Annotated in this window: 88 protein-coding genes, 7 tRNA genes, 6 rRNA genes and 1 pseudogene (2 of these 102 cut by a window edge); 81 read left to right on the top strand and 21 right to left on the bottom strand. The window is 33.2% G+C overall.

Annotation, left to right across the window (positions count from 1 at the left end; genetic code table 4):
- On the bottom strand, positions 1-836 hold the beginning of the coding sequence (locus K4L35_RS01930) for a cysteine peptidase family C39 domain-containing protein (protein WP_221617268.1). The gene continues 1,141 nt to the left of window position 1, outside the view; only the first 836 of its 1,977 coding nucleotides appear in the window; it begins with the start codon at positions 834-836; the stop codon falls past the left edge of the window.
- A gap of 56 nt (positions 837-892) precedes the next feature.
- On the opposite strand from K4L35_RS01930, the gene K4L35_RS01935 reads away from it, so the two are divergent.
- Positions 893-1,339, top strand: a complete 447-nt coding sequence (locus K4L35_RS01935; RefSeq protein ID WP_221617269.1) for an RpiB/LacA/LacB family sugar-phosphate isomerase — start codon at positions 893-895, stop codon at positions 1,337-1,339.
- A gap of 17 nt (positions 1,340-1,356) precedes the next feature.
- Here K4L35_RS01935 and K4L35_RS01940 read toward each other — a convergent pair whose 3' ends face one another.
- Complete coding sequence (locus K4L35_RS01940; protein ID WP_221617270.1) at positions 1,357-1,989, bottom strand: DUF402 domain-containing protein; 633 nt, start codon at positions 1,987-1,989, stop codon at positions 1,357-1,359.
- Between the two features lie 67 nt (positions 1,990-2,056).
- The gene (locus K4L35_RS01945) at positions 2,057-3,934 is read right to left on the bottom strand and encodes an MYPU_1760 family metalloprotease (protein WP_221617271.1); all 1,878 of its coding nucleotides are present in this window, start codon (positions 3,932-3,934) and stop codon (positions 2,057-2,059) included.
- 117 nt (positions 3,935-4,051) lie between these two features.
- Between K4L35_RS01945 and K4L35_RS01950 the strand changes: the two genes are divergently transcribed.
- The 4 genes from K4L35_RS01950 to K4L35_RS01965 all read left to right on the top strand — a co-directional run bounded on the left by K4L35_RS01950 (position 4,052) and on the right by K4L35_RS01965 (position 8,849).
- A complete protein-coding gene (locus K4L35_RS01950) occupies positions 4,052-4,267 on the top strand; it encodes an MAG6790 family protein (RefSeq protein WP_221617272.1) in 216 nt (71 codons plus the stop codon).
- Positions 4,268-4,395: 128 nt separating this feature from the next.
- Positions 4,396-4,501, top strand: a 5S ribosomal RNA gene (rrf, locus tag K4L35_RS01955).
- A gap of 113 nt (positions 4,502-4,614) precedes the next feature.
- A complete protein-coding gene (gene gyrA / locus K4L35_RS01960) occupies positions 4,615-7,245 on the top strand; it encodes a DNA gyrase subunit A (protein WP_221617274.1) in 2,631 nt (876 codons plus the stop codon).
- Positions 7,246-7,316: 71 nt separating this feature from the next.
- Complete coding sequence (locus K4L35_RS01965; protein WP_221617275.1) at positions 7,317-8,849, top strand: MAG5620 family putative phospho-sugar mutase; 1,533 nt, start codon at positions 7,317-7,319, stop codon at positions 8,847-8,849.
- Between the two features lie 20 nt (positions 8,850-8,869).
- Here the strand turns inward: K4L35_RS01965 and metK are convergent, their stop codons facing one another.
- The 4 genes from metK to K4L35_RS01985 all read right to left on the bottom strand — a co-directional run bounded on the left by metK (position 8,870) and on the right by K4L35_RS01985 (position 13,101).
- Positions 8,870-10,000, bottom strand: a complete 1,131-nt coding sequence (gene metK, locus K4L35_RS01970) for a methionine adenosyltransferase (RefSeq protein WP_221617276.1) — start codon at positions 9,998-10,000, stop codon at positions 8,870-8,872.
- Between the two features lie 228 nt (positions 10,001-10,228).
- The gene (locus K4L35_RS01975) at positions 10,229-10,447 is read right to left on the bottom strand and encodes an RNA-binding S4 domain-containing protein (protein ID WP_221617278.1); all 219 of its coding nucleotides are present in this window, start codon (positions 10,445-10,447) and stop codon (positions 10,229-10,231) included.
- A 7-nt stretch (positions 10,448-10,454) separates the two neighbouring features.
- On the bottom strand, positions 10,455-11,555 hold the full coding sequence (dnaN, locus tag K4L35_RS01980) for a DNA polymerase III subunit beta (RefSeq protein ID WP_221617279.1): 1,101 nt from the start codon (positions 11,553-11,555) through the stop codon (positions 10,455-10,457).
- Positions 11,556-11,685: 130 nt separating this feature from the next.
- On the bottom strand, positions 11,686-13,101 hold the full coding sequence (locus K4L35_RS01985) for a DnaA ATPase domain-containing protein (protein WP_221617281.1): 1,416 nt from the start codon (positions 13,099-13,101) through the stop codon (positions 11,686-11,688).
- A gap of 241 nt (positions 13,102-13,342) precedes the next feature.
- On the opposite strand from K4L35_RS01985, the gene K4L35_RS01990 reads away from it, so the two are divergent.
- The 6 genes from K4L35_RS01990 (at position 13,343) to rrf (K4L35_RS02015) (ending at position 19,584) form a co-directional block, all read left to right on the top strand.
- Positions 13,343-15,511, top strand: coding sequence for an ATP-dependent RecD-like DNA helicase (locus K4L35_RS01990; RefSeq protein WP_221617282.1), 2,169 nt, complete (start codon positions 13,343-13,345; stop codon positions 15,509-15,511).
- A gap of 33 nt (positions 15,512-15,544) precedes the next feature.
- Entirely contained in the window at positions 15,545-16,819 is a 1,275-nt protein-coding gene (serS, locus tag K4L35_RS01995; RefSeq protein WP_221617283.1) for a serine--tRNA ligase, read from the top strand.
- Positions 16,820-16,962: 143 nt separating this feature from the next.
- A complete protein-coding gene (gene rpmH, locus K4L35_RS02000) occupies positions 16,963-17,109 on the top strand; it encodes a 50S ribosomal protein L34 (RefSeq protein WP_146309064.1) in 147 nt (48 codons plus the stop codon).
- Positions 17,109-17,453, top strand: coding sequence for a ribonuclease P protein component (gene rnpA / locus K4L35_RS02005; protein ID WP_221617284.1), 345 nt, complete (start codon positions 17,109-17,111; stop codon positions 17,451-17,453). Before rpmH ends, rnpA begins: the two co-directional genes overlap by 1 nt.
- Positions 17,428-19,395: a membrane protein insertase YidC gene (gene yidC, locus K4L35_RS02010; RefSeq protein ID WP_221617285.1), complete on the top strand. Its 1,968-nt coding sequence runs from the start codon at positions 17,428-17,430 to the stop codon at positions 19,393-19,395. Before rnpA ends, yidC begins: the two co-directional genes overlap by 26 nt.
- Before the next feature lie 83 nt (positions 19,396-19,478).
- Positions 19,479-19,584 (top strand): 5S ribosomal RNA (gene rrf / locus K4L35_RS02015).
- A gap of 37 nt (positions 19,585-19,621) precedes the next feature.
- Here rrf (K4L35_RS02015) and K4L35_RS02020 read toward each other — a convergent pair.
- Entirely contained in the window at positions 19,622-20,182 is a 561-nt protein-coding gene (locus K4L35_RS02020) for a hypothetical protein (protein ID WP_221617286.1), read from the bottom strand.
- A gap of 78 nt (positions 20,183-20,260) precedes the next feature.
- Between K4L35_RS02020 and K4L35_RS02025 the strand changes: the two genes are divergently transcribed.
- From K4L35_RS02025 to K4L35_RS02145, 25 genes are all read left to right on the top strand, one after another.
- Positions 20,261-22,381 (top strand): HinT-interacting membrane complex protein P80, encoded by a 2,121-nt coding sequence (locus K4L35_RS02025; protein WP_221617287.1) that lies wholly within the window; start codon positions 20,261-20,263, stop codon positions 22,379-22,381.
- Position 22,382: 1 nt separating this feature from the next.
- Positions 22,383-23,633 (top strand): HinT-interacting membrane complex lipoprotein P60, encoded by a 1,251-nt coding sequence (locus K4L35_RS02030; RefSeq protein WP_221617288.1) that lies wholly within the window; start codon positions 22,383-22,385, stop codon positions 23,631-23,633.
- The gene (gene hinT / locus K4L35_RS02035) at positions 23,633-23,950 is read left to right on the top strand and encodes a histidine triad protein HinT (RefSeq protein ID WP_221617289.1); all 318 of its coding nucleotides are present in this window, start codon (positions 23,633-23,635) and stop codon (positions 23,948-23,950) included. The genes K4L35_RS02030 and hinT overlap by 1 nt, the downstream gene beginning before the upstream one ends.
- Before the next feature lie 9 nt (positions 23,951-23,959).
- A complete protein-coding gene (gene lysS, locus K4L35_RS02040; protein ID WP_221617290.1) occupies positions 23,960-25,429 on the top strand; it encodes a lysine--tRNA ligase in 1,470 nt (489 codons plus the stop codon).
- 120 nt (positions 25,430-25,549) lie between these two features.
- A complete protein-coding gene (locus tag K4L35_RS02045) occupies positions 25,550-26,290 on the top strand; it encodes a DeoR/GlpR family DNA-binding transcription regulator (protein WP_221617292.1) in 741 nt (246 codons plus the stop codon).
- 10 nt (positions 26,291-26,300) lie between these two features.
- Entirely contained in the window at positions 26,301-28,355 is a 2,055-nt protein-coding gene (locus tag K4L35_RS02050; RefSeq protein ID WP_221617293.1) for a fructose-specific PTS transporter subunit EIIC, read from the top strand.
- Positions 28,355-29,269, top strand: a complete 915-nt coding sequence (locus K4L35_RS02055) for a 1-phosphofructokinase family hexose kinase (RefSeq protein ID WP_221617294.1) — start codon at positions 28,355-28,357, stop codon at positions 29,267-29,269. Before K4L35_RS02050 ends, K4L35_RS02055 begins: the two co-directional genes overlap by 1 nt.
- Before the next feature lie 152 nt (positions 29,270-29,421).
- Positions 29,422-30,928: ribosomal RNA gene (locus K4L35_RS02060) — 16S ribosomal RNA — on the top strand.
- 312 nt (positions 30,929-31,240) lie between these two features.
- Positions 31,241-34,136, top strand: a 23S ribosomal RNA gene (locus tag K4L35_RS02065).
- Together the 16S and 23S rRNA genes with 5 tRNA genes alongside form the textbook arrangement of a ribosomal RNA operon.
- Before the next feature lie 257 nt (positions 34,137-34,393).
- Positions 34,394-34,468 (top strand) — tRNA-Asn (locus K4L35_RS02070).
- Positions 34,469-34,474: 6 nt separating this feature from the next.
- Positions 34,475-34,550: transfer RNA gene (locus K4L35_RS02075), tRNA-Glu, on the top strand.
- A gap of 5 nt (positions 34,551-34,555) precedes the next feature.
- Positions 34,556-34,631: transfer RNA gene (locus tag K4L35_RS02080), tRNA-Val, on the top strand.
- 1 nt (position 34,632) lies between these two features.
- Positions 34,633-34,708 (top strand) — tRNA-Thr (locus K4L35_RS02085).
- A 39-nt stretch (positions 34,709-34,747) separates the two neighbouring features.
- A tRNA-Leu gene (locus tag K4L35_RS02090) sits at positions 34,748-34,832 on the top strand.
- 206 nt (positions 34,833-35,038) lie between these two features.
- On the top strand, positions 35,039-36,613 hold the full coding sequence (locus K4L35_RS02095) for an extracellular solute-binding protein (RefSeq protein ID WP_221617296.1): 1,575 nt from the start codon (positions 35,039-35,041) through the stop codon (positions 36,611-36,613).
- A gap of 25 nt (positions 36,614-36,638) precedes the next feature.
- Positions 36,639-37,511 carry a carbohydrate ABC transporter permease gene (locus tag K4L35_RS02100; RefSeq protein ID WP_221617297.1) on the top strand — a complete coding sequence of 291 codons (873 nt, stop codon included), beginning with the start codon at positions 36,639-36,641 and terminating at the stop codon, positions 37,509-37,511.
- Entirely contained in the window at positions 37,511-38,359 is an 849-nt protein-coding gene (locus K4L35_RS02105) for a carbohydrate ABC transporter permease (protein ID WP_221617298.1), read from the top strand. Before K4L35_RS02100 ends, K4L35_RS02105 begins: the two co-directional genes overlap by 1 nt.
- A 9-nt stretch (positions 38,360-38,368) precedes the next feature.
- Positions 38,369-40,138, top strand: a complete 1,770-nt coding sequence (locus K4L35_RS03515) for an ATP-binding cassette domain-containing protein (RefSeq protein ID WP_221617299.1) — start codon at positions 38,369-38,371, stop codon at positions 40,136-40,138.
- A 433-nt stretch (positions 40,139-40,571) separates the two neighbouring features.
- Positions 40,572-40,874, top strand: a complete 303-nt coding sequence (locus K4L35_RS02115; RefSeq protein WP_221617300.1) for a hypothetical protein — start codon at positions 40,572-40,574, stop codon at positions 40,872-40,874.
- 10 nt (positions 40,875-40,884) lie between these two features.
- Positions 40,885-43,281 carry a hypothetical protein gene (locus K4L35_RS02120; protein ID WP_221617301.1) on the top strand — a complete coding sequence of 799 codons (2,397 nt, stop codon included), beginning with the start codon at positions 40,885-40,887 and terminating at the stop codon, positions 43,279-43,281.
- A gap of 517 nt (positions 43,282-43,798) precedes the next feature.
- Positions 43,799-46,735 carry a carbohydrate ABC transporter permease gene (locus K4L35_RS02125; protein WP_221617302.1) on the top strand — a complete coding sequence of 979 codons (2,937 nt, stop codon included), beginning with the start codon at positions 43,799-43,801 and terminating at the stop codon, positions 46,733-46,735.
- Between the two features lies 1 nt (position 46,736).
- Positions 46,737-47,678 carry a sugar ABC transporter permease gene (locus K4L35_RS02130; RefSeq protein ID WP_221617303.1) on the top strand — a complete coding sequence of 314 codons (942 nt, stop codon included), beginning with the start codon at positions 46,737-46,739 and terminating at the stop codon, positions 47,676-47,678.
- A 2-nt stretch (positions 47,679-47,680) separates the two neighbouring features.
- Positions 47,681-48,868, top strand: a complete 1,188-nt coding sequence (locus K4L35_RS02135) for an ABC transporter ATP-binding protein (protein ID WP_221617304.1) — start codon at positions 47,681-47,683, stop codon at positions 48,866-48,868.
- Positions 48,868-49,527, top strand: a complete 660-nt coding sequence (locus K4L35_RS02140) for a hypothetical protein (protein WP_221617305.1) — start codon at positions 48,868-48,870, stop codon at positions 49,525-49,527. The genes K4L35_RS02135 and K4L35_RS02140 overlap by 1 nt, the downstream gene beginning before the upstream one ends.
- 35 nt (positions 49,528-49,562) lie before the next feature.
- Entirely contained in the window at positions 49,563-51,332 is a 1,770-nt protein-coding gene (locus K4L35_RS02145; RefSeq protein WP_255558956.1) for an alpha-amylase family glycosyl hydrolase, read from the top strand.
- A 28-nt stretch (positions 51,333-51,360) separates the two neighbouring features.
- On the opposite strand, the gene K4L35_RS02150 is transcribed toward K4L35_RS02145, so the two are convergent.
- The 4 genes from K4L35_RS02150 to K4L35_RS02165 form a co-directional block, all read right to left on the bottom strand.
- Positions 51,361-52,545, bottom strand: a complete 1,185-nt coding sequence (locus K4L35_RS02150) for a trigger factor-related chaperone (protein ID WP_221617306.1) — start codon at positions 52,543-52,545, stop codon at positions 51,361-51,363.
- A gap of 2 nt (positions 52,546-52,547) precedes the next feature.
- Positions 52,548-53,255, bottom strand: a complete 708-nt coding sequence (locus K4L35_RS02155) for a hypothetical protein (protein WP_221617307.1) — start codon at positions 53,253-53,255, stop codon at positions 52,548-52,550.
- Positions 53,255-54,097 (bottom strand): HAD family hydrolase, encoded by an 843-nt coding sequence (locus K4L35_RS02160; protein WP_221617308.1) that lies wholly within the window; start codon positions 54,095-54,097, stop codon positions 53,255-53,257. The genes K4L35_RS02155 and K4L35_RS02160 overlap by 1 nt, the downstream gene beginning before the upstream one ends.
- Positions 54,098-54,169: 72 nt before the next feature.
- Positions 54,170-55,033: an MAGa3780 family membrane protein gene (locus K4L35_RS02165; protein ID WP_221617309.1), complete on the bottom strand. Its 864-nt coding sequence runs from the start codon at positions 55,031-55,033 to the stop codon at positions 54,170-54,172.
- Between the two features lie 256 nt (positions 55,034-55,289).
- Between K4L35_RS02165 and rpsJ the strand changes: the two genes are divergently transcribed.
- From rpsJ to K4L35_RS02270, 21 genes and pseudogenes are all read left to right on the top strand, one after another.
- Positions 55,290-55,595: a 30S ribosomal protein S10 gene (gene rpsJ / locus K4L35_RS02170; protein WP_221617310.1), complete on the top strand. Its 306-nt coding sequence runs from the start codon at positions 55,290-55,292 to the stop codon at positions 55,593-55,595.
- A gap of 21 nt (positions 55,596-55,616) precedes the next feature.
- A pseudogene (rplC, locus tag K4L35_RS02175) lies at positions 55,617-56,252 on the top strand (50S ribosomal protein L3); the annotation flags it as partial.
- A gap of 173 nt (positions 56,253-56,425) precedes the next feature.
- A complete protein-coding gene (gene rplD / locus K4L35_RS02180) occupies positions 56,426-57,040 on the top strand; it encodes a 50S ribosomal protein L4 (protein ID WP_221617312.1) in 615 nt (204 codons plus the stop codon).
- The gene (rplW, locus tag K4L35_RS02185; protein ID WP_221617313.1) at positions 57,040-57,501 is read left to right on the top strand and encodes a 50S ribosomal protein L23; all 462 of its coding nucleotides are present in this window, start codon (positions 57,040-57,042) and stop codon (positions 57,499-57,501) included. Before rplD ends, rplW begins: the two co-directional genes overlap by 1 nt.
- Before the next feature lie 101 nt (positions 57,502-57,602).
- Positions 57,603-58,448, top strand: coding sequence for a 50S ribosomal protein L2 (gene rplB, locus K4L35_RS02190; RefSeq protein WP_221617314.1), 846 nt, complete (start codon positions 57,603-57,605; stop codon positions 58,446-58,448).
- Positions 58,448-58,726, top strand: coding sequence for a 30S ribosomal protein S19 (gene rpsS, locus K4L35_RS02195; protein WP_221617315.1), 279 nt, complete (start codon positions 58,448-58,450; stop codon positions 58,724-58,726). Before rplB ends, rpsS begins: the two co-directional genes overlap by 1 nt.
- Entirely contained in the window at positions 58,726-59,067 is a 342-nt protein-coding gene (gene rplV / locus K4L35_RS02200; RefSeq protein WP_221617316.1) for a 50S ribosomal protein L22, read from the top strand. Before rpsS ends, rplV begins: the two co-directional genes overlap by 1 nt.
- On the top strand, positions 59,067-59,717 hold the full coding sequence (rpsC, locus tag K4L35_RS02205; protein ID WP_221617317.1) for a 30S ribosomal protein S3: 651 nt from the start codon (positions 59,067-59,069) through the stop codon (positions 59,715-59,717). The genes rplV and rpsC overlap by 1 nt, the downstream gene beginning before the upstream one ends.
- 2 nt (positions 59,718-59,719) lie before the next feature.
- On the top strand, positions 59,720-60,148 hold the full coding sequence (rplP, locus tag K4L35_RS02210) for a 50S ribosomal protein L16 (protein ID WP_221617318.1): 429 nt from the start codon (positions 59,720-59,722) through the stop codon (positions 60,146-60,148).
- Positions 60,148-60,339, top strand: coding sequence for a 50S ribosomal protein L29 (rpmC, locus tag K4L35_RS02215; RefSeq protein ID WP_221617319.1), 192 nt, complete (start codon positions 60,148-60,150; stop codon positions 60,337-60,339). Before rplP ends, rpmC begins: the two co-directional genes overlap by 1 nt.
- Entirely contained in the window at positions 60,339-60,608 is a 270-nt protein-coding gene (gene rpsQ / locus K4L35_RS02220) for a 30S ribosomal protein S17 (protein ID WP_304618604.1), read from the top strand. The genes rpmC and rpsQ overlap by 1 nt, the downstream gene beginning before the upstream one ends.
- 1 nt (position 60,609) lies before the next feature.
- A complete protein-coding gene (gene rplN / locus K4L35_RS02225; protein WP_221617320.1) occupies positions 60,610-60,975 on the top strand; it encodes a 50S ribosomal protein L14 in 366 nt (121 codons plus the stop codon).
- A gap of 28 nt (positions 60,976-61,003) precedes the next feature.
- Positions 61,004-61,324 carry a 50S ribosomal protein L24 gene (gene rplX / locus K4L35_RS02230; RefSeq protein WP_370629454.1) on the top strand — a complete coding sequence of 107 codons (321 nt, stop codon included), beginning with the start codon at positions 61,004-61,006 and terminating at the stop codon, positions 61,322-61,324.
- The gene (gene rplE / locus K4L35_RS02235; RefSeq protein ID WP_370629455.1) at positions 61,321-61,875 is read left to right on the top strand and encodes a 50S ribosomal protein L5; all 555 of its coding nucleotides are present in this window, start codon (positions 61,321-61,323) and stop codon (positions 61,873-61,875) included. Before rplX ends, rplE begins: the two co-directional genes overlap by 4 nt.
- On the top strand, positions 61,875-62,060 hold the full coding sequence (locus K4L35_RS02240) for a type Z 30S ribosomal protein S14 (RefSeq protein ID WP_036463585.1): 186 nt from the start codon (positions 61,875-61,877) through the stop codon (positions 62,058-62,060). Before rplE ends, K4L35_RS02240 begins: the two co-directional genes overlap by 1 nt.
- Positions 62,060-62,455, top strand: coding sequence for a 30S ribosomal protein S8 (rpsH, locus tag K4L35_RS02245; protein ID WP_221617323.1), 396 nt, complete (start codon positions 62,060-62,062; stop codon positions 62,453-62,455). The genes K4L35_RS02240 and rpsH overlap by 1 nt, the downstream gene beginning before the upstream one ends.
- 8 nt (positions 62,456-62,463) lie before the next feature.
- Positions 62,464-63,003 carry a 50S ribosomal protein L6 gene (rplF, locus tag K4L35_RS02250; RefSeq protein ID WP_221617324.1) on the top strand — a complete coding sequence of 180 codons (540 nt, stop codon included), beginning with the start codon at positions 62,464-62,466 and terminating at the stop codon, positions 63,001-63,003.
- Between the two features lie 18 nt (positions 63,004-63,021).
- The gene (gene rplR / locus K4L35_RS02255) at positions 63,022-63,372 is read left to right on the top strand and encodes a 50S ribosomal protein L18 (RefSeq protein WP_221617325.1); all 351 of its coding nucleotides are present in this window, start codon (positions 63,022-63,024) and stop codon (positions 63,370-63,372) included.
- A 197-nt stretch (positions 63,373-63,569) separates the two neighbouring features.
- Entirely contained in the window at positions 63,570-64,022 is a 453-nt protein-coding gene (rpsE, locus tag K4L35_RS02260) for a 30S ribosomal protein S5 (protein ID WP_370629456.1), read from the top strand.
- A 10-nt stretch (positions 64,023-64,032) separates the two neighbouring features.
- On the top strand, positions 64,033-64,467 hold the full coding sequence (gene rplO, locus K4L35_RS02265) for a 50S ribosomal protein L15 (protein ID WP_370629457.1): 435 nt from the start codon (positions 64,033-64,035) through the stop codon (positions 64,465-64,467).
- A gap of 140 nt (positions 64,468-64,607) precedes the next feature.
- A complete protein-coding gene (locus K4L35_RS02270; protein ID WP_221617328.1) occupies positions 64,608-70,424 on the top strand; it encodes a hypothetical protein in 5,817 nt (1,938 codons plus the stop codon).
- A gap of 64 nt (positions 70,425-70,488) precedes the next feature.
- Here K4L35_RS02270 and K4L35_RS02275 read toward each other — a convergent pair whose 3' ends face one another.
- Complete coding sequence (locus K4L35_RS02275) at positions 70,489-71,724, bottom strand: IS3 family transposase (protein WP_221617329.1); 1,236 nt, start codon at positions 71,722-71,724, stop codon at positions 70,489-70,491.
- A gap of 248 nt (positions 71,725-71,972) precedes the next feature.
- On the opposite strand from K4L35_RS02275, the gene K4L35_RS02280 reads away from it, so the two are divergent.
- Positions 71,973-73,479, top strand: a 16S ribosomal RNA gene (locus K4L35_RS02280).
- Between the two features lie 312 nt (positions 73,480-73,791).
- Positions 73,792-76,688, top strand: a 23S ribosomal RNA gene (locus K4L35_RS02285).
- A 238-nt stretch (positions 76,689-76,926) separates the two neighbouring features.
- On the opposite strand, the gene rpmF is transcribed toward K4L35_RS02285, so the two are convergent.
- A complete protein-coding gene (rpmF, locus tag K4L35_RS02290; RefSeq protein ID WP_221617330.1) occupies positions 76,927-77,124 on the bottom strand; it encodes a 50S ribosomal protein L32 in 198 nt (65 codons plus the stop codon).
- Between the two features lie 210 nt (positions 77,125-77,334).
- Between rpmF and tsaE the strand changes: the two genes are divergently transcribed.
- The 15 genes from tsaE (at position 77,335) to K4L35_RS02365 (ending at position 92,123) form a co-directional block, all read left to right on the top strand.
- Positions 77,335-77,841, top strand: coding sequence for a tRNA (adenosine(37)-N6)-threonylcarbamoyltransferase complex ATPase subunit type 1 TsaE (gene tsaE, locus K4L35_RS02295; protein WP_255558963.1), 507 nt, complete (start codon positions 77,335-77,337; stop codon positions 77,839-77,841).
- Positions 77,727-78,293, top strand: a complete 567-nt coding sequence (locus K4L35_RS02300; protein ID WP_221617331.1) for a tRNA (adenosine(37)-N6)-threonylcarbamoyltransferase complex dimerization subunit type 1 TsaB — start codon at positions 77,727-77,729, stop codon at positions 78,291-78,293. Before tsaE ends, K4L35_RS02300 begins: the two co-directional genes overlap by 115 nt.
- Positions 78,293-80,032 carry a tRNA (adenosine(37)-N6)-threonylcarbamoyltransferase complex transferase subunit TsaD gene (tsaD, locus tag K4L35_RS03535; RefSeq protein WP_221617332.1) on the top strand — a complete coding sequence of 580 codons (1,740 nt, stop codon included), beginning with the start codon at positions 78,293-78,295 and terminating at the stop codon, positions 80,030-80,032. Before K4L35_RS02300 ends, tsaD begins: the two co-directional genes overlap by 1 nt.
- Before the next feature lie 230 nt (positions 80,033-80,262).
- Positions 80,263-81,450 (top strand): elongation factor Tu, encoded by a 1,188-nt coding sequence (gene tuf, locus K4L35_RS02310; protein ID WP_221617333.1) that lies wholly within the window; start codon positions 80,263-80,265, stop codon positions 81,448-81,450.
- Positions 81,451-81,639: 189 nt separating this feature from the next.
- Complete coding sequence (locus K4L35_RS02315; RefSeq protein ID WP_221617334.1) at positions 81,640-83,418, top strand: ABC transporter ATP-binding protein; 1,779 nt, start codon at positions 81,640-81,642, stop codon at positions 83,416-83,418.
- Positions 83,418-85,211: an ABC transporter ATP-binding protein gene (locus tag K4L35_RS02320; RefSeq protein WP_221617335.1), complete on the top strand. Its 1,794-nt coding sequence runs from the start codon at positions 83,418-83,420 to the stop codon at positions 85,209-85,211. Before K4L35_RS02315 ends, K4L35_RS02320 begins: the two co-directional genes overlap by 1 nt.
- Before the next feature lie 61 nt (positions 85,212-85,272).
- Positions 85,273-85,767: a hypothetical protein gene (locus K4L35_RS02325; RefSeq protein WP_221617336.1), complete on the top strand. Its 495-nt coding sequence runs from the start codon at positions 85,273-85,275 to the stop codon at positions 85,765-85,767.
- A gap of 7 nt (positions 85,768-85,774) precedes the next feature.
- Complete coding sequence (locus tag K4L35_RS02330) at positions 85,775-87,430, top strand: NusA N-terminal domain-containing protein (protein WP_221617337.1); 1,656 nt, start codon at positions 85,775-85,777, stop codon at positions 87,428-87,430.
- Entirely contained in the window at positions 87,411-87,707 is a 297-nt protein-coding gene (locus K4L35_RS02335) for a YlxR family protein (protein ID WP_255558965.1), read from the top strand. Before K4L35_RS02330 ends, K4L35_RS02335 begins: the two co-directional genes overlap by 20 nt.
- Entirely contained in the window at positions 87,683-89,488 is a 1,806-nt protein-coding gene (infB, locus tag K4L35_RS02340; RefSeq protein ID WP_221617338.1) for a translation initiation factor IF-2, read from the top strand. Before K4L35_RS02335 ends, infB begins: the two co-directional genes overlap by 25 nt.
- Positions 89,488-90,006 (top strand): adenine phosphoribosyltransferase, encoded by a 519-nt coding sequence (locus tag K4L35_RS02345; RefSeq protein WP_370629442.1) that lies wholly within the window; start codon positions 89,488-89,490, stop codon positions 90,004-90,006. Before infB ends, K4L35_RS02345 begins: the two co-directional genes overlap by 1 nt.
- Positions 90,007-90,301: 295 nt before the next feature.
- Positions 90,302-90,667, top strand: a complete 366-nt coding sequence (locus K4L35_RS02350) for a hypothetical protein (RefSeq protein ID WP_221617339.1) — start codon at positions 90,302-90,304, stop codon at positions 90,665-90,667.
- A gap of 2 nt (positions 90,668-90,669) precedes the next feature.
- Positions 90,670-90,978: a hypothetical protein gene (locus K4L35_RS02355; protein WP_221617340.1), complete on the top strand. Its 309-nt coding sequence runs from the start codon at positions 90,670-90,672 to the stop codon at positions 90,976-90,978.
- Positions 90,979-91,058: 80 nt separating this feature from the next.
- Positions 91,059-91,394: a hypothetical protein gene (locus K4L35_RS02360; protein WP_221617341.1), complete on the top strand. Its 336-nt coding sequence runs from the start codon at positions 91,059-91,061 to the stop codon at positions 91,392-91,394.
- 501 nt (positions 91,395-91,895) lie between these two features.
- Positions 91,896-92,123 (top strand): hypothetical protein, encoded by a 228-nt coding sequence (locus K4L35_RS02365; protein ID WP_221617342.1) that lies wholly within the window; start codon positions 91,896-91,898, stop codon positions 92,121-92,123.
- 54 nt (positions 92,124-92,177) lie between these two features.
- Here the strand turns inward: K4L35_RS02365 and K4L35_RS02370 are convergent, their stop codons facing one another.
- The gene (locus tag K4L35_RS02370; RefSeq protein WP_221617343.1) at positions 92,178-98,672 is read right to left on the bottom strand and encodes a GA module-containing protein; all 6,495 of its coding nucleotides are present in this window, start codon (positions 98,670-98,672) and stop codon (positions 92,178-92,180) included.
- Positions 98,673-99,078: 406 nt separating this feature from the next.
- Between K4L35_RS02370 and eno the strand changes: the two genes are divergently transcribed.
- The 3 genes from eno (at position 99,079) to pip (ending at position 102,673) form a co-directional block, all read left to right on the top strand.
- A complete protein-coding gene (gene eno, locus K4L35_RS02375) occupies positions 99,079-100,440 on the top strand; it encodes a phosphopyruvate hydratase (protein WP_221617344.1) in 1,362 nt (453 codons plus the stop codon).
- A 540-nt stretch (positions 100,441-100,980) separates the two neighbouring features.
- Positions 100,981-101,643: a deoxynucleoside kinase gene (locus tag K4L35_RS02380; protein WP_221617345.1), complete on the top strand. Its 663-nt coding sequence runs from the start codon at positions 100,981-100,983 to the stop codon at positions 101,641-101,643.
- Between the two features lie 46 nt (positions 101,644-101,689).
- Complete coding sequence (pip, locus tag K4L35_RS02385) at positions 101,690-102,673, top strand: prolyl aminopeptidase (protein WP_221617346.1); 984 nt, start codon at positions 101,690-101,692, stop codon at positions 102,671-102,673.
- A 17-nt stretch (positions 102,674-102,690) separates the two neighbouring features.
- Here the strand turns inward: pip and rsmG are convergent, their stop codons facing one another.
- Complete coding sequence (rsmG, locus tag K4L35_RS02390) at positions 102,691-103,371, bottom strand: 16S rRNA (guanine(527)-N(7))-methyltransferase RsmG (RefSeq protein ID WP_221617347.1); 681 nt, start codon at positions 103,369-103,371, stop codon at positions 102,691-102,693.
- The gene (locus tag K4L35_RS02395) at positions 103,361-104,341 is read right to left on the bottom strand and encodes a ribose-phosphate pyrophosphokinase (RefSeq protein WP_370629443.1); all 981 of its coding nucleotides are present in this window, start codon (positions 104,339-104,341) and stop codon (positions 103,361-103,363) included. The genes rsmG and K4L35_RS02395 overlap by 11 nt, the downstream gene beginning before the upstream one ends.
- A gap of 210 nt (positions 104,342-104,551) precedes the next feature.
- Here K4L35_RS02395 and K4L35_RS02400 point away from each other — a divergent pair.
- Positions 104,552-104,626: transfer RNA gene (locus K4L35_RS02400), tRNA-Cys, on the top strand.
- Positions 104,627-104,632: 6 nt separating this feature from the next.
- Positions 104,633-104,709 (top strand) — tRNA-Arg (locus K4L35_RS02405).
- A 63-nt stretch (positions 104,710-104,772) separates the two neighbouring features.
- On the opposite strand, the gene thiI is transcribed toward K4L35_RS02405, so the two are convergent.
- Positions 104,773-105,915, bottom strand: a complete 1,143-nt coding sequence (gene thiI, locus K4L35_RS02410; protein ID WP_221617348.1) for a tRNA uracil 4-sulfurtransferase ThiI — start codon at positions 105,913-105,915, stop codon at positions 104,773-104,775.
- A gap of 7 nt (positions 105,916-105,922) precedes the next feature.
- Positions 105,923-107,371: a hypothetical protein gene (locus K4L35_RS02415; RefSeq protein ID WP_221617349.1), complete on the bottom strand. Its 1,449-nt coding sequence runs from the start codon at positions 107,369-107,371 to the stop codon at positions 105,923-105,925.
- Between the two features lie 34 nt (positions 107,372-107,405).
- Between K4L35_RS02415 and K4L35_RS02420 the strand changes: the two genes are divergently transcribed.
- Together K4L35_RS02420 and K4L35_RS02425 are read left to right on the top strand one after the other, a co-directional pair.
- Positions 107,406-108,374 (top strand): phosphatidate cytidylyltransferase, encoded by a 969-nt coding sequence (locus K4L35_RS02420; protein ID WP_221617350.1) that lies wholly within the window; start codon positions 107,406-107,408, stop codon positions 108,372-108,374.
- A gap of 16 nt (positions 108,375-108,390) precedes the next feature.
- Entirely contained in the window at positions 108,391-112,782 is a 4,392-nt protein-coding gene (locus K4L35_RS02425) for a PolC-type DNA polymerase III (protein WP_221617351.1), read from the top strand.
- Between the two features lie 55 nt (positions 112,783-112,837).
- Here the strand turns inward: K4L35_RS02425 and K4L35_RS02430 are convergent, their stop codons facing one another.
- Both K4L35_RS02430 and K4L35_RS02435 read right to left on the bottom strand, forming a co-directional pair.
- Positions 112,838-114,442 (bottom strand): type I restriction-modification system subunit M, encoded by a 1,605-nt coding sequence (locus tag K4L35_RS02430; protein ID WP_221617352.1) that lies wholly within the window; start codon positions 114,440-114,442, stop codon positions 112,838-112,840.
- Positions 114,443-114,454: 12 nt separating this feature from the next.
- On the bottom strand, positions 114,455-115,343 hold the 3' portion of the coding sequence (locus tag K4L35_RS02435; protein ID WP_221617353.1) for a restriction endonuclease subunit S. The gene runs 329 nt beyond the window's last position; only the last 889 of its 1,218 coding nucleotides appear in the window; its start codon lies beyond the right edge, outside the window — the gene reads right to left on this strand; the stop codon is at positions 114,455-114,457.

Consider the following 115,343-nt stretch of genomic DNA (forward strand, 5'->3'; position numbering starts at 1 on the left):
ACTAATCCGAAGAAAAACGTCAAAACGTTCGGAAGATGCTTAGCAATTATTCTGCCTTGGATTTCAAAAAATTTGCAAGTTTCTTCTAAGTTTTTCTTTATATCAAATATTGACTTACCATTGACAAAACCATTGTTTGTTTCAAGGTGGCTTTTTAGATAGCTATTTACAAACGCTTCGTATCTTTTTGTAGAAATGTGTTTTGATAACGTTTCTTTTACCGTTTCTAATACCAATGTTATTAACAATATGGCTAAAACTATCGAGCAACTTTTAAATAAAGTTTCAAATGAAAACGTGTTAAAAGTAAATTTAATTGTGTATCTCAAAAAAATAGGTATCAAGAAAGTAGGTAACGAGCATAATAATCCTATAAATAACTCAAATAAGTTTATTGTAGGTATCCCGTTCCTTTTGATATTCTTTTCAGTCAAATTTTGGTTCTCAAAACATATGACGATGTTTTGATAAGTTTTTTTAAACTCGTCATTAGATATCGTCAAATAACCTAGTGCAGGATCAAATATTTTCGTATTGTATTTATGTACTTTTAACAAAATAATCATGTGCATTAGTTTATCTTTTTTTACCAAAACTGCTATAGGAAGCAATTTTTTGTTGATTTTTAAGAGATTATCAAAATCAGCGTCAAAAAATGACGCTTTTAATCCATTTTTCTTAGCAACTTTCGAAAACTCTTTTAAATTTATGCCTTCATCTTTATATTCAACACCTTCCTTTAAACACGAAATCGGAACGTTTTCGTCTTTAATTAGATTTATAAAATAACTAAGAACGCTCAACGAACAATCAAGCGAGTTGTATTGTTTCATCATTTCTTATTTGTTATAATTTTTAAAATACATATTAAATTGGATAAAAAAAGGAAAAAATGGACAAAAAAAATAATGTAGTTGCTTTTTCAAGTGATCATGCAGGTTTTGAACTAAAAGAAAATTTAAAACAGTTTTTTATCGAAAAAGGCTATGAAATAGTGGATTTAGGACCTTCAAACGGTGTTGACTCTGTCTCATACGCTGAGCAAGGTAAAAAATTATCTGATTACATGACAGAAAATGGTGTTGAAAAAGGAATAGCTGTTTGTGGCACTGGTTTAGGTATTTCTTACGCACTAAACAGACATAAAGGAATAAGAGCAGCAAGAGTAACATCGGTTGAAGATGCACACCTAGCAAAGCAACATAATAACGCAAACGTACTTGTTTTTGGTGGAAGGCAAGTTTCTGGTGATTTTGCACGAGAAATGACACAAGAATGATTAAACACTGAATTTGAAGGTGGCAGACACTTATCAAGAATTGAAGAATTAGATAAATAAAAACTAAGCATTATAGCTTAGTTTTTTTTCATATTGGTCTTTTTTACAGGCTTTTTTGTTTTTTTCTTTTGCTGTTTTTTATTATTGTTTACTGAAACTGTTTCAAGCAACTTATCTGTTTCTGCAAGTTTTTTATAGTAAGTTATATTTTTATCATCAAAAATATATTTATAACCATCGTACATAGTAATAATGTCTGAAAGTTGCTTGTAAATTAACTCTTTTAGTTTTTGTGGGTAATTAAATTTCTTGCTGTTTGCAAAAAATTCTTCCCTGTCTACGATTTTTAAATCTTTGAAAGGATAAACTTTAACGTCTAAATCATAGTCAATGAATTTTATTGTTTCATCCTCAAATATAGGTGTTGAAGCTAAATTTATATAATAATGATTTCCATCTTTTTTAATTGTTATGATGGCATTGAACAGATGCTTTTTAGAAAATACTCAAATAACTGGTTCTCTATAAACTCAACCTTTATTTTCTAGTTCTGTTACTTTTGTTTTATGCATAAAGCAAACAAGGTTTTTGTCATCAGCAAAAATTACTTTAGCCTTGTTTCATTGTCGATATAGTTTTCCGTCGTATTTATATGCTTGAATTTCGACAATTTGACCAATTCTGATTTTCTTCAACGAGTCAAATCTCATATGTATCCAATCTCTTACAGAATCCTTTCAATTATAAAACAAATTAAATGCAAAGGACTAAAAAAGCTTATTTATCGAATAAATAAACTTTATTATCGATTTTTTTGAGATAAACGATACTTGATTTTTCAGATGTTAATCTTGAAAAACCTTCTTCGTAATTGTTAGGCAAATTACCTTCAGGTAATGATATATTGTCGATTAATTCACCATCTTCAATAACATTATTATTGTTTATATCATCCCAAAACTGGATATTTTTACTTTTGTCAATCAAGGTATGGTCTATATACTCTTTAGTGATATAAGAAGCATATTCTGGCTTAGGTGCTAAAGCGTTTCCGTATTCTGAAAATTTTGAGAAAAAGTAATCAGTATTTCCTGCAAAGAAATTGACATAATTCTTTTTAATATCTGCTTTTAATTTTGATCCATCTTTACCTGTAAATAAGATAGATTTGATATTTTGATCTCATTTAACATAACCTAAAAACTTGATATTCTTCGAATCCGAAGAATATGATCTTTGTATTCTTAATTCATCATTACCTGTAACGATAGCCGTGCTTTGGCTAAAAATTTGTGATATTCCAGAGCCATAACCCATCGCTGAAAGGAAGTTAGAATAAAATAAATACTGTCTTTCAGGTCTTGAAAAAACATTATTTGCATAAATTTGATTGTTTTTTTCTGAGACTTCTATTTGTGTAGAACCTTCTTTTAATTTGTAAATGTTATAAAGTGTTCTTAATCAATCAGATCCATATGTTGAAGGCAAAAAAGTGTAGTTATCACTTAAAAAGGGTGTGTCATTTAGCATTTCAATGCCATATCAACCTTCTTTAATTCTGAGATTATCAACTGTTTCTGAGGTATACTCAATTTTCTTTTCTTTCTGTAAATCAGGATTGTAAGCAAATTTTTGTCATTCCCTTACAATTAACTCATCAAACCCATAAAGATACTTTAGTCTTTTTTTATCATAAGAACTTGCTGCTCTATTTTCTCCAGAAAAGAAATACAGACCATTTTCAATATCTGTTTTATCATCACCATAATTAAAAAGATCTTTTAGACCATATTTTAAAAAAATTAATTTGTTATCTTCGTTTTTTTGGTCAAGCTTTACAGGCTGCTCTGTGTTGTATCCTAAAATTTCCTTAAAGTTGTCCTGAAATATTTTTAAGTTTGCTTTTAAATCCGAATCATTAGAGTTTACGACATAATAGTCTTTTAAACCTTCTATTTCAGAAATCAAATTTGATCTAGTTATATAAACATAAGCTCAATGGTGCATATATTCGTGAAAAATCGTATTTGTTAAAAATCTTACTTTTGTATCTAGTTTTAGACCTTTTTCAGCTAAAGATAAACCATTTATATTAATTTCTCTTAGCGAAGGAGCATAGGATCCTCTTTCCGTTGATTTTGTTAATCCAGGTTTATTAACATTAATCGATTTGAGTAAATTAACCTCAGACCCAAACGTACTTTTTCTCTTGAAATTGTGAGCTAATAATAACAAACCATTTTCTTTTAACAAGTATCTCGGAAATCCCTCTTCATCTTTTCCGTAACTATAATCATTAAATCGAACACCTGTGTAGGGGTCGTTGTATGAAATATAATTGATACCCTTATCGGTTTTTTTGTATTCAAAATTCGCCTCACTGAATTCGGGAATTTTTCTTGCTATCTCAATCTCATCACCAAACAACTTTTGTCATTTTTCATCTTCTAAAAAAACAAAACTTCTGTTTAGCAAATTTGAAAATTCATGATCGTAATTATCGGCTAATTTATTAATTTTCAATGTATTTTCAGGTTCTTTTTCCTTTTTTGCAAAGTGGAAATAGCTAAAAATACCTGTAGATACACCTGCTATCACTGGTAATGTAAAAAATAGTAAAACTTTATGTCATGTTTTAAATCTGATTTTTTGCATTTTTTAATTATAAACTTCAGGATCTTTTAAAAAGGAAAATATGGAAAAAACTGGAACTTTTCCAAAATCATATTTAGCAGAACTATAATTTAATTGACAAGTTAATCGGAGGTGTCTATGTATAAATATAAAGCAAAATTATTGTCGAATGGAGAAATAATTGCTGAAGCAAATACATTACCAGACTTAGAAGGTTTAGTTAAAAAATTCAGAAGAGGTCAAAAGTATGGTGAACACACCAGATTAAATGAAAAGATTGAAATTATTCACATCGAAAGAGATAATTTAAAAGGAAGAAGATTCTCAAAACAAGACGTTATAAAAGTAGTTTAATTTAAAAAATATTTATGTAATTAATTTATAAAGCGACGCGTGTCGCTTTTTTCTTTGATTTAAAAAAATAATTTTCAAAAAATTTTTATTTTTTTCTTGGTTATTTGTTTTTTTCGTGCTAAAATAATCTCGGTAGCAATAGCGAGAGGGTGCACCTGATACCATTCCGAACTCAGTAGTTAAGCCTCTTAGTGCCGACGATAGCAGAGATGTGAAAATAGGGAGCTGCTCTTTTTTTATTTTTTTTGCAGGCTTTTGAGCCTGCTTTTTCTATTCCTTTTTGCCAAATTTGGTAAAATTTTAATATATTTATATATTAAAATAATTTTCAAAGCGTGGAGGGTTTTATGTCGCAGGAAAAAGATAAAAAATTAAGCGAAGAATCTTTAGTATCAAGCATAAATGAAGATTTTGAATACGAAGAAGAAAGTAGATTAGTTTTTAAGAAAAAAGAAAAAAAAATAATCGAAGAGCCTGAAGAAGTTGCTCCACAAAATGATGAAAACTACAAAGTTTATTCACAAATAATCACATCAGAAACAGATGGCCTTAAGCCTGTCTTGGTTGATAATGAGGTTAGATCTTCATTCTTAGAGTATGCTATGAGTGTTATCGTTTCGCGTGCATTGCCTGACGCAAGAGATGGTTTAAAACCTGTACATAGAAGAATTCTTTTCGATATGTTGGAATTAGGTATCACACATTCTAGTCAACATCGTAAAAGTGCCCGTATTGTTGGGGATGTTTTAGGGAAATACCACCCACACGGTGACTCATCAGTTTATGGTGCAATGGTACGTCTTGCTCAAGATTTCTCAATGAGATATCCATTAGTTGATGGACACGGTAACTTTGGATCAATTGACGGTGACGAAGCAGCTGCTATGCGTTATACAGAAGCAAGAATGAGTAAACTTGCTGGCGAATTATTAAACGGAATAAAGAAAAATACAGTCGATTTTGTTGATAACTACGACGCTTCAGAAATTGAACCAAGCGTTTTACCATCAAGATTCCCTAACTTGCTAGTTTCTGGATCTTCAGGTATCGCTGTTGGTCTCGCAACTGAAATACCACCTCACAACCTTGCAGAAACAATCGATGCAACAATTGCATACGCAAAAAACAAAGATATTACAGTTTCAGAATTAATGGAACACATTAAAGGACCTGATTTTCCTACTTCTGCAATTATTCTTGGCAAAAAAGGAATTATTGACGCATATGAAACAGGGAAGGGTAAGGTTGTAGTTAGATCAAAAACAAAGATCGAAGAATTTGCAAACGGTAAATCTAGAATTATTGTTACAGAAATACCATACGCAATTAAAAAGACAACTATTATCGAAAAAATTGTAGATCTTCACAAATCTAAAGTGGTTGAGGGAATTTCTGAGTTAAGAGATGAATCTAACCGTGACGGAATCAGAATTGTTATCGATATTAAAAGAAACCACAACCCACACATCGTTTTAAATAAATTGTTACAAAAATCACCTTTACAATCAAACTTTAACGTTAACATGGTTGCTTTAGTTAATGGTGAACCTAAAATTTTAAACCTAAAAATGGTTTTAGATATTTATTTAGAACACCAAAAAGAAGTTGTTACAAGAAGATTACGTTTTGATTTAGAAAAAGCAGAAGAAAAACACCACATTCTTTTAGGTTTAAGAATTGCAACATCAAATATTGATCGTGTAATTAAAATAATCAGAGGATCAAAAACAGATGCTGAAGCTCAAGAAAAACTAGGAATAGAATTTAGTTTAACCGAAAAACAAACAAAAGCTATTCTGGACATGAACTTGAGAAGATTAACTGGTTTATCAATTGAAAAAACCAACGAAGAAATTTCTGAACTAGAAAAAGAAATTGCTTACTACAAAGGTATTTTGGAATCATCACAAAAATTAATAGATTTAATCATTGAAGAAATGACAGAAATTAAAGAAAAGTTTAGCGATAAAAGAAGAACCTTCATTGATGAAAATGGAATTGGTTCAATTTCAGAGGAAGATTTAATACCAAGAAAAGATATTATCATCACAACAAGTACAAAAGGTTATGTAAAAAGAACGCCTTTAGATGAGTATCAAACACAAAGAAGGGGTGGAATTGGTTCAAATTCAATGAAAACGTATGATGACGATGATGTTGCGAATATTCTGCAAACAACAACTCATACAGATCTTTTAGTTTTCACTAATTTAGCACGTGTTTACAAATTAAAAGCATATTCAATTCCTGAAGGATCGAAACAAAGCAAAGGAACTCCTTTTGTTAACTTGATCCCTAACCTAAACGAAGATGAAAAAGTTATTTCAATGATCACGGTTGATAACTACACAGAAGATTCTTACTTAACAACAGTTTCTCAAAAAGGTATTATTAAAAAAACAAAATTGTCAGAATACGAAAACATCAACAGAAATGGTAAATTTGCTTTCGGACTTAAAGATGGAGATAAATTATCTCAAGTCTTTATCTCAGGAGATAATAGTGTTATTATCGTTGCAAATAACGAGAAAAACCTTGTTATGTTCAAAGCTGACACAATTAGAGCAATGAGTAGAACAAGTGCTGGTGTAACAGCGATCAAACTAGGTGAACACCAATACGTTTCGACAGCATCTGTCGATTCAGAAGGTGAATATATCTTAACAATCGGAAAAGAAGGATACGGAAAAATAACACACAAAGACGACTTTAGACTAACTAGGCGTGGAGCTAAGGGTGTTACTGCTATCAATTCCGAAAAAGCCGGAGCTCTTGTTTTTGCTAAATTTGTTAACCCTTCAGACGAAGCGATGATCATCACGGAGTCTGGTTTAACAATCAGAACTTCAATTTCTAACATTAACGAAGTATCAAGAAATTCTAAGGGAGTTAAAATTATTAACCTTAGAAAGGGTGATCAAATTTCAAGCGTCGAAATCATAAAAGACGCAACTCAACAAGAAGAAGTTCAAGAATAACCTGCATTGCAGGTTTTTTTCACACTTTAGGGTTAATACAATATAAATCAGATTAAAGTAAAATTTATATTATGAGCGAAAAATACAGAAGTTACTGAGTTAAATACTACAACAACGATTCAAAACACAACAAAAATGTCGAAGCTATCTTTTCAAACTGAGAAAATAATAAAGACGACTTTTTGAAATCACCCAAAATCACAAACGAAGGTATTGAGTTTAGTCTTGATTTTGGATACTCAAACTTAAATCCCTTGACAATTGATTTAATAATCACTAAAATTATGAAATTGCAAAACAAACACGGTAAGATCTTTCTTGCTGTAGAACAGGGAGTTTCATCAAAAATTAAAGATAATATTGTAAGAATATTGAAGCAATATGGTAACGCAGTTTATGCTTATAGCGAAAGTGATAAATACTCTGAAATCAGCGTAAGACAAGCGTTCCTTGCGACAGAATTTGTGGGTGGTTTTTATATCCATAAAAACATAACCACAAACAAATGAAATTTAAAGGTTTTTAACTCAACGGGTAACTTAGTTTCAATCGATTCTTTAAAAAAACTAGTTTCAAATTTAAACGAATTTTTCCCAGTGATTTCGTACCATTCAGAGTATAAAATCAACGAACTAAGTTTAAACAAAATAACTTCACACTCTTATCAAAAATTAGATCCTTTTAACTATTTTTCGAATTTTAATCCAATTAAACCACTTTCTGTTTATATAAACTCAAAAGATAATCATTTAAATTTTGTTTTAGATTTAGCTTTTAAAAATTCTAAAATTTCAATCGATACACCTTTAACCAAGAAAAGTTTTTTTACTAAATATGACTATAATATAGACATAAACAAAGATCAGTCAATATCAATCACTTATAAAAAAGGTCTTTCAAAAATTGAAGTTAAGCAGGATTATCAAGTTTTTTTCTTTCTCGAAACCATGTTTTCGATATGAAAGGATAGACTTGATTCAATAAATAAAGTTGCAATAACTCCTGAAGTTTCTGAATTTATAAAACAACACATAGAAAACTTAGACTTAACTCTTGTTTCTGAATTTAATCTTCATAACGAAAATGAAGTGGTTTGGTCTTTTGGACAAAACACATTCAGCTCAGGTTTAGCATTTAATTTTTGCCGTGATAACATTACATTCTTGATGTTTTTAATAACAATATTAGCTCAATTTAAAGATAACGACCTACTTGAATATAAAATTAACTACGTTGAGTCTAATTTTGACAAATATGACTATATAACAGATGATTTTAGATTTGATATCAGTTTGATAGAGGAGTTTAAAAACGTTTTTATAGTCGGCCAAAACTTCACAAAGCAAACTGAAATTTCGAACGTTGAAAACATCTATACAGACCACAAAAAGATTTATTACTTACAAAAAATAACACTATCAGATGGTTCATATGTAAAAATATGATTTGACAAAAAAACTAACAAATTAACTCTTAAGATCGAAAGCAAAAAAGTTCATTTATCTAAAATTAAAAATGCAGCAAAATTACACCAAGTTTACAACAGAGCTGAAGAAGCTATAGCAACAATAATGAAACGGTTAAAGGTTGTTGAACAAAACTAAAAAAACGCCAAGGGGCGTTTTTAATTTGCTAGCGATTTTTTGATTGCGTCCACTTTGTCTAGTTGCTCTCAAGTAAAGTTTTTTTCACTTCTTCCAAAATGTCCAAAATAAGCTGTTTTTGCATAGATTGGTTTTCTTAAATCTAATGATTTAATAATTCCTTTAGGTGTTAAGTCGAAGTTTTCATTTATTGCCTTTAAAATTTGTTCATCGCTATATTTAGATTTACCAAACGAATTTATAGAAATCGAAACAGGTTCTGCCTTACCGATAGCATAAGCTAGTTGAATTTCTATTTGATCAGAAACACCAGCTGCAACAAGGTTTTTAGCAATTCATCTAGCTGCATAAGCTGCTGAACGATCAACTTTAGTTGCATCTTTTCCAGAAAAAGCACCACCACCATGGTGAGCATATCCACCATAAGTGTCAACTATTATTTTTCTTCCTGTTAATCCTGTATCACCAACAGGTCCACCGATAACAAAATTTCCTGTCGGATTGATTAAGATTTTTTCAACTGTTTCAAAGCCATATTCATTTAAAACACTCATGATGATTTGTTCTTTAACAAAACTCTCAAATTCTTCTCTGATGTATTTTTCTTTGTGTTGTATCGACATTAACACTGTATCAATTTTTGTATTTTTTTCATCAGTGTAGTCGACCGTAACCTGTGATTTCATATCAGCTCCTGCTCACTTAAAATCACCAGAAACACGTAGTTTTTCAGCTCTTTCAACTAGTTTGTGAGCTAAAGTAATAGCTAAAGGCATGTAATCTTTAGTTTCATTTGTTGCGTATCCGAACATAATCCCTTGATCACCAGCTCCGATTTCTTCGTTTTCTTTAACAACACCCATCGCGATGTCAGGACTTTGTTTTTTAATATCTGTGATGAAGTTTAAATCATAAGAAAAATAACCCAAAACTCTCAATACATTCTGTGCAATATCTATAACATTTACTTTTGCAGAAGATGAAACTTCACCTGCAATAACGATGTTGTTGCCTGAAGCTAAAGTTTCGATAGCAACATGAGCATGTGGATCCAACTTTAAGTATTCATCTAAAATTGCGTCAGATATTTGATCACAAACTTTATCTGGGTGACCTCTACCTACCGATTCACTTGTGAATAATTTTTTCATATTTTGAACTCCTTTACTTAACAGCAAGGATCAAGAGTTTGCATGTTGGTTTTACCCTGACTGTCCACCTTGCTTTTGCAGGTTGGCTATGGTCTTCGCTGTCAAGCTACCATACTCTTAATGCTGTGTAATATTATTTTACTAAATTTTATTTTTTATCATAGGAAAAGAACATTCCAAAAATCACCGAACTTGTGCAAAAAAGCAAAAAAAATGAACGTAAGTTCATTAATTTTCATCTTTTGATACAACTTTGTAAAGTTGATCGTTGATTCAAATAACATCTCCAGGTCTGATTTTTGAAGATCTCCCTTCAGCTACCTTACCATTTATTGTTACTTTATTAACTTTTAGAAAACTTTTTGATTGCCCACCAGTTGATGTCTCAGAAATTTTTTTCAAAAATTGACTTAATTTAATGTATTCGCCTGTAATTTCCACTCTCATAAAACTCCTAATATCTTCTTAATGGTGAAACAATTTGTCTATTGGTTTCGTTTGTCTTCGAAACTATTAACATTATATTCTTTTTATCGTTGATCGACATGGTAATAATGTCATTTTCAAATACATTTATCGCATCTTTAATGTAATTATAATTGAAATCAATCTCAATTTCATCACCAACAAACTCAATATTTGAAGTTGAAGCTTCCGAGTTACCAATTTCACTAACTTTTGTAGAAAGAGTTAAAAGATTATCTTTAATTTTAAATTCAATTCTGCTCCCTTTCTCTTGGTTAACGAAAACTACTTTATTAATTAAGTTATTAAGTTCATTTTTATTGATTCTTAAAATGTATTTATAACTTGAAGGGATAATGTTCGTAAAATCCCTGTGCGTTGTTTCTGTAATTGGAGCTTGAATGATTGTGTTTTCATATTGGATACCAAAACGCGTTTTTGAGTAAAAAATTTCGATTTCTTTTTCTTCGATATTGTTTAATAGTTTCTTTAGGAATTTATTATCAACAGCTAATTTCAAATTAACATTTTTTGAGATTTGTACTGTTTGAGTTGCTAATCTAAAGCTATCTGTAGCTAAGAATCTTAAAATATTAGTTCCATCTGTTGACATTTGGATTGCTCTAAAATCAGCTCCCTTATCTTCTGTGGAAGCGAATTGAACACAACTAAACGCTTTTTGAAACTCTTTAGTATTAACAGTAAATTTTTCTTCATTATTAGAAAAGATTGGGACAGAATAGTCTGCATCGACTAAGTTTAACTCATAATTAACAACCTTATCTTGTAATTTGATTGTTGTTTTTTCTTTTGAAATTTCAACCATTCCATCCATTTTTTTAATTATGTTTTTTAATGTTTGAGCATTTACTAATAATGTACCTTCTTGATCAACAGTTACTTCTTGGTCATCTGTTTTAATTACATGTTTTGCTGACATCAAACCATCTGTTCCGTATATAGTAATACTCTCAAATCTAACATCAAAAAATAAACTTTTGAAAATTGATGCTGAGTTTATTGGATCTGTAAATTTTGAGACAAATTCAACTGCCGAATCTATAATTTGTTTTTTAATTGAAATCCTCACGATTAACCTCGCTTTAAATATATTATATTTATATATTGTTTAAATGTTAATAACTAATAAAAACTTAAAATATTGGTAAAAATTCAATACTTTTTTTATTTTTTATAGTTTTTTCGTTGTTGATAAAATGTTATTTGTAACTGAATATCTTACTATCTAAATTTTCAATATCCGACATTAAGAATTTATGCTCTTTTTCTAATTTCTTAAGAGCCACCACAACCGTTGAGTGATCTCTCCCGAATATTTTTCCAGTTTCCTCGAATGATAAATTTAAATGCTTACGAACTAAATACATTGCAACCGTTCTTGCTTGAACAAACTCTTTTTTACGAGAAGTGCCAAGCATATCTTTTTTGTTGATTTTGTAATAATTCTTGACATCATCAATAATTAAATCAGGTGTTAAATTTGTTTTATCTTTTGTAATGTTTTTGAAAATGCTTTCAACCATTGTGATTTGACTTTTAGCCTGTGTTATGGACTTTCAGAAAATTGTCAAATTGTTTACAGCTCCAGTTAGAGATGTAATTGAATTTATGTTGTTTTTTACAATAAATTGCTTACTCTGATTATCTAACATCAATGGATCCAACCCTCTTTTTTGAAGCATAAAATCCAGAATTGATAATTGTTGCTCAAAATCAGGTCTTTCCATTGTTAACTGCACACCCGAAACTAGACGGTTGATGATTTTTTGATCGAATAGTGATTTTAGTTTCTCAAGTGAAAAGTGAGATATTGTAATTGTTCATTTTTTGGCGTTTTGTCTTTCATCTAAGATTTGGTAAATAAACTCATTTGTTTTTATTTTTTTACCTTTTGCATAAAATTCAAAATCATCAAAAATTAAAAAATCGGCGGTTTTATAATAGTCTTTTATTTCTTTTAGTTTTTTTTGATTATTTTCAAGATAAAGTGCAGGAATTTTTTCTGATAACTCATCTCCATTTATATAAACAGTAGATAAATTGTGTTTTAATGATTCCTGACCAAAAGCATGAACTAAATGTGTTTTACCAAAACCAGTAGGTATATTTAAAAACAAGTTATAAAAATTGAAATTATCACCTTTTGCAATTTTCTTTAAAAAATCAACAATTATGAAATTGTACTCACCAACATGAAGATTTTCAAAGGTGAAGTCGTTGTTGAAAAGTGACCTTTTTGTTGTTTTTGTAACTTTAATAACTTTTTCATCTTCGTGCTCTTTTTTAGACTTAATTTTTATCGTTTGTTCTTTTGCGTAAGCCACTTCATAAACGTTAAAGTTGACCAACTTGTATTCCATTGATTTGTCGTAAAAAATAGCAATTGCTTTTTTTATTTTATCTGATGCTAGTTTTTTTGCCTTTTTAAGTTTTGTGTCGTCAATTGGTAATTGGATATAAACCACACCCTCAACCACACCCTCCAAAACCAAATTTTTAAAAAAGGTATTAAAGATCATTGAGTCATCAATTTGATTTTTTAAAACCTCTTTAAATTGGTTTGAATCTTTAGTTAATTTATCGTTTTTTTTATTTTCTGAACCGTATTCAATCATATATATAATTTTAGCAAAATAAAGATCTTTCTTTATTGTTGTTATTTTTGTTTATAAATTTATTTTTAACAATCTTAAAATAACAATTTTATTTAATTTATTAAATAATAATAATTTAACAATTTATTTATTAACCATAAAAAACGATATTTTTTCAATTGTTAATAATGTTATTTATTAACTTTAAAATATTTTTAATTTATCTAAAGAAATTATCATAGTTTAATAAAATTTAATAATAATGAGACAAGAAAGAGGAAGATTCGTAAATTACATAAAAGGTGGACCTGAGCAAAACTGATGTCTTGCTTATTTTCGTGCTGATAAACCAGCAAATTCCAAATTGATCACCGTGTATGCGAGCAAAAACGTTCCAGAGTTAAATGTTTTTTACGAGGTAGATTTAGACCAACAGAATACAGGAACTTATAAACTTGTCAATCTAAAACAGGTTCAACCTGAGAACCAAAAAGATATAAAAAAAATTCTGACTAAACTGGGTGTAAATAAAATTTCAGTTAAAGTAATTTGTGAAAAATATGACGACGATTTTGATACCTTTGAAAGAAAAGTTTTCGAAGGAGATTCAGAATTAATCACTATTTTGAGTGAAGCAAAATTTTCTGAACTTAGAATTTCGCTTCAATGTCTCAAAGAAGATGATTTGTTTGAAAAAACAGGACTACTTGCTTTAGCTACAAAAATAAGAAAGAAAGTTTTGAATAACGAAAATAGTCTTTTGTCAATTGAGTTGCAAAAAATCAACATTTATATGTTATTTATAAAATATAAGATTCAGTTTGATGAAATAGAATCTCTGATCACTGTCTTGCAACTACCTTTTAAACTTGTTCAAAGAAATTGTGCACTCATTTTTAAGGTTATTGATGAAAGGTTAAAAAGGGATAATAGCACTTTATTTTTCATGAATGAAATAATCAGAGATTGTAATATGTCTGAAAATGATTTTGCAGAAGCTTTGAATTTGGGTATTAAAGAAGAAGTTTTTGCTCTTGTAGAAAAAGAGTTTGCTAGAGATAACAATCAAAAAGTTAACTTAACAATGATCACTACTAAAGAAATTTTGGAAATGGAAGAGTATGTTGCGTACAGAATTAATAAATTAAATCTAAACAAAATTTCGAACTTAAGCTATCAAGAATCCGAAATATTAGATTTGGATGAAGATCAAAAAAAAGCGTTTGTGTCTAGTGTACAAGAATCTATGGCAATTATTTCAGGATCACCTGGATCAGGTAAAACGCACGTGATCGGAAAGATTTTTAGCAACCTTACAAAACAAGGGTTTAAAGATAATCAAGACTTAATGATTCTAGCACCAACAGGAAGAGCTGCTTCAAATATAAGTATGAAAATTGGTGCTGTTGCAAAAACGATTCATTCGTTTTTAAAAATCGATACTGATGATGCAGCAATTGATTTTGATAACCCAGTTTTCAAAGATTTAAAAGTCTTAATAATTGATGAATTTTCAATGGTGAACTTAAGAATTTTTTACTTACTTTTAAGTGCTTGTCAGAACTTAGAAAAAGTTATTTTAGTTGGTGATGCAAATCAACTTCAAGCGATTGGAAATGGTAATTTGTTACAAGACATTTTAACTTCTGAAACTATAAAACAGATATTTTTAAAAACTAACCACCGTTCTGAATATGAAGAAATACCAGAATTTTTTAAAACAATCATTGATCAAAAAGACACGTATGATTTTACTAAAAGTGACAATGTTGTTTTTAAAGACGTACCTTTAGAAGATTTTGTGACAGAGGTTGCTGCTGAATATATCGAAAAAATAAAAGAGTATGGTTCAGATAATGTTATGGCTCTTGTTCCAATGTACAAAAACGCCTATGGTATAGACGAAATAAACAAAATAATTCAAAATAAAATAAATCCTAAAGGTAAAGTAGTTTTAGAAAAGAAGGTTTTTGACACCACGATTGATTTCAGGGTCAGAGATCGTGTTATTCAAACAGAAAATGACTACGAAAAAAACGTATTTAACGGTGATATAGGTGTAATTCAAGATTTTTATAAAGATTCAAGTGATAAAAAAATAAAAATAATAGTTAGATTCGAACCGAACCATTTAAGTTCTGGAGAACCTAGGGTTCTGTCTTATACAGAGGCTGCTTTCAAAAAACAAATTAATCTTGCTTATGCAATTTCTGTTCATAAATTCCAAGGTTCAGAAGCAGATTGTATAATTTTTGGAATGATAAAACCACATGATTTTATGTTAACTAAAAGATTGGTGTATACAGCTACATCAAGGGCTAAAAAGAAATTAATCATAATTGGTGATTATCAGTATTTCAAGGACAAAACTTATAGAAATATAAACCAAGAAAACCCTATTTTTACAAGGTTAGAAGATTTAATTGAATAAGTTATAAAATATAAATAACGAAATGAGGAAAAGATGCTCAATTTAAAATATGTTTTAGAAAAAGAAGAACTTGTGCGTGAAAAACTAAAAAACAGAAATTTTGATATTTCTGTTTACGAAAAAATGTTGGAACTAGCCAAAAAACGTGGTTCTTTAATGTTTGATGCTCAAAACAAGAAAGCCGAATTGTCTAAATTGTCAAAATTGTTTGGTGAATTTAAAAATGACGCTCAAAAAATTAAAGAAATCAAGGATCAAATCACTTCTATAAAAACAGAACAAGAAACTTTAGAAACACAGGCTAACAACCTAAATGAAGAGCTTGAAAAACTTCTACACACAATTCCGAACATTGCTTTAGATGAAGTGCCTGTAGGTAAAGATGAAGAAGAAAATGTTGTTTTATCTACAAGAGATCAAATTGGTAGAGGCTTAGTTAAAAATGTAAAACCTCACTATGAATTAGCAAAAGATCTAAAATTGTTTGATCTTGAAAGAGGAGCTAAATTAAGTGGAAGTCGTTTTATTTTATTCACACAAATGGGAGCTAAATTAGTTAGAGCTTTAATGAATTTCATGTTAGATTTACACGAATCAAAAGGTTATACAGAAATTCTTCCACCTGTTCTTGTAAAATCTGAAATGCTTTTTGGTACAGGTCAATTACCAAAATTTGAAGAAGACTTATTCAAAGTTAAAGACTGAAATTTATACTTAATTCCAACTGCTGAAGTACCTTTAACAAACATTTATAACAATGAAATTCTAGATCTCGAAAACCCAATTCGTTTAACAGCGTTCACAGAATGTTTTAGATCAGAAGCAGGTAGTTCAGGTAAAGACACAAAAGGAATTATTAGACAACATCAATTTAAAAAAGTTGAATTAGTTAAAATAACATCAGAAAAAGATGCCATGACTGAATTCAACTCAATGTTAGATGATGCAAAAGATGTTTTAGAAAAATTAGAAATTCCTTACAGACAGTTACTTTTATGTACAGGAGACACAGGTTTCTCATCACGTAAAACCGTAGATTTAGAGTTGTGATTACCTAGTGAAGAAAGATTTCGTGAAGTTTCTTCTGTAAGTTATATGGGTGATTTTCAAGCCAGAAGAGCAATGATTAGATACCGTAACGAAGATAAAAAAACTGAATACGCACACACAATGAATGGTTCAGGAATTGCAATCGATCGTGTTTTAGCAGCAGTTTTAGAAAATTACCAAAACGAAGATGGTAGTTTAACTATTCCTACTGTTTTACAGCCCTATATGAATAATTTACAAAAAATTGAAGCGAAATAAAAGACGCTTCTTTTTTTGTCAAAAATCAACACTAAAAGCCCTGGTTTTTAGTAAAATAAAAAAATTAAAATTTGTTTTATAATTTATAAGCATATTTTTATTAAAATTATGTTTATTTTTCAATTTAAAAAAAGGAGACAATAATGAGCAAAAGAACATACCAACCAAACAAACGTAAACACGCTAAGGTTCACGGTTTCAGAGCAAGAATGAAAACTGCTAACGGTAGAAAAGTTTTAGCTGCTAGAAGAGCTAAAGGTAGAAAATACTTAACTGTTTCTGATAAATAATGAAAAAACAATACCGACTTAAAAAAAATTGAGAGTTCGACAGGGTTTTAAAATCAAAAAATCAGTTGATAAACAAATACTTAATTGTTTATTATGTTGATTCTAAAAGTTTTAAATGTGGTCTAACATGCCCTAAAAAATTCATAAATTCTGTGGGTCGTAATTTTCATAAGAGACAACTTAGAGCAATTCTAAACGATTTAAACTTAACAGATTTAAATCACGAATTTGTTTTCATCATCAGAAAAGCTTTCATTGATGAAAATGATTTTTGAAAAAAACACAAAGCAATAGCTCAAATGTTGGAGAAATTAAAAGATGCTAAACAACAACAAAAAAAATAGATCAGAAAAGTTTAATTACTTTACGAACGGACAAGACCCTAAAGAGAAAAGAAAAGAAACCTTCAAGAAAATTTTTAAAGTATTCAAGGTTGTTTTTTTTGTTTTATTAGGTGCTTTAGCATTAACAGGGTGTATTCAGTCGTTCGCCATTAAATCATCTTCAAATGTTGGAAATGGTTTAGAGCTTTACTTAGATAAAGAGTCTATAGCTCCAAGCAACACAACATTTGTTAAAACCAAAAATGAAGTTCCTCTATCAGACGAATCAAAAATTGATCTTCCTGTATTCGTGGAAAACAGTGATGTTAACATTTATGTTAACGATAAAGAAGTGCTTGACAAATTACGTGAACAAGCACAAAGTACAGGTGGAGAATACGGTAAATACAACGATTTTTCATCTTCAATCAGATTAAAACTTACAACAGAAACTGACTACGTAAATAACTACAATGAAGCAGATCACATCAACGGTAGATTTGTTTATACAGAAAATGGAAAGTATGCATACAAAGCTAACTCTTCAACATCTTACCAACAAGTTTCAGAATTGAGTGATATTTACGTTCTTTACCCAGCTGCTTACAAAAAGCTTGATGAAAAACAAAACGTAGTTTTAGATACATCAAAAGGCGAAAAAGGAAGCAAAAAAGAAGTACTTCTTCTTAGTGGGGATGAAAATAACAGAAAAATTACAGGTTTAAGCTCAATTGCTAAAATTTCAAGTGAAGGGTTTGGAAATAATTTAAGTTTTGAAACCAACCAAGAAGAACAAAAAGCTCAAGCTAGTGCAAACGCACTTTATGCAAGAGATGTGGTTCAAATTTTATATGACAATTCAGTCGCAAAATGAGATGTGGCAAAATACTTTAATGGAATGTCTGTAAGTCAGTATATTTACAGCTTATACCAAAAATTCCTTCAAAATCCAGATAGCGAAATATCAATTACTAAAGATCAATTAGCTATTATTAATGCATACAGCGAAGTCATGTCTTCATACTTAAAATTAGCAAATGTAACAGTTGATGTTACAAGAGCTGCAGACGCTGACAATGAAAAAGATTACGCTAATAAACTTGTAAACTTTGAAATTTCATCCTCTTCACTTATTTTAAGAGGTGATTCTGCTCAAAAAGCTATTACTTCTTGATCAGAATCTTGAGGTCTAGGACCTTTCTATGCACTGCTTGTTTATCCAATTAACATGTTGACACAATCAATGCGTCAATTAATGACTACTGACTTTAGTGCCTTTGCTCCTTGAGCATCAATCTTATCGATTGTTATTGCAGTTATTGTCACAAGGTTAATTGTTTTATTAGTTACATTTAACAGTATTATTTCTCAATCAGTTCAGGAAGATTTAAGGTCTAAAAAAGCTCAAATTGAAGCTAAATACAAAAATGCTGACGAAAACAAACAATTAAAAATGCGTAAACAACAGGAAATTTCTGCTCTTTACAAAAAACACAATATTAGTCCAATGGATGCGTTGCTTACAATGATTATTTCGTTACCGATCTTTATTTCGATGTGACGTGTTCTACAGTCGATGCCAGAAATTAAATCTACTCTTTGATTAACATTAAACTTCGGTTCGACTTCATATCAAAAACTGTTGGCAGGTCAATGACAATACTTAGCGATTATTTTAATCGCCGTGATTGTTCAAGCCATTTCACAGTTCCTTCCAAAATGACTAAACAAAAGAAGAATGAAAACTCGTGTAACCATTTCTGAAATGGAAGCGCTGAAAAAATCAGAAAAAACACAAAACTACATGATGATATTCTTCTTGATTATTACAGTTATTTTAACGGCAGGGGTTCAAGTTTATTGAATTTTTGCTGGTCTATGACAAATCGGGCAAGCAATTGCAATTCATCAGTTGAAAAAAACGAAATGATGAAGATTAAAACTTGCAAAAAGATATGCCTAAAAAATAAGATAGGGAGACCTATCTTTTTTTATAAAAAAATTAAAAAAAGTCTTTGCGTTTTCTTTTTTTCGTGCTAAAATAATACAGGTAGCAATAGCGAGAGGGTGCACCTGATACCATTCCGAACTCAGTAGTTAAGCCTCTTAGTGCCGACGATAGCAGAGATGTGAAAATAGGGAGCTGCTCTTTTTTTTATTCTTTTTTTCATAAGCATAACAAAAAAGAGCTAATCTAATAGCTCTTCAAAATAAGGAAACTTATTTTCATCCAAAGAGAAAACCTTATACATTCTAAGGTTGATGTTTGGAATTTTTTTTGTCAATTTCTCAGGATTATCGTCGATTAAAACTCAGTAATCTGGGTTGGGGTCATACAAACTTTCCACTGCTTCAGAAAGTGTATAAAAATCACTTTCTTTTTGCTTAACTTCGGGATTAAACACCATCGTTAAACCATCTACTTTTTTCAAGGTTTTTTTGTTAAATTTTTTATCCGTAGTTGGCACCAGAATTTGCAAAATAATTTCGCCATTTTCACTCTTAAATTTAGGTAAGAAAGATTTATGATCATCAAAAAAAGGTACTTCAAAACGATCTGGATAATTACTAATTAAATTTAATAAATTATGAAATCTTAAGGCAACTTTTAAAGGTAAAACATCGCTAGATTTGAGTTCTTTATTTTTCACATTTTCAAGCATTTTTCCACTCAAAGAATAGATAATTTTGTGCTCTCTAGCAAGTTTGTCAAAATCATTTAAAACTGGTGCAAATTGACTATTTTTCATATCACAATTATAATGCCTTATATAGCATAATTTAATATATAATTAAAATAAAATATTTTAATTTATGCAAGGAGTTTTATGGCAAAGCAAAAACAATCTTTCTTTGAGAAATTAGCAGAAAAAAATAACAAACATGATGAAGCTCAAAAAACAACACCTAAACAAGCAAAAAGAAACAAAAAAGCATACATTCTTTTAGCTGCTCTAGGTCTTGTTGTAGCAGGAGCGATTACAATTCCGTTAGTCGTTACAAGTTTAAATGTTAAAGTTAACGAAAAAATGAATGACAGCGATGTTGTTGCTAAAATCAAAAATGCCGATGGATCAACAACAGAATTAAAAGTTTCAGAATTACTTGAAAACGTTGCAAATGCAAATTCAACAACACAAGAAAAAATTGATCAATTCTACAAACAAGTTATTTTCTATCTTTACTATTTAGAAGCTAATTCATCAAGAGAATTTCAAAGACTTTGAAACGCATCACGTTATCAAGGTGAAAGTGAAAAAACTGATATTGCACTTAAAACTCTTTCTGATGTTAAAGAATTGCAAAAATCAAAAGTCAACGACTTGAAAAGAAATATCCAGAAAAACTATGGTCTGGATAACTGACAAAAACAATTCACACAAACACTTCTTACAGACGCTTATGGTAAATCTTCAACCGAACAAGAAGCAATCGACTATTTAACATACAAAGCAGTTGAAAGAGATGCTTTAAGAAGATTTTCTGTTGATAATTTAAATCAAACATTGTTTAAAGAACTAAAGGATATAAACAGAGTTGCAAACAACGATATTTATGAGTTAGACGCTAATGGCAATACTGTGATTGATTCAGGAACAAACAAACCAAAAATTCTTGTTTCAAAAGGTTCAAAAGTGTTTCCTACATTTGAATTAAATAAAAATTATTTCGTAAACGAAGACACAAACCAAGTTATTGTTTTAAAAACAGCTTCTTACGATCAAAAAACTTGAAACGATGTCGAAAAATACGTTGAAGATTATCTAAACTCAAACAACACTTATGTTTTAAGTATGTTTTCTTTAACAGGGACAAAACCGTCAAACATCACAGGTGATTGAAAAGTAGACAAAGAAAAATTAGCAAACACATTATTCTACAGCAATATAAATAACAATGCTAAATCAAACATCGAACTAGTACAAAACTTTAAATCTCTTGAAGAATATGTTTTAAATAACGACCAAAAACAAGCTCTTACAGAGTACGAAAACTACTTAAATTTAATTTCAGTTGATGAAGAATCGGTCAAATCTAATTTAGGATCACTTGGTCTTCAAACTGCTAACTCTTTAATTCAAAATAAAAACACAGCAATCTCATTGTCAACATTAACTTCTGTTTTTGAAAGTGAAACAGAAAAACTACCAACAATTTCATTAAAAGAACTTTTCAAATTCAACTACAATGAAGCAACACAAGCAAAAATTGACCAAATTCTAGGTCAATTATCTTCAGCTTCAGAAACTGAATCTCCAGACTTAGTTCTTGAACTAAACAAGCTAATTTCAAACTACTTAGTTAATTTAAGTGATAACCAAATAAACAAGCAAGTAACAGAGATGTTTAATAAGCAATTAGTTAAAGAAGTAAACGGAGAAAAATATTGATCAGTTGCTTACAATATTGCTGAAATCGAAGGTGCTAAACTAATACCTTCAAGCAGTGGTTTATCAATTGTTAAGTATTCAAAAATCGATTCGCTAGATAAATTTAAGGAACTAATGTATAACGACCTTGCAAACCTATCACAAGGTAAAACACAATACTTCAAAACTCTAAACTATTTAGGTGAAACAGCGACTCACGCTAGAGTCGTTCAAAGTGCTTTAAACTCGGAAAGTTTCTTAAACTACATTAAGGAGCAAACAAACTCATCAACAAACGAAAAATACACAGATGAGAATTTAACAGATTTTAACAACCTAGCATCTTCTTTAATAAATGGCGAAAAGTTGTCTAAAGTTTCGGCAACATTTAAAGTTGTTGCAGATTGATTAAAAACTCAAATCAATTCAAACACTTCATACAACGTGCGGTTAAAAGATTCGCAATATCATATTGCTTATAACAAAGAAACTGGCGTATTATCAGAAGATACAGCAAAAAATGCAATTTACAACACTCTTGCAAAAGAACTAAATGCAGCAGTAAAAGGAGGAAAATAATATGAAATTCAAAAAGTCATTAACTTTACTTTCAGTACTTTCACTTTCAGCCCTACCTTTAGCTTCTGTTGCTTGTTCAAGAACAATCGATTCATCAGAAAAAATCAAACAAGATCAAGATTTGAAAAACACAGCAGTTAAAAACAATGCGAAAAACTTATTCATTGAATCAATTCTTCTTAAAGAATACAATTCAGCAAATGCTACTGAAGCAAAAAGTCTGAACGAATTGTTTGAAAAAGAAGGCTCAAAACTTTATGAAGATGCTTATTTATACTTTAAAACAGAATCTGCATATCGTTTAAGTGCTGATTCACTACACTTTTTAAACTTATTCTCGAAGTGAACACAAGCAGGAGCGTTTAGTGCTTCTGAACTTGAAGTATTACAACCATTCTTTGTTGTAGATTCTCAACCAAACGAAGAAGCTTTCAAAGTCTTATACAAAAATACAAAAATCGATTTTAGATCTTCAATTAATCAAGCTCTACTTGTCAAAAAGTACTTTGAATTAACAAAGGTTGATGATCTTAAAAAACTGGATTCTTCATACGATCAAAACAAAGACAACTATGATGCTGATCAATATAACTTAATCAAATATGTTTTAGATAAAAAACCTATTCAAAAATGAGAATATTCTTCAAATGATTTAGCCGAATTATTTTCATGAACTAACAAACAAATAAGAACTGTAGAAGATTATCAAAAATTAGTTGAAAACACTTATGAGGCTAATGAATTAGCAAACGAAGATTTACTATTTTCAAACAACACAAAATTTGAGAAAAAGTTAGGTGGATATAAAGGTATCGTTTTAAATCAAGCTTCAACATACAATCTTGATTTCTCACTTAATGCTTTAAAGGCAACAGTTCAAGACAATAACAGTGGTTTTTATTCTCAAACTGATAAAAAGCTAGTGAAAATCAACGAAGACGGAAACTTAGAATCACCAATTTCACTATACAACAGTGCTACAAAGAAACTTTCAGCAACATATGTGAATAAAATTGCTCCGATTTCAAAAGAAGAAACAATCGAAGGTGCTTCTGACAATGCTAAAAAAGTTTATTTATCATTCGATAATACAGCATACGCACAAAACATTAATAAATTATATTTTGCTTTAATACAGGCAGATTCATCACTTGCTAACACAGCATTGAAAGCGTTCGTAAAATTAGGATACAAACTTGAAACGGATAATGAAATAATCAAAGAAACACTTAAAGGATCAGACTTTATTTAATGAAAACGATTTTTGAAAAAATAATTTCAAGAGAAATACCTGCGAACATTATTTACGAGGATGACCGTGTTATAGCGTTTTTAGATGTTAAACCCGTCCAAGAAGGACATTTTCTAGTTGTTCCTAAAAACAAAGCAAATGATTTAGTAGAACAAAATGAAGATGATTACTTATACTTAATGAAAAAAGCACGTGAACTGGCAAAAGAATTTGTTTTAGACAAAGGGATTACTGGATTTAAAATGCAATCAAACATCGGTTCAAGTGCTGGTCAAGAAGTTTTTCACACACATATTCACATCATTCCATACAAATAAAGAGGTAACATGTCAACAAAATATACAGAACAAGAACAAATTAGAAGAAATAAACTAGATTTTTATAAAGAAAATAATATTGAAGCTTTTAGTTTAGCTTACGACATTGACGGAATCGAGTATAGTGATGTGCTAAAAACAAGAGCTGAAGAGTTTTCAAAAGAAGAACTTGAAGAAAGACAAATTCCTGGTGTAGTTGCAGGAAGAATTATGACAATTAGAGGTCCTTTCGTTTTAATTCAAGACTATCACGGAAAAATTCAAATGTACTTCAACAAAAAAGCTCACTCTGACCAAGCTGCTTTATTTGAAAGTTTAGATTTAGGTGATATTGTCTATGGTGCAGGTGTTTTAATGAAAACAAACACAGGTGAAATATCGGTAAAAGTTTCAAAAATTAAGCTTTTAACAAAAGCTTTAAAACCATTACCCGACAAATTTCACGGGCTTGTGGATGTTGAAGAAAGATATAGACATAGATATGTTGATTTAATTATGAATGAGGAAAGTAAAAAAACTTTCTGAACAAGAACTAAAATTATCAGCAAAATTCGTGCTTACTTTGATGAACTTGAATATCTTGAAGCTGAAACACCGTTTTTACATGATTATTTATCAGGTGCTAGTGCTAGACCGTTTACAACTCACCACAACGCTTTAGACCAAGAGTTTGTACTACGTATAGCAACAGAAATTCCTCTTAAAAAACTTTTAGTAGGTGGTTTTGACAGAGTTTATGAAATTGGTCGTATCTTTAGAAATGAAGGTATTGATACAACTCACAACCCTGAATTTACATCAATCGAGTTCTATGAGGCTTACTCAAACCTTGAAGGAATGATGAATAGAACAGAAGAGTTGTTTAAAAAACTTGCAAAAGAATTAAATAGAGAAAAAGTGATGAACAAAGGTGTCGAAATTGACTTAATGAAACCGTTTAATCGTATTGATATGGTTGATGCCGTTTCGAATGCAGTTGGAGTTAACATGCGTGAAGTGTCGATGGAACAAGCAGTTGAAATTGCCAATAAACACGGTGTTAAAGTTCAAAAGTTTCACAAATTAGGACATATTATTAATGAACTATTTGAGGAACTGATTGAAAAAACATTAATTCAGCCTACATTTGTTTACGGACACCCAATCGAAATCTCACCTCTTACAGCTAAAGGACAAGATCCCCGTTTCACAGAACGTGCAGAACTTTTCATTAATACAAAAGAATATGCAAACATGTATACAGAGCTTTCAGATCCTATTGATCAACTTCAAAGATTTGAAGATCAGTTAGAAGAAAAAAATAATGGAAATGATGAAGCAAGTGATATTGACTGAGATTTCGTTGAATCTCTTGAATATGGTATGCCACCAACAGGTGGTTGTGGAATTGGAATCGACCGTCTAACAATGCTTTTAACAGAAAAAGAGTCAATTAGAGACGTTCTTTTATTCCCAACAATGAAAAGAAAAAACAGATAAGGCGCAAAACGCCTTTTTCTATTTTTTTAGATAAATGCACAAATTTGAATAATTAAATACATATTTATTCAAATTTATTCACAATATTGCAAAAATGTTTTATAATTTAAAAGGAGTTATATGTCAGTACTTATTGAAAACCAAATTAAGGACTTGATAAAAGATAAAAAAGTTCTTAAACCAAGGGAGATTCAAGAGGCGTTTAATTTGACCTTAGCTACCACAAGAAGATACTTGTTGAAACTAGAACAGCAAAACATAATAAAAAGAAATTTTGGCGAAATAATCTATATAGAAGAAGAAAACAGCTACATTGATAGTGATGCAGTTGTCAAAATCAATACTGATGCTGAAACTAAAAAGCAAATCGCTCAAAAAGCAGCACAGTTAGTTGGTGATCATAAAACTGTTTATCTTGATGCTGGATCTTCATGTTATTACTTATTAGATTATTTACCGAAAGATTTAATTATTTATACAAATTCAATAATAAATGCACAGAGAGCAATTATTTTAGGGTTTGAAAGTGTAAATATAATCGGTGGAATGATTAAACCTACAACATATGGGATTGTAGATTTAGATTTAGAGTTCCTGAGCAAAATAACCTTTCCTATCTCTTTTATGGGTGTAAATGCAATTTCGAAAGATGGTTGCTTAATGACGCCTGAAAAAAGAGAATGTTTATCCAAAGCTCAGATTGCAGAAAAAAGCGATTTAGTGATCGCTCTTGCAGAAACTAAAAAATTTGACCGTTTATCTGTTTTTGATTTTACACCTAAAAACAAAACAGTTATAGTTGTGACCGAAGACAAAAAATTAGTTGAGACAAGTAAGTACAAAAAACTAACTATTGTATAGAAAGGTAATTATGGATTTTAAAAAGTTTTTTAAAAAAGATTTGTTTTTAAATAACTTAGAATTCCAATCAAAACAAGAAGCACTTTCACATTTTGCACAAGTTTTAGTCGAAAAAGGCTATGCTAAAGATGCAAAAACTGTTTTAGATAAAGCTCTAGAACGTGAAGGTCAATTCTCAACAGGAATTGGAAACAAAATTGCGATTCCTCACATTAGACATGATGTGATGAACCAAGGGGTTATTTTATTTGCAAATGTAAAACCAATGAACTGAGAATCACTAGATGGTCAACCAGTTGAACAAGTGTTTTTCATTGCACTAAATCAATCAGAAGGTGAAAATTCTCACCTAGAAATTATTGCTGCACTTTCTCGTAACTTCATGTCAGAGGAATTTTGTGCAAAACTAGCTAATGTCAAAACACATGACGAACTACTTGCTATTTTAGAAGCTGATTCAGAAGAAGAAAAAGCTGTTTCTTCAAACTCAGAGTACTACGATGTTGTTGCTGTTACAGCTTGTCCTACAGGAATAGCACACACATTTATGGCACAACAAAGATTAATTGATGCTGCTAAAAAAATGGGTGTAAGAATAAAAGTTGAAACACAAGGAACAGAAGGACCTAAAAACGTTTTAACAAAAGAAGATCTTGATAACGCAAAAGGAATTATTCTTGCTGTTGATAAGGCGATTGATCTTTCAAGATTTGCTGGAAGAGAAAATGTTATCGACACAGGGACAAAAGCTGTTATTAAAGATGCCCAAAAAGAAATTCAAAATGTTTTAGACAACAAAGGTAAAAAAATGGCTGGAACAAAATCAACAAGTTCTAGTGCTGCCGAATCTGAAGGATCAATTGGATTTGATGGATTTGGAAGAAGAATTTACAAAGGGGTAATGAATGGTGTTTCATATATGTTACCATTCGTTGTTTTTGGTGGAATTCTTATCGCTTTAGCGTTCTTGCTAGATATAGGAAATGTTAACTTTATTAGAAACAGCTCAGAAGCAGAAATAATTGAACGTTTTGGTGAGCTTAAAAAATTAGGGGATTTTGGATCAATTGGAAATATTTCAAAATGATTAAAAACATTAGGTGGAATTTCATTTGGACTAATGGTTCCTCTTCTAGCTGCATATCTTGCTTATGGTCTTGTAGGTAAAATGGGACTTCTACCAGGATTTATAGTTGGATTCATGGCAAAAGGTGATTTTTTACTCAAAATTAACAAAGAAGGTGTGTTTGAGTGATTTGAGGCAGCTGATGTTGCTTCAGGTTTCTTTGGAGCAATTGCTGGTGGTATCTTAGCTGCTGCTGTTGTGATTGTTTTCTCAAAATACATTTTTGGTAAATTACCACAATCATTAATGGGTATTAAAAACATTTTATTCATACCTTTATTAGCAACATTTACTACAGCATTCATTTTCTACTTCTTAAACATTCCTTTAATTTACGTAAATAAAGGATTTACCTGAGGTTTATCATACCTAGAAGGAAATGATTATTTACTACCTATTTTAGGACTAGTTCTTGGGCTAATGATGGCTGCTGATTTAGGTGGACCTATTAATAAAGCTGCTTACGTTTTCGGTACAGCTACATTAGCGGCTCAAACAGAGGGTTCTGTTGCTATGGCTGCAGTTATGGCTGCTGGTATGGTACCTCCTCTTGCTATCGCTCTTGGAGCATCAATTTTCAAAAACCTATATTCAAAAGAGCAAAGAAATGCTGCTCTTACAAACTGAATCATGGGATTCTCATTTATTTCTGAAGGAGCAATTCCATTTACTGCTGAAAAACCAAAATCACAAGTTCCTGCTAACTTAGTTGGTGGAGCAATTGCTGGTCTATTAGTTGGTCTTTTAAAATTCCAATTAGGAGCACCACATGGTGGTATCTTCGTTCTTCCATTATTAAAATCAACAATAATTACAGCAGCTTGACTAGCACCTATTTTATACTTAGCTGTAATCGTAGCTGCATCAGCTGTTGCAATGTTGGTTTACGTAGTTCTTGAAAAAGTTTACGCTAAAAAAGAACAAAAAGTTAAAGCTTAATGATATACACAATTACTTTCTCGCCATCAATTGATTACGTCATAAACTCAGAAAAGAGTTTTGATCAAAATGGTTTAAATAGAGTGGAAGAATACGAGTTTGTTCCAGGTGGTAAAGGAATTAATGCTTCAGTAGTATTAAAAAGAATAGGTTTTGAAAATCAAGCAATCACCTTTTTGGGTGGTTCTACTAAATTAATGTTCGAAAACCTTTTAAGTCAAGAAAATGTCAATCTATACACAATTGAAAACCAAGCAGACACGAGAATTAATATTAAAATGTTTGCACCAAATGGACATTTTGAAATAAACGGTAAAAGAACTGAAATTTCAGAAAATGAAAAAACAGAATTATTCAAGCTAGTTAATCAATTTCAAAAAGATGACCTTGTAATGATCATGGGTGTTGTTCAAGAATCAATACTTTTTGAGCTAATGCAATTACTAAACGAAAAAGAAATTCCTTTTTTACTAGATGTAGATTCAAACAAATTCAAAGAAATTCTTAAGTATAAACCACTACTTATCAAACCGAATCTTGATGAGCTTGAAAGGATTTTGAACAAAAAACTTAATAACGAAACAGACATTGTTGCAGGATTGAAAGAGCTCATTAGCTTAGGAGCAAAAAATGCAATGATGTCCAACGGAAAAAAAGGTAGCTATTTTATAAGCCAAGAAGGTGAAGTTTATAAATCGGAACTTCAACCTATCGATAATATTGTCAGCACCGTTGGAGCTGGTGATACATTGATATCAAGTTTTGCGGCATTTTACTTCTCAAACCACAATGCTCAAGAGGCTCTGATAAAAGCTACTCAACTTTCAATAGGTACTGTACAAAATGTATGGCTATCTAGTGCTGATTATTTAAACAAAAATCAAGAAAAAATTAAAGTAACAAAAATTCATTAACAATCAGGCGTTTGCCTGATTTTTTAATCTCAAAAAAATATAAAAAAATATTTGGATACTTTTCTTTTTCGTGCTAAAATTAGTTTACGACTTGCGACGCAAATCGTGAAAATGTTCTTTGAAAACTAGATATATAAAACATGACAGTCAATTTTTTCGAGAGTTTGATCCTGGCTCAGGATGAACGCTGGCTGTGTGCCTAATACATGCATGTCGAGCGGAGTTCTTCGGAACTTAGCGGCGAATGGGTGAGTAACACGTACTTAACGTGCCCTCTAGATGGGAATAACGATTAGAAATGATCGCTAATGCCGAATACTTATTAGCTTCGCATGAAGTTAATATAAAAGGAGCGTTTGCTTCGCTAGAGGATCGGGGTGCGTAACATTAGTTAGTTGGTGAGGTAATGGCTCACCAAGACGATGATGTTTAGCGGGGTTGAGAGACTGATCCGCCACACTGGGACTGAGATACGGCCCAGACTCCTACGGGAGGCAGCAGTAGGGAATTTTCCACAATGGGCGAAAGCCTGATGGAGCGACACAGCGTGCGCGATGAAGGCCTTCGGGTTGTAAAGCGCTGTTATAAGGGAAGAAAAAGCAGTAGAGGAAATGCTATTGCCTTGACGGTACCTTGTCAGAAAGCAACGGCTAACTATGTGCCAGCAGCCGCGGTAATACATAGGTTGCAAGCGTTATCCGGAATTATTGGGCGTAAAGCGTCTGTAGGTTGTTTGTTAAGTCTGGTGTGAAAACTTGGAGCTCAACTCCAAATTGCATTGGATACTGGCAAACTAGAGTTATGTAGAGGTAAGCGGAATTCCTTGTGAAGCGGTGGAATGCGTAGATATAAGGAAGAACACCAACCTGGCGAAGGCAGCTTACTGGACATATACTGACACTGAGAGACGAAAGCGTGGGGAGCAAACAGGATTAGATACCCTGGTAGTCCACGCCGTAAACGATGATGATTAGCTGATGGGGAGCTCATCGGCGCAGCTAACGCATTAAATCATCCGCCTGAGTAGTATGCTCGCAAGAGTGAAACTTAAAGGAATTGACGGGGATCCGCACAAGCGGTGGAGCATGTGGTTTAATTTGAAGATACGCGTAGAACCTTACCCACTCTTGACATCTTCCGCAAAGCTATAGAGATATAGTGGAGGCTAACGGAATGACAGATGGTGCATGGTTGTCGTCAGCTCGTGTCGTGAGATGTTCGGTTAAGTCCTGCAACGAGCGCAACCCTTGTCCTTATTTAGATGATATAAGGAGACTGCCCGGGTAACTGGGAGGAAGGTGGGGACGACGTCAAATCATCATGCCTCTTACGAGTGGGGCAACACACGTGCTACAATGGACGGTACAAAGAGAAGCAATACGGCGACGTTGAGCAAATCTCAAAAAACCGTTCTCAGTTCGGATTGTAGTCTGCAACTCGACTACATGAAGTCGGAATCGCTAGTAATCGTAGATCAGCTACGCTACGGTGAATACGTTCTCGGGTCTTGTACACACCGCCCGTCACACCATGGGAGCTGGTAATGCCCGAAGTCGGTTTTGTTAACTACGGAGACAACTGCCTAAGGCAGGACCGGTGACTGGGGTGAAGTCGTAACAAGGTATCCCTACGAGAACGTGGGGATGGATTACCTCCTTTCTACGGAGTACACGACTTCTCAAAATGAGAAGTCAACGACACACTTAACAGAATGGCTATTTTATTTAAATGCGTCATGTGCTATTGTTAATAGCCCAATAGTAATATATCTAGTTTTGAGAGAACATTCTCTCTTGTTCTTTGAAAACTGAATAGTTAATTAAAATATTTTAATATAACAACGACATCAAAAAATAAATAAAGATAAAGTAAAAGTCTTATTTGTTTTGATACCGAGTTAATTATTAAATTTAACATTTAATAATTCATTAAAATGTCTTAAAATACATCAACAATAGGTAAATATTGTACTTTTAAATAAGTAAGAGTATATGGTGGATGCCTTGGGTCTGGAAGTCGATGAAGGACGTGATTACCTGCGATAAGCCTCGTGGAGCTGGATATGCGCTATGAAACGGGGATTTCCGAATGGGGGAACCTAGCTAAGGGAAAGCTTAGCTGCCATCTAATGAATAAAATAGTTAGTTGAGCGAGACACGTTGTGAACTGAAACATCTTAGTAGCAACAGGAAGAGAAAATAAATAATGATTCTATCAGTAGCGGCGAGCGAACGTAGAAGAGCCCAAACCAACATATGTTGGGGTTGTAGGACAGTCTACATGAAGTTACAAAATTGTGTTATAGCAGAATGTGTTGGGAAACACAAGCATAGAGGGTGAAACTCCCGTATGCGAAATGGCACAATCTTCTGACTGTATCCTGAGTAGGGCGGGGCACGTGAAACCCTGTCTGAATCTGCCGGGACCATCCGGTAAGGCTAAATACTAACCAGACACCGATAGTGAACTAGTACCGTGAGGGAAAGGTGAAAAGAACCCCGGGAGGGGAGTGAAATAGATTCTGAAACCGTATACTTACAATTAGTCAGAGCGCGTTAAAGCGTGATGGCGTACATCTTGCAGTATGGACCGGCGAGTTATGTTAACATGCGAGGTTAAGTGGAAAAAAGCGGAGCCGTAGAGAAATCGAGTCTTAATAGGGCGCTTTAGTATGTTGACATATACCCGAAACCAGGTGATCTATTCATGAGCAGACTGAAGCTTGGCTAATCCCAAGTGGAGGGTCGAACCGTAGTACGCTGAAAAGTGCCCGGATGACTTGTGAATAGCGGAGAAATTCCAATCGAACTTGGAGATAGCTGGTTCTCCTCGAAATAGCTTTAGGGCTAGCGTGTGATGTTAAACTTTGGTGGTAGAGCACTGAATATGGAATGGCCGCGCCTAGCGGTACTGACTATAATCAAACTCCGAATACCATTGTGAATTGTCATGCAGTCGGAACCGGGGTGCTAACGTCCCGGCTCGCGAGGGCAACAACCCAGATCGTCGGCTAAGGTCCCAAAATCGTGTTAAGTGAGAAAGGTTGTGAGTTTTCATAAACAACTAGGAGGTTGGCTTAGAAGCAGCCATCCTTTAAAGAGTGCGTAATAGCTCACTAGTCAAGAGAACTTGCGCCAATAATGTAACGGGACTAAAACACGATACCGAAGCCACGGGTACATTTTGTACGTTAGAGGAGCGTTCTTAGGGCAATGAAGTATGACCGTGAGGACATATGGAGCGCTAAGAAGTGAGAATGCCGGTATGAGTAACGATTCGCGGTGAGAATCCGCGACGCCTATTGGGAAAGGTTTCCTGGGGAAGGTTCGTCCACCCAGGGTTAGTCAGGACCTAAGGGGAGGCTGATAAGCGTACCCGATGGACAACAGGTTAATATTCCTGTACTGTCAATAACTAGTGATGGAATGACGGAGAAGGATAGCAATACCCATTATTGGATTTGGGGGTAAGCATCAACTGGTCAATGTAGTAAAATGCGCATTGTATAACCGGGAGATGTGATGCATAGTGAAAGGCGACGAGTAACGAATTTTGTGATTTCACACTTCCAAGAAAAGTTTCTAAACGTTTAAAGTTATTGATACCTGTACCGAGAACGGACACACGTTCCCAAGATGAGTATTCTAAGGCGAGCGAGAAAACCAATGTTAAGGAACTCTGCAAATTGACCCCGTAAGTTCGCGAGAAGGGGAGCCCATCTTGAATGGGCCACAGTAAATTGTGAGGGGCAACTGTTTATCAAAAACACAGCTCTCTGCTAAACCGCAAGGTGATGTATAGGGGGTGAAGCCTGCCCAGTGCCCGAAGGTTAAGTGGATGCGTTAGCTTTAAGCGAAGCGTTGAAATGAAGCCCGGGTGAACGGCGGCCGTAACTATAACGGTCCTAAGGTAGCGAAATTCCTTGTCGGCTAAATACTGACCTGCACGAAAGGCGCAATGATCTCTCAACTGTCTCAACATTGGACTCGGTGAAATTATGGTCCCAGTGAAAACGCTGGGTACCCGCATCAAGACGAAAAGACCCCATGGAGCTTTACTACAACTTCGTATTGAAATTTGGCCTAACATGTGTAGGATAGGTGGGAGACTTTGAAGTTAAGACGCCAGTCTTAATGGAGTCATCCTTGAAATACCACCCTTGGTATGTTGAATTTCTAACCTGCCGCCGTAATCCGGTGGGGGGACAGTGCGTGGTGGGTAGTTTGACTGGGGCGGTCGCCTCCTAAAAGGTAACGGAGGCGTTCAAAGGTACACTCAATACGGTCAGAAACCGTATGCAGAGCGCAAAGGTAGAAGTGTGCTTGACTGCGAGACCTACAAGTCGAGCAGGTGCGAAAGCAGGACTTAGTGATCCGGCTGTACGTCATGGAACGGCAGTCGCTCAACGGATAAAAGTTACCCTGGGGATAACAGGCTTATCTTGCCCAAGAGATCACATCGACGGCAAGGTTTGGCACCTCGATGTCGGCTCATCGCATCCTGGAGCTGGAGTCGGTTCCAAGGGTTTGGCTGTTCGCCAATTAAAGCGGTACGCGAGCTGGGTTCAGAACGTCGTGAGACAGTTCGGTCCCTATCTGATGTGGGCGTTGGAATATTGATGAGAGCTGCTCTTAGTACGAGAGGACCGGAGTGGACACACCGCTGGTGTTCCTGTTGTTTCGCCAGAAGCATAGCAGGGTAGCCAAGTGTGGAAAGGATAACCGCTGAAAGCATCTAAGTGGGAAGCCTCCTCAAAGATGAGTATTCCCTTGAAATTCCTTGTAGACTACGAGGTTGATAGGATGGAAGTGTACGTGTAGCAATACATTCAGCTGACCATTACTAATAAATTGATAGGTTTAAAAGTGTGATGAATTTTAACACATTTTAATGAATTAAAATCCTAACTATTCAGTTTTCAAAGATCAAAACCCACGGAGGGTTATTTTTTTTATTTTTTCAACGTTAAAATACTCAAAAAAGTTAACTTTTTTATTAATTTTTCTTATTTTCATGTTATAATAAATTCGCTCTTAAAAAGAGCAGAAAAATATTGGGATTTTATTAAAAAAATACTTGGAATAATTTCTATTTAGTATATAATAATAAAGCAAACAAGCAAATGCCGATTTAGCTCAGCGGTAGAGCAGCTGGCTGTTAACCAGTTGGTCGTTGGTTCAATCCCAATAATCGGCGCCATTATTTGGTCTGTTGGTGAAGCGGTTAACACACATGGTTTTCATCCATGCATGCACGGGTTCGATCCCCGTACAGACTGCCATTTATGGAGAATTAGCTCAGCTGGGAGAGCGTCGCCCTTACAAGGCGAATGTCATGGGTTCGAGTCCCTTATTCTCCACCACGCCGCCTTAGCTCAGTTGGTAGAGCAACTGACTTGTAATCAGTAGGTCGTAGGTTCGAGTCCTATAGGCGGCACCAAGCAGTTCGCTTATTTTTTTTACAAAACAAACAAAGTATGCGCGAGTGGTGAAATTGGCATACACGCTAGATTTAGGCTCTAGTGCTTTGCGGCGTGAGGGTTCGAGTCCCTCCTCGCGCACCATTGATATCCGTAAGGGTATTTTTTTTATGCTTTTTTTGTAAAAAGTATAAAAAAGATATTTATTACGCTTGTATTTGAATTTATTACGATCTTGACTTCAAAACATAACTGTTATTCTTTTTTTCAAGTTTATGCTGCTTTTCGAAATGTTTCCACTTATTTACAGTAATATTAAAATATAAGTATTTTAATAAGTGAGGAAAAATATGAATAAAAAAGTTAAAAACAATTTATTAGCAGGAGCTGCATTATTAGCAGGTGTTACTTCTGGATTAAGTTTAGTTTCTTGTTTTGGATCAAGCAATCAAAAATCAACAGAATCTAACACTTCTAAAGCTACGGGATCAAAAAGTGAATTCAGTCAATACATTAACACTCTTGCTGACAAGCACTCTGACGAATTAAATGCTTTAAAAGCACGTCATGAAGGTTACTCAAAAGATAAAATGGTTATTATCAGCAATAAAGCTGAAATTGCTCAAAAGTCAAAAGAACTTATTGACTTATTTAACAGATTATATGGGACCAATCTATCTTGAGAGCAATATGGTCAAGCTGTTAACTATGATGAAACCTTAAGTAGTAAATTTTCAAATGGTGTTAACAATGTTCTTCTAGTTGGTGGAGAATCAAAATCAGTTTTTGAAAGACTAGGTGATAAAGTAGTCGATACATCAGCTGCAAAAATGTTAGATAACTATTCAGGACCATCAGATTCAATTATTTTAGGTGACAAACAATTCATGCCTCAAGTGGTTGAAACTTATGGTGTTATTTATAACAAAAATGTTTTTGAATCAAAAGGTATGTATGTGCTAGAAGGTAAAAACTTCTCAGCTGATGCTGTTGAAGGTGTTACTCTTGAAAAACCAGCTGATTACAACGGGGTTGTTCAAGCAGGCGACAAATACTACATTTTCTCAGGTGATTTATCAATCGCAGGATACAAAAAAATTGTTGAATTACTTAAAGAAAAAGGATTGAAAAAACCATTCTTCTCAACATCTAAAACACCTACTGGACACGTTTGACCAATTACAAACCATGCAGTTAACTCAGCGATTGTTGCAAGAACAATTGGTAGTTTAAAACCTGGAACAGCAGAACACGCAAAACTTCTTAACGATATTCAATCAAATCCAGAAGAAGTGTTAAAAACAGACGTTATTTCATCACTACGTGAACTATCAGACATCTATGGAATTGATTATGCTGTAAGTACTGCTCAAGTAGACGCAGGTATGACTCAATTAGCTAGAGGGACATTCGCCTTAGCTCAAAATGGAACATGAGCAATGGAACAAATCCAAAAAACTGACCCTAACGTAAAAGTTGGATTCTTACCTCTTCCTATCGAAAACGTTGATAACCACAAATTATCAATTTACCAAGGAGCAACACAAAGATGAGGTGCAACAACATTAGCAAATGATGCTGCCAAACTAAAAACAGCTAAATTGTTCCTTCAATTCCTATACCAAACAAAATTAGGTGTGGACGTACTTACAAACGAATTAGGTTCACCAAACCCATTTGAATTTGAATACAAAAACAAAGAATCAAAAAACCAATTAATCACTTCAATTCAAAACTACTCAAACGAAAACAAAAACGTGTGAGCTATGTCAACATTCCCTACAAACTTCAACAACAACTCACAAATTCTAGTTACATCTGCAAACCAAGGATTTGGATTAAAATCAGGGGAAACAGTAGAACAAACAAGAGAAAAATTACTAAACAACTGAAAAGAACTTAGAAAACAAGAAACAGCAAAATAATTTTTCAAACGTATAAAGGACTAAAATGTACAAAAAAAGATACTTTTTTAGCCTTGTACTTCCAGCTTTAATAATATTTGCATTCGTAGTTGCAATACCAACAATTCTTGGATTTTCATACGCCTTCACAGATTGAGATGGAGGAGTAGGAAAAGCTCTTAATTTTGTTGGATTTAAAAACTTTGGAAAAATATTTGAGCAATCAGCTACAGGTAGACAACCACTTACATCAACAATTGTTTATACACTTGTTTTCTCGATGGCGTCACTTGTAACAATAAACTTATTCGGTTTTGGATTAGCTTATATTTTGAACCAAAAATTTATTAAAGGAAGAAACATCCTCCGTGGTGCTTTTTTCTTACCGAACTTATTAAGTGGATTAGTACTAGGTTATTTATGACAAAAAATATTTGATTATGGTATTACATCATTATTCCCAGACTTTCTAAACGGGGAAAGTATTAGAACGGCAGGTCGATGATGAGGACTTTTTGCAATGGTTATCGTGTACACCTGACAAATGGCAGGATATGTAATGGTTATTTACATTGCAGCTTTACAAAACGTTAATAAAACGCTTGTTGAAGCAGCCAAAATTGAAGGTGCTTCAAGATTCAAAATCTTTCGTAGCGTTATCCTTCCATCAATCGTTCCTGCAATCACGATTTCATTCTTTTTAGTTATTAGTGGATCATTCAAAATGTTCGACCTTAACTTTGCCATCGCCGAAGATAGAGCAGGATTCTCATTCTTAGCAGTAGATATCTATAAAACAGCCTCAGTCGATAGAGCATACGGATTAGCCCAAGCCAAAAGTGTTATTTTCGTAATCCTCGTTTCGCTGATTTCTGTCACACAAGTTTACATAACCAAGAAATACGAGGTTAAAGCATAATGAATAAAAATATAATGTGACAAAAAGCACTGGGTAAAAGTATTGTTTACATCGGCATCCTTCTATTCGCTCTGCTTTGAATTATGCCCTTCATTTTACTTGGCAATACTTCTGCAAAAGATTTTGGTGAAGCCAATGATCCAACAGAATTTCTTAAAATCGCCAAAAGCTTCCATGTTTCAAACTATACAGAAGCTTATGAAACAATGGACACCTCAACTGCTTTCTTTGTAACGCTTGCGATCACAATAGTAAGCAACATATCAATCATCTTTGTTTCAAGCTTAGCAGCTTGACAATTAGCTAGATCTAAAAAACTATATGCCAAAATTATTTTTTATGGCTTTATTATTGCCTTAATCATTCCTTTCCAATCAATCATGTTTACGTTGTTTAAACTTGTCGAAAATCTACATCTATTAAACTTCTTAGGGATGGTTATTCTTTACACAGGGTTTGGTTTAGCTCTAAGTACATTCATGATGCACGGATTTATCTCTTCAATACCTACTTCTCTAGAGGAAGTGGCAAAGGTTGAAGGATACGGACCATTAAGAACGTACTTTAAAATCGTATTACCATTATTAAAACCAATCATTACAACAATCGTAATTTTAAACACAATGTGAATATGAAACGATTTCTTACTACCATATTTATTTACAATCAAAAATCCCGAAGCACCATCTACACTAATTGTTAACTTATATAGCAAAGTGTCGCAATTCGTTTCAAACCCTGCTGTTCAAACAGCAGCTCTGGTTATTGTTGTCTTGCCAGTTCTAGTATTCTTTGTAATTGCACAAAAGAATATTATTTCAGGTATTACTTCAGGATCAGTCAAATAAAGGAGAGCTATGAAAATTCAATCAAATAACCAAGTAGTCCAATCAAATGGATTACCAAAATACATCCTTGAATTACATGAAGAATTAAAAAAAGCTTATCACGAAGAATTAGCTAAAGTAGACATGTCAGAAATAGTTCTTCAAATTGAAGACATGGATAAAGTTTACGAAAACGGATTCCAAGCTGTTTTTGGAACTAGTTTATACCTTAAAAAAGGTGAGTTCTTGTCATTACTGGGACCTTCAGGTTGTGGTAAAACAACAACTCTAAGAGCAATCGCAGGACTTGATTTACCTACATCAGGTAATGTTAGAATTAACGGAACAGATGTTACATATGCAGAACCAAGTGATCGCGATATCACAATGGTTTTCCAAAACTATGCACTATTTCCTCATTTATCTGTTAGAGACAATATTGCTTTCGGTTTAAGATCAAATAAATCTAAAATTGGAGAAGAAGGTCATTTCTACAAAATAGAAAAACTACTAAAAAACAAGGTAAGATATCTTTCTTCAACAATTAAAGATATTGAAAATGTGTCTAAGATCCAAAAATCAATTGAAAAGCTTGAACTAAAAGTTCAAAAAATGGATCAAAAGTATAAACAAAAAAATGAACATGAAAGTTCACTAAGTGTACAAGCTAAAAACAAACTTCGTTTAATGTTTTTCAAATTGAATGGACTAAAAGTACTACTTGAAGCTCAAAAAAGTAAATTAGTTGAAATTAAGGATTTAACCCCTGCTTACAAGAAATTAGTTAGTGAGCGTCAAAAACTATTAGATGAATTAAAACAAAATGTTTTAAACAAAAAAGCTGCTAGAACTAAAGACGACAAAAAAGCAATTATTAATAACAAAATCAAAGAAGCAAGTTCAATTCTTGGACTAGATTACTACTTAGACCGTAAACCAAGTGCATTAAGTGGTGGTCAACGTCAAAGAGTTGCTCTTGGTAGAAGTATTGTAGGTAATCCATCATTATTCTTAATGGATGAACCTCTTTCAAACCTTGATGCTAAACTTAGAGCTTCGATGCGTAGCGAAATTAGAAGAATTCACGAAAAAGTCGGAGCAGGAACAGTTTATGTTACTCACGATCAAATTGAAGCGATGACGATGTCAGACAAAATTGCAATCATGAGTGATGGATTTGTGCAACAAATCGGAACACCGTCAGACGTTTACAAAAATCCAGCAAACCTTTTCGTTGCCCAATTCATTGGTACACCAACAATGAATTTATACGAAGGAACCTATAAACAAGGTAAATTCGTTTCTGAATCATTTACATTAGACTTATTACCTCACCACACAAAGAACATTGAAGAAAATCAAAAAGTTGTTCTAGGAATCAGACCTCAAGATATTTCTGTCGATGAAATGATTAAAAATACTTATTCAAACTCAATTAATGTTAAAATTACAGCCAAAGAACTTTTAGGTAACGAAATTCAATACACAGGATTAATTGAAAACAGCAATAAAGAACTTATTTTCATTACAAACTCATATGAAAATTACTCAATCGGTGATTCTAAACAAGTGCACTTAATTTCATCAAGATTCCATATCTTTGATCAAAAAACAACAATTTCCCTAACTTCAGAATTTAACTACGAAACATTAAACTCACTAGTTAACTGATCTAACTCAAATGAAAAAATTAAAATCAGAAGAGAATTATTAGACTTTACAAAAAACAAAAATACTGATATGACAATCACAAAATATACAGTCCAAAAAGTCAAGTCTTTATTTGCAAAAAAGAAATAAAATAAACTGAAAAATCTAGGCAAGAAGCTTAGGTTTTTTCATTTGTGGAAACGTGTTCCACAAAATTATTATTTTAATAAATATGAGTGGTAACAAATTTATTTTTTCATAGTAATTAAAAACATTTAAATTCTTTGTTTTTTTCAACAATAAACGCTACTTTTATTTTGTTAATGCATCAAAAATAACTAATATTAATTTCACAAGATTTTCTTGTTTTCAAGATTTTGCGATTTTTTATTAAATATCATTAAATTAGGTGTATAAGCACCCAACTTAATGAAAGTAGGTCAATATCAAAAGGATTAAAACAAGAAATGTTAGTTTAAAAACAAGAGTAAGATGATTCTTTTTAGGTAAAAGACCTCTTGAGAGAAAGTTTCTTCCCAAGATAACTGAGTACATAGTTTTGGTTATCTCTAACTTGGTTATTATGGGATCCACGTTTGCTCTTGCTTTTGAACTTTTTGCATCTAAAAATAACGGAAATATAGACTTTAACTTATTCTTAGAAACCATTAATGGATACGCTTGAAGATTGGTTATCTCTTTTGCCTTAATTAATCAATTAGTTTCTATCATTTGCGTAATTCATTTACTTTATATAAGATCAAAAACAGAGTTTGCAAAATGAATACCTTTTGCGATTATCGGATCTACGTTGTTGCTTATATCACCCCTAACTATACTTTTTTCACTGGTTGGTTATGAAAAAAACAAAATTGCCTTTGAGTAATAGGAGAAAAATGAAAAAGAATTTTAAAACATTATTAACAGGAACTGGAGCTCTTGCTGTTCTTTCAGCTTCATTCCTTTCTGCATCTTGTGGAGCTGGAAACTCAGGTTCGTCAAGAAATGAATTCGCTGCAGAAAAACAAATTATCGTTGCTGTTGACGGACAACAAAAAAACTTTTACGCCAAAGTAGAAGAATTATTTAAACAAACGCCTTCATACAAAAAAGGTTATAGATTATCAAAAATCGAAAAAGGTGTGTTTGATGCTGTAGACTTTCAAACAATTGGTATTGCTGACAAACAAGTGCCTGATGTATTCTATGCGCCTAACGACAGAGTTACAACACTTGTACAAGCTAACGGTGTATCTGATTTAGACGTTTTACTACCTAACGTACTTCCAAAACTTAAAGAACAAGGAAACTTATCAGACCAAGATGTTGAAAACTTAAGAAACTTTGGAAATGTTGAAATTGTTATTCAGAAAAAAGATGGAAGTATTGAACCTACAAGACGTTTCCATGCTATTAGACACAACAATGAAGGTATTGTTTTATCTTCAACAAAATCACTTGAAGAAACAAAAGCACAATTACAAAATCCTGACACCGACACACTTGCCGAACTAGTAGCAAAAGGTGAAGCGTTAATTCGTCTTCAAGACTTCTGATATGGAAATGGTATTCTAGCAGGTGCGTTCAAAGCTCAAGATGACGCTCAAGGCGAATTGATTAAGAAAATCCTTTACAGTGAAGGAGCTAAAATTTCATCAGGATTCCTTCAAGGAGATAAATACCACGAGAAATACAAAGAAGCTCTTAAAATTGTTTCAAAACTTGTTTACCCTATTGTTGAAGCAGCTTATGCTAAAAACGAAGAAGAATATAAAGAAACTGTTTGAGCTAAAAAAGGTATTTCACAATCAGATCTTATTGCAGTACTAGATAAAGATATGGGAGCTGTAAACAACAAAATTTGACAACTTCAAAAAGAAGGAAAAATTACATACGCAATTATCGGTACTTGAGATGTTCAAGCATCACAAAAAACAGCTGGAACTGAAACATTTATAAATGTAATACCTGTAGCTGATTACAATGGAAAAAAAGTTGAATACATTCAAGCTCCAGGTTCATGATCATGATTAGTTAACTCAAGAAACAACGGATCTTCTCAAGAAAGAAAAGATGCAATTCAAGATTTATTATTAACAATCAACAATGTTCAGTCATGAAAAGCATACTTTGACCAAGATTCAAAAATTCCTTACTTAAACAAAGTACAAGAGTCGCTTAGAACAGAAGTTTTAGCCTCAAATGCAGAACTAAGTGTGGAATTAAATAAATTTGCTGAAAGTATTGGTTACTCAAACTTCACGGAACTTTATACTTCAGAACAATACGCAAGTCTAAAAAGAGACATTGCACAAGTAGCCTCAACTGATTTTGGATCATGATCGACAAATGAAGCTCAAGACCCATTAGCTGAAGCTTCTCGTTCAGTATTACCAGCTGTTAGCCCTGAAATTCAAACAGCAACAGAATTGCAAAAAACAGTTCCTCTAAGAAATGCTTTAGCAGCTATTGCAGGCAAAACAAATGTTGATGATTTAACACATATTAATGGTGCAGGTGAACCATGAAAAATCCCTGTTTCTAAATTTAATGAAAAATTGTATGAGTCAGAAGAACACGCAGACTTTAAAAAGAATACTTCAGAAGACCCAACAAATGCTCACGTAAGAAAAGTGGAAAAATTCATTTTTGGTGCCAACGGTGACAATGGTGATGAAAGAAGCAGTTTGATCAATTCGATCGTTACAGCACTAAAAAACAACAAATTAAACGATATGTACGAAGCAGTTTATGCAAAAGCTAAAACATTTGCTCAATTAATGGGATCCCAAGCAACTGAAGCAAGAATTAAAGAGGCTGCAAAGCTATACTTTGACGGGTATGTAAACGCTGCTAAAGTTAGAAAGCACACAATTGAAGTTTACTTAGAAAAACCAGCTCTAGCGAAAGAAGGAAGCAATGTTAATGTAGGTGATTTAACAGTTGGAAAAGTGCTTGACAAATTTAGTAAATATGAAACTTCATTCGCTGTTAATAAAGTATTGAATGTTATTTCATCAACAAAACCTCTTTCAACAAATGATGGTTTAGGTGTATTCCAAACACAACCTTCACGTCTTGACCAAGGTAACCCACAATTCGGAAAAATTTGAGGAATTTGAAACGATAACGTCTTCGGGAACAAACAATTGTATGAAAAAAACAGAGGTAAATTAACAACTGAAGAAAACTTTGTTGGATTAATCGAATCTCAATTAAATCACCAACTAGGAGAAACAGTAAAAGCCCTTAAACAAGCTAAATCTTCTCTATACATTGAAGTTTCTAAATAGTGACTCACTTTATAGAACACAAATATAAGTTTAATATTACAAAAAAACAGTTTTACAGCTTTTTAATAATATGCGTACTAATAGCATTCTCACTTTTTGTTTGAGTTTTAAGCTCTTTTGTTTTTGGTCTAAAAAGTGACTTTTTAGGCTCAGATGCAACAGAAGATGAGAAATCACAATTTGCCAGCCAAGTAGCTTTCATTAAACTTTTTACGTATATTATAAATTCTGTATTAATTGTTTTTTTTATTATCTACTTATTATTACTGCGTTCCAAACTCAAGGGCGGCTATTTCTTCTTACTTGCTTGAATGATTTTATTCGGTGGACTTTGCGTTTCACCCTATATTCAAGGCTTAAACCATGTTAATTCAGTTGAAAAAACGATCGCAATAGCAACATCATGCTTTTCAGGTTTGATGGTAGTATATTTAATTTACTTTACTTTTATCTACTTTCAAAAACGGAGAGCTTGGCATTATGAAAAATACAGAATACACAAAGGAAGGGGATCTTAATGGAAAAAATAAAACTCTATAACTGATATGGCGAATCTTTTGATCCTGTTGTTCCAGAGGTACATCAAACTTTAAAAGCGTATAAGCATCAAGTTAAAAATGTTTACACGAGACTTGTTGATAATACAAAATCAAGAGAACAAATTGAAAAAGACCTATATTTAAGAGCAAAAACCAAAATTGAAGACAACCTAAAACGAGAACTAAGCAGTTTAAGAGTTGCTTATAAAAACAAACTAAGAGTTTTCGAAGATTCAATAAAAGCACTTAAATACGCTGAAAGTATGAATACTTTTATTAAGTTTGAATTATCGAAGTTAAAAAAAGAAAAAAAAGCTTTAAAAGCATATGTTAAGGATTACATCAAATCTTTATACTCAACTTCTGATGAAGAAGAAAGAAAAAAAGAGTTGATCGAAAACTTATTTATAAAAACTAAAGAAAATGAGAAAGAATTACTTTCTAAGTATGCATGCTTAAACATCCTGCTTAAAAAGCTAAACGGTAGAGAGTACAGTTTCAATGATTTCGAACTTAGTTACTATAACGCTCACAAAGAAAGTGGCTATTTTGACGAAATGCACTTTAAATTAGAGGAAAAAAGAAAAGAGTTCTTAAGAAAAAAAGATAACTTGCAATCTAAACTAAATAAAACTAGAGAATTGCAAAAAAACCTATATTTAAACGAAAAACACAATTTAAAACTTGAAACTAAGAAAAAAATCAAAGAAATTGAATACGAATATAACCAAAAAATTCTTGAGGCAAGAGATAAAGCTAAAGCATATAAAAAAGCAGCTTACCTAAAAATCAAAGAACACAAAAGTCAAATCTTAGAATCAAGCCATAAAAATGAACAAAGACTTAACAAACTTAAACAAAATGCAAAAAGTTTTAAAAAGTTAGCTAAAACACAGTACAAAAAAGACTTAAAACATCTTTATTCCAATCTAGATAAAAGTATTCAAAAAGATACTGAAACATTGAGCTCGCTTTTTAAAAGCTCTGACGAATCACAGGTAAAAATTTACAATCAAATTCTTACAAAAGAAGCGAATTCGCCTTTGAATAAGAGCTTAATTAAAAAAGAACTAAAAGCTGCTGCATTATCAAAATACAAAAAAGCACTTTCTAATGAGTACAAAAAGTTTTCATACGAAGGTCTATACAACGAAAGTGTTTCAAAAGCACAATCTGAATACTTTTCTGACACACACAAAACAAGAACTAAATTCTTAAAAGAAAAAGTTGATTCAAAATTTAATCTTGAAGTTTTAAAAATAAACAATTCTATTGAAACTGAAAAAGAAACATACAAAGCTAAAAAAGCTGAAGTGCTTCAGAAATACAATGATCTTATGCAAAGTGCAAAAGACAAGTATAAAGCAAATGATATTAGCAAGGAAGCTCTTAAAAATCTAAGAATTGAAGCAAAAATATTTAAAAAAGAGTCTCTTTATACACTTAAGTTAGAAAATTCAATTTCAAAAAACAAAGAATCACTCAAAACTCTATTTTGAAGACGTAGAGAAGAACTTAATGTTAATAAAAAGATCCTAGAATCAAAAATTAATGAGGCACAAAAGTCCATTCCGACAGAGTGTATTAAAAACTTAAGGTGATGATCATTGCTTTTAGGTGTATTACTTCCTGGATTGCCTGAATTAATTTGATTTAAGCAATACACAAAATCTGCGCTCATGCTGATTGCCACGACATTTATTTATGCAATTATTCTACCATTCTCGTTTGGTGCTTACTGATCAAAAATGGGAGGGATACCTGGATTCTATGACCTTGGTTCTAGCTTGCATGATATTTCTCAAGGTATACTAACTGATGCTAGATACTACTTGTTTGGTGGTGTTGTTTCGGTCATTCTAGTTGTTTTTGCAGTAATTTATTTTACAGTTTCAGGACTAGGAGCTTATCGTGTGGCTAAACACCTTGAAGGTGGAAGTAGACCAAGTATGTGATCACATACAAAAAGATGATTAAAAACAGCAGGATTCCCGTGATCAATCTCACTTATGGGTTGATCGTTAATGATCTTCGTTGTTATAACACCAATCATTACCTCAGTTCTTATTTCATTTACAAACTATGGATACAAACATATTGCCCCATCGCAAACTGTAGATTGAATAGGTCTTAAATCGTGAGGTTATTGATGAACGTTTAGAGAAAACAACTTACTGCTTTCTCTAAGTAGAGTTATCACATGAACACTAATTTGAACAGTATTATCAACTATTATTCCAATTTCGGTTGGATTCTTAATGGCGATTCTAGCAAACAACAACAGATTAAAAGGTAGAGGGATTTTTAGAATCATATTCATTCTTCCTTGAGCTATTCCTGCCTTTGTTACAATCATGTTCATCAAAAGTACTCTTGTCGGTGGAGATCAAGGATACTTAAACTTAATACTAATTAAGTTAGGAATTTTAGAACATGGAATAGACTGATTAAACTCGATTACAAAAGCAAGAGTTATCTTGGTAATCGTTCAAACTTGAATTGGTTACGCTTGAATATTCATGCTTGTTACAGGTAATTTACAATCAATTCCAAAAGATATTTATGAAGCAGGATCTGTTGATGGAGCTAAAAGATTCCAACTTTTCAGATACTTAACACTTCCTGCTCTTGTACTTGCGATTGCTCCGATGTTAATTGGACAATTTGTAGGTGCGTTTAATAACTTCACAATCATTTCGCTACTAACGGGTGGTGGACCAAACTATCCAACACCTACAGTGTTTGGTGAAGCGTCAACAGACATCATAATTTCTTGAGTGTTTAAAATCGCTCAAGGAGCTATTCAAATCGAAGGAAACCAATCATTTGGTGCAGCACTAGCAACTTTTGCAGCATTGATCAGTATCAGCTTTGCAGCAAGAGGATTCATCAAATCGATGTCAAGAAGGGGGTAAAATGGCAAACATTTACAAATCAGTTTTATCTGACGTAAGGGTCAACTATAACAAGTTATCCCCTAAAAGAATAAAACTAAATTATTCAGATCAAAAAGCAATGACAAAATCAGAATTAGTCGCTTTAGTTTTTAACTACTTAATTTTAATCTGCTGATCAATGATTATTTTGTTTCCAATCATTTCACTTGTTATTGCTTCGTTCAACATTTTTAACCCACGTATTGTGGCGATAACACCATTTAAATTCGGAATTGACAACTTTGTTTATTTATTTACTAACGAAAGAAGTCATTTCTTAAGATGATACGGAAACACCTTGTTTATAGCACTTTTAACAGCTTTAATTGCAACAACAGGAGTTGCACTTAACGCTTATGCTTATTCAAGATTTAGGTTTGCTGGATCTAAACACTCATTAACCATTGTTATGATGATTCAGATGGTACCTGCAACATCAAGCTTAATCACTCTTTATATGCTAGTACAAATGGGTGGAAGTATAGGTATAAGCCCTATTGTTATGTTAGTGATAATTTACTCAGGTGGAGCAGTATCATCTAACACCTTTATGCTGAAGTCATATTTAGATTCTATTTCTCCAGAACTTGACGACTCAGGTAAAGTAGATGGGTGCTCAAACTGAGGGCTATTCTTTAAAATACTTATTCCTGTTATTAGACCAGCATTAATAATGGTTGCACTTTGATCTTTCTTGACACCATTTACTGATGTTATTCTTCCTAAGTTTGTGCTATTTAAAGTTGAAGATAAAACTTTAGCTACTGGTCTTGAGTTGTTTATTAACACAGAACCAAAACACGTTAATGCAGGTGCATATGCAGCAGGATCGCTGCTAGCATCACTACCAGCTTTCGTTCTTTTCATGTACTTACAAAGATTCATTGTAGGTGGATTAAGTGAAGGAGCAGTTAAAGGATAATTATGAATAAAAAACACTATGAAACAGATGAATTTGATACATTTGAAACAATCGATTTAGATAAATTAGTTTCAGAAATCGGTGAAACCTTTAACGAAAACAAAGGTGCTCACATCCAACTACAAAACATTTCAAAAAAATATGAAGGAAATGAAAAATATACTTTAAAAGATATTAATCTTGAAATTAAGCCAGGATCATTCTGCATCTTTTTAGGACCTTCAGGTTGTGGTAAAACAACTTTATTAAGAATGATTGCAGGTCTAAACTCAATTACAAAAGGTGATTTACTTTTTAACGGAAAAAGATACAATAACTTATTACCAAATGAACGTAATATCGCTATGGTTTTCCAATCTTATGCTTTATATCCACACATGAATGTTTATAACAATATTTCGTTTGGTTTAAAAATAGCTAAAGAACGTAAGGACATTATTGATAGACGTGTAAAAGACGTTTCTAAAATTCTTAAGATTGAAGATTACCTTTACCGTAAACCACGTGATTTATCAGGTGGGCAACGTCAAAGGGTAGCTATTGGTCGTGCTATTGCTCGTAAACCACTTGTTTTCTTAATGGACGAACCTCTTTCAAACCTTGATGCTAAACTACGTGAAAGTATGAGACGTGAAATTGTTAACATTCACAGAATGTTAAACACAACAAGTATTTATGTAACACACGATCAACTCGAAGCTATGACAATGGGTGACCAAATCGTTGTTTTCAATGATGGAAGTATTCAACAAAGTGGTACAGGTAGAGAGTTATATTTTAAACCTGCTAATATATTTGTTGCAAAATTCATCGGTTCTCCAACAATGAATACATTTGAGGCAGTTTACGAAAACGGTTACATTATAAGTTCAGATAAAAATGTAAAAATAAAATTAAGTCAAGAAAACTCGAAAAATTTACATGAAGGTCAAAAACTAGTTGTTGGATTTAGAAGCGAAGATATTTCCATTTCAGATACAGCGAAAGAAAACAGTACCTACGGAAAAATCGAAAACATTGAGCTAATCGGAAAAGACCAACTTGTAGCTTTAAAAGTAAGTTCTGAAGTTGAATTCATCGTTAATGCATCAAACAGCGCAGAGTACACACTTTATGACAACAAATATGTAGTATTTGAAGAAAAAAGAATTCATATTTTTGATGCAAAAACTGAAGAAAGAGTTAATTAATGAAGTTTTTCAAAAGACACTTTCAAAACTATAAAGCAAGAAAAATAGCGTACATTGTAGTTGTTTTAGCTCTGCTTACTTCGATAATTTGCACAATCTCTTTACTAGCTAATTTTGATCCCCTAATGAAAGCAGAATTAGAATGACTTCAAAAAGGTCATTTTGAAGAAACTATTACTCAAAAAGAAATTCTAGAAACTTCAAAAACAAAATCAGAGCTTTACCAACTTAGACACGTTTTTAAGTCGTTTAACTTTATTCTTTTAGCCTTATTCACAAGTGGTTTTGCAATTTCTATTGCAATCGTTGTGAACTTATTTACAAACAAGTACAATGGGCAAACTATTTCTAAAATACTTTTAACAATAATCACAGTTTCGCTTGTACTTACATTCTTATTACTATCTTTAAAACCTCTACCTTCTGCTAGAGATGCTCAACTTGTTATCAATGGCAATGTCAGAATAATTCAGAACTTTAGACAAGGAATGGAATACACAGCTGGATACATTTCTTTTATTTGTGCTTGAATCGTTTTAATTTTTACGATTATTGCAAGAAGAAGATTTGGTTATTTAACAAATGATCAAACGCTTGCAAAAAAATATAAAGACACAGAAACATACAAACTTCAAATTGACGAGGTTTTAAATAGCTAATGAAATTTAAATCTCTGCTTTTTTCAGGAGCACTATTGACAAGCGCTTTATCAATCACTTCTTGTGTTTCCAAAACAGAAAAAAAATTAAAAGATTGAGGTGATTCATCATTTAAAGATCAGATTAGATTAAAAGAAACTGAACATGCCAAAAGCTTAGATCAAGTCAAATTTATTGCCCCTTTTAATAAAGATGCGAATCCATCAAACGTTATGTATCAACTCGCAGTGTATGCGTTTGCTGATGGTAATAATGATGGAATTGGCGATTTTATAGGCTTAAAGAACAATCTAGATTACTTTACTGATTTAGGTATCGATACTCTATATCTTTCTCCGATACACCCTGCAAGTTCATATCATGGTTATGATGTGATTGATTACATGGATGTGGCTCCTGAATTTGGGGGTATGAAAGCTTTTGATGAATTTTTGATTGAAGCACATAAAAAAGGCATAAAAGTTATTTTAGATATGATTATGAACCACACTTCGTTTGAGCATCCATGATTCCAAGCAGCACTTAAAGGTGATTCGAAATATGAGAATTACTATACCTTTTTTGAGAACAGAACTGATGGCGATAGAAAATATGGCATCGATGATCAAGATGCAAGAAATATCTTTATAAATATCGAAGATAAAATACCAACTAATAAAAACTACGTTGCAACATTCTGAAAAGGGATGCCTGACTTAAAAATGGATAATCCAGAAGTCCAAGACGAAATGAAAAAAATTCACAAGTTTTGATCACGAAAAGGTGTTGACGGATTCAGATACGATGCCTTCTACCATATCTGAGATTCAGAAGCAACAAGAGAATCCAAAGATCCAAATAACGAGAAGATTAATCGGCTATTCTCAGATATCAGAGAAGCAGTAAATGCAGAGCTTAATGACGGAAATCTAAGATCCTCAAACGAGGCATTCATGTTCGGTGAATGATGAGGAAGTGTAAAAGATGGAGAAACCTACTTCGTAAGAAATGGTAAAAATAGTTTAAGCTCTTTAATTGACGGTCAAAACTTTAAGAACGACACAAGATTTTGATTAGATACCACAGAAGAGAAAAGTATTATAAAACAGCTAAATTCGTCAAATATATCAAGACCTTGAATGCCCTTTTTGGACAATCACGATGTCGAAAGGTGAATCAATAGATTCAGAGGTGTGCTTAGATCGGGAGAAATTTATTCTCATACTGAAGCTTTAAATGAACAAGAAAAAGCGTATTACAGAGTAGCTCTTGTATCATTACTTTCAAGAGGTGGTCTTCCAATTCTATACAACGGAAATGAATTATTGGCACACGGAGGTCCTAAAAGTTCAAATGGCGATATCTCGGTTAGAGAGGCCTTTCCTTGAAAAGATGACATCAAAAAAGTTGATTTCTATGAAAAGAAATCTGGTAAAAATGAACATGCCAAAAGTTGAGGCTATGATAACGAACAATCTGTAGAAGAAGCTATAAAAGATAACCAATCAACCTATAATTTAGTGAAAAAAGTTATTTCTGTAAGAAAACATTTTGATTCAGTTAAGAACCAAAATGAGAAATATATTGTTGATCCAGAAGATGTTTTTTCAGAACTGCCAGGATTTGCGACAGTCAGAAAAAATAGCGACAACGAACTTCTTGTATTTATTCACGATTACTCTCCAAAAGTAACAAAGTCGGATTTTATTTTCAAAACCAAACCAACCAAAATCGACCCACTTTTAGAAATAAACACAAAGATATTTGAAGGCAAAATAGAAACCAAAGGATTTGAAAGAATCGGAATATACAAGATACAAATTTAACTAAAAAAGAGGCTCGTGCCTCTTTTTTTTATTGAACGTAATCTTTGTATTTATCAAAAATTTCTTTGTGGTTGTGTTCTAAATATAGCAGAGCAACCTTTTTGTTAATAAGAACTTCAACAACTCTTGCAACAGAAATGTTAGCGCGATACCTTTCATTTACTGGTAAATGACTTAGAGCCAATTTGTACTCTTTTTTAATTTCTTCATCTGTTGGAGATATATTTAATTTTCTTGGAACAAAAGAGTTTAAAAATGTTTGTTTAAATTTTTCTTGAATTGTTTTTTTAATTACTAAATCTTGGCTTTCGAAGAATTTTTCAACATCTTCTTTTGATACTCTTGGATCGTTAGCAGCGTTTTGTGTTACTTCTTCTCTGTAAGCTTCATATTGTTTTTGATAAAGTTGCTCAGGCATTTCTTCGATAGTGATATTCTGAGATAATTTTTCGTATATAGCTTGTTTATAGTTAATAAGTAAATTTTGGAACGCAGCACCAATTACTGTTTTTTTGATAAAGTTATAAGCTGTTTCACGATTTGTTATTTCTTTTATTCCTGTAAGAACAGCGTTTTGGTCAGTAATTGGCATTCTTACAGATTCATTAACTTCAAGAATTTTAATTCTGTGTTTCTCGCCACCGAAATCTGTTTCAAACTCATCTCCTGCTTTTTTATCCACAAGTGCAAGAGTTAGTTCTGATAAATGAGCATCACCGTTCATTTCCACTTCTTGTTGTGAAGGCTTACTTGCTCTTTCGTTTTGAATTTCAAAAACAACAGAGTTACCATTTTGCTTAATTGGCTTATTTGTAGGCATTTTGAATGCATACATACTCATGAAATTATTTATAAACTGCTCAATTTGTTGATCACTTTCAATTGTGTCTTTAAATTCAACATCAGAGTCAAGGCTTAGATTAATTTTATCCACATCATCTTGATAATAGAATCTAAGCGTTAATTCACAACTGTCCAGGTCTGCTGAATAGTTCTCTAAAACAGGGTGAAATACTACTTTTGTTTTATCAGAAGCGAATCTTTCATTAAACTCTTTAGCAACTTTTGAATTTACAACTGCTTCTTTAGCAACTCTTAAGATATCTTCTTGCTTAAAGGTTTCTGTTTGAGATTTTATAAACTCAAGAGCTTGATTTTGAAAAGTGATTCATTCATTTTTCTCTAATTTATAATCGAAATCATAAAATTTCATCTTTACCTACTTTTTAAAATTTCATTTAATTTGTTGTTTGGTGTTTTTTTATTTGTTAATGTTACTAAATACCAAAAAGTCGAAAATGTGTTTAATTTCCCTTTTTCAAATGAGTGTGCTTCAATTGACGAGTAAGCCTTTAGATATCTAACAACTAGCTTTGTAACTGCTTTTTCGTTTTTAGAATTAACGCCTCTAAAAAACGAATATCACTTTAAATCAGTCATTTTAGGCATTGTATGAAAACTATAAACATATCTTTTGTGATACATTTCCTCAAAATTGATGTTTTCAAATCTTGAAGCCATTTTTTCAATTTCTGAATTATCTATTTGGCGTTTATTCATGGATTTATTAATTGATGAGTTTAATAGAAATAATGCAAAAACTCAGCACATGATGCAAATTAAGATAAACGCACCAAAGGCTAAAAAAGTATAACCTTGATTTTCAGGATCGATTTTGTAGTTTAGGAATATTGCTGGTATGGCACTAATATAAGCCACAAAAAACAACAACCAAATAGCGAAAGAATTCAGCATTCCTTTGGTTAAATATGTTTTTATTTTCTTAGGTATTTCTAGATCTGCATTTGTAAATGCTATTCTTAAACCTGCTTGTGTCTTATTAATGTTATTTAAAACTAAATAAGATCAAATTAATAAAACGACAGCAAACACTACAGATAAAGCATAAAAAGTGTTTTTCATTAATCTAAACCATCCAAAATTTCTTCTATTTTGATACCGATTGATCCTTCGTTATGATCACCCACAACTCCATACGCAGCATCTTTTGCAGGTTGTGTTGCGTTGCCCATTGCAAAACCATATTTTGCATGTTTGAGCATTTCAATGTCGTTTCCACTATCTCCAAATGCCACTAAATTATTATCGCTTAAACCTGCCATTTTAATTACTTCTTCTATTCCTTGATATTTCGAAATCCCTTTTGGATTAACATCTACGTAAACTGAGTTTGTTAAAAAGACTTCATGATCTTGATCTAGCTGTACCTTAACTTCTTGCCATATTTCTTGAGCTTTTTCGATTGGACATCTTAAAGCCATTTGAACGACTTTATTTTCGGGATCAAAAGTAACTCTTTCAAGCTCGTCTAAATCAGCAAATTTTGCTAAGTTCAAATCCATAACTGCACTTTGTAAAATTCACTCTGGTAATTCATTTGTTTTTGAGCCTTGAACATAAGTTCCTGTGTAACTTTCAGTGTCAAGATTAAAAATCAAATTGTGCTTCTGCGCAGCAGTTTTCATCACATCAAATGCTCTAGTATCAACATTTCCTAGAACTTTTGTTACTTTATTTTTAACATCATAAATAACTGCGCCATTTGAACACACTAAGTAGTCAAAATGATTCAGAATATCTTCTTCTAATAAAGGAAGAACTTTTGGTAAACACCTTCCTGTTGCAACTGTGTTATAAAAACCTTTTTGTGCAACTTTTTCCAATTGTTCCATTGTTTTAGGGTGAACGTTACCTTGTTTTGTTAGTAGTGTTCCATCTAAGTCATAAGCAAAAATATATTTCATTTATATCTCCTTTTAATTTAAATTATATTTAACTACTTTAAAAAGTTTAAAAAATCGTGCTTAAAAGCCCGATTATTTTATTTTTTCTAATTTGATTTTATATACTTTAACTCAAAATTCACCAAGTCCGTAAATTGCACTTGCTCCAACTACAAATAGAACTAAATTAAGAACAACTTTCATTACTATTGAACTACCTTTATAAAATAATGGCTGATCAAAGTTTAAGAAAGAGTAAAATACTGTGTTTACCTTAGAATATAAAGCAATACTTTGTGATCCTGCAGTTTTTGGGTCCATGTTGTTTAATCCTTGTTTAAAGTAGTTATAGTAATCTTTTCCTAAGTAAAACAGGATTAAAGACATTGTAAATCAAGCTAAAACAGGAAGGATCATGATTACAAAGTGTTTTCGATTCATTGTAATTGTTTTTCTGTTTAAAAATAAAGCAAAAAATGCAAAAGCAGGTGTAACAAAGTGAACAATAGTAGTGTTTAGCAATCTTGGTCCTGTATATCTATTTTCTTTGAAAAGACCTGGGAAAATTAAACCTCAAAAAACTAAGAATGTTACTGTAATATAGCATACTGATGCAAAAAATACTTTTTTAACTGGATTACTTTTTGAGTAAAAAGCAACTAAAAAAGTACATGCAATAACGAGTGTATTACTTAAGTAAGTAAAAGTTGCTGTCCTTCCTCACATGAAATCGATAAAACGAGGAGCTAATTGGTTAACCTTGCTATCAAGGACATAGTTTTTAATTTCATTCCCTAGAGAATCTGAGTTTTTAAATGCCTTAGTTAAATCAATTGAATCAAGAGCTCAATTTGAAATTACAGCAAATAAAAAGAAAAGAAGCATAATAATTGCAACCGATAAAGTTCTTGCACTATTTGGCGAAAGTCTGTTAATTTTATTTTTTATAAATTCCATTTTCATTCCTTAAATTATTATTAACAATTATAAACTTTTTTAAATTATTGACGACACTTTAGAAAGCCGATACGCCAAAAAGCGTTCTTATTTTAAAATCTTTTACTTTTTGTTTCATTTTTTCAAATTTATATATATAATAAATAAGCAACTATGGCATAGATACATGAGGTTGCCAATTCACCATTAAAGTTGTTGAGGGTGGTTTGGGTTTTCATGTGGAGCCGAGTTCACAAAATGAACAAAGGAGACAACAATGAGCAAACTTAACATCAAAGTTAAAGGGTTTGATCACGCTCTAGTAGACGAAGCTGCGAAAAAACTATACAACGTAGCTAAAGCTGCAGGAGCTAAAGTTAGTGGACCTATTCCTCTTCCAACAAAGAGAGAAGAAATCACTATCCTTAGATCAGTTCACGTTAACAAAACATCACGTGAGCAATTCGAATCAAGAACTAGCCAAAGACTAGTTGTTGTGGAAAACCCAAGTGCAGAAGCACAAGACAAAATCAAAAGATTAGAATTACCAGCAGGTGTTGCAATTCAAATCAAAGTTAAATAATCAAAATCACTTAAGGAGTAAATTATGAAAGGAATCTTAGGACGTAAAATTGGGATGACTCAAATTTACACAGAATTTGGACTATCAGTTCCAGTTACTGTTGTTGAAGTTCAACCAAATGTTGTGTCAAAAGTTCTTTCTCAGGAAAAAAACGGGTACGTTGCTACTCAGTTAGCTGTTTTCGACAAAAAAGAAAAAAGATCTAACAAACCTGAAAAAGGTCACTTTGCAAAAGCTAGCACAACACCTAAGCGCTACGTAAAAGAAATTCGTGACATGGAAGGTTACGAATTAGGACAAGTTGTTTCAGCAGACTTATTCAAAGCTGGAGAACTAGTTGACGTTATCGGTACATCAAAAGGTAAAGGATTTGCCGGAACAATCAAAAGACACAACCAAGCTATTGGACCTAAATCACACGGTGGAGGGGGAGGTTCACAACCTGTTCGTCAAACTGGATCATTAGGGGACATTAGTGGTAACAAAGTTGTTAAAGGTATGACAATGCCTGGACACTTAGGAAACGTTAGAACAACAGTTCAAAATCTTGAAGTTGTTAAAGTTGACGTTGCAAACAACTTAATCCTTATTAAAGGATCAATCCCTGGTGCTAAAAAATCATTCGTTACAATTAAACAAGCTGTTAAAGGTCTAGAAAACAAAGAACCTATCGTTCTAGTTGATGTAGAAGAAGTTGTTTTAATGAACGAATTAGTTGAAAAATCAAAAAAATACGGTATCGAAGTTAAAGCTGGAATGCACTCATCAGAATTATTACCATTAATTCAAGCTGCAGAAGAAGCTGAAGCTAAAGAAGGAGATAAATAATTATGGCTAAAGAACAAGCTACAAAATTAAACTTCAAAGCTGATCTTCCTGCAAATCTTTTTGCAAGTGAAAAAATCTATGAACAAGCAATTTTCGACACAGTATTATCAGATAGAGCATCAAGAAGACAAGGTACACACCAAGTTAAAAACCGTGCTGCTGTAAGTGGTACAGGTAAAAAACCTTGAAGACAAAAAGGTACAGGTAGAGCACGTGCTGGTTCTCTAAGATCACCACAATTTGTTGGTGGGGGAAGAGCATTTGGTCCTCAATCAGAGAGAAACTACTCATTAAAAGTTAATAAAAAAGTTAGATACGCTGCTTTAGTTTCTGCTCTTACACTATTAGCAAGAGACAACGCAGTTCTTGTAGATGATTTAAAATTAGACTCAATTTCAACAAAAGCATTAGTAAACAAATTAACAGAACTTAAAGTAAACGATTTAAGACACATTCTTATCGTTACAGAAGACACAACAGTTTACAAATCAGCAGCAAACATTCCAAACGTGCACACAGTTAAACCAAACTCGTTATCAGTTGAATTACTATTATTAGCTGACGTTATGGTTCTTTCAAAATCATCATTAGAAGTATTAGAAGGAAAATTTAAATAATGCAAATCACAGACGTAATTAAAAAACCAGTTTTAACTGAAAAATCATACGCACAAATGGATAAAAACGTTTACACATTTGAAGTTGCTTACGATGCAAACAAACACCAAATTGCAAACGCTGTTGAATTAATCTTTAATGTTAAAGTTGAAAGAGTTAACACAATCAAAGTTGGTAAAAAACCAAAAAACATTGGTCGTTTCCACGGATTTACAAATCGTTACAAAAAAGCTATTGTTAAGTTAGCTGAAGGTTCAGTAATTAATTACACACCAAGCGAAAGCGTTTCTTCAGAAGAAGAAGCTGCTAAAGCTGAGAAAAAAGTTGCTAAAGCTGCAAAAGCATCATCAGTAGAAAAACGTGCTGCAGAAAAACTAGCATCTAAAAAATCAACAGCAACAAAAGCTGTTAAATCAGCCACAACTAAAAAGGCTACAACAAGAAAAGTTGGTGGTGAATAAGATATACCATCACACTTATTTATAAATAAGTTATTAAATTTTCGCGGATTAAAACTGCTTAAAAGAAAGCCGCAAATATTTTTAAGCAAAGGAGATATGACATGGCAATTAAACACTATAAGCCAACTACAAACGGTCGTCGTAACATGTCATCTCTTGACTACAAACAAACTTTATCAGGTCACGCTCCTGAAAAATCTTTAATGGTTATTTTAAAAAACCATGCAGGGCGTAACAACCAAGGTAAAATCACTGTTCGTCACCACGGGGGACGTGTTAAGAGATACTACAGAATTATCGACTTCAAACGTAACAAAGATAATATCCCTGCATTAGTAAAAACAATTGAATACGATCCAAACAGATCAGCAAACATTTGTTTATTAGCTTACGCAGATGGAGAAAAAAGATATATTTTAGCACCTAAAGGGATTAAAGTAGGTCAAACTGTTGTTTCAGGTGAAACAGCTGACATTATTGTTGGTAACTCATTACCATTAAGCCACATTCCTGAAGGTACATTCGTTCACAACATCGAAATGCAACCAGGTGGTGGAGGTATTATTGCACGTAGTGCAGGTACATCAGCACAATTACTTGGTAAAGATGACGATGGAAAATACGTTGTTTTAAGATTGAAATCAGGTGAAACAAGAAGAATTCTTGCACGTTGTCGTGCAACAATCGGTACAGTAGGAAACGAAGACCACTTACTTGTTAACCTTGGAAAAGCTGGAAAAAACAGACACATGGGTGTTAGACCAACAGTTCGTGGATCTGTAATGAACCCTGTAGACCACCCACATGGAGGGGGAGAAGGTAAACAACCTATCGGACGTAAAGCCCCTCTTACACCATGAGGTAAAAAAGCTCTTGGAGTTAAAACAAGAAAAACTAAGAAATCTTCAAACAAATTGATTTTAAGAAGAAGAAAGGATGCTAAATAATGGCTCGTAGTCTTAAAAAAGGTCCATTCGCAGATGAGCACCTACTTAAAAAAGTAGACGCAATCGTTGAAGGTAAAGCACCTAAAAAAGCAATTAAAACATGATCAAGACGTTCAACAATCTTTCCAAGTTTTGTTGGATTAACATTCTCAGTTCACAATGGTAAACAATTTATTGATGTTTATGTAACAGATGACATGGTAGGTCACAAACTAGGGGAATTCTCACCTACACGTACATACACAGGTCACGGTGCAGATAAAGGGAAGAAAAAATAATGCAAAACGTAGCAAAAGCACACGTTAAAATGCAACGTGTAAGTGCAAGAAAAGCTCGTCTAGTTGCTGATTTATTCAGAGGAAAAGACGTTCGTGTTGCACTTGGTATTCTTCACAACACAAACCGTAAATCATCAAAAATGTTTATTAAATTGATCAACTCAGCAGTAGCTAACGCTACAAACAATCATGGATTAGATGCATCTAAATTATTTGTTAAAGAAGTCTTAGTAAATGAAGGTCCTACACTTAAGAGATTCCAACCAAGATCTCAAGGTAGAGCTTACTCAATTTTCAAACGTACATCACACTTATCAGTTACATTAGAGGAGAGAAGATAATGGGACAAAAGGTTAACCCAAATGGATTCCGTTACGGAGTTTCTAAAAAACACGTTACAACATGATTCGCTGACAAGGATAACTTTGGTAGCCAATTAGTTGAAGACGCTAAAATCTACAAATTCTTTGATAAATATGTACGTCAATACCAAATCGGTCAAGTGGAAGTTAAAAGAACTCAAGATCAAAAAGTTACAGTTATCGTTCACTCAGCAAAACCAGCAGCAATCTTAGGTCAAGAAGGTAAAAACCTACAAGAACTTACAGTTGCTTTAACAAAATCAATCAAAAACAGAAAATTAAACATCCACGTTCAAGTTGTTGAACTTAAAAACCCAGACCTAAACGCTAGATTATTAGCTGAAATGGTCGCAACAAAACTAGAAAACCGTGAATCATTCCGTATCGCACAAAAAGTTGCTATCCGTAACGCTATGCGTGCAGGAGCAAAAGGTATCAAAACAGCAGTTAGTGGTCGTCTAAATGGTGTTGATATGGCTCGTACAGAGGGATATTCAGAAGGTGAAATGAAGTTACATACACTAAGACAAAATGTACAATACGCAACAGCAACAGCTCGTACAACATACGGTGCTATTGGTGTTAAAGTTTGAGTTTCACTAGGTGAAATTTTGGAAGGAGATAAATAATCATGCTTCAACCAAAAAGAACTAAATACCGTAAACCATTTTTACAAAAATACGACAAACGTAAAGCTCACAAAGGGAACAAAGTTTCATTTGGAGAATTTGGTTTACAAGCTACAACAGGTGCATGAGTAGATGCACGTCAAATTGAAAGTGCCCGTATTGCTATTACAAGACGTATGGGTCGTGAAGGGCAAGTTATTATCCGTATTTTCCCTCACTTTGCAAAAACTTCAAAACCAATCGGATTACGTATGGGATCAGGGAAAGGTTCTCCTGACAAATGATATACAGCAGTTAAGGTAAACACAATGATGTTTGAAGTAAGTGGTGTTAAAGAAGAAGTGGCACGTGACGCTTTACGTCTAGGTGGACACAAACTTCCAGTTAAGTGAAGAATCGTTCAAAAAGAATCTCAAGAGGGAGCTGAATAATGTTATACAAAGATATTAAAGACAAAAGCGTTGAAGAACTAGTTAAATTAGTATCTGACTTAAAAGCTGAATTATGAACTCTTAGATTCCAAAACTCAACAGGGTCATTAGACCAAACACACAAAATCGCTTCAATTAGAAAAGATATCGCTAAAGTACTTACAGCTTTAAACCAAAAAGGAGTTAAATAATGGAAAGAAACTTAAGAAAAACTCGTACTGGTGTAGTTGTTTCTGCTGGTAAAACAGAAAAAACTATTATTGTTGCTGTTGACACATACAAAAAACACCCTCTATACTCAAAACGTTACAAATCAACAAAACGTTTCGCAGTTCACGATGAAAACCATGAAGCTAAATTAAACGACGTTGTTGTGATTATGGAATGTCGTCCATTATCAAAAACAAAACGTTTCAGATTAGTTTCAATCAAACAAAAAGCAGTTGAAGGAGCAAACTAGTATGTTAATTGAATTATCAAGAGCAAACGTTGCTGACAACTCAGGTGCTAAAGAAATCGGTGTTATCCGTATTCTTGGTGGATCTAAAAAGAAAACTGCAAACATCGGGGACATTATTGTATGTTCAGTTAAAAAAGCCATCCCTAACGGTGGTGTAAAAGAAGGTCAAGTTGTGAAAGCTGTTGTTGTACGTAGCCGTTACGGTCTAAAACGTAACAACGGATCACACATTCGTTTCGACGATAACGCTGTTGTAATCTTAAAAGAAGATTTAACACCACGTGGAACTCGTGTTTTCGGACCAGTTGCTCGTGAAATTCGTGAAAAATTCCCAAAAATCGTTTCTCTAGCACCTGAAGTGTTATAGTCAAAGGAGTTATTTTATTATGAACAAAATTAAATTCAAAAAGAATGACGAAGTTATTGTAATCGCAGGTAAAGAAAAAGGAAAAATCGGGAAAATCGAATCAATCGATCACAAAAAACAAGCTGTTATCATCAAAGACCTAAACCTTGTAACAAAACACAACAAACCAACACAACAAAACCAAGATGGTTCAATCTCAACTAAAGAAGCACCTATTCACGTTTCAAACGTTGCTTACTTAGTTAAAAAAGCTGGTAAAAGTACACCTGCAAAAACTTCAAAAATTGGTTACTTAGTAAAAGATGGAAAAAAAGTAAGAATCGCACGTAAAACTAAGAAGGAAATTTAATTATGAACTTAAAAAACGTTTACAAAGAAAAAGCTGTTCCAGCTTTATTAGAAAAATACGGATATAAATCTGTAATGCAAGTGCCAAAAATTGAAAAAGTCGTTATTAACATGACTGCAGGTAGAGAAGTTTCTAACTCAAAAGCGATTGAAGAAGTTTTAAACGAACTTACACTTATCTCATCACAAAAACCATACCAAACTGTTGCTAAAAAATCAAACGCTTCATGAAAACTACGTGAAGGAATGCCTATGGGTGGAAAAGTTACACTTCGTAGAGACAAAATGTGAGATTTCTTAGAAAAATTAATTCACGTTGCGATGCCTCGTATTCGTGACTTCCGTGGAGCAAACCCTAAAGCTTTCGACGGTAGAGGAAACTTTGCCTTAGGAATTAAAGAAGAAATTATCTTCCCAGAAATTGAATTCGACAAAATCCGTCGTATCAAAGGACTAGACGTCCTAGTTGTAACAAGTGCACAAACAGATAAAGAAGCTAGAACACTTCTAGAATTAATTGGGCTTCCATTTGAGAAAAAAGGAGATAAATAATGGCTAGAAAAGCGTTAATTGAAAAAGCTAAGCGTCACCCTAAATTCTCAACACGTGCATATACACGTTGTGAATTATGTGGACGTCCACATGCTGTTTTAAGAAAATACAAAGTATGTCGTATCTGCTTCAGAAATCTTGCTCACGAAGGTAAGATTCCAGGTATGAAGAAAGCGAGTTGATAATGTTTATTACAGATCCTATTTCAGATATGATCGTTCGTATTAAAAATGCGAACCAAAGAAAACATAAAACTGTATCTATCCCTTACTCAAACAAAAAAGCAAGAATTCTAGATATCATTTTAGCTGAAGGTTACATCACATCTTACGTTGTTAAAGGTGAAGGTGTTGAAAAATCATTACTTGTTACATTAAAATACAAAGGAGCACAATCTGCAATCGTAGGTATCAAACGTGTTTCTAAACCAGGATTAAGAGTATATGTAAAAGCTGACGAACTACCTAAAGTTCTTTCAGGTTACGGAACAGCTATTATCTCTACATCTAAAGGAATTATGACTGAAAAAGCTGCTAGAAAGGAAAACGTAGGTGGTGAAGTTATCGCCTATGTTTGATAGGTAGAACTATGTCTCGTGTTGGAAATCGTGTTTTAACTATTCCTGCAGGAACTAGTGTTAATGTAGAGGGTACAAAAGTTACTGTTTCAGGTAAATTAGGTACTCTTGAAAGAAATTTCAGTCAAAAAATTACAGTTATCGTTGAAGGTGCGACAGTTAGAACAGAACGTGCTAACGAAGAAAAACACACTAAACAATTACATGGAACAACAAATGCTCATATTGCAAATATGATCAAAGGTGTTTCAGAAGGATTCAAAAGAGATCTTGAAATTAAAGGGGTTGGTTACAAAGCTGTAATCCAAGGTTCAACATTAGTTGTTTCTGCAGGTTACTCACACGACGTTAAAGTAGAAATTCCTGCTGACGTTAAAGTTGAAACTCCAAAACCAGTTGAAGTATTAATCAGTGGAATTGACAAACAAAGTGTTGGACACTTTGCATCTGTTGTTAGAGCAATCAGAAAACCAAACCCTTACTCAGGTAAAGGGATTGCATATAAAGGTGAAAAAATCAGACGTAAAGAAGGGAAAACAGCTTCTAAATAGGAGTTGTGGTAAGAAGTTATGGCAAAATTATCAAGAAACCAAGCTCGTAAAGTTAAGCATGTTCGTATCCGTCAATCAATTTCAGGTACAGCTGCTAAACCTCGTTTAAACGTTTTTAAATCACACACAAACTTATATGCTCAACTAATCGATGATACAAAAGGTGTTACATTAGCAAGTGTTTCTACACGTTCATTTAATGAATACGGTGGAAACGTTGAAGCTGCTAAAAAATTAGGTGCTTTAATGGGAGACAAAATTAACGCTCTTAAAGTTACTGAACTAGTATTTGACCGTGGTGGATACTTATACCACGGACGTGTTAAAGCTTTTGCCGAAGCTGTTAGAGAAAAAGGAGTTAAATTCTAATTATGGAAAACGCTAAAAAAGAAGTTGTTCGTAATGATCAATCAGCTACAAAAGTAGTTGCTCCTCGTAAAAATGTTGCAAGAAAAGCTACAGAAGGATCACAAGAGAAAAAAGAAGGACAAAGACGTCCATTTAACCGTTCAAGAGATAACAGAAAACCTAGAGAAGAAGTTCGTTCAGAATTTACAGAAAAAGTTATTGATATTGCGCGTGTAACAAAAGTTGTTAAAGGTGGAAGAAGATTCAGTTTTTCAGCCTTTGTTGTAGTTGGAAACGGAAAAGGTCGTGTTGGATATGGACACGGTAAAGCAAACGAAGTTCCAGATGCAATCAAAAAAGCAGTTAAAGATGCTCAAAATAACTTAGTTGACGTTCCTCTATACAACGGTACAGTTCCTCACGTTGCTGAATCTAAATTCTTAGCTTCTAAAGTTATGTTAAAACCTGCTCCTAAAGGAAAAGGGCTTATTGCTTCAGGTACAGTTCGTGCCGTAGTTGAGCTTGCAGGATACTCAGACATTGTTACAAAAACATATGGTTCACGTTCAAAAGCAAACATTGTTAAAGCTACAGTTAAAGCACTTCAAACTTTAAAAACACCAGAACAAATTGCTCAATTAAGAGATAAAGACGTAAAGGATTTAATCTAATATGGCAGATATCAAATTACACACATTAAAATACACAGACGGTTCAAGACCAGAAAAACACCGTAAAGGTCGTGGTCACGCTGCTGGTAAAGGAAAACAAGCTGGTAAAGGTCAATCAGGACAAAACAAACGTAAAGGGCACAGATTAGGATTCGAAGGGGGTCAAACACCATGATTCCGTCGTATTGGAAAACGTGGATTTACAAATGTAAATCACATCGAGTTCCAAGTTGTTAACCTAAAAGATCTAGAAGCTCGTTACGAAAACGGTCAAGAAGTTACAATTGAATCACTTTTTGCAAATGGTTTAGTAAAAAGAACATTACCTATCAAACTATTAGGTAATGGAGAACTTTCAAAGAAATTAACTGTTAGAGTTCACGCAGTATCAGCATCAGCAAAAGCTGCTGTTGAAGCTGCTGGTGGGTCAGTAGAAGAATTATAATTCTACCCACTTTGCAAATTCCTAAAAAATCACGTCATGCGTGATTTTTTTATTTGGCATATTCAGTATTACTCAATTTTTTCAAAATTAAAACTGTATAATTCACATACTAAAAAACAATTGTGAACAAAGGAGATTTTATGGCAAAAGCAAAAAATATTATCCTTTTTGGATTAGTGCCTGCTGCACTTTCAGCAAGTGCAATTACAGCTTTAATTTTAAATACACAAAACAAAGTTCAAGATTCAAATTCAAATGCCCACCAACCAGAAATAGTTCCAGCCGACGAGAACGAAACATCACCACAAAATGTTCATCAAATCACAACGCTTGATAATCAAATAGCCTTAATCAAGCCAGGATACGCAAACAAATCGACAAATTTCCCATGACAAGCAAGTTTATCAAACCTTGTTTTTGACAACTTAAATTCAGATAAATTTAGAGTTATCGACCAAAAAGTACTTTACGATCCTAAACACCCTAATTCGGTTGTCCTACAATACAAAATCCAATCAATCGAAAATCCAAACGAAGTTTCGGAAACCCAAGAAGTTATACTTTCAGGTTTCAAACCAATTCCTAACAAATCTTCACTTCAAAACGAAATAAACACACAGGCAGCTGCAGCTACTGTGTCTTTAAACGTTGACAAAGAAACAACACTTTTAGAAGATATTACTATTGATAACATTTCTGTTTCTGGTTATGACACAGATCTTTACGACTTAGAATCAATCTCATTCTCTGGATTAACAACAGCAAGAACACTAACCTACACTTTCCGTTTAAGACACAAAGAGTTCAAAACAATCACTTCTCAAAAGCAAAAATATGTCGAAAACGACTTGCTTACAGTGCCCGTAATCCAAAAACAACTTCAAGAAGTTGCTAACAACGTCAAAGCTTCAGCAGACTCAAAAGATAAAAATGCAAAAGAAGTTACACTTGACGAAATCACACTTTCAAACATCGATGTCGAAAAATACGAAATATCAAACAAATCACTACTTGCTGGAGATACTGTTGTTCAAGTTTCTTTCTCACTTTCTGCCAAAAACCTAAGCCGTACAATATCAATTGAAGATCAAATTGTTGCAATAAGAGGTTTCTTACCATCACAAAAACCAGCTCCAGATAAACCCGAAGAAAATAACGACAAACCTGCAAATGAAAACGCAGAAAACAAAGAACCTGACAACACAAATAACGACGCAGCTCCTGTAGTTGAGCCAGAACAACCACAAATTCCAGATACGCCTCAGCCTGAAACACCTAAAAATCCAGAAACGCCAAGTGAAACAGGTGAAAAAGAAAAAACTGCTGACGAAAACAATCCTAACGAAGATAAAAGCGCAACAGATAATAACACTGATCCTCAAAATCCTTCAAATGATTCTGATAATGATAACCCTTCAAACAACGAAGAAAACGAATCGCCTGAAAACAAAGATGATAGTTCTGAAGAAGAAAATGAAAATGACAGCAATACAGAAGTTGAGGAAGGTACTGAAAAACCTGAAGGAGAGCCCGAAATTCAATTCGAAGAAGAAGAGCAAAATACAGAACCTGATGACTTCCCAACTCAACACACAAATACTCAAGTAGAAACAAACGTTGAAAAATCAGAAACATACGCTAACGAATTAAGACCTTCAAATATTGTTATTTCAGGATTTGACGCAGCAAGATATGAAGTTACAGATTTAGAACTAAAACTTTTAGAAGACAAAGTATCTGTTGAAGTGTCTTATAAATTAAGAAGTAATGTAACACAAGCTGAATCAGAAGTTCAAAAAGCCACAATAAATGGGTTTAAGGAAGTTGACGAAACCATTCTTCCATTACTTGAAAAAATTGAAGCTGAAGCTTCAAACAAGGGTTACTTTATTTCACCTGATCATATCGTTAGATTATCGCTAAAAAATGTCGATGATACTTTAAAACAAGAGCCTTCGCTTTCATATAAATGATTTAAAGATGACCTAGAGGAGTTTGGCAAAACAAATGATTCTCTTGAAGTTAAATCAAAACAAATTGTTGCCGATGCAGTTTACAGCGTCGAAATTTCAGCAAAAGGTCAATCAAGAAAAATTAAAGGTATTAACGTTTTCAAAACAAATGTGCTCGAATCTGTTTCAATAGACGTTGCAAATAACGGTTTATTAACAGAAGGTCAAGCCAACATTACGTTACAAAACCCTCAATCATTAACTATCTCAAAAGTGGTATGACACAAAGATGGAGAACCAACAGCTGATACTTCTCAAAACTCATACTTAAGTCGCGAAGTTGGAGATTACTATGCTATAGTAACAAACGAAAACGGTGTTGAATACAAAACAAATACTGTATCAGTTTCAGATCGTGAACTTCTTAACGTTAAAGATGAATTTAAACCTAAATTAACTGACAAAGTTAGTTATTCACCTACTTTAATAGAAAAAACAGGTGTTGAAACAGCAAGAACTTCAATTAACAACAATTATTATGCTTCACAACTTGAAGACAAATATGGTCAATATGGATTTAAGTACCCATCATACGATTACAACTATGAGGGTGGAACTAAAAACTCAAACTCATTTATTAATGCAACAATCGACGGTGAAGAAAGAAGAATTAATATTTCAGAACTTGTTTTTGCCGAAAGAGTAGCCGATGCTCCAGCAGGAGTGGATTGAAAATACTCAAACGCCGATTTTATTAAAAGAGAAATTCAAAACAACACTCTTAAAAAGCACCCAGTAATGAAAAAGCTTTATAAATTGGATGTTCAAGACAATGCAAAAGCAATTCAGAAAAAAGTTACTGCCTCAACACTTGCAACTGGTGTAACAGGTCTTGGTCTTTATGCACCTGCAGGTGAAATTATCGAAATTAGAATTAACCAAGAGTATAAAAATGTCCTAAAACAATACGTTGAGAGAAACAGATCAAACTTCTTTGGTAATACAAGACACTGAATTACGTTCACAATTAACCAAAACTATTGAGATAACTTTGTTTTTGAAAACTCAGGAAGAATCAGTAACAGATATCCTTTCATGAGAACAAATTTCAACTTCACATTGCAAGAGCTACTTGACAATGAAGTTATCAAAATTGCTTCCCCATTTGGTGGAGCAGTATCATACAATATTAACTACCCAGTTTATGACATTCAAGAATCACCAATCGATATTTCGTTCACAGTTGATAACGCTGTAGAAACATTATTCTACTACCACGGTCATACATCGAAAGCAGATTGAGATGCTCAAATTCAAAAAGTTAAAAATAAAGAAATAACTGCTCCTATAGCAATAATTCAAAACGAATACTCAACAGCTTTTATACCTTTTGATCACGACAGCGAAACAAGAATGGTGGATCGCTACAGTATCGACAACTTTATCTACCCAGAAGCTGCAATGAGAAAATGAACTGATTTCTTCCGTCTTTCATTAATGTGAAATGACTATGCATCTCCTAAATTATCAATGAACTATGGTGATGATATCTGAGGTGGTGCTGGTGCTTGAGGTGGTGGAGCCAACCTTTGAGCTCCTAGAAAATCAGCAAAAGAATTCTTCCAAGGTGGTCACAACTTTGGATTCTGATCTTGATTAAATTACCACGAAATCAACCACAACTACCAATCATACGAAGATCCATTCAACGTCAGAGACCATGGATGAACAAACATTCCTTCAACAATTAACCTTTCTTTCCTAAACGACCAAACCAGATTTAGAAACTTATACGACTGAGAAGGTGAAACAACAAGAGGTTGATCACACTTAGGAACCTCATACAGTTCAGCTAAAACAGGTAAAAAAGGTTCATGATACAACATGTATGCCTCAATGCTTTATACTTTAGGACCATTGAACTTTATGGACTGAGTTAAATCATCAGGAAAACGTGGAATGCACAACAAAGGACTTGAAACGCTTAAATATATGGTGGATTACTTTGGATTAAATTTCCACTATGCAGCTCAATGATATGACAGCGTAAGAAACCCACAAGAACCAAATCAAACTTCAATTAATTACGCAAAAGCCTTCCCTCTACTGAATTCAGTTCAAGAAGGATCGGCTGAAGATTTAATCCTAAAAGAAATCTACAAAAAACCAGCTATTGATTTACTAGGAAACGTTTATGCAGTAGGAGCTTATTTATATAAGCCAGAAACAGGATCGTTTGAATATACAACTGATACAACCCCTGCTTTCGAAGTTCCTGCATTCGAAGACTACACATTTGACTTTGCAAAAGGTATTACAGCTGTTAACCCAGATTTCAACTTTGACTTAACCTTCGTACCAAGTAAAACTGCCCAAGGTGGAACGCTTGTTAAAGATGGTAAAAAAGTAACTTACAAAGCTAACTCTGAAAAATTACATGAAATTGATGAATTTGATATCGAAATCACACCTGGTAACTGAGCAGGTAAACCTTCGATTTATGTACCTAAATATAAATTCAAAATTAAAGTTCGTAATGTGGTTAACCGTCCAACATACACAGTATATGACAACTTAAACTTAACTACATCCACACTTGCAGCAGCTCAAGAAGAAGTAAAAAAACCAGAAGTAGCAGCAAAAGGAATCAGAGTTTCACAAGGATTCCAGACAAATTCAATTAACTACTTCACTAAATCACCAGGTGCAACAAGAACACCAAACACTTTAATTGTTGCTGAAATGAAATATGTAGCTCCAAAAACAGGAACATTCAAATTCCATGCTGAAGTTGATGACGAAATTCAAATTTGAGTTGATTCAACAAAAGTTGGTGAAAGTAAAAAAACAAGAAACCAAACTATGTTCGAAGTTGGTTCGCATGAATTTACACAAGGTAATATTTACACAATTAAAATTTACGGATTTAATTCAAAAGATTCTGGTAAATTTAACTATTGATTACAGGAAGAAGGATCAGATACAAAGATCTACCTTGAAGATTCAGCCCTTGCACCAAATTATGAATCAAGCAAATTAGAAGCTTCAATCTCTGTAGATACTCTTCTTAAAGATGAAAAGTATCAATACAAACGTAGATACTTAGAAGACGACAAACTTTCTGACGCCCAATTAAATAAATTGGTGCCTATTGTTCCAGTTAAGTCAAACGACTTGGGTAGAGTAAGAACAAATAATGTTGCCGGTGCTGATCCTCAGAGATTTGTTGATGGTAACTGATGAACAGAATACTACCAAGATCAACACAATGAAATCATGTTCACATACCAAACAAGAAACGCTCAAGGTCAAAACGAAGTCAGAGAAATTAACTACTTTGACTTAGTGAGAGCTCCTGAAGCCCACAAAGACTTAAGCCCTAACTACTTTGTTATTCAAGCCGATAATCCACAAGTTCCATGAGAGCCAATCGTCTTATTCGAAGGTTATGTTGACCTTATAGCAACTTCAAGATATAGAATTTGGTTAAACAGACCATTCTCTTCACGTATCTACACAGTTAGAATGTCAAGAAGGGACACACCTACTTCAAAAATCGATTCATCAATCACTGGATTAGCTTTATCTGGATTCAAAGCTGGATTTGCAGTTAGACCTTCATTACTAATTCCTTCTGATACAGATGTAATTAAATATTACGGTTCATGAAATCTTGTCAAAAATTCTGATGAAAGAGTTCATTCAATCGTTAATAACACAGCAGCAATCACAAATGTTGCAGGTGATTATTTTGAAGCAGAATTTGAAGGTAATGCAATAACAATTATGGGAGCCAAAAAAGCAAACTCTTCAACATTCAAAGTTTATATAGATGGAAAATTAATAGATGAACAAGCAAATACAGAGAAAACACCTGAATCGCTAAACGCAATCATTTATCAAAAAACATTTGACATTGACAAAAACGCAAAACATAAAATCAAAGTTGTTACAAACGAAGCAAAAGAATTAGTTATAAATTATTTAGTTGCGTCAAAACTTTAATTAAAACTCGGCAAGACCGAGTTTTTTATATCTTTAAACTAGGACAGTTATTTCGGAATTTAAATTATCTATATAAAGCACTTCAGGATTCCTGAGGTGTTTTAAAATTGAGTTTTTTCTGAAATCTTTCGGTGTTATATCATTCAATAAAATTGTTAATTTGACTTTTTAGTTCCACAAACGACATATCTTTTGTGGAAATGTTGTAAATAAGTTCAGTTTTTAGAATTGAGAAAAAGTATTCAATTTCTCTGTTATCCAACGAGTTTCCAACTCTACTCATTGAAATTTTGCCATTCAAGTTTTTTATTGTTTCTAAATATTCCTGACTAGAATATTGTGATCCATGATCTGAGTGAATTACGAAGTCATGTATTTTGGAAAAGTTAATAGAAGTTAAAGAATCAAGAACCAGTTCAACATTATTAGTCCTACTTAGAGATCATCCGACAATCTTTTTGGTTTTATTGTGTAAAACTGCTGACAAAAAGACATGATTTTCCTTAACGTCCTTAGGTGCAGAAATATATGTAACATCGGTTGAAAATGTTTCTTGTTTAAGTCCATCAAAATCTCTTTTCATTAGGTCTGGAAATTTAACATTTGTATTTTTAGATTCTTTTCTTTTTGATTTTTGTCTGATAACACATTTCAAACCAAGTTTCTTCATTCTTCTTCCTATAGTCCTGTAATTAAGTGCTATTCCATGTTTTTTTAATATGTAAAAAGACAGTCTTTCCCTACCGAATCTGAACTTAGTATCTTCCATAGCTTTTTTAATTATTTCCATCTCTTTCTGAATTTGAGATTTTTTAAGTGTCATTTTGTATGACCTTTTTACAAAGTCATAAAAAGTAGATTTTTTAAATAAGAAACATAAAATTAGTTGTGATCTTTTCCTGGATTTGCCTTTCTTTTGGTTTAAAAGTTTTATGGCATCTTGAATTGTAAAATCAACACCATTACGATCAAAAATCTCTCTAAACATTTCTATAACAAAAACCATGTCTTCTTTATCAAAAACATCGTAATCTACTTTTCACTCTGGGCTGCTTAGGTCAACCTTTCTTTTTCTTCCTCTTCTTTCGATTGATGGTTTTTTCTTTTCTGGCAAAGTACCTTTTTCTTTGTAATTCATATAATAAATTTTAAATTTTTTATACAAACTTGGTTTACCAAAATCAACAAAGAACTTTTCTTTTATATATAAGAAAAACATCTTGTCTCCATACTTCTCAAAATTAAACTTTTCATAAACTTTAAAGAGTTTTATAAGCATTTCATTGTTTAAGTTTTTCATTCTTGCTCCTTTAGAAAAATAAAAATCGGAATTTCCGATTTTTTTGTCCTAGTTTACTTCTTGTAATAAAATTAAGTGCCTTAAATAATGCTTTTTTATGTCTTAAAAAGAATGTGTCAAAAAATTGTCAAAAAAACCAAAAAAATTTTTACATTGTTTCTTTTTCGTGCTAAAATTAATTTACGACTTGCGACGCAAATCGTGAAAATGTTCTTTGAAAACTAGATATATAAAACATGACAGTCAATTTTTTCGAGAGTTTGATCCTGGCTCAGGATGAACGCTGGCTGTGTGCCTAATACATGCATGTCGAGCGGAGTTCTTCGGAACTTAGCGGCGAATGGGTGAGTAACACGTACTTAACGTGCCCTCTAGATGGGAATAACGATTAGAAATGATCGCTAATGCCGAATACTTATTAGCTTCGCATGAAGTTAATATAAAAGGAGCGTTTGCTTCGCTAGAGGATCGGGGTGCGTAACATTAGTTAGTTGGTGAGGTAATGGCTCACCAAGACGATGATGTTTAGCGGGGTTGAGAGACTGATCCGCCACACTGGGACTGAGATACGGCCCAGACTCCTACGGGAGGCAGCAGTAGGGAATTTTCCACAATGGGCGAAAGCCTGATGGAGCGACACAGCGTGCGCGATGAAGGCCTTCGGGTTGTAAAGCGCTGTTATAAGGGAAGAAAAAGCAGTAGAGGAAATGCTATTGCCTTGACGGTACCTTGTCAGAAAGCAACGGCTAACTATGTGCCAGCAGCCGCGGTAATACATAGGTTGCAAGCGTTATCCGGAATTATTGGGCGTAAAGCGTCTGTAGGTTGTTTGTTAAGTCTGGTGTGAAAACTTGGAGCTCAACTCCAAATTGCATTGGATACTGGCAAACTAGAGTTATGTAGAGGTAAGCGGAATTCCTTGTGAAGCGGTGGAATGCGTAGATATAAGGAAGAACACCAACCTGGCGAAGGCAGCTTAATGGACATATACTGACACTGAGAGACGAAAGCGTGGGGAGCAAACAGGATTAGATACCCTGGTAGTCCACGCCGTAAACGATGATGATTAGCTGATGGGGAGCTCATCGGCGCAGCTAACGCATTAAATCATCCGCCTGAGTAGTATGCTCGCAAGAGTGAAACTTAAAGGAATTGACGGGGATCCGCACAAGCGGTGGAGCATGTGGTTTAATTTGAAGATACGCGTAGAACCTTACCCACTCTTGACATCTTCCGCAAAGCTATAGAGATATAGTGGAGGCTAACGGAATGACAGATGGTGCATGGTTGTCGTCAGCTCGTGTCGTGAGATGTTCGGTTAAGTCCTGCAACGAGCGCAACCCTTGTCCTTATTTAGATGATATAAGGAGACTGCCCGGGTAACTGGGAGGAAGGTGGGGACGACGTCAAATCATCATGCCTCTTACGAGTGGGGCAACACACGTGCTACAATGGACGGTACAAAGAGAAGCAATACGGCGACGTTGAGCAAATCTCAAAAAACCGTTCTCAGTTCGGATTGTAGTCTGCAACTCGACTACATGAAGTCGGAATCGCTAGTAATCGTAGATCAGCTACGCTACGGTGAATACGTTCTCGGGTCTTGTACACACCGCCCGTCACACCATGGGAGCTGGTAATGCCCGAAGTCGGTTTTGTTAACTACGGAGACAACTGCCTAAGGCAGGACCGGTGACTGGGGTGAAGTCGTAACAAGGTATCCCTACGAGAACGTGGGGATGGATTACCTCCTTTCTACGGAGTACACGACTTCTCAAAATGAGAAGTCAACGACACACTTAACAGAATGGCTATTTAATTTAAATGCGTCATGTGCTATTGTTAATAGCCCAATAGTAATATATCTAGTTTTGAGAGAACATTCTCTCTTGTTCTTTGAAAACTGAATAGTTAATTAAAATATTTTAATATAACAACGACATCAAAAAATAAATAAAGATAAAGTAAAAGTCTTATTTGTTTTGATACCGAGTTAATTATTAAATTTAACATTTAATAATTCATTAAAATGTCTTAAAATACATCAACAATAGGTAAATATTGTACTTTTAAATAAGTAAGAGTATATGGTGGATGCCTTGGGTCTGGAAGTCGATGAAGGACGTGATTACCTGCGATAAGCCTCGTGGAGCTGGATATGCGCTATGAAACGGGGATTTCCGAATGGGGGAACCTAGCTAAGGGAAAGCTTAGCTGCCATCTAATGAATAAAATAGTTAGTTGAGCGAGACACGTTGTGAACTGAAACATCTTAGTAGCAACAGGAAGAGAAAATAAATAATGATTCTATCAGTAGCGGCGAGCGAACGTAGAAGAGCCCAAACCAACATATGTTGGGGTTGTAGGACAGTCTACATGAAGTTACAAAATTGTGTTATAGCAGAATGTGTTGGGAAACACAAGCATAGAGGGTGAAACTCCCGTATGCGAAATGGCACAATCTTCTGACTGTATCCTGAGTAGGGCGGGGCACGTGAAACCCTGTCTGAATCTGCCGGGACCATCCGGTAAGGCTAAATACTAACCAGACACCGATAGTGAACTAGTACCGTGAGGGAAAGGTGAAAAGAACCCCGGGAGGGGAGTGAAATAGATTCTGAAACCGTATACTTACAATTAGTCAGAGCGCGTTAAAGCGTGATGGCGTACATCTTGCAGTATGGACCGGCGAGTTATGTTAACATGCGAGGTTAAGTGGAAAAAAGCGGAGCCGTAGAGAAATCGAGTCTTAATAGGGCGCTTTAGTATGTTGACATATACCCGAAACCAGGTGATCTATTCATGAGCAGACTGAAGCTTGGCTAATCCCAAGTGGAGGGTCGAACCGTAGTACGCTGAAAAGTGCCCGGATGACTTGTGAATAGCGGAGAAATTCCAATCGAACTTGGAGATAGCTGGTTCTCCTCGAAATAGCTTTAGGGCTAGCGTGTGATGTTAAACTTTGGTGGTAGAGCACTGAATATGGAATGGCCGCGCCTAGCGGTACTGACTATAATCAAACTCCGAATACCATTGTGAATTGTCATGCAGTCGGAACCGGGGTGCTAACGTCCCGGCTCGCGAGGGCAACAACCCAGATCGTCGGCTAAGGTCCCAAAATCGTGTTAAGTGAGAAAGGTTGTGAGTTTTCATAAACAACTAGGAGGTTGGCTTAGAAGCAGCCATCCTTTAAAGAGTGCGTAATAGCTCACTAGTCAAGAGAACTTGCGCCAATAATGTAACGGGACTAAAACACGATACCGAAGCCACGGGTACATTTTTGTACGTTAGAGGAGCGTTCTTAGGGCAATGAAGTATGACCGTGAGGACATATGGAGCGCTAAGAAGTGAGAATGCCGGTATGAGTAACGATTCGCGGTGAGAATCCGCGACGCCTATTGGGAAAGGTTTCCTGGGGAAGGTTCGTCCACCCAGGGTTAGTCAGGACCTAAGGGGAGGCTGATAAGCGTACCCGATGGACAACAGGTTAATATTCCTGTACTGTCAATAACTAGTGATGGAATGACGGAGAAGGATAGCAATACCCATTATTGGATTTGGGGGCAAGCATCAACTGGTCAATGTAGTAAAATGCGCATTGTATAACCGGGAGATGTGATGCATAGTGAAAGGCGACGAGTAACGAATTTTGTGATTTCACACTTCCAAGAAAAGTTTCTAAACGTTTAAAGTTATTGATACCTGTACCGAGAACGGACACACGTTCCCAAGATGAGTATTCTAAGGCGAGCGAGAAAACCAATGTTAAGGAACTCTGCAAATTGACCCCGTAAGTTCGCGAGAAGGGGAGCCCATCTTGAATGGGCCACAGTAAATTGTGAGGGGCAACTGTTTATCAAAAACACAGCTCTCTGCTAAACCGCAAGGTGATGTATAGGGGGTGAAGCCTGCCCAGTGCCCGAAGGTTAAGTGGATGCGTTAGCTTTAAGCGAAGCGTTGAAATGAAGCCCGGGTGAACGGCGGCCGTAACTATAACGGTCCTAAGGTAGCGAAATTCCTTGTCGGCTAAATACTGACCTGCACGAAAGGCGCAATGATCTCTCAACTGTCTCAACATTGGACTCGGTGAAATTATGGTCCCAGTGAAAACGCTGGGTACCCGCATCAAGACGAAAAGACCCCATGGAGCTTTACTACAACTTCGTATTGAAATTTGGCCTAACATGTGTAGGATAGGTGGGAGACTTTGAAGTTAAGACGCCAGTCTTAATGGAGTCATCCTTGAAATACCACCCTTGGTATGTTGAATTTCTAACCTGCCGCCGTAATCCGGTGGGGGGACAGTGCGTGGTGGGTAGTTTGACTGGGGCGGTCGCCTCCTAAAAGGTAACGGAGGCGTTCAAAGGTACACTCAATACGGTCAGAAACCGTATGCAGAGCGCAAAGGTAGAAGTGTGCTTGACTGCGAGACCTACAAGTCGAGCAGGTGCGAAAGCAGGACTTAGTGATCCGGCTGTACGTCATGGAACGGCAGTCGCTCAACGGATAAAAGTTACCCTGGGGATAACAGGCTTATCTTGCCCAAGAGATCACATCGACGGCAAGGTTTGGCACCTCGATGTCGGCTCATCGCATCCTGGAGCTGGAGTCGGTTCCAAGGGTTTGGCTGTTCGCCAATTAAAGCGGTACGCGAGCTGGGTTCAGAACGTCGTGAGACAGTTCGGTCCCTATCTGATGTGGGCGTTGGAATATTGATGAGAGCTGCTCTTAGTACGAGAGGACCGGAGTGGACACACCGCTGGTGTTCCTGTTGTTTCGCCAGAAGCATAGCAGGGTAGCCAAGTGTGGAAAGGATAACCGCTGAAAGCATCTAAGTGGGAAGCCTCCTCAAAGATGAGTATTCCCTTGAAATTCCTTGTAGACTACGAGGTTGATAGGATGGAAGTGTACGTGTAGCAATACATTCAGCTGACCATTACTAATAAATTGATAGGTTTAAAAGTGTGATGAATTTTAAAACATTTTAATGAATTAAAATCCTAACTATTCAGTTTTCAAAGATCAAAACCCACGGAGGGTTATTTTTTTTATTTTTTAGTGCATCAACTTAATTTACAGAACTTATTCTTGTTATACCTGCCTCAAGCCTTAATTATCAGCAGCTAAAATCTTTTGTATAACAAAACAATCTAAAAAAAGATATAAAAAAACAAAGGGCAAACAACCCTTTGATTATTTATATTAAGCTCTATCGTTTAAAGCTTCGTATCCTTCAACTTTTTTACCTTTGTAAAAACCACAGAATCTGCAAACAACGTGTTGCTCGATTAATTGTGAACAATTTGCACAAGCCACTAAATTAGGTGTTGTTAGAGCGTCGTGGGTTCTTCTTTTGTGTTTACGTTGTTTCGAAGTTTTACGCTTTGGAACAATTGCCATTTTACCCTCCTTATAATGTGGTTTAAAAACTAAACAACAAGTTGTTTAAATTTCATATCTATTATATATTTTTTTTATAATTTCTAAAACTAAAAATGCAATTATTACATTAAAAAAGACCCAAAATTAGTATCTATAAATTTAAAATATTACCCTGTTTTAAGGGCTAAAACTAAAAAAACTAATAAAATAATTTAAAATTATATTAATATGAAAACTACTCTCAGAGCTCAAAATTTGAATGACCTAGAATTTGTTGCTAAATCGTTGTTAGAAATTCTTGAAAACAGAAAATTTCTGCTTCTTTCAGGTGAGTTAGGAAGTGGAAAAACGACCTTAGTTAAATCGATAGGTAAAGAGCTCGGAATAAAAGAAAATATCACATCACCTTCATTTGGCTATATGAAGGTTTACCATGGATTAGTTCACATTGATGCTTATAACATGAATTTTGGGTTAGAGGAATTTGAGGACTATTTTGACGATTCTTTAGTAGCAATAGAATGATTTGAAAACTTACCTAATAAGTTTCAGGAATATGTCAAAGTTACTTATAAAACAAGAAAACAATCAAAGAGTTTACGAAATAGAAAGAGTATAAAATGAATATTTTTATTGATACAACAAATGATGATTTTTATATATCGCTATTCAGTGACGATTTTGTTGTTTACGATTACACACACTTGGTTGGTTACAAGAAAAAGGTTGATTTAATCGCTGACCAATTTGAGAATATCTTAAAAAGAAACAACTTGGAGATTGATCAAATTAATTGTTTTTACACGAATATTGGTCCTGGTTATTTTACAGGAGCAAGATCATCTTTGGTATTTCTAAAGACATTGTCAGTTGCTTTAAATAAACCACTTTTTTGAATAACTACTTTTGATTTTTTAATGTTTCAAAACGATCAAGAAAAACTTTACGTTGACGCCCAAGGTCAAAAGGTTTTCGAGTTTGATACCGAGAAGTTCTGAGCGACTAAGGACTACTTAAGTTCAGTTGAAATTAAAGATTATAGTGACGATATTACATTAAATAAAATTGACTACAGAGCAATCACTCAACACTTCAATTTCTTAAAAGATAAGTTCAAAAATGCAAAAAATGTTTTAGAAATCGATGCACTTTACATTAAGCAACCACAGATAGGAGTTCGTAAATAATGAAGATTTTAGGAATTGAAACTTCTCATGACGACACTTCGATTGCTCTAATCGATCAAAATGGTGTCATTGATATGAAAACAATATCACAAATTGACATCTTCAAGCAATATGGTGGCACAATCCCTGAACTATCATCACGTGAACATGTTAAAAACATTAATTTAATTCAGCAGTACTTCCAAACTAATTATGATCTTAGCGATATCGATTACATCGCCTATACACAAAAACCAGGTTTGATTGGAACATTGCAAGTCGGATATTTATTCGCCAAAGCCTTGTCTTTAGCTCTGAAGAAACCATTAGTGCCCGTCGATCACCTTCATGGACACTTACTTTCAGCAACAATTACATCTAAAGTAACATTTCCTGCTTTATGTTTGCTTGTGTCTGGGGGTCATACACAACTGTTGCTTGCTAAAGATCTTGCGTCATATGAACTAATTGGCGAAACGCAAGATGATGCCGTCGGAGAAGTTTTTGACAAAGTGGCTTCGCGGACAGGATTAGGATTTCCTGGTGGACCAATTATTGATAAAATTTTTAATAACTACAAAGGTGAGTACATTAAGTTCACAACACCTCACACAGAAGGGAAATACGACTTTTCTTTCAGTGGTTTAAAAAGCCAAGTTTTAAATTATGTAAATAGTAAGCAAATGAAAAAAGAGGAAATTGACTTAAACCAAGTAGCTGCTTCTTTTCAAAAAACAGCTGTGGAGTACTTAATTGCAAAAACGAAGCTTTCCCTTGAAGAGCATGATGTTAAAACACTAATTCTTGGAGGTGGAGTTAGTGCAAACTCACATTTAAGACAAGAGTTTCTAAAGCTACACCAAAACACAATCATACCCGATTTAAAATACGCTACAGATAACGCTGCAATGATAGCTCAAGTAGTTTTATTAGATAAGTTAAAGGACAAAATGGATAAGAAAATATTTTTTATTGATTTAGACGGAACGTTTTTAGACATAAAAGAAAAAGGTGGGCACGGATATTCTGAACGCAATCTTCAAGCAGTTCAAAAAATACGTGGAAAACACGAAGTAGTTTTTTCGACAGGCCGTGGAATAACCAAATGAACTATGAAGCTGATGCAAGATCTTGGTTTTTCTAATTTCATACTCTGAAATGGAGCAAAGATTTTTATCGATAACAAAGAAGTATTCAGTAGCAATATCGACGAAAGTATCAAACAAGGTTTACTAGATTATTTATTAAACCAAAGAGTTTCGTTAACCTTAAATTCTGATTTACACCATTTAACTTTCACAAAATCACTGTTTCACAGGCTTTTAACTAAATTAACAAAACGTGTTTCACTTCGTAAGACCAATAAATTAGTTCTTGATCAAGACTTGTTTAAAATTATGCTTTATTCTTTAAACCCACGTAAGATGAGAAGGATAAAGAAGCATTTAGACAAACATTATTCAGAGCATTTAACTGCTTCGTTTACTGGAAAAGGTAACTATTTCATGGAAATAACAAGCAGTTTGGCTTCAAAAGGTAAATCTGAGGAATGATACTTAAACCACTTTGGTTACAAAAAAGAGAACGCATACCACATTGGTGATTCGATGAACGATTCAACTTCAAAAGGTAAAGTTGGAACACTAGTTGCTGTCAAAAATGCATCACCTCAATTGATTGCAATAGCAGATTTAGTTCTTGATTGAGATCATGATCAGCAAGCAGTGGCAAAATTCCTAGAACAATTTTTAGAAAATTAATTTAAATTTCGCGAATTTAATATATTATTTTCACATACTAAGATTAAAATGTTTTTTTGCTTTTATATACCTGTTTTATAGTAAAATGGGGCTTATTTGCTTTATTCTGTAAAAAAATATTTTTGGTAAAATAATATAGATGCTAAATTATGGATAGGATCTAGTTGAAAGGCTAGACTTTGGTTGGTTTTAGCGCTAGAACAATACTAAGATAATGAAAGGATATTATTATGGCTAAATTAGATTTCGACCGTAGTAAAGAACACGTTAACGTTGGAACAATTGGTCACGTTGACCACGGTAAAACAACTTTAACAGCTGCTATTGCTACAGTTTTATCAAAAAAAGGATTATCAGAAGCTCGTGATTATGCTTCTATTGATAACGCACCTGAAGAAAAAGCTCGTGGGATAACAATTAACACATCACACATCGAGTACCAAACAGAAAAACGTCACTATGCACACGTTGACTGTCCTGGTCACGCCGACTACGTTAAAAACATGATTACAGGGGCTGCTCAAATGGACGGGGGAATCCTTGTTGTTGCTGCAACAGATGGACCTATGCCTCAAACACGTGAACACATCCTACTTTCTAAACAAGTTGGTGTTCCACGTATCGTTGTTTTCTTAAACAAAGTTGATATGTTAGAAGGTGAAGACGAAATGATCGAACTTGTTGAGATGGAAATTCGTTCACTTCTTTCAGAATACGGATTTGACGGAGACAACGCTCCAGTTATCCGTGGATCTGCTCTTAAAGCACTTGAAGGTGATGCAAAATACGAAGACGCAATCATGGAATTAATGAACGCTGTTGATACATACATCGAATCACCAGTTAAAGAATTCGACAAACCATTCCTTATGGCTGTTGAAGACGTTTTCACAATTACAGGACGTGGTACAGTTGCTACAGGTCGTGTAGAACGTGGAAAATTATCAATCAACGAAGAAGTTGAAATCGTTGGATTACACCCAACTAAAAAAACAGTTGTTACAGGAATCGAAATGTTCCGTAAAAACCTTAAAGAAGCTATGGCTGGAGACAACGCAGGGTTACTACTTCGTGGAGTTAACCGTGAAGAAGTTGAACGTGGACAAGTTCTTGCAAAACCAGGTTCAATTATTCCTCACACAGAATTCGAAGCTGCAATCTACGTTCTTAAAAAAGAAGAAGGTGGACGTCACACACCATTCCTTAAAAACTACAAACCTCAATTCTACTTCCGTACAACAGACGTTACAGGTGGTCTAGAATTTGAAGCTGGACGTGAAATGGTTATGCCAGGGGAAAACGTTAACTTAACAGTTAAACTAATCGCTCCTATCGCCGTTGAAGAGGGAACAAAATTCTCTATTCGTGAAGGTGGACGTACAGTTGGTGCTGGATCAGTTACAAAAATCATTAAATAATTTTTCTAACAACCCAAAAAACTTTGCTTTCGAGCAAAGTTTTTTTATTTTCCTGTTCTTGAGCGTCTTAAACTCAAAAAACCTCTTTCGCTTGATAACAAAATCTTAAAAACGACTTTCTTATAGTTGAAAACGTCAAGTTTTTTTAACTTTTTAAAACTTTGCCAAAAATTTAACTAAAATATATTTATGCTTAAAATATACAAATTGTTACCTCGTTACCTCAAAGTAATGCTTGTAATTAGTTTCTTTTTAGCAGCATGCCCCGTCTTTTTTCAGATGTTCAGCCCACTGCTAATCAAACAATTCATTATCATCAGTAATACCGATCTTGAAACACCAGTGAGAACAGTCGATTTACTGTTCTTCAAATACGAACCCAAATCACTTTCGGTCTTTTGAACGCTTGTGATTTTCACTTTAATCAATGAAATTTTAGTCTTTGTGTTCAGTTTCGCAGCCATGAGGCTGACTGAATACTTAATCAGCGATATTCGTCATGTTGTCCGTGTCAAAATGTTTGAACGTGTATTAGATATGAACAAAGAAAATATAGATGAAATATCGCTAGGAATTTTAATCACAAGATTTAACAATGACATTATGAAACTGAACGGTGGATTTTATGTCATTTCTAGAGGTCTAACTTCCTCTGTTTTTACAATTGTGCTCGGATTAGTATTTTGTTTAACAATTAATATTAAACTAAGTTATTCAATTATTGCTGTTGTTCCTTTAATCATCCTTGGAGCAGTCTTCACAATTAACAAAATATTTCCTTTTTTTAGGAAAGAAAACAATGCTTTAGAAAAGTTAAATAACCAAGCAAAACAAGACCTTAATGGTGTTGAATTAATCAAATCCTACAACCTAGAAAACGTCAGATATTCCTTTTATACAGATATAAACGACGAATTATTAAATATTGCGAAAAGAACTAACAGAATCACATCTCTAGGTTTTCCGATGGTTCATTTTATTAATGATATCGGAATCATTATTCTTTTTGTAACATTCGGAATTCTTGCAAATGCATATAACAACACGAATATTGCCAGAGAAGCAGGCAATCTGTTCCAATTCACTTCATACCTAACGATGATTGCGATGGGTGTTAGTGCAATTTCTTTTGACTTCAATCGATTAATTAGATCTAATGTTTCTGCGAAAAACATTAATTCAATATTAGGAGTAAAAAATAAATATTACTTAAATCAAAGTTCTCACTATGTAACAGACGGAAGCATCAGATTTGACAACGTAAGCTACACCTATGCAAATAATCCTAATCAACATGCAGTTAAAAACTTATCATTCTCAATAAAACCTAATTCCAAAGTTGGTATTGTTGGGAAAACAGGTTCTGGTAAATCAACAATCGTTCATTTGCTTCTACAAGAAGTTAGACCTAAAACAGGTTCAATTTTCATAGATGACTATAAAATAGAGCAAATCGACAAAAATAGTTTTAGAAAAAATGTCTCAGCAGTGTTTCAGAAGCCTATGTTATTTTCTGGAACAATAAAAGAGAACATTGTCTTATCTAGTCCACAATCTGGAATAGTTGATATTGAAGAAGTAATCGACGTTTCAGCTTCAGGTTTTATTAATGAATATGAAAATAAATATGACCAAGTTATAGGTCAGCATGGAATTAACTTAAGTGGTGGTCAAAAACAACGAATTTCAATTGCTCAAGGAATTATCAAAAAACCTAAGATTTTAATCTTAGATGACACAACTAGTGCTTTGGATAACAAAACTGACAAAGCAGTACGCGATAATATCGAAAAAAATCTAGATTCAACTACTCTTTTAGTAATTGCTCAAAGGCTAAAAAGCGTTGAAAACATGGATCAAATAATTCTATTAAAAGACGGAATGATCTATGGAATAGGCACACACGCAGAATTGTTAGCCACAAATGATCATTATCAAGATATTTATAAATCACAACAGGAGGAGTAATGAAACAAAAAAAGACAAGCGCTATTTTTGAAATTTTAAAATTCATCAGTCTTCCTAAAAAAACGTGATTCATTCTAGTTTCCATTTTCGGAAGTCTTGCACTAATTGGTGTTGGAGTGGGTTGATTTACTGGACATATTTTAAAATCATTTTTCGATAGTTCAAGTTTCGATCAAACTTGAGAAAGTTCCAAAACCAGCTATTTTATAATGGTTTTCATTCTTTTATTGATATATTTAACAACAAAAATTTTAACAATGGCTACAAACTATATAGTCAATGTTACACTCCAGGTTTTTCCTTACAACTTAAGAGACTCAATCTATAAAAAGTTTCAGAGAATGCCAATGAGTGTTTTCGAAAGAGAAAAAACAGGTGATCTTATGTCTGCGATGACCAATGACACAAGCTCACTATTTGAGACAGCTACTACATTAATTACTGCAACATTTTCAATTCTCTTTAACTACATAATTGCAATGACAATGATGTTTATTTACGCTCCTTTAATCGCTTCAATAGTTTTCTTAATTGTTCCTGTTTCAGGTTTTGTTTTCTTAATAATACTTACCAAAACAAGAGGTCTGTTCTTAAAATCAAGAAGAATGTGAGGTGTTTATAATGGTTTTTTAGAAGAAACATTAGATATTCTCCCTCTTGTTCGTATTCACGATCAAAAAGATTATGTTTTAAAACAATTTATTGAAGTAAGTAAAAAAGAACGTGATGCTGGGCGTCGATCAGTACTGTATTGACACATCATTAGACCTACTTATAATTTCATCAAAAGTTTCAATTCGATCTTTGTTATAGGTATTTGTGTCTTTTTCTATGTTAATAAAATATCAACTTATGGAATAACTCCTCTAGATTTTGGTGTTATTACTTCTTTTTCACTTTATGTTTCTACAGTAACAAATAAGTTTGGTGAGTTGATCGACTTTACCAACTCAATGCAAAACGGTATCGCTTCCTGAGACAGAATTAAAAGGATTTTAGATCTTGAGGAAATCAATCAAGACCCTTCGCTTAAGGAATTAAAAATTAAAAAAGCACACATTAAGTTTGAAAATGTAAGCTTCAAATATAATCAAGATTCTGAAAAGCATATATTAAATAATGTAAGTTTTGAAATTCAACCCAATACAATAACAGCTCTTGTTGGTCATACTGGATCAGGTAAATCGACAATTGCTAAATTACTTGCTCAGTTTTACCAAACAGATCATGGATTAGTATCAATTGACGACCAAAATGCAAATGATTATACACAAAATAGTTGAAGAAATCAAATCGCTACAATTTCCCAGGATGTCTTTCTTTTTGAAACGTCTATTAGAAATAACCTAAAAAACTATAGCAACAAAATATCAGACGAAGAAATGATTAGAGTTGCAAAAGAGACTGCAGCACACGACTTTATTGAAAAACTTCCAGACGGATATGACACAATTCTTTGACAAAATGGTGCTAATTTATCACAAGGTCAAAGACAGTTACTTTCTATAACTAGAGCAGTTTTATCTAATAAACCAATTATCATTATGGATGAGGCAACGTCTAACATAGATACAATCACAGAGTTACAAGTACAAAATGCAATCAAGGTTCTTTTTGATAAAAAGACAATTCTAGTAATCGCCCACAGATTAAGCACAATTAGAAAAGCAGACCAGATTTTAGTTATGAATAAAGGTGAAATAATTGAGCGTGGTGATCATGATCTGTTGATTCAGTTAGATGGTCATTATGCATCACTTTATAAAACAGGATTTGAAGACAAACAAGATTAACAACAAAACACAAAAAAAAGTTAGTTAAAAACTAAAATAGTTATAAAATAATGATATATAAATGAGGAAAGGAGTTGCTATAGGCGGCTCTTTCTTATTCTTTTGAAAGGAAAATATGGATTTAAGAAGTATTTTAAAAAATCAATTTGGCGACATAATCATCGATGCAAAACAAAAGCAAGATAAGCTATTTGGCTTTGGTACAGGTGCAGAAGTGATTTTAGACGTCACAGATCTTGAAAGTTTAGAAAAGCATACAGCACAAATTATTGATTTTATGAAAACGTTTAGCTGATATGATGATTTGGCTTTCGTAAACATTGAATCTAAAGGTGAGGGCGACGAACTAGATCTTTCAGACCTTTCAAAACACGTCGATCAAAGAGTTAAACTACATTTCAGAAAATCTTTTAACGGAAATCAAACAATTATCGTTGATATCCTTGAAGATAAGGGTGACACTGTTCTTGTGAAATGAAACGATCACGGCAGAATTAGAAAATTAGAATTTAAAAAAGATGAACTAACAAATGTAGAGAAATACTACAAAATATAGGAGAATCATGAGCAATACAGAAGTTAAAAAAAACGGAACTAGCTTAGAAACTAAGAAAAACTGATATATTGTTTTACTAGGTTTCGCTCAAAAAAATAACTTATTAGTAAGTGAATTAGCTGAAATCCTTTCAGAAGAGACAACAAAAGTTGTAAACAAAGATATTGACCCCGATGCTGAAATCGAATTTAGAGTTGATAAAGAAAATCAGCTTGTTCATATTTACAACAACGCTATGATTGTTGTTGAAGATGATTACGAATTTGAAAGTGAACAAGATTTAAGCAAAATAACTTTCATTAGACTTTCAGAAGCAAGACTTTACGACAAAGAAGTGCAGGTTGATGATTTAGTATCTGCAGAATTCGATTTTGACTTATTAACAGAGAAAAACAAAACAGCTATTAAACATGGTTTTGCATACGGCTTAAAACTTAAAGATAAGCAAAAAGTCTTTGTGAAATACGAACCATTAATTGGTTCAAAGATTAAGGCAAGAATCTTGACAAGAAATAATAACGGTTCTTACAACTTAATATTTGAAGATGGTGTTACAGCGTTTCTGCCTGCAAACAAGATCAATGCAAAATTATCAATGAAACCAGGAAGTATCATTGATGTTTATCTTGAGGCAGTATCTGAAGACACAAAGTTAAGTCAATGTATCGTTTCAACTGACTCACCATCATTCGTAGAAGACTTAATGAATGCTGAAGTTCCTGAAATTTCACAAGGATATGTTGAGATTGTAAAAATTAAACGTGTTCCAGGTGTTAGATCAAAAGTAGTTGTAAAATCAACAAACCTTGACTATTCTGTTGACCCTCTTTCAGCAGTTATTGGTGTTAACGGATCAAGAATTAAAGCAATAAACGATTCATTAGGTGGCGAAAAGATTGATGTAGTTCTTTATGATGAAGATATGGTTAGATACATCAAAAATGCATTTTCACCAGCAAAAATCCTTGATGTCGTAGTAGATGAAAAAGGTAAATTCCCTAAATATATTGCAGTTGCTAAAAAGCAAGATTTAATGATTGCGATTGGTAAATCAGGTGTAAACATTAATTTAGTAAAAGAAGTGACAGAAGTCAATGTTAACGTAATTAGTACTGAAGAAGCGCTTGAAAATGGCTACGAATTCAATCAAGCAGAAATGTACGAAAAACCACTTTTCAAAGCAAAATCAAGAGCCCCAAGAAAATCTCGTACATCAACATACTTTGAAAACATTGATATTGATGTTAACGAATTTTCAGCTGACGTTTCAAGATTCCTGGAAGAACAATTAGAAGCTTCAGAACAATCAGCCAAAAAAGCAAAAGAAGCTTCTAAACAAGTTGTCAAAAAAGAAAAAGTTGCTCCATTGAACCTTGATGACATTTTCGAGCAAACAGATTTAAATGTTGAACAAGAAGAGGATGAATATGACTTCCTAAACGACATTGACTTTGATAAAGTGTTTGACGATGCTGAAGTTGAAGTTCAAGAGTCTGAACAGGAAGTAAACAAAGAAGCCAAACCAGCAGTTTCAAAAGCTGAAAAAGCTTATAAAAAAGCCAAAGTTGAACTTAAAGATTTCCATGTTGATAATGATTTAACAAATTATGGTATTGATGGTGGATTAGATCTTAGTGATTTTGATGATGAGTGAGAAAACTAATTACACAAGAAAATGTGTCGCGACAAATCAAATTGTCGACATCGACAAATTAATTCGTTTTGACTATAAAAAATCAACAGGAATCATCTCTTTGGACTTAGACAAAAACAAAGATGGTAGAGGATGCTACATCCAAAAAGACTGATCTATCTGAGAAAAGTTTAGAAAAACAAAAGGCTTAAATAGATCTTTTAAAACGAACGTTGAACAATGCGTTTACGAAGAAATAGAACAAAAATTGAAAGGTGTTTTATGGCAAGAAAAAATCAAAGAATAAGTAACGTAGATGAAGTTAAACAACAGTTATCTACAGTTAAAACAGAACTTAAGGACGGTGTGTTTACCTTTACTGGGAAAATGTCAATTTCAGACTTTGCTCAAAAAACAAAACTAAATGCGAACGACATCATCAAAAAGTTCTTCTTAAAAGGAAAAATTACAAACTTAAACTACGTGCTAGATGAAGAGGAAATTGCTGAACTTTCATTAGAATACGGTTTTGAATTTAACAAAGAAACAAACATTGATGCAGGTAACTTCTTAGACGAAGTTAACTTTGTTGACGATGAAAAGGACTTAGTAAAACGTGCACCCATTATTACAATCATGGGGCACGTTGATCACGGTAAAACAACACTTATTGACAAAATCAGAAACTCAAATATTGCTTCAACAGAAAGCTCAGGTATTACACAACATACAGGTGCTTATCAAGTTACTCATAAAAATGAAAAAATTACATTCATCGACACTCCTGGTCATGAAGCCTTCACACAAATGCGTGCTCGTGGAGCGTCAGTAACAGATATTGTTATTCTTGTTGTTGCTGCTGATGATGGTGTTATGCCACAAACAAAAGAAGCAATCGTACACGCCAAAGCTGCTGGTGTTCCGATAATAGTTTTTGTTAACAAAATGGATAAACCAACAAAAGACTTAGACAGAATCAAAGGTGAACTGGCTGAAAATGAAGTTGTTATTGAAGAATATGGTGGAGATACACAAATTGTTTATGGATCAGCTTTAAATGGTGATGGAATTACCGATTTATTCAACGCGATTTTGCTGCTTGCCGAACTACTTGATCTTAAAGCAAATCCAAAACGTTACCCAATTGGAACAGTTATTGAATCAAAAGTGGATAAAGGTTTTGGATCTGTTTCACACTTAATTATCGAAAATGGAACATTATACAAAGGTGACTTCATTGTTGCTGGTTCTAGATATGGAAGAATCAGAAGTTTAATGGACTCGCATGGTGAGTTAATTGAAAAAGCTGAACCTGGAACACCTGTTGCTATTTCAGGCTTAAACTACACACCTATGGCTGGGGACAAATTTATCGGTCTTTCAGATGAAAAATTTGCAAAGAAACTTGCAAATGAAAAAAGCAGAATAGACAAACAAAACGAACTATACTCGAGAGCTCAAACAGTCACTGAATCTAACGGTAAAAAAGTTCTTAACGTTATTATTAAAAGTGACGTTTTTGGAACAGCAGAAGCTATTAAAGGCCAATTAAACGGAATGAGCAATGATGAAGCTGTAATCAACGTCGTTTCAAGTGCTGCTGGTCCTTTATCAAATGCTGATTTATTACTTGCTCAAGCATCGAATGCTTCAATTATGCTTTTTAATATGAAACCAACTGTCAACCAAAAACAATCAGCTGCTAACTTAGGCGTTGATTTACACAGTTTTGATGTTATTTACAAAATTATTGAACTTTGTCAAGCAATGCTTGATGGAGAAAAAGAACCAGTTTATGAAGAAAGAAAAATTGGTCAAGCTCACATTATTAAGGTTTTCTTCTATTCAAAAGTTGGACATATCGCAGGATCAATGATGGATGAAGGTGTGGTTAAGGCAGGATGTAAAGTAAAGCTTTACCGTAGAGGTAAATTACTACACGAAGGTGTCCTTGACTCCCTAAAAAGAGAGCTTAACGATGCAAAAGAGGTGGTTAAAGGTAAAGACTTTGGTTGCCACATCAAAAAATACAACGATATTGAAGAGGATGACGTACTAGAGTTTTATGAAGACGTACGTGTTGCATAATGTCAGAAATTAAGCTACAAAATTACATAAGAGATGTTAAAGATTTCCCAAAAAAAGGAATCTTATTTAAAGATATTTCACCATTGCTTGCAAACGGTGAAGTTCTAAACTACACAATTAACGAAATAGCAAAACACTGTCAAGACACAGATTTAATCGTCGGACCCGATGCACGTGGATTTCTTTTTGGTACACCTACGGCAGCAATGCTAAAAAAACCATTTTTAATGGTTAGAAAACCAAACAAACTTCCTGGTGAAGTTGTTTCGATGGAATACGATCTTGAATATGGTTCAAACAAGCTTGAATTTCAAGTAGGTTTTGCTAAACCTGGACAAACGGCAGTGATCGTGGACGACGTTCTTGCAACAGGTGGAACAACAAAGGCAATTGTAAAACTATTACAATCTCAAGGTATTATTGTCAAAAAGATAGTTGTGCTTTTAGAACTAAGCGAATTAAAGGGTAGAGATATTTTTGATAAGAATATTGAAATCGTTTCACTAGTTAACGTTTAATTTGTAAAACAGTAACAAACACAAAGTTCAAATATGATACTTTGTGTTTTTTTATGCAAAAACATATTTCCTTTTGATAGTAAAAGATAAAAATAAAATAGAAAGATTATTTAGGTAATTAGACGTAGCAAAAATTGTTTATCCTTTATCGAAGATCTAATGCAGACAAAAGCTATTTACTTTGTCTAGAGTTTCTATATAAAGAAAGATTCTAAGGATATCCTATACTATTTTTAAAATAGTAACTTTTCTAAATTCCTTTATATATTAAAATATCTTTAAATTAGGAGAACAAATGAAAACAAAAACAATGATTAATTTTTTGAATACTGTTGAAGGTTTGGGTAGTTTAAGTACTAGCATAAATCAAACAACACCACATCATATTTTTCACACTGAAAATTACAAAAATGCAGGTGTGAAATGAATCGTAACAAATGAAACAAGACAAACGGATTTGTATAATAATGGTGGATATGGTGGTAAAAACTTAGAGTTCAAAAATATAATAACTAATGAATGTTTTACCCTTCAAGACTTGTTAGATAAAACAGGAGCAGAGCTAAAGGTTATGGGGCTACAAAAAGTTTACAACCCTGCAAGAGGAGTCTGATATATTAGAACTTTAAGAAACTCGATTAAAGTGGATAATTTAGGATAATTATGATCTTAATATATTTATTTATACCAACATTCTTTTTTATCTCTTTTATTGCATTTTCAGCAGTTCCTAAAAGAGTAGAGTTTATTTATTGATCTGTCAAGATTCTTGGAAGGTTTGAAAAACAAAAAGATAAATATTTTATTTCTCAAGAACTTATAGAAGGTGCCAAAATTTTCTATAGTAATTCAAGAAAACAAATAAGCAAAATATCGTTAATTGTAATGATGTTAAATCTCTTTTTGGTTTTCTTGACTCTCTCTACATTATTTTTTGTTGAGGCTACATATAATAACACTTTTTTATATTAATTGCATCCTTCCTACGCTTACTTATGATAGTAATCCTTGTCGTTTTTATTATCAAATTTATAGTTTTGTGTAATAAAGGGTTGAAAACAGTTCAAAATCTAAATATAACAGACGTTGAATTCGTTTTGCCTAATTCTTGCAATTCTGTAATTTATTCTACCTTTTTAGATGAAGAGATTCAAAAAATGGACGAAAGACAAAAAAATATCTTCCTTTCTGGAAGGTTCGAATTAAATGCAGATAATTATATGCTTTTCTTTTTGAGGGGGATAAAGAACACCCATCATAAGTTAAAAGCTTTAGAGTTTGCGTTCTGATTATTTCAAAAAGGAAGTATTCGAGTCTATGGCAATTTGACTTGTGAATTAATAACCGAATATCATAAACTACTTCAAGAAAAGGAGCGAAATGCCTAGTTTTTTTTACAATAGCTCTTATTATTCTTATTGTAGGGCCTGTTGCTACTTTTGTTTTAGATTTTACATTTAAGGAAAAAAGGAAACAGCTGATTCTTTTTACTTTTGATAATCAAATCAATTCCACAATCATGCAACTAGGAAAAAATGAAGAAATAAGTTATCAATTAGTAGAAATAATAAAAATTTTCAAATTTAATCTTAAAAAACAAATTAGAACCGTAACACTGTTTTATTTTTTTAGATCTTGAACATTGTTTATTGTTCCTTTTGTTGTTTTCGTCATTCTGTCGGTCATATTTCGTGATAACATTGGGTCTCCAGCGCTTAGAATCTCTATAACTATTGTTTGTGTCATGGTTTATGGGTTTATAAGTATGTTTCTTTGCCCTTCACCAATAGATGTATATAATAAACTAAAAAATATGAGGGAAAACACTTATTTAGTTTTACAAAAACTTGAAAAACATTCATCGAGTCAAAAAAATAAATAAGGAAAAAATGCTCAAAGATTTCTCTAAAATAAAAGGCATTCATAAGCATGACTGAGTTGATATTCCAAAATATGGTGAGTATTACGACAAATTATTAGAGAAAGATTCAATAGTGTGAAAAAATCACCCTAAATTAAATCACCACAAATTTTTGATCATTTATCTTGTGCTTAAAAATCAGGACAAGTTTTCTCATAAAGTAATTAAATACTTAAAGTCAGATATTCTAATGTAAGATATTTATAGTAACAAAAACACTATACTCCTGTGGTATAGTGTTTTTAGTTAATTACTTTTTCCTAAATAAATATAAGACATATCCAGAAATTGCTGCAAGTGCAGTGGCAATTCCACCTATAATTCAGTGAATTGTGATAACATCAATTTCTTTTCTTTGATCGATTTTGCTATCAATTGTTGTGTTTATAACGTTAGCAACATTTTCGTTAGTTGCTGTTGATTTACCATCGCTAACTTCTTTATCACTGATTGGCTTGTTATCGTTAATTTTTTCAATAATATCAAACAGTTTTTTGTCTTCGATTTCTTTAATGAATTTGTCTAATTCTTCAGGATTATCAGAAAGATTTTTATACTTCTCGATTGCTTTATCAAACTTATCCTTATTACCTTCCTCAATGGCTTCAATAATTTCTTGAAGGGCATTTGATTTATCAATTGAATCCAAAATCTTTTTGTTAATTTTATCGTTCAATGCCTTGTTAGCTTCGGTTGTATTTTCTGGGTCTAGTAGGCTTTGACGACCTAGTTCGATTAAGTCATTAATTTTTGTTTTAAGTTTTTCAAAGTTTTCCGAGTTTCTGTCTGTATTCTCGAATTCTTGGATTAAATCTTCGATTTGTTTGTTTATGTCTATGCTGTCTATAGCTTGTTTGTATTTTTCTAAATCAGGAACGTTCTTTTCGTCTAACTTATCAAGCACTTCCTGAATTTTAGCTTTTTGATCAGTTGTTGGAAGATCGTTGTACCGATCTAAAGCTTTTTCAATTTCTTTCAGTGCGTCACTAACTTCTTTAACTTTCTCAACAGTGGTCTGCTTTTTAGGTTGATCTGTAGTTTCGGAAGAACCATTATCGCTATTTTGGTTCGAATTATCGACATCTTCAATTAAATCTTCATTTTTAACCTGATCTGTTAAGAAATCTTTTTGCTTTTCAGAAAGATTTTCATCATCTGCAACTGTGTCGATAACAGTTTGTTTTTTATCGTTGATGTTTTCACCTTTGTCAAGAACTGAAATCATGTCATGATCGTCAGCTTTTTCAGCCACCTTTTCTTTTAAGTCAGATTTTTCTGTTTCAGAAAGGTTAGGTAAATTGTCGATTTTCTCCTTAATTTCATCAAGTGTTGGATATACATCTTTTTTGATTTCTTTAATTTTAGCTACAGCATTTTCAAGATCATTAATATTTGAGTTATCACCTTGAATATCCACGTTTTCACCATTTTCAATTGCAGAGTTGTACTCTTCTTGTTTATCAGATGTGTTTCTTTTGAAATCTTTTGAGTTTTTAACATCATCTGCTTCAGCAATAAGATCTTTTAATTGCTTTGTAAGGTCTTCTCTTCTTTCAAGACCATCAAGGTTTTCTGTTGCTTGTTTTAAGTTGTCGATAACTTCTTGAACTTCGTTCGCATCAAGATTAGGTTTCTCATCTCTTTGATCCTGAGCTTTGTTTCATGCATTATCAAAATCAGATTTTCTATTTTCGTTTGCATCTGAATAATCTCTGTATTCATCTTTATTATTGTTATTTACAGGATTATTTGACAATAATTCTTTCAGGTCATGCATTTTAGAATCAAGATCTTTAGCCTTATCTATAGCATCCACAATAGCGTCTGGATCATCAAGAGAATCAATTTGAGACTTTATCACTTCTTTTTGATTATTGTTTAAATTCTCTAGAGAATTTATTGCTTTTTTGGCATCATTTCTTATCTTGTCTAGAACTTCTTGTCCGTCTAAGTTCTCTCTTGCTGTCTTTAATTCATCTTTTGCTTGATCTATTTCTTCAAGAGAAGGAAGCATAGACCCGTTATTTAAAGCGTTTTTCACTTTTTCGTTTGCTTCTTGGAGTGCATTATCTAAGTCTTCTTTTTTGTTAGATGGATCTGTAGATGCAAGTTTGTAGTCCACAGTTTCTTTTGCTGTATTCGCCTTCTCTATAGCATCTTTTAATTCCTTAAGGGCTTGATCAACAGTTTTAGCGTTTTCTTTGATTTCATTAACTTTTTCAAGTGCATCTGAACCTGAGACTTGATCAACTGGTTCCTTTAGAGCTTGCTTTTGATCTTGACCTATGTTTTCTAAAGAATTAATTAAATCACTCGCCTCTTGTTTAGCAGCATCAAGTTTTTCTTGACCATTTAGCTCTTCTCTAGCTTCTTTAATTGCTTGAGCCTTAGCTTTAATATCTTCTGTATTTAGACTTGCTTGATCACCTTGTTTTAAATTAGAACCATCTACTATCGCTTGGTCTAAAGCGTCTTTTTTATCTGAGTCTGCAAGTGTGTAATCATCTAAATTTGAAAGTTCATCCGTTTGGTTATTTGATAGTTGTTGATTTAACTCGCCTGTTGCCTTGTCTGCTTCTTTTATTTCGGCTAATTTAGCATTTAGATCTTTGATTGTAGTTTGCTGATCAATTTCTTGATCTGCTTTTGCATCCTGATCTTCTGATAAATAATCCCATTGAACGTTCTTAGAAGTTTTTTTTGCGTTATTAAGTAATTCTGCACCATTAAGTTCGCTTCTTGCATTGTCAAGATCTTCAGTTTTTTGGTTAATTTGCTCTTGTAAATTCGCAATATTCAGCTCTTCAGGAGATCATGATTCTTTATTTAGCAGTTCTTTTGCAAGCGTTAAAGAGTTATCGTAATTTGTTTTTTTAGACTCTTCAGATTCTATGTAGTTTTGTGTATCTTTTGTGGCGTTTTCTCCCGTTTCGTGGTATTCTACAGAATCTTTTAGTGCTTTTCAAGAAGTATCAAGATTTTCAATTGAATCCTTTAGATCAACTACTTCTTGAGCTTGATCCATACCATCTAATTTAGATACTAAAGAATCTTCTAATGATTGTGGTAAGTTAGATTCGTTAATTTTGTATTTTGCCTGACGTTTTAATTCCACAATACCATCATGTTCGATTGCTTTTATTTGATTTATTAATTCTTTTGCTTTTTCAAGATTATCAGAAGTTCAACTGTCTTTTGATTTCAATAACTCTTTTAATTCGTTAGCTAAGTTATCGTATTGATCTTTTTTAGTTGAGTTTATATAGTTTGGGTCATTCTGATCCAGACTTGATAATAATTCATTCGCTTCATTTGCAACACTATTTTTTTCGTTTGCAAAAACTGCGTCTTGAATTAATTGATCTAAGTTCTTATCAATATTTTTTTCAGGATTTTCATTAAGAGCAATCTGCGCTTCTTCAATCTTTTGATTGAATGCATCTTTTTCTTCTTTAGTTAAATTGGTTAATGAGTTTACCTTTTCTTTGGCTAGTCCTTCAAGTTCATCATAAGCATCTTGAAGCAGTTGATTAACTCTTGCAGAATCGTTATTGTCAATTGTATCTTGAGAAATTAATGATTTGTGTTTTTGTTTTCAATCATTTAACCCTTCAATGTCTAAGTTTGCGCTTTCAATTTCTTTTCTTGCGTTTTCCTTAACACCATCAAGAGCGTTGTATGCATTTTTTAGATCGTTAAACTTATTTTTATATTCGTCAATGTATCCCTTTAGAGATGCAATATTTGTTATTGCATTAGAAGCTTGTTCTTTTTGTTCAAAATGACCTTTCGCCTGATCAAATGATGTTTTTAAGTTATCGTTTGAACCTGAATAAATTAACTCTGATTCAGCTGATTTATAGCTTTGTAAGTTCGCTTCTTGTTCTTTCTTATATTTATCGAAATCATCAATTGTTTTATATAAAACGATAATTGTGTTGATTGCATCTGAACCAATTTTTGATGCAACTTCATCTTTAAGTGACTGAATAACATTTGCAGGAAGTTGCGAAGAATCTAATCTTGAATTGAGTTTTTCTTTAGCAGAGTTTAAAACCTCTTCTAAAGCAGATTGTTTTTGCACATCAAAATCTGGGAGATCTTGAATACCATCTAGAACTTTATAAGCCTTATTTGCAGGTCTATTTTGTAAATTAGTTTGATTGTCATCCTCAAGCATAAATCCTAATTGATCTGCTTGTAAAGAATCTGCATCGATTTTTGAAGCATTAGATGTTTCGAAATCGTCAGACTTTTGTTTTTCATCTCCCGTTTTAGGTAGTATAGCTTCAATCTGAATTTCTTTTTCTGTCTTCTTATTTGTATAAAAATCATTAGAGTTTGCTTGTACGTTCGGTTTGGTTACATTGTTGATTGCTTCAAATTTATCTTTAAATGCTTCGATTTCAGATTCTTGGTTTAAGATAGTTGATTTAGCTGCATTCAACTGATCTATAGCCGAATTAAGGTTGTTTAAGTCTGTCGTATAAGCTTTTTTAAGATCTGTGGCGTCTTTTAAAAAGTCTGTTGATTTAGCAATATCTGTTTTTAGATTGTTGTTATTTGGGTAAAAAGGTTTTATTTTATTTTCGATAAATTGATCGATTGTCATGTAAGTAATTGTTGGATTTGATCCTTTTGCTGCCTCTTTTGCTGCTAATGCAAATGCCTCTACGGTTTTTTTATAAGCATCTATTTCTTCATCAGATAAACCTTGAGCTTGTTTGTAATTGTTTAAGGCCGTTCTTAACTTGTCAAGTTCATCATTTAATACTTCTTGAATTCTTTCTTGAGTAGGAATGATGTTTCAATCCACTTGGAAAACCATTTTCTTTGAAATCTGGTGAATTTCTGGATTTTCTTTAATTGTTCATTTTAAAATCTTTTTATTAGCTACATCAACAATTTCACCTGTTTTATTGGTTGAATCGTTAATAGAAACTTTGTAATCCCTATTTTCATAATATGGTTGAGCGTCAGAGTTATTTAGAGTAAGAAGATATTTTTTAGCACTTAAATCTTTTCTGTCTTGCGAATTGCTTGTTAGGGAATTGTCATCAAATTCGAAATTAGTTAAACTTAAAAGATCTCTATTATCTGATGAATCAGATTTTGTTGACTCTATTTTAGCTTTTGGGAAAGTGTTGTTGAACGAAAGTAACTGATTTGTAGGTGAATACTCCACATATTTATTTGTGTGTCATACATTTTTGAAGTCAACCTCGAAATCTATCTGTTCAGTTGTTCTGTAAACATTCATCGATGTTCTTGTTAATTTTAGCTCTGGGTAAACTCTAGCATATTCTTCAAGAACTGCCTCTTTTGACCCAGTGTTTAACTGTTTTCAATCTGAAATTCCTGTTTTTGTATTTGCAATACTTTTTATGATATCAGAGTGATACATCATTCCTGTTACTGATGCACCAACAACAGAGTTTTTATCTCTGTAAGATTCAACGCTCTTATCATGGAAAACCGAATCATTGTTGCGCTTAGTTTTAAAGTACACTTCAATTTTTTGGTTATTGTAAGGGTTTGTTATTCTCTCTAAATTACCAGCCTTGAAGCTAATGAACGATCCAATTGTACTTCTATCTGAAGATCCTAAGTAAGTTCCAGGGCCTGTTTTTAAAATTTCTCCAAAAGACCTTAACCTTTCTTCTTCAGAGCGTTTTCTTGAGTTTGTTATTGATGTCGATTGATACTCAGAAGTAAAGTTTGCATTGTTTCAATCTGTGCTATTTGCATCATCCTTCTTATAAAGAATAGTTAAATCGTTGTATGCAGATTGAATATTTTTTAAGTTTTGCTTATATTCTTCTTTATTTGAAGCACTGCTTGTTTTAGCGTAAATAAAACTATTTAAACCTATAACTTCAGTGTCTTCTCTACCTGAAATGACTTTTTCGGAATTATCGTCAGTAATTTCTACATATTGAGTCTTTAATTCTTGAGACACATTTGCAATACTATTCGATATATTTTTAATTTTTACTGATTGAGATTGAGGTCTCAATTCTGCTTGTTCAAAGGTTCTTTCATCTTTTTGAGCTAATCTGTTTTCACTCAGTTCATTAATTGAGAAGCTATTAAATTCGACAGAATCTTCAACGATTGATAAATCATCAGAAATAAAAATTGAATAATCTGTTATTTCTGGCGCGTTCATTAAATAACGATCTCATCTACGGTAAGTACCATTTTGATAACTTTCCGAATCATTTTCAACATATTTATCTGAAGGATCAGAGTTTGCGCTATTTTTCTTAAATACTTGGCTAAAGTCATAGTAACCTAGTGAAGACTCGTTGAATACGACCCTTCACTTAGTGATACCGTCAACCGTTTCAAGCTGCTCTACCCTTACTGTTTCATTAACTTTTGGTGGATTTTCAGAAGGTGTATATGAATTAACGATAAGATCGCGAGTAGAGGGAACTGCATTACCTTCAGAATCTATTTGCACCTCTCATCATGGTGATCTTCAGTTAGTACATACGCCATCTTTACAGAAGTTTTCGGACAGGTTTTGGGATTCTGAGCTGTAACCTGTTACTGGAGTAACCTCAAAAGGTATTTTTTCTCCAACTCTTATGTGATTTTGCTCACTATTTAACTGTTGATTTAATATTTGATCATCTGTTTGATCTTGGTTTGTTTGATTAGTGTTTGAAACAAGACCTCATGTGGGAGTTATCACTAAAAGCGAAGTTGAACCCATTATTAAAAACTTATTCTTTTTCATAATTCTCCATTTTTATGAACAAGTTTTTATTTCATTTTTTCTCGTGGTTTAAAACGAAAAGCTCTTTAGCTTTGCTTTTCGGCTCTATCATACAAGAAAATAAGCACATTTTCTTCTTGATCTAAATAGAACTGCTTTTAAAAAGGCAAAATTATGGACTAAAATCACTGTTTTTTCAATCTTTTCATTTTTGTATTTCAAGATTCAGTTTTTTTTTTTTTTTTTGCAAAAAGAAAAAGCAAGAAATTAGTAGTTTTCGCAAAAAAGTAAAAAAATGAAAAAATAAGAAATTATCTTTTTTCGACGTTGAATTTTAAGTCAGTTTAAATGATTTAAAGCATTTTCTTTCTTAAGTGCTATAATTTCAATTAATTAAATTAATTAATTTAAAAAACAAGGAGAAAAAATGTCAGCAATTTCAAAAATTCACGGACGTGAAGTATTAGACTCACGTGGTAACCCAACAGTTCAAGTTGAAGTTTGAACAGAAGCTGGAGCTTACGGTTCAGCTATGGTTCCTTCAGGAGCTTCAACAGGAACAAGAGAAGCTTTAGAGCTTAGAGATATGGGGTCAAAATACGAAAGTAACTGATTCGGTGGAAAAGGTGTTATGTTAGCAGTTGATCACGTTAACCAAGACATCGCTCCAGAATTAGTTGGTATGGAAGTAACAGACCAACGTTCAATCGACTTAAAAATGATTGAATTAGATGGAACAGAAACAAAATCAAAATTAGGAGCAAACGCAATCTTAGGAGTTTCTTTAGCTGTTGCTAGAGCTGCTGCTGATGAGCTAGACCTACCTCTATACAAATACTTAGGAGGATTCAACGCTCACGAACTTCCAGTTCCAATGTTAAATGTTATTAACGGTGGAGAACACGCATCAAACACAATTGACTTCCAAGAATTCATGATTATGCCTGTTGGTGCAAAAACTTTTAGAGAATCAATGCAAATGGCTAACTTCGTATTCCACAACTTAGCTAAATTACTTAAAAAAGCAGGACACGGAGTTCAAGTTGGTGATGAAGGTGGATTTGCTCCAAACTTCAAATCACACGAAGAAGCTTTAGATTTCTTAGTAGAAGCTATTAAAGCTGCAGGATATACACCTGCTCGTACAGGAGAAAAAGCTGTTGCTATCGCAATGGACTGTGCTTCAAGTGAACTATACAAAGATGGTGTTTATACATTCGGTAAACTAAAAGCTGCAATCGAATCAAAACAAGCAGGGTTCGAACACCTACAAGATGTTAAATTATCATACACAACAGAAGAAATGGTTGATTACTTAGGAAAATTAATCGACAAGTACCCAATCATCTCAATCGAAGATGGTTTAGCAGAAAGTGACTGAGACGGATTCAAAACCTTCACAGCTAAATACGGAGATAGAGTTCAAATCGTTGGTGACGACTTAACAGTTACAAACACAAAGATTTTAAAACGTGCTATCGAAGAAAAATCAATGAACTCAATCTTAATCAAAGTTAACCAAATTGGTTCATTAACAGAAACATTTGACGCAATCCAAATGGCTCAAAAAGCAAACATGACAGCTGTTGTTTCACACCGTTCAGGAGAAACAGAAGATACAACAATCGCTGATATCGCTGTTGCAATGAACGCTGGACAAATTAAAACAGGTTCAATGTCACGTACAGACCGTATTGCAAAATACAACCGTTTATTAGCTATTGAAGAAGAACTTGGTTCATCATCAGAGTACAAAGGTCTAACAGCTTTCTACAACATTAAAAAATAGTGAGCATAAAACAAAACTACCTATAAAAAGGTAGTTTTTATATTAAATTATTTTATCTATAAAAAAATTTTTATATTCCATCATATTTAAATTAAAATTTTTTATTTTATAGTATTATTTAATTATGAAATATCTTTTTAATCTTAAAAAAATACTTTTTTTCATGCTTTTAACATCAAGTATTAGTTTTTTTGCTCTTTCGTGTGCTAAGGTTCAACAGGTTAGAGCTAAACAAGATTACGATGAAGTGATAGTTTCTTTTGATAAATCCTCTTCTGAGTCAAAAGAGACAATATCTAATGATAATAATTAGACCAAAGTTATTAACATTTCCACATTTTTTATATGTGTTATATTGTTAATAACTTTTTATTTTTTTACCAATTAGTCTGTTAAACAGTGATTTTAGAAACATGCTCACATGCAAATAAATTAACAATGGAAAAACCAAAAAAATAGATTCATTACTTTTTTGAACTTTTATCTGAAAATTGCGATTTTAAACATTAAAATTAGAAAACACAGCTAAAAGGAGTTAACATGATTATAGGAATAAGTGGTATGATCGCTGCAGGTAAAAGTAGTCTTGTTGAAAAGCTACATGAAGTTTACCCAACAAGTGTTGTGATGCACGAATTTGATGAAGATGATGAAGTTTTCAACACCTTTTTGAAATGATTATATGAAAAGAAACCTAATTTAACTATTGGTTTTCAATCATATATTGTTGAAAACCATTCAGCAAAGTTTGCTGAAATGACAGAACAGTTCAGACTAGATAAAAAGGACATGGTAAAAGACCATCTATTTCTAGATCGTTTTTCTGTTGAGCACTATATTTTTGCTAAATTAATTCTTTCACAAAAAGAATCTAAGTATTTAGAAGCTTATGACGCTCTTTTTGAAAAGTTAATTTCAAGAGAAGAACTGCCAGATTTAAGTATTTATTTAGATATATCGTTCGATACTTTTAAGGAAAGAATCTTTAAACGTGGTAGAAAAAGTGAAATTGATAACTTTGAGCAAAATCTTGAATATTTCAAAAATTTACACACAAGCTATTTAAAAATATTTAAAGAAGTTGCAAACAAATACAACCTAGATTACGTAGTTGTAGATACAAACAACAAAACAGAGACACAAGTTTTAATGGAAGTGGGCAGAATTATTGAAGCCAAAACTGCAGAAAAACTAAATGCTTAGTTATTTCTTGGGAGTTTAAATGTTAAAATTTTAATAATAGGTAGATATGTTAAACTCTCGATTTTTACAAAAAACAAACTCAAAGAATGAGCAAATATTAATTCGTTATAAAACATATGGGAATCCTGAGGGGATCCCTGTTTTATATTTACATGGTGGACCAGGAGCAGGGTTCAATGACAACATCACTAAATTTTTTAATTTAGAAAAATATTTCTTAGTGTCATTTGATCAAAGAGGTTGTGGTTTCTCGACGCCTTCAGCAATTAATACAAGTGATATTACTGACAATTCTACATGAGATCTTGTTGAAGATATCAATGACTTATTAAACGTACTAAAAATTGATAAATTTGTACTTTTTGGGGGATCCTGAGGTTCGACGCTGGCGTTAGTTTACGCTATTCAAAATTCACATCGTATTTTGAAACTAGTACTTAGAGGTGTCTATTTATGCCGTTCAGAAGACATTGACTTTCTATACGAAGGTGGAACAAAAAATAATTTCCCTGAAGTATATGCTAAGTATAGCAGCTTTATCAAAGATAATTATCCTGATGTTCTTGACAAAAATAAAGACAAAGATCATCCATATTTACATACTTACTACCAAATCTTAGGATCGCAAGATCAAAGTTCAGTTGAGGAAGCTGCAAAGACTTTTGCATATCATGAAAGCTTTATTGCTTCTAACTCATATCAAGAGTCAAATCTAGAAGACGATATAAAATTTGCTGTTCTTGAAACACACTATTTTGTAAATAGATGTTTTTTGGAAACTGATAACTATATTCTCGAAAACGCCTATAAAATAGCCAACATCGACACTTACATCGTTCACGGTAGAAATGACTCCGTTTGCAAACCGAGTTCTGCTTTTGATTTAAGCTTAGCTATAGGATCTAAAGCAAGACTTTATATAACAAATGGATATCACTCAGGATACGACTTCTATAACAAAGAGAAAACACTTGAGATTTTTAATCAAATCTCAGAAGATCTTTTTGGTAAAATGCCTATAAAACAGTAAAAAAAGAGCAATCGCTCTTATTTTTTTACAATTTTTCTTCACTCAAAAGGAAATTCCTTGGGTGTAGATCTTAGCTTTTTGATATTAACCACAACGTGTTCTTTATTTGTGTTTGGAACTTCTAGTTTGTATGAATTTATCTCGGTCTTTAAAAGTTTTAAAACATCACTAGCTTTTTTAAGCTCGTCTTGGTATTTTTTAGATTTTATTAGTCTCATATCACCATTAACTTTAACTAAGTGGAACGAAGACATTAAAAGAGCTCTTATAGAAGCCACTGCTCTTGCTGTTACTAAGTCAAAAATGTTTTTCTCTTTAACTTCTTCTGATCTAATCGCTTTTACGTGAACGTTTTTTAAATTCAGCTCTTTTATGACTGTATTTAAGAAGTTTACGCGTTTCTGAATAGGTTCATAAATGTGAAATTCGTTATCTTTAGAACTGATTGCAAAAGGTATCGAAGGAAAACCAGCACCAGCACCAATATCAAGAATTTTGATTGAGTTTCTGTTTTGCACTATTGAATCCATGAAAAGCAGCGATTCTAAAATACCACTTTGCCAAAGTTCATCATCATAGAAACCTGTTAAATTGATGTTTTTATTTGCTTCGGTTATTAGTTCGTGATATTTTTCTAGCTTTTCAAAATCTCATTTTTTCTGTTCGCAAAGCTGTCTTGTTAATTCTTTACTTGTCATCTTTTATTTCACTTTTAAATTTGTTGTAAAGTTCAGATATGCTTTCGCCTTTGATTGTGCTGCTAATCACACCAGCAAGGAAGTCTCCTAAGCTTACGACTTGCAGTTTATCATATTTTGCTGCAAGCTCGCTGTTATCGATCGAGTCGGTAACAATTACCTTGTAAACATTTGGATTGTTTTGAAAAACGTCAAATCCTTTTGTGAAAAGTCCGTGTGTTGCAGCCACAATAATGTTTTTTGCACCTTCTTTTTTCAATGTATCAACTGCCTTCAGAATTGTTCCACCTGTGTCAATTATGTCATCCACAATAACGGCGTTTTGGTCTTTAACATCACCCAAAATTCCCATAACTTCTGTTTGATTGATACCAACTCTTCTTTTATCAATAACTGATATTTTAGCTGTATCTGCAAGTATATTAGCCAATTTTCTTGCTCTTACTGTTCCACCGTGATCAGGCGAAACAACTGTATAATCTTTTGCAATTTGATAAACTGCTTTTGCGATTGAGTATTGACCTCTTAAATCGTCTAGAGGAATATCAAAAAATCCTTGAATTGATGGATTATGTAAATCAACGCAAATCATTTTTGTAGCTCCTGCAGTTTGAATTAAGTTTGCAACTAATTTAGCCCCTATTGGTTGTCTACCACCTGCCTTACGATCTTGACGTGCATAACCATAATAACTTAAACAAACAGTAATTGAATTTGCACTAGCTCTTTTTAGAGAGTCGATAAATAAAAGTAGTTCCATTAAATTGTCATTTACAGGGCGTGAAGTGTTTGCGATAATAAAAACATCACGACCACGAACGGGCTGATCTGAAACGGGCATATATTCACCATCAGCATAGATTGTTCTGTTTACCTTGTGTAAATCAACGTTTAAAATTCCTGAAATTTTCTGTGCTAATTTCAAGGAGTTTGGCATTCCAAATAAAATAATATCTTTTTTGCTAATCATATCTTTCCTTCAACTTATAGATAATTTAAATTATAAAACTAAATAAGATAAAATCAATGCTGTAATATAAAAATATACGTATAAACCTGTAAAACAACTGTTTTGGACACTCAACATCTTAAAAATAGGTTAAAAAAATTCTTCACCTATTAATTCTAAATATGCTAAAATAAATTAGCACATAAGTTTTGTGGTATAATAATGCTACACGGCACCATAGCCAAATGGCCAAGGCAGAAGTCTGCAAAACTTTGACTACGGGTTCGAATCCCGTTGGTGCCTCCATTATATGCGCTCGTAGCTCAATTGGACAGAGTGTTAGGTTACGGCCCTAAAGGTTGCGGGTTCGACTCCTGCCGAGCGCGCCATATAAAAATCACATTGCTAAACAATGTGATTTTTTCTTTAAAAAAACTTGCCTGTAGCAAGTTTTATTTTGCAAGTGATAGTTTAACTCTTTCAATTTTGTTCTCGATTAAGTCTTTTTCAAGATCAGGGATCATTGAAAGCTCTTGTTCTAATTTTTGTGCCTGTAAAACAGATGGTTTTGTAACTGGTTCTTTTGGAGCGAATAGTTCGCAAGTTTCGTTTGCTTTCATGATTGAAATGTCATATGAACCAATTTTCTTCGCAATGTTAATTGTTTCAATTTTGTCAAAAGTTAAAAGAGGTCTTAGAATTTGCATATCAGTTGCTGAACTGATTGTTGAGATTGACTCAAGGGTTTGAGAAGCAACTTGTGCCAAGTTATCACCGTTAGACAATACCAATGTTTTGTGTTTTTTAGCTACTTCTTGGGCAATTCTGTAAAAACTTCTTCTCATTAAAGTGATTTTGTATGACTGCATTGATGTCATTGATAAATAATTCATTAAGTTTGAGTAGTCAGCAAATAAAATGTTTGTTGTGACTTGATATTTATTAATCACTCCTGCTAGTGCTTTGATTTTTTCAACTGTTCTTTCATCTGTTGATGGTGGCGTAATAAAGTTTAGTAAATCGACTTTCATTCCACGCTTCATCAATAGAAATGCAGCAACAGGACTATCAATTCCACCACTCATTAAGTGAAGTGTTCTTCCTGTAACACCCACTGGTAAACCACCTAATCCTTCTTCATAGTGAGAAAAGACATAAGTTGTTTCTTTTCTAACTTCAACATAGATAGTTTGATCGGGGTTGTTAACATCCACTTTAAGACTTGTGTTTCTTAAAATATGACCACCTAAAATGTTGTTCATTTCTCCACTTTGAATAGGAAATGACTTATTATTTCTTCTGGCAGCTATTTTAAATGTTTTAGAAGTACTTGAAACAGATTCTAAAGCAGCGTTTTTGATTGCTTCAACATCGTTTTCGACTTCTTTTACAGGTGAATATGATGAAATACCAAAAACATATTGTAGGTTTTTCATATTCTCTTCTGAGTATGGTAAATACATACGGTCAAATTCCACTCTTGGTTCAACACCAACAATATGCTTAATATTATTTGCAAGAACATTGACAAAAAGTTTTCTATTCTTTTTCTTGAGAACTAATTCTCCGTATCTAATTAATATTTTTGTATACATAGGACCTCTATATCAGTTTTAGTGCTTCTTTATAAGCTACTTGATATTTTTTATTATTGTATTTTATAAATGTTTTGATGTTTTTAGTGTAAAAAGTTTCAAAATCATCAGTTTTTGAGTAAATGTGTTTAATAATTTTTTCAAAACCTCTTTTGTGTCAAAGGTTATTTGCATAGACTTCAACAATCTCAACTATTCATTCGCGTAGCTCTTCATAAACTTTTTGGTAATACTTAGATTCCATTTTTCCACTGTGAAAGGCAAAATATGCTTCATTGAACTTTGTTGCTAGTTCATTGATTCTGAGATTTGCAATATTTTCTTCCGAGAAAACTTGACTTGTTGCAATTTCAAAAGGCAGATATTTACTTTCCTCTAAGAAATCCAGCAGCATTCTATAAACCAGTGAATCTTTTTCTTTTTGAGCGAATTCGGCCGATAACTGTTTATGCTCGTTTTTTATTTTTGTGAAAAGATCTTTATATGAAAGTTTTAATAACTCATCATTTTCTAGGTCATCTAAATCTTTGAGACTTTGGTATTGAACTGTAAGTCTTTGGAAACTTTGGGTTGCTATTTCAAAGAAGTTTTTTTGGGCCACTTTTTTAGCTTTTATTTTTAATTCTTCAAAGATTAATCCGTAAATATCGACTATCCTCTTTTCCAAAGAGTGTATGTTTAAGCTGTTTTCACTTTTCTGTAGCGATTCCAATGTGGTTTTTAAGTTTTTAAACACTTCACTTTCTTGACGATCTAAAATACTCGGTAAACTCACAAAAAGAGATCAGTGCACTTTTACAATTCTTTTTTCGAAAGAAAGAATTTTTTGTAGTTTCTGAGTTATTTCTGACAAATCAGCATTTGCGTCAAGGAAGTCGCCTTTTATTTTTTTGTTTTCAACTTCTGTAAGTTGCCTACTTAATGTATCCAAAGCTTCGAAACCATCTATGTAGAAGTTAATTACGTTATTTTTCTGTAATTTCAGATAGTGCTTTAAACTTTCTAGCACTTGGTGCATTTTTCCCCAAATGTCATCAATCATGTTTCACTTAACATCAAGGTTAAATGATTGTTTTAAAAATTCTTGAGTCTCAAATTCAATTGTTTTACCGTGTAAGTTTAATTTATGGTAGTTTTGCACAATTTTGACGTGATGCTTTCAAACTGAAAATGCTTGAATTTCATCGTTAATTTTTTCAGATTCAATAACTTTTTGAGCTATTGATCCGTTAATTTTCTTAAGTTGGTCGAATAAGCCCAAGTACTCAATTTTGTTTTTACTCAAAGTTTTAAAACGAATCAAAATCGTTTCAATTTTTTGATGCTGCTGAACAAAACCAATGTATTTTTGATCTGCTTTTTGCTTTAAAAACTTGAAAAACATTAAATTTATACTTATCAAAAACACGATAATTGCACTTATCGATAAGATCGTTAAAATGATGGGAATTAACATGTATTAATTATATTTAAAGTATTATAATAATTTAATGATAAACACAAATAATACCAATAAAAGTTTATATTCAAGAATCTGAGTAGGTGCAGTTATGGCAGTTGTTGCTATAGCTTACTTTTTGCTAGTTGGATTAGCAGGTAGATCAGACTCAGGTTTTGGTAAATTTGTAAGAATTTTCAGTTCACTCTGTGCTGGAATAGTGTTATTTGGAGCATCTTTTGAGCTCTTTAGAAGTTTTAAAGTCCACCAAAGCACATCAATTATTTTCTCGTTGATAGTAGTAAGCACATTATTTCTAAACGTTAATTGATATGGCAAGTTTTTTTGGCTTCATGGAACTTTAGAAAACTTAGATGGATCGTTTAAGGAATTAGTTAAAGGGCTTATTAAAGACTGAAGAGTTTACTTAATGGTTTTAGTAGTTAGTGTTTCTTATTGATTCTACAAAGTTTTTATGTTAGAAACTTTAAACATGAAAAACATAACAGTAAGTTCAGTAATTATTGGAGCAATCACGTTAATGTTGATTTTTGCGATAAAACTTATAATGCTTTCGCTTGTGGCAAAACCAACTTATGCAATTCTCTTTGTGCTTGTTTCAATAGCCTGTGATGTCGGAGGGTTCAGTGGTGGAAGACTTTTAGGGCACAAGTTTTTTGAAAGAAAGCTTGCACCTAACGTTTCTCCTAAAAAAACAATCGAAGGTTTCTTAGTAGCTCTGGGATCGGGGATGATTATTTCAATTATGGCTGTTGCTATTTTTGGTTTATTCTCGACTTCATACGCTTGATATACAGGATTAATTATTTCAACAGCTGTAGTATTTTTACCTCTTGCTGCAATCTTTGGAGACCTGCTTTATTCATACCTAAAAAGGCTAAATGGTATTAAGGACTACTCTAACATCTTCCAAGAACATGGTGGTATACTAGATCGCCTAGACTCTATTTCTACTGTTGCCTTTATAGGTTTCTTACTTCTAATAATGACAATTTTTTAAATCTGGAGGCTTTTATATGGCTAAGTTTTATAGAGACTCAATGATTAATGCTTTGATGAAGAATTTGAATCTAAATCAAAATCTCGAAAGTTTTCAGAGCGCATTCATTGATGAGCCTATTCTATTTGAAAAATCAACAGAAAGTCCAGGTTATTACAACCAGTTTGAGGTTGTAGTCGCAATTCCGCTCATTCCAACATGTGTGGATTTTTTTACTTTTTTAAGAGCCCTCAAAAATCTATCAAATCAAAATCTGCATGTAAGCGTAAAATTTAACATTTTAAGCTATGAAATAGGTGATAACAAAATTTTTTATTATGTAAAAGAGGTAGTGCAAACTTATGATATTTTTTCTGACATAAGATTGTTTTTTTCAGATTCTTCATTCTTTTTTGATATTAATAAAAGAGCATGAGTTTGAAGTCTCAACAGCCAAGAACTAAAGGAAAAGGTTGAGTCTAAAAGAAAACCGTTAATTGGCATAATTCACGGATTTGGTCTTACAAAATTTGATTTTGAAGTTGATTACAAAGAAATTAAAAAACTAGAATTAACAGAAGAACAACTAAAAGCAGAATTAGAATTTAAAGTGCAAATGAGACAGGCTCTTGAAAGAGAACAAAAAGAAGCTGATGATTCATTAGTTAGAAAAATCAGAAACAACAACTTTAGAAGAAATGCTTATCGTGATAAAACTTACCATAAATATCAAATTAAAGATCTTCACACAGCAGAAGTGGATGAACAAAAGTTAGACGTGAACTTTTTAGCAGAAGTGTATTCAGTCGAAGAAACTAAAGCAAATTCAAGAGAGCTTTATATCAGAACATATAAAGTAACCGATTACAACGAAGCAATCACAATCAGACACTACTCAAATGAACAGTTTTCTGAACCTGCTTCAAAACCTGGTAGTGCGATTGAAGTTTTTGGTGAATTAAAACAAGACAGTGTTTTTAGGAAAAAATTTGTCATTGCTCACGTAATTAAAGAAACTGCCCCTATTTACACTCCACCGAAGGATGAAGCAGTAAACAAACGTGTTGAACTTTCTGTAAGAAGTAAAATGAGTACAATGGATGGAATCATAAACCCTTCCGACATTATAAAAAGAGCAGCTCATTACGGTCATAAAGCAGTTGCGATCGTGGACTCGGATGGAGTTCAAGGACACCCAGAGTTTTATCAAAGTGCACTGAAGGAAGGTGTAAAGCCAATTTATGGAACTTCGATAAAAACTGTAAGTGCAGGAAATAACATATTCTGTTGAGGTAATCCACCCAAAGGGTTTGTTAGAGATTTCGATTATGTTTCTTTCGATATTGAAACTACAGGTCTGAGTTCAAAGGCTCACGAACTCATTGAGTTCGGATCTGTTTTGGTCTCGAAAAACAAAATTCTTGAGCGCCACCAATTTTTTGTCAAAGCGAAAGAACCAATAACATCTAAAACTACTGAACTAACAAAAATTACACAAGAACATGTTGATTCGGGTCTTGAATTAAAAGAAGCTCTTTTAAAAATTCATGCAATTTTAGATAACAAAATTGCCGTAGCTCACAATGCAAATTTCGACACCAACTTTTTATTCGAAAAGTTTCTTGAAAATGGAATACCTTTACCAAGCACAGTTTTCATTGACTCGCTAATTGTTTCAAGACTTGTGTTTAAGGATAAAAAGGCTCACAGGCTAGAATCGTTTTGTTCTTACTTGGGTGTTAATTACGATACATCTACAGCCCATAGAGCCGACGTGGATGCCGAAGTTCTTGCAAAAGCTTGAATTGCTGTAATACCTCTTCTTGAAGATTTAAATCTAGATGACTTTCAAGTCCTTTCTACCTATAACGATGAGCTGTTGATCAAAAAACAGTTCCCTTATGAGGTGTCTTTATTAGCGTTAAATCAAGATGCTATTAAAAGAATGTGGAAATTCGTTTCATACGAGTTAACTGAAAAATATTACGATAAACCAAAAGTAAATGTTGAAGAAATACCAAGGGGTGAAGGTTTACTTTTAGGGTCAGGAGGGCTAAAAAGTCGGGTGATTGAGCTCGCTTTTTATGGGTCTCAAGTTAGATTAGAAAAAGAAATGATCAAGTTTGACTACATCGAAATACCTGCACCACAGGTCTTTTCGCATCGTGTCCAATATGGCGAGTTTACACAAAAACAAGTTCATGATATATTACTAAACTTATACAGAACAGCTAAAAAACTAGGCATCATGGCTGTGGCAACGGGAGATGTTAGATACTTAGACAAAAAGGATAAAGTTGCTCACACTGTTTTAGTACACTCAAAAGGTATTGGTGGCGAAAATCACTTCCTGTTCAGTTACAAAAACAAGGAAGATATCAAACTTCCTGATCTTGATTTCTTAACAACACAAGAAATGCTTAATCAGTTTGAATTTATAGGTAATGATGACGAAATTGAAGAACTGGTTATTGATAACCCAAACAAGATTGCTGACATGGTGGAAGAAATTGAAGTTGTCAAAAAAGACTTGTACACACCTAAATTTGACAATTCTGCTGAAAATTTAAAAAACTTAGTTTACAAAACAGCACACGAAAAATATGGTGATGTATTGCCTCAAATTATTGCTGATAGAATCGAAAGTGAACTTACGCCTGTTATTAAATATGGATTTGATGTTGTTTACTGAATTTCTCATAAATTAGTAAAAATGTCTTTAGACAATGGATATTTAGTAGGTAGTCGTGGATCTGTTGGATCGTCATTCATTGCTACAATGGCAGGTATCACAGAGGTTAATCCTCTCGAACCACACTATGTTTGTCCAAATTGTAAACATTTTGAGCTTGCAAATAACCCCGAAATTACATCAGGGTATGATTTAGATGATAAAAATTGTCCTAAATGTAATACTACAATGGACAAAGACGGTCAATGAATTCCGTTTGAAACTTTCCTTGGTTTCAAGGCTGATAAAGTTCCTGATATTGATCTTAACTTCTCGGGAGAGTATCAGAGTACAATTCACAATCAAGTAAAGGTGCTTTTTGGAGAATACCACACTTTTAGGGCTGGAACGATTTCTACAATCAAAGAAAAAATGGCTTACGGTTATGTAAAAGCCTACTCCGAAGAAACAAAAAAACGTATGTCTGAAGGATTCATAGACTACATCTCGAATAAACTCACAGGTGTAAAAAGGACTACAGGACAGCACCCTGGAGGAATTATCATCATTCCTAAAGAGTTTGATGTTGAAGACTTTACACCAACCAATTTCCCTGCCGATGATACAACAAGTTCATGAAAAACGACACACTTTGATTTCCACACAATCCATGATAATGTTCTAAAATTAGACATTTTGGGTCATTTGGATCCAACGGCAATAAAGATGTTAGAAAGATTGACTGGATTAGATGTAAAGAAAGATGTTCCTAAAAAAGATCCAAAAGTTATGTCCATTTTCTCATCAACAGAGTCTTTAGGTATTAAACCTGAAGATATTGGTGGTGAGAAAACAGGAGCAATTGGAATTCCTGAATTCGGAACTGGATTTACAAGAAAAATGTTGGATGACGCTCAAGCAAAAAGTTTTGCCGATTTAGTTTCGATTTCGGGTCTTAGTCACGGTACAAATGTTTGATTAAATAATGCCGAAATGCTGATTAAACAAAAAGGATTAAAACTAAAAGAAGTAATTTGTTGTCGTGACGATATTATGCGTTATTTAATTCTAAAAGGTGTTGATCCTCTTTATTCTTTCAAAGTCATGGAACAGGTTCGTAAAGGTAAAGGTGTTGCACCTGATCAAGTTGAAGAGCTTAAAAAACATGATGTCCCAGACTGATATATTGAAAGTATGCAGAAAATTGCCTATATGTTCCCTAAATCCCATGCTGCTGCTTACGTTTTAATGGCTTGAAGAGTTGCTTATTTCAAAGTGTATTATCCACTTGAATACTACGCAACCTATTTCACTACAAGATGTGAAACCTTTGATATAAGCACAATGTCAAATGATGACGCCAAGGCGTCAAAAATCAATGCACGTATAAAAGAACTTGATTCGAAAGATTCAAAGGAACTTTCAAATAAAGAAAAGGACTTATATCCAACGCTTGAAGCTGCAAGAGAACTTTATGCAAGAGGGTTCAAAATTGCAAACATCAATCTTCAAAGATCGCTTGCAACTGAATGAGTAGTTGATAAAGAAACAAAATCAATCATTCCACCATTTAACACGATGGACGGACTAGGAGAGAGTGTTGCTCTTTCAATTGTACAAGCCCGTAACGAAAGAGATTTCATGACAATTGAAGATCTTAAAGCAAGAACGACAATTAACAACACCATCATGAACAACCTTAAAAACTTAGGCGTCCTTGAAGGACTTGATGAAAATGACCAAATGTCATTGTTTTAATTAAAAGAGACAGCAGAAGCTGTCTTTATTTTTGACTTTTTATACTATGAAGCAGTTATATACCTAAAATTTCTAAGAACTTCTTAAGTTCTTCTTTTGCTTCGTCTGTTGTACCTTCAAGTTCCCTAAACATTGCATATAGTTCTTGTTCTGTTGCATGAATTTCTTCACGAACATCTTTAAGTTGTTGCGCTATTTCTGATAGTGGAACTACAGGTTCTTCTTCGTATGTATCAACATAACGAGGAATGTTTAAGTTGTAATCGTTTTTAACAATTTCTTCTAGAGAAGCAACGTGTGAGTATTTTTCGATACTTTCACGGTTACGGTATGTGTCAATAATTTTAGAAATATTTTCTTCTGTTAATTTGTTTTGGTTCTTACCTTTTTCAAATTCTCTTGAAGCATCGATGAATAAAACGTCTGTTTTATCTTTACGGGCTTTACGACCTCTAAATACTAGAATACATGTAGGAATAGAAGTTCCATAGAACAAGTTAGCAGGTAATCCGATTACTGCATCAAGAACGTTTTCTTCAATAAGTTTTTGACGAATCTTACCTTCTGCAGCACCACGGAACAGAACACCGTGAGGAAGAACAATGGCCATTGTACCATCTTCTTCTAAGTGGAATAGACCATGTAAAATGAAGGCGTAATCAGCTTTAGATGCTGGTGCAATTCCATAAGATCTAAAACGAGCATCTTTTGTTCTGTCAACTGTTTTAGTGTCTCAGTTTTGAGAGTAAGGAGGGTTGGCAACAACGGCATCAACTTTTTTAGGCGCTTTTTGACCATCTCTTTCTTGAAATGGTCAGTCTTCGCTATCTAATGTGTTACCACGATTTAAAAACATGTTAACAAGGTCAACGTCGTGCATCATTAAGTTCATTCTTGCTAAGTTGTAAGTTGTAGTGTTTAATTCCTGACCATAAAACTCAACGTCACTAATTTTGTCTGAGAATTCTTTTTGAACTGTAAGTAGTAATGATCCTGAACCCATTGTTGGGTCGTAAACTCTAAGTTGGCCACGAATACTTTCTTTCGACTTTGTAATCGCGACGATTTTTGCCATGATTTTACTTACTTCATGTGGTGTATAGAACTCTCCACCTTTTTTACCTGCATTAGCAGCGAATTGACCAATTAAGTATTCATAAACATCACCTAAAATGTCATGTCCTGTTTCATCTTTAAAATCAAACTCATCAATCATTAAAATAATATCTTTTAACGCTGCTGCACGGTCATTTGTGTTTGAACCTAAACGTGTATCACCAAGGTTAACGTCAGAGAAAACATTTTCAAAACCTGCTTTATTTTCATCTGTACTTACATTTTCCTTGAAAGATTGGAACATGTCGTGAAAATCACTAGCTTTAATGCCACCACTTTTTACTTTTTCAACGATGTGTGCTCATAAGTATTCATACTTGATAAGGTATCCTGTTTTTTCTCTGATTACTCATTCACCATCTTCTGTTTGCATGTCGCTTAACTCTAAACCAAGATCTTTACGTTTCTTTTCTTGGTTTTCTGATAAGTAACGGTAGAACATGAATGGAAGAATATAGTTTTTATATTCACTAGCATCCATTGTTCCACGAAGCTTGTTAGCCATTGCTCACAGCTTCGAAGTTATTTCTGTTGCTCTGCTCATTTTTCTCTCCTTTTACATATACATTTTCATTAGTAAAGTGTCTTTCAACATACTTAACAATTTTATTTCTTTTTGTTTCAAAATGATTAGTTTTTCTAGATAATTCAGTAATTTTGCAATTCTTTCTTGTTCTTGCTCTGAACAAATTGGGATAAGCATTCTTTGGAAGTCGGAATCTGATATTTGTATAACCGAAGCACGAACACCGATATTTGAATATTTAAGCACGTGCTTGTGTCAATAATTATTGCTAAAAAAATGGTTTAAAAAAGTATAGTTTACATTTTTTGGATGTCAAACCGAATATAAAGGAGACACAAGCCCTGTGGTTTCTGTTTTATTCATCTTAAATGAACCTGCAGGAGCCTTACTAGAAATCGTAGGATTGTACACAAAATCATTAGGCTTTACTACATAATACGATCTCTTGTCTGAGTGTTTAAAAATATTATTGTTAAAGTACTGGTTTTGTATAACAATTCCATCTTTTGCAGAGTTAGTAAAAACTATATTGATTCTGCCATTATTATTTTTTTCGTTTGATCTCTTTAGTATATCTCCAATTTTGATAAGTTCTCAATATTCTTTTTTGGTACTGTTTGAAAACGTAAAATAAGGCAATTTCAACTCTTGTTTGCAATACATTTTGCGTTTAATGTTTTCAAAAAAATCATCAAGCAGAAATCTCAATTTTTTTCTCTTAACTATTTGTGTGTTTAAAGAATTAAAAATATTAGAAATTTGTTTTTGCTCTACTATATCACTTGTGATAAAAAAATGTGATTGAGAAATTAATTTTATATTGCTATAAACTAGACTGCTTCCGTGTTTTATGTTTGCAACCTTTTTCCATTCTGGAGATATCATTAGAAACAATATAAAACCTGGATTGTTCCCTATT

It is taken from the genome of Mycoplasma sp. Ms02, assembly GCF_019720735.1.
Classification (GTDB): Bacteria; Bacillota_I; Bacilli_A; order Mycoplasmatales; family Metamycoplasmataceae; genus Mycoplasmopsis.